90 protein-coding genes and 1 pseudogene (1 of these 91 only partly in view) are annotated in these 96,524 nt (G+C 58.0%); 47 read left to right on the plus strand and 44 right to left on the minus strand.

The window, feature by feature from the left end:
* Both znuC and CKW31_RS04415 read right to left on the minus strand, forming a co-directional pair.
* Positions 1-417, minus strand: partial view of a zinc ABC transporter ATP-binding protein ZnuC gene (znuC, locus tag CKW31_RS04410; protein ID WP_095093195.1) — the 5' portion only. 381 nt of this gene lie to the left of the window's left edge; only the first 417 of its 798 coding nucleotides appear in the window; its start codon is at positions 415-417; its stop codon lies off the left edge, out of view.
* On the minus strand, positions 417-899 hold the full coding sequence (locus tag CKW31_RS04415) for a Fur family transcriptional regulator (RefSeq protein ID WP_095093196.1): 483 nt from the start codon (positions 897-899) through the stop codon (positions 417-419). The genes znuC and CKW31_RS04415 overlap by 1 nt, the downstream gene beginning before the upstream one ends.
* Before the next feature lie 67 nt (positions 900-966).
* Here CKW31_RS04415 and CKW31_RS04420 point away from each other — a divergent pair, with 67 nt between their 5' ends.
* Positions 967-1,896, plus strand: a complete 930-nt coding sequence (locus CKW31_RS04420) for a zinc ABC transporter substrate-binding protein (protein ID WP_095093197.1) — start codon at positions 967-969, stop codon at positions 1,894-1,896.
* 139 nt (positions 1,897-2,035) lie between these two features.
* Here the strand turns inward: CKW31_RS04420 and CKW31_RS04425 are convergent, their stop codons facing one another.
* Both CKW31_RS04425 and CKW31_RS04430 read right to left on the minus strand, forming a co-directional pair.
* The gene (locus CKW31_RS04425) at positions 2,036-2,986 is read right to left on the minus strand and encodes a homoserine kinase (RefSeq protein ID WP_095093198.1); all 951 of its coding nucleotides are present in this window, start codon (positions 2,984-2,986) and stop codon (positions 2,036-2,038) included.
* Between the two features lie 36 nt (positions 2,987-3,022).
* The gene (locus tag CKW31_RS04430; protein ID WP_095093199.1) at positions 3,023-3,310 is read right to left on the minus strand and encodes a DUF2782 domain-containing protein; all 288 of its coding nucleotides are present in this window, start codon (positions 3,308-3,310) and stop codon (positions 3,023-3,025) included.
* A gap of 74 nt (positions 3,311-3,384) precedes the next feature.
* On the opposite strand from CKW31_RS04430, the gene polA reads away from it, so the two are divergent.
* Positions 3,385-6,147 (plus strand): DNA polymerase I, encoded by a 2,763-nt coding sequence (gene polA / locus CKW31_RS04435; RefSeq protein WP_095093200.1) that lies wholly within the window; start codon positions 3,385-3,387, stop codon positions 6,145-6,147.
* A gap of 375 nt (positions 6,148-6,522) precedes the next feature.
* Here polA and yihA read toward each other — a convergent pair whose 3' ends face one another.
* Positions 6,523-7,158 carry a ribosome biogenesis GTP-binding protein YihA/YsxC gene (yihA, locus tag CKW31_RS04440; RefSeq protein WP_095093201.1) on the minus strand — a complete coding sequence of 212 codons (636 nt, stop codon included), beginning with the start codon at positions 7,156-7,158 and terminating at the stop codon, positions 6,523-6,525.
* A 353-nt stretch (positions 7,159-7,511) separates the two neighbouring features.
* Here yihA and CKW31_RS04445 point away from each other — a divergent pair, with 353 nt between their 5' ends.
* From CKW31_RS04445 to CKW31_RS04470, 6 genes are all read left to right on the plus strand, one after another.
* Entirely contained in the window at positions 7,512-8,129 is a 618-nt protein-coding gene (locus CKW31_RS04445) for a cytochrome c (protein WP_095093202.1), read from the plus strand.
* Between the two features lie 664 nt (positions 8,130-8,793).
* Entirely contained in the window at positions 8,794-9,426 is a 633-nt protein-coding gene (locus tag CKW31_RS04450) for a thiol:disulfide interchange protein DsbA/DsbL (protein ID WP_095093203.1), read from the plus strand.
* 12 nt (positions 9,427-9,438) lie between these two features.
* Positions 9,439-10,311: an endonuclease/exonuclease/phosphatase family protein gene (locus CKW31_RS04455; protein ID WP_095093204.1), complete on the plus strand. Its 873-nt coding sequence runs from the start codon at positions 9,439-9,441 to the stop codon at positions 10,309-10,311.
* Positions 10,308-12,392 carry a diguanylate cyclase gene (locus CKW31_RS04460; RefSeq protein WP_095093205.1) on the plus strand — a complete coding sequence of 695 codons (2,085 nt, stop codon included), beginning with the start codon at positions 10,308-10,310 and terminating at the stop codon, positions 12,390-12,392. Before CKW31_RS04455 ends, CKW31_RS04460 begins: the two co-directional genes overlap by 4 nt.
* A 79-nt stretch (positions 12,393-12,471) precedes the next feature.
* Positions 12,472-13,248 (plus strand): N-acetylmuramoyl-L-alanine amidase, encoded by a 777-nt coding sequence (locus tag CKW31_RS04465; RefSeq protein ID WP_095093206.1) that lies wholly within the window; start codon positions 12,472-12,474, stop codon positions 13,246-13,248.
* Between the two features lie 89 nt (positions 13,249-13,337).
* Positions 13,338-14,957: an EAL domain-containing protein gene (locus CKW31_RS04470; RefSeq protein ID WP_095093207.1), complete on the plus strand. Its 1,620-nt coding sequence runs from the start codon at positions 13,338-13,340 to the stop codon at positions 14,955-14,957.
* A gap of 138 nt (positions 14,958-15,095) precedes the next feature.
* Here the strand turns inward: CKW31_RS04470 and CKW31_RS04475 are convergent, their stop codons facing one another.
* Together CKW31_RS04475 and algB are read right to left on the minus strand one after the other, a co-directional pair.
* Positions 15,096-16,883 carry a KinB sensor domain-containing domain gene (locus CKW31_RS04475; RefSeq protein ID WP_095093208.1) on the minus strand — a complete coding sequence of 596 codons (1,788 nt, stop codon included), beginning with the start codon at positions 16,881-16,883 and terminating at the stop codon, positions 15,096-15,098.
* A 10-nt stretch (positions 16,884-16,893) separates the two neighbouring features.
* A complete protein-coding gene (algB, locus tag CKW31_RS04480) occupies positions 16,894-18,240 on the minus strand; it encodes a sigma-54-dependent response regulator transcription factor AlgB (protein WP_027899435.1) in 1,347 nt (448 codons plus the stop codon).
* A 389-nt stretch (positions 18,241-18,629) separates the two neighbouring features.
* On the opposite strand from algB, the gene CKW31_RS04485 reads away from it, so the two are divergent.
* The 5 genes from CKW31_RS04485 (at position 18,630) to gltP (ending at position 22,662) form a co-directional block, all read left to right on the plus strand.
* Positions 18,630-19,478, plus strand: a complete 849-nt coding sequence (locus CKW31_RS04485; RefSeq protein WP_095093209.1) for a BON domain-containing protein — start codon at positions 18,630-18,632, stop codon at positions 19,476-19,478.
* 225 nt (positions 19,479-19,703) lie between these two features.
* The gene (locus CKW31_RS04490) at positions 19,704-19,985 is read left to right on the plus strand and encodes a hypothetical protein (RefSeq protein WP_095093210.1); all 282 of its coding nucleotides are present in this window, start codon (positions 19,704-19,706) and stop codon (positions 19,983-19,985) included.
* Between the two features lie 50 nt (positions 19,986-20,035).
* Positions 20,036-20,200, plus strand: a complete 165-nt coding sequence (locus tag CKW31_RS04495) for a DUF1328 domain-containing protein (RefSeq protein WP_002555679.1) — start codon at positions 20,036-20,038, stop codon at positions 20,198-20,200.
* A 2-nt stretch (positions 20,201-20,202) separates the two neighbouring features.
* A complete protein-coding gene (locus CKW31_RS04500) occupies positions 20,203-20,670 on the plus strand; it encodes an inhibitor of vertebrate lysozyme family protein (protein WP_095093211.1) in 468 nt (155 codons plus the stop codon).
* A 651-nt stretch (positions 20,671-21,321) separates the two neighbouring features.
* Positions 21,322-22,662 (plus strand): glutamate/aspartate:proton symporter GltP, encoded by a 1,341-nt coding sequence (gene gltP, locus CKW31_RS04505; RefSeq protein ID WP_095093212.1) that lies wholly within the window; start codon positions 21,322-21,324, stop codon positions 22,660-22,662.
* Between the two features lie 405 nt (positions 22,663-23,067).
* Here gltP and CKW31_RS04510 read toward each other — a convergent pair whose 3' ends face one another.
* The 4 genes from CKW31_RS04510 to argH form a co-directional block, all read right to left on the minus strand.
* Positions 23,068-25,917 carry a class I adenylate cyclase gene (locus tag CKW31_RS04510; protein ID WP_095093213.1) on the minus strand — a complete coding sequence of 950 codons (2,850 nt, stop codon included), beginning with the start codon at positions 25,915-25,917 and terminating at the stop codon, positions 23,068-23,070.
* A gap of 193 nt (positions 25,918-26,110) precedes the next feature.
* Entirely contained in the window at positions 26,111-26,359 is a 249-nt protein-coding gene (locus CKW31_RS04515; RefSeq protein WP_087271499.1) for a TIGR02647 family protein, read from the minus strand.
* 235 nt (positions 26,360-26,594) lie between these two features.
* Positions 26,595-26,870, minus strand: a complete 276-nt coding sequence (locus CKW31_RS04520; protein WP_027899428.1) for a hypothetical protein — start codon at positions 26,868-26,870, stop codon at positions 26,595-26,597.
* Positions 26,871-27,000: 130 nt separating this feature from the next.
* Positions 27,001-28,395 carry an argininosuccinate lyase gene (argH, locus tag CKW31_RS04525; protein ID WP_095093214.1) on the minus strand — a complete coding sequence of 465 codons (1,395 nt, stop codon included), beginning with the start codon at positions 28,393-28,395 and terminating at the stop codon, positions 27,001-27,003.
* Between the two features lie 132 nt (positions 28,396-28,527).
* On the opposite strand from argH, the gene CKW31_RS04530 reads away from it, so the two are divergent.
* From CKW31_RS04530 to rsd, 8 genes are all read left to right on the plus strand, one after another.
* Positions 28,528-29,610, plus strand: a complete 1,083-nt coding sequence (locus CKW31_RS04530) for a sensor histidine kinase (protein WP_095093215.1) — start codon at positions 28,528-28,530, stop codon at positions 29,608-29,610.
* Complete coding sequence (locus tag CKW31_RS04535; protein WP_095093216.1) at positions 29,607-30,353, plus strand: LytTR family DNA-binding domain-containing protein; 747 nt, start codon at positions 29,607-29,609, stop codon at positions 30,351-30,353. The genes CKW31_RS04530 and CKW31_RS04535 overlap by 4 nt, the downstream gene beginning before the upstream one ends.
* Positions 30,354-30,587: 234 nt before the next feature.
* Positions 30,588-31,529 (plus strand): hydroxymethylbilane synthase, encoded by a 942-nt coding sequence (gene hemC, locus CKW31_RS04540; protein ID WP_095093217.1) that lies wholly within the window; start codon positions 30,588-30,590, stop codon positions 31,527-31,529.
* Entirely contained in the window at positions 31,526-32,302 is a 777-nt protein-coding gene (locus CKW31_RS04545) for a uroporphyrinogen-III synthase (protein WP_095093218.1), read from the plus strand. Before hemC ends, CKW31_RS04545 begins: the two co-directional genes overlap by 4 nt.
* 49 nt (positions 32,303-32,351) lie before the next feature.
* On the plus strand, positions 32,352-33,494 hold the full coding sequence (locus tag CKW31_RS04550; protein WP_095093219.1) for a uroporphyrinogen-III C-methyltransferase: 1,143 nt from the start codon (positions 32,352-32,354) through the stop codon (positions 33,492-33,494).
* Positions 33,491-34,735: a heme biosynthesis HemY N-terminal domain-containing protein gene (locus tag CKW31_RS04555; RefSeq protein ID WP_095093220.1), complete on the plus strand. Its 1,245-nt coding sequence runs from the start codon at positions 33,491-33,493 to the stop codon at positions 34,733-34,735. The genes CKW31_RS04550 and CKW31_RS04555 overlap by 4 nt, the downstream gene beginning before the upstream one ends.
* Positions 34,736-34,966: 231 nt before the next feature.
* Positions 34,967-35,497, plus strand: coding sequence for a disulfide bond formation protein B (locus CKW31_RS04560; RefSeq protein ID WP_095093221.1), 531 nt, complete (start codon positions 34,967-34,969; stop codon positions 35,495-35,497).
* Between the two features lie 181 nt (positions 35,498-35,678).
* Positions 35,679-36,152 (plus strand): sigma D regulator, encoded by a 474-nt coding sequence (rsd, locus tag CKW31_RS04565; protein ID WP_095093222.1) that lies wholly within the window; start codon positions 35,679-35,681, stop codon positions 36,150-36,152.
* A gap of 182 nt (positions 36,153-36,334) precedes the next feature.
* On the opposite strand, the gene CKW31_RS04570 is transcribed toward rsd, so the two are convergent.
* Positions 36,335-37,012 carry an FKBP-type peptidyl-prolyl cis-trans isomerase gene (locus CKW31_RS04570; protein WP_095093223.1) on the minus strand — a complete coding sequence of 226 codons (678 nt, stop codon included), beginning with the start codon at positions 37,010-37,012 and terminating at the stop codon, positions 36,335-36,337.
* Between the two features lie 217 nt (positions 37,013-37,229).
* Here CKW31_RS04570 and CKW31_RS04575 point away from each other — a divergent pair, with 217 nt between their 5' ends.
* Positions 37,230-38,363: an AlgP family protein gene (locus CKW31_RS04575; RefSeq protein ID WP_095093224.1), complete on the plus strand. Its 1,134-nt coding sequence runs from the start codon at positions 37,230-37,232 to the stop codon at positions 38,361-38,363.
* Here the strand turns inward: CKW31_RS04575 and CKW31_RS04580 are convergent.
* Positions 38,360-38,824 (minus strand): TIGR02444 family protein, encoded by a 465-nt coding sequence (locus CKW31_RS04580; protein ID WP_095093225.1) that lies wholly within the window; start codon positions 38,822-38,824, stop codon positions 38,360-38,362. The genes CKW31_RS04575 and CKW31_RS04580 overlap by 4 nt on opposite strands.
* Before the next feature lie 46 nt (positions 38,825-38,870).
* Between CKW31_RS04580 and CKW31_RS04585 the strand changes: the two genes are divergently transcribed.
* The 3 genes from CKW31_RS04585 to CKW31_RS04595 all read left to right on the plus strand — a co-directional run bounded on the left by CKW31_RS04585 (position 38,871) and on the right by CKW31_RS04595 (position 42,096).
* Positions 38,871-40,781: an ATP-binding cassette domain-containing protein gene (locus tag CKW31_RS04585; protein ID WP_095093283.1), complete on the plus strand. Its 1,911-nt coding sequence runs from the start codon at positions 38,871-38,873 to the stop codon at positions 40,779-40,781.
* Between the two features lie 16 nt (positions 40,782-40,797).
* Positions 40,798-41,385, plus strand: coding sequence for a mechanosensitive ion channel family protein (locus tag CKW31_RS04590; protein ID WP_095093226.1), 588 nt, complete (start codon positions 40,798-40,800; stop codon positions 41,383-41,385).
* An 84-nt stretch (positions 41,386-41,469) separates the two neighbouring features.
* Entirely contained in the window at positions 41,470-42,096 is a 627-nt protein-coding gene (locus CKW31_RS04595) for a LysE family transporter (protein WP_095093227.1), read from the plus strand.
* Positions 42,097-42,516: 420 nt separating this feature from the next.
* On the opposite strand, the gene rnk is transcribed toward CKW31_RS04595, so the two are convergent.
* From rnk to cyaY, 3 genes are all read right to left on the minus strand, one after another.
* Positions 42,517-42,924 carry a nucleoside diphosphate kinase regulator gene (rnk, locus tag CKW31_RS04600; protein WP_095093228.1) on the minus strand — a complete coding sequence of 136 codons (408 nt, stop codon included), beginning with the start codon at positions 42,922-42,924 and terminating at the stop codon, positions 42,517-42,519.
* A 132-nt stretch (positions 42,925-43,056) separates the two neighbouring features.
* Entirely contained in the window at positions 43,057-43,296 is a 240-nt protein-coding gene (locus tag CKW31_RS04605) for a DUF1289 domain-containing protein (RefSeq protein ID WP_095093284.1), read from the minus strand.
* A 2-nt stretch (positions 43,297-43,298) separates the two neighbouring features.
* A complete protein-coding gene (gene cyaY, locus CKW31_RS04610) occupies positions 43,299-43,631 on the minus strand; it encodes an iron donor protein CyaY (protein ID WP_095093229.1) in 333 nt (110 codons plus the stop codon).
* Positions 43,632-43,868: 237 nt separating this feature from the next.
* Between cyaY and CKW31_RS04615 the strand changes: the two genes are divergently transcribed.
* From CKW31_RS04615 to CKW31_RS04640, 6 genes are read left to right on the plus strand one after another with little or no spacing between them, the layout of a single operon-like run.
* The gene (locus CKW31_RS04615) at positions 43,869-44,015 is read left to right on the plus strand and encodes a lipoprotein (RefSeq protein ID WP_095093230.1); all 147 of its coding nucleotides are present in this window, start codon (positions 43,869-43,871) and stop codon (positions 44,013-44,015) included.
* Between the two features lie 9 nt (positions 44,016-44,024).
* Positions 44,025-45,272, plus strand: coding sequence for a diaminopimelate decarboxylase (gene lysA, locus CKW31_RS04620; RefSeq protein WP_095093231.1), 1,248 nt, complete (start codon positions 44,025-44,027; stop codon positions 45,270-45,272).
* A gap of 3 nt (positions 45,273-45,275) precedes the next feature.
* Entirely contained in the window at positions 45,276-46,106 is an 831-nt protein-coding gene (dapF, locus tag CKW31_RS04625) for a diaminopimelate epimerase (RefSeq protein ID WP_095093232.1), read from the plus strand.
* Positions 46,107-46,119: 13 nt separating this feature from the next.
* The gene (locus tag CKW31_RS04630; protein WP_095093233.1) at positions 46,120-46,854 is read left to right on the plus strand and encodes a DUF484 family protein; all 735 of its coding nucleotides are present in this window, start codon (positions 46,120-46,122) and stop codon (positions 46,852-46,854) included.
* Between the two features lie 2 nt (positions 46,855-46,856).
* On the plus strand, positions 46,857-47,756 hold the full coding sequence (gene xerC / locus CKW31_RS04635) for a tyrosine recombinase XerC (RefSeq protein ID WP_095093234.1): 900 nt from the start codon (positions 46,857-46,859) through the stop codon (positions 47,754-47,756).
* Entirely contained in the window at positions 47,749-48,441 is a 693-nt protein-coding gene (locus CKW31_RS04640; protein WP_095093235.1) for an HAD family hydrolase, read from the plus strand. Before xerC ends, CKW31_RS04640 begins: the two co-directional genes overlap by 8 nt.
* A 263-nt stretch (positions 48,442-48,704) precedes the next feature.
* Here the strand turns inward: CKW31_RS04640 and sutA are convergent, their stop codons facing one another.
* The 4 genes from sutA to glnK all read right to left on the minus strand — a co-directional run bounded on the left by sutA (position 48,705) and on the right by glnK (position 51,511).
* Entirely contained in the window at positions 48,705-49,031 is a 327-nt protein-coding gene (gene sutA, locus CKW31_RS04645) for a transcriptional regulator SutA (RefSeq protein WP_027899839.1), read from the minus strand.
* Positions 49,032-49,131: 100 nt separating this feature from the next.
* A complete protein-coding gene (locus CKW31_RS04650; protein ID WP_095093236.1) occupies positions 49,132-49,557 on the minus strand; it encodes a secondary thiamine-phosphate synthase enzyme YjbQ in 426 nt (141 codons plus the stop codon).
* 245 nt (positions 49,558-49,802) lie between these two features.
* Positions 49,803-51,140 (minus strand): ammonium transporter, encoded by a 1,338-nt coding sequence (locus CKW31_RS04660; protein ID WP_027899841.1) that lies wholly within the window; start codon positions 51,138-51,140, stop codon positions 49,803-49,805.
* Positions 51,141-51,172: 32 nt separating this feature from the next.
* Complete coding sequence (glnK, locus tag CKW31_RS04665) at positions 51,173-51,511, minus strand: P-II family nitrogen regulator (RefSeq protein ID WP_002555808.1); 339 nt, start codon at positions 51,509-51,511, stop codon at positions 51,173-51,175.
* A gap of 418 nt (positions 51,512-51,929) precedes the next feature.
* On the opposite strand from glnK, the gene CKW31_RS04670 reads away from it, so the two are divergent.
* On the plus strand, positions 51,930-52,193 hold the full coding sequence (locus tag CKW31_RS04670; RefSeq protein WP_095093237.1) for an accessory factor UbiK family protein: 264 nt from the start codon (positions 51,930-51,932) through the stop codon (positions 52,191-52,193).
* A gap of 195 nt (positions 52,194-52,388) precedes the next feature.
* Here the strand turns inward: CKW31_RS04670 and CKW31_RS04675 are convergent, their stop codons facing one another.
* Entirely contained in the window at positions 52,389-53,441 is a 1,053-nt protein-coding gene (locus CKW31_RS04675; RefSeq protein ID WP_095093238.1) for a PLP-dependent cysteine synthase family protein, read from the minus strand.
* A gap of 132 nt (positions 53,442-53,573) precedes the next feature.
* Between CKW31_RS04675 and CKW31_RS04680 the strand changes: the two genes are divergently transcribed.
* Positions 53,574-54,068: an Lrp/AsnC family transcriptional regulator gene (locus CKW31_RS04680; protein WP_095093239.1), complete on the plus strand. Its 495-nt coding sequence runs from the start codon at positions 53,574-53,576 to the stop codon at positions 54,066-54,068.
* Between the two features lie 7 nt (positions 54,069-54,075).
* On the opposite strand, the gene CKW31_RS04685 is transcribed toward CKW31_RS04680, so the two are convergent.
* From CKW31_RS04685 to CKW31_RS04700, 4 genes are all read right to left on the minus strand, one after another.
* Entirely contained in the window at positions 54,076-56,496 is a 2,421-nt protein-coding gene (locus CKW31_RS04685) for a TonB-dependent siderophore receptor (RefSeq protein WP_256582482.1), read from the minus strand.
* Positions 56,497-56,680: 184 nt separating this feature from the next.
* Positions 56,681-57,679 (minus strand): FecR domain-containing protein, encoded by a 999-nt coding sequence (locus tag CKW31_RS04690; RefSeq protein ID WP_095093241.1) that lies wholly within the window; start codon positions 57,677-57,679, stop codon positions 56,681-56,683.
* Positions 57,676-58,176, minus strand: coding sequence for a sigma-70 family RNA polymerase sigma factor (locus tag CKW31_RS04695; protein WP_095093285.1), 501 nt, complete (start codon positions 58,174-58,176; stop codon positions 57,676-57,678). The genes CKW31_RS04690 and CKW31_RS04695 overlap by 4 nt, the downstream gene beginning before the upstream one ends.
* Before the next feature lie 106 nt (positions 58,177-58,282).
* Complete coding sequence (locus CKW31_RS04700; protein WP_095093242.1) at positions 58,283-58,804, minus strand: hypothetical protein; 522 nt, start codon at positions 58,802-58,804, stop codon at positions 58,283-58,285.
* Positions 58,805-59,084: 280 nt separating this feature from the next.
* Between CKW31_RS04700 and CKW31_RS04705 the strand changes: the two genes are divergently transcribed.
* Positions 59,085-60,578 (plus strand): YifB family Mg chelatase-like AAA ATPase, encoded by a 1,494-nt coding sequence (locus tag CKW31_RS04705; RefSeq protein ID WP_095093243.1) that lies wholly within the window; start codon positions 59,085-59,087, stop codon positions 60,576-60,578.
* A 342-nt stretch (positions 60,579-60,920) separates the two neighbouring features.
* On the opposite strand, the gene CKW31_RS04710 is transcribed toward CKW31_RS04705, so the two are convergent.
* A complete protein-coding gene (locus CKW31_RS04710) occupies positions 60,921-61,304 on the minus strand; it encodes a hypothetical protein (RefSeq protein ID WP_095093244.1) in 384 nt (127 codons plus the stop codon).
* Between the two features lie 111 nt (positions 61,305-61,415).
* Here CKW31_RS04710 and CKW31_RS04715 point away from each other — a divergent pair, with 111 nt between their 5' ends.
* The 3 genes from CKW31_RS04715 (at position 61,416) to CKW31_RS04725 (ending at position 63,540) form a co-directional block, all read left to right on the plus strand.
* The gene (locus tag CKW31_RS04715; protein WP_256582476.1) at positions 61,416-61,703 is read left to right on the plus strand and encodes a hypothetical protein; all 288 of its coding nucleotides are present in this window, start codon (positions 61,416-61,418) and stop codon (positions 61,701-61,703) included.
* Positions 61,704-62,292: 589 nt separating this feature from the next.
* Positions 62,293-62,808 carry a BRO family protein gene (locus tag CKW31_RS04720; protein WP_095093245.1) on the plus strand — a complete coding sequence of 172 codons (516 nt, stop codon included), beginning with the start codon at positions 62,293-62,295 and terminating at the stop codon, positions 62,806-62,808.
* Between the two features lie 87 nt (positions 62,809-62,895).
* Positions 62,896-63,540, plus strand: a complete 645-nt coding sequence (locus CKW31_RS04725) for a LysE family translocator (protein ID WP_095093246.1) — start codon at positions 62,896-62,898, stop codon at positions 63,538-63,540.
* 187 nt (positions 63,541-63,727) lie between these two features.
* Here the strand turns inward: CKW31_RS04725 and CKW31_RS30255 are convergent, their stop codons facing one another.
* The 3 genes and pseudogenes from CKW31_RS30255 to CKW31_RS04735 form a co-directional block, all read right to left on the minus strand.
* The gene (locus CKW31_RS30255) at positions 63,728-64,588 is read right to left on the minus strand and encodes a methyl-accepting chemotaxis protein (RefSeq protein WP_371856686.1); all 861 of its coding nucleotides are present in this window, start codon (positions 64,586-64,588) and stop codon (positions 63,728-63,730) included.
* Positions 64,583-65,704: pseudogene (locus CKW31_RS30260) on the minus strand (Cache 3/Cache 2 fusion domain-containing protein); the annotation flags it as partial. The gene CKW31_RS30255 and the pseudogene CKW31_RS30260, both read right to left, overlap by 6 nt.
* A 195-nt stretch (positions 65,705-65,899) precedes the next feature.
* Positions 65,900-66,823, minus strand: coding sequence for a LysR substrate-binding domain-containing protein (locus CKW31_RS04735; RefSeq protein ID WP_095093248.1), 924 nt, complete (start codon positions 66,821-66,823; stop codon positions 65,900-65,902).
* A gap of 156 nt (positions 66,824-66,979) precedes the next feature.
* On the opposite strand from CKW31_RS04735, the gene CKW31_RS04740 reads away from it, so the two are divergent.
* Positions 66,980-68,362, plus strand: a complete 1,383-nt coding sequence (locus tag CKW31_RS04740; RefSeq protein ID WP_095093249.1) for a NorM family multidrug efflux MATE transporter — start codon at positions 66,980-66,982, stop codon at positions 68,360-68,362.
* A gap of 205 nt (positions 68,363-68,567) precedes the next feature.
* Here the strand turns inward: CKW31_RS04740 and CKW31_RS04745 are convergent, their stop codons facing one another.
* On the minus strand, positions 68,568-70,238 hold the full coding sequence (locus CKW31_RS04745) for a bifunctional diguanylate cyclase/phosphodiesterase (RefSeq protein ID WP_095093250.1): 1,671 nt from the start codon (positions 70,236-70,238) through the stop codon (positions 68,568-68,570).
* Between the two features lie 215 nt (positions 70,239-70,453).
* Here CKW31_RS04745 and rep point away from each other — a divergent pair, with 215 nt between their 5' ends.
* Positions 70,454-72,463 carry a DNA helicase Rep gene (gene rep, locus CKW31_RS04750; RefSeq protein ID WP_095093251.1) on the plus strand — a complete coding sequence of 670 codons (2,010 nt, stop codon included), beginning with the start codon at positions 70,454-70,456 and terminating at the stop codon, positions 72,461-72,463.
* Positions 72,464-72,507: 44 nt separating this feature from the next.
* Complete coding sequence (locus tag CKW31_RS04755) at positions 72,508-73,080, plus strand: xanthine phosphoribosyltransferase (RefSeq protein WP_087271609.1); 573 nt, start codon at positions 72,508-72,510, stop codon at positions 73,078-73,080.
* A 201-nt stretch (positions 73,081-73,281) separates the two neighbouring features.
* Here the strand turns inward: CKW31_RS04755 and radC are convergent, their stop codons facing one another.
* Entirely contained in the window at positions 73,282-73,956 is a 675-nt protein-coding gene (gene radC, locus CKW31_RS04760) for a DNA repair protein RadC (protein WP_095093252.1), read from the minus strand.
* Positions 73,957-74,089: 133 nt separating this feature from the next.
* Between radC and coaBC the strand changes: the two genes are divergently transcribed.
* The 4 genes from coaBC (at position 74,090) to argB (ending at position 79,388) form a co-directional block, all read left to right on the plus strand.
* Positions 74,090-75,298: a bifunctional phosphopantothenoylcysteine decarboxylase/phosphopantothenate--cysteine ligase CoaBC gene (gene coaBC / locus CKW31_RS04765; RefSeq protein ID WP_095093253.1), complete on the plus strand. Its 1,209-nt coding sequence runs from the start codon at positions 74,090-74,092 to the stop codon at positions 75,296-75,298.
* A gap of 6 nt (positions 75,299-75,304) precedes the next feature.
* Positions 75,305-75,760: a dUTP diphosphatase gene (gene dut / locus CKW31_RS04770; protein WP_095093254.1), complete on the plus strand. Its 456-nt coding sequence runs from the start codon at positions 75,305-75,307 to the stop codon at positions 75,758-75,760.
* 96 nt (positions 75,761-75,856) lie between these two features.
* Positions 75,857-78,454: a phosphomannomutase/phosphoglucomutase gene (locus CKW31_RS30265; protein ID WP_176469776.1), complete on the plus strand. Its 2,598-nt coding sequence runs from the start codon at positions 75,857-75,859 to the stop codon at positions 78,452-78,454.
* A gap of 28 nt (positions 78,455-78,482) precedes the next feature.
* Complete coding sequence (gene argB / locus CKW31_RS04780; RefSeq protein WP_095093255.1) at positions 78,483-79,388, plus strand: acetylglutamate kinase; 906 nt, start codon at positions 78,483-78,485, stop codon at positions 79,386-79,388.
* A gap of 176 nt (positions 79,389-79,564) precedes the next feature.
* On the opposite strand, the gene CKW31_RS04785 is transcribed toward argB, so the two are convergent.
* Positions 79,565-80,578 (minus strand): HPP family protein, encoded by a 1,014-nt coding sequence (locus tag CKW31_RS04785; protein WP_256582477.1) that lies wholly within the window; start codon positions 80,576-80,578, stop codon positions 79,565-79,567.
* 409 nt (positions 80,579-80,987) lie between these two features.
* Positions 80,988-81,299, minus strand: coding sequence for a hypothetical protein (locus CKW31_RS04790; RefSeq protein ID WP_095093288.1), 312 nt, complete (start codon positions 81,297-81,299; stop codon positions 80,988-80,990).
* Between the two features lie 655 nt (positions 81,300-81,954).
* On the opposite strand from CKW31_RS04790, the gene CKW31_RS04795 reads away from it, so the two are divergent.
* Positions 81,955-82,344 (plus strand): SCP2 sterol-binding domain-containing protein, encoded by a 390-nt coding sequence (locus tag CKW31_RS04795; protein WP_095093257.1) that lies wholly within the window; start codon positions 81,955-81,957, stop codon positions 82,342-82,344.
* Here CKW31_RS04795 and CKW31_RS04800 read toward each other — a convergent pair.
* The 11 genes from CKW31_RS04800 to CKW31_RS04850 form a co-directional block, all read right to left on the minus strand.
* Positions 82,341-84,302 (minus strand): DUF4105 domain-containing protein, encoded by a 1,962-nt coding sequence (locus tag CKW31_RS04800; RefSeq protein WP_095093258.1) that lies wholly within the window; start codon positions 84,300-84,302, stop codon positions 82,341-82,343. The genes CKW31_RS04795 and CKW31_RS04800 overlap by 4 nt on opposite strands.
* Positions 84,299-84,619: a DUF2388 domain-containing protein gene (locus CKW31_RS04805; protein ID WP_095093259.1), complete on the minus strand. Its 321-nt coding sequence runs from the start codon at positions 84,617-84,619 to the stop codon at positions 84,299-84,301. The genes CKW31_RS04800 and CKW31_RS04805 overlap by 4 nt, the downstream gene beginning before the upstream one ends.
* A 36-nt stretch (positions 84,620-84,655) precedes the next feature.
* Positions 84,656-84,961 (minus strand): DUF2388 domain-containing protein, encoded by a 306-nt coding sequence (locus tag CKW31_RS04810; protein ID WP_095093260.1) that lies wholly within the window; start codon positions 84,959-84,961, stop codon positions 84,656-84,658.
* Positions 84,962-85,064: 103 nt separating this feature from the next.
* The gene (locus tag CKW31_RS04815; protein ID WP_027899871.1) at positions 85,065-85,382 is read right to left on the minus strand and encodes a DUF2388 domain-containing protein; all 318 of its coding nucleotides are present in this window, start codon (positions 85,380-85,382) and stop codon (positions 85,065-85,067) included.
* A gap of 133 nt (positions 85,383-85,515) precedes the next feature.
* Entirely contained in the window at positions 85,516-86,703 is a 1,188-nt protein-coding gene (locus CKW31_RS04820) for an MFS transporter (protein WP_095093261.1), read from the minus strand.
* A gap of 415 nt (positions 86,704-87,118) precedes the next feature.
* Complete coding sequence (locus tag CKW31_RS04825; protein WP_027899874.1) at positions 87,119-87,334, minus strand: DUF1127 domain-containing protein; 216 nt, start codon at positions 87,332-87,334, stop codon at positions 87,119-87,121.
* Between the two features lie 318 nt (positions 87,335-87,652).
* Positions 87,653-89,146, minus strand: a complete 1,494-nt coding sequence (locus CKW31_RS04830) for an acetyl-CoA hydrolase/transferase family protein (RefSeq protein WP_095093262.1) — start codon at positions 89,144-89,146, stop codon at positions 87,653-87,655.
* A 181-nt stretch (positions 89,147-89,327) separates the two neighbouring features.
* Positions 89,328-90,773 carry an NAD(P)(+) transhydrogenase (Re/Si-specific) subunit beta gene (locus tag CKW31_RS04835; RefSeq protein WP_087274619.1) on the minus strand — a complete coding sequence of 482 codons (1,446 nt, stop codon included), beginning with the start codon at positions 90,771-90,773 and terminating at the stop codon, positions 89,328-89,330.
* Positions 90,773-91,093: an NAD(P) transhydrogenase subunit alpha gene (locus tag CKW31_RS04840; protein ID WP_027899877.1), complete on the minus strand. Its 321-nt coding sequence runs from the start codon at positions 91,091-91,093 to the stop codon at positions 90,773-90,775. Before CKW31_RS04840 ends, CKW31_RS04835 begins: the two co-directional genes overlap by 1 nt.
* A 10-nt stretch (positions 91,094-91,103) precedes the next feature.
* A complete protein-coding gene (locus tag CKW31_RS04845) occupies positions 91,104-92,225 on the minus strand; it encodes a Re/Si-specific NAD(P)(+) transhydrogenase subunit alpha (RefSeq protein ID WP_095093263.1) in 1,122 nt (373 codons plus the stop codon).
* Between the two features lie 424 nt (positions 92,226-92,649).
* Positions 92,650-93,561 (minus strand): LysR family transcriptional regulator, encoded by a 912-nt coding sequence (locus tag CKW31_RS04850; RefSeq protein ID WP_095093264.1) that lies wholly within the window; start codon positions 93,559-93,561, stop codon positions 92,650-92,652.
* Between the two features lie 153 nt (positions 93,562-93,714).
* Between CKW31_RS04850 and CKW31_RS04855 the strand changes: the two genes are divergently transcribed.
* Positions 93,715-94,896: an acyl-CoA dehydrogenase gene (locus CKW31_RS04855; RefSeq protein ID WP_095093265.1), complete on the plus strand. Its 1,182-nt coding sequence runs from the start codon at positions 93,715-93,717 to the stop codon at positions 94,894-94,896.
* 11 nt (positions 94,897-94,907) lie between these two features.
* Positions 94,908-96,128, plus strand: coding sequence for a CaiB/BaiF CoA-transferase family protein (locus CKW31_RS04860; protein WP_095093266.1), 1,221 nt, complete (start codon positions 94,908-94,910; stop codon positions 96,126-96,128).
* Positions 96,129-96,524 lie beyond the last annotated feature (396 nt).

A 96,524-nucleotide genomic window follows, 5' to 3' on the forward strand; every position in this document is an offset into this window, starting at 1 on the left:
TTCGCGCAGCAACGCGCGAGCCAGCAGAACGCGCTGCATCTCACCGCCGGAAATGCTTTGCAGTGGGCTGTCGATAACCTTCTCGGCCCCGACTTCAGCCAGCGCTGCCAACGCGGCCGCACGGTCCACGCCGGGCACCAGACGCAGAAAGCGCAGCACTGACAGCGGCAGCGTTGGGTCGACGTGCAGTTTTTGCGGCATATAGCCAACGCGCAGCTTCGGTTTACGCCAGACACTGCCGGTGTCCGGTTTAAGCAAGCCGAGCACCGCACGCACCAGCGTGGTTTTACCCGCGCCGTTGGGGCCGATCAGGGTGACGATTTCCCCAGGCTTGACGCTCAGATGGATGTTTTCCAGCACGTTCTGCCCGGAAAGGGCGACGCCAACGTGCTCAAGCTTGATCAACGCGGTGCTCATCAAGCGGCCTTGCAGCCGGAACACACCCCGACGATTTCCACGGTCTGGCCTTCGACCGCGAAGCCGACGCCAGCGGCCGCAGTGATCACGGAATCGCTGATGGCCGGGCTTTGCAGCTCAATGGCGGCGTGGCATTCACGGCAGATCAGGAACTGGCCCTGATGCACGTGAGTCGGGTGGTTGCAGCCGGTGAAGGCGTTCAGGGACGCGATGCGATGCACGAGGCCGTTTTCCAGCAGGAAATCCAGCGCCCGGTAAACGGTAGGCGGCGCGGCACGGCGACCGTCTTCTTCACTGAGCACGGCGAGGATGTCGTATGCGCCCAACGGCTTATGGCTCTGCCAGACGAGCTCCAGCACGCGGCGGCGCAGGGCAGTCAGGCGCAGGCCTTTCTGGGCGCACAGCGTGTCGGCTTCGGAAAGCGCGGTATGCACGCAGTGGGAGTGGTCGTGAGGGCGACTGGCCAACGGTGTAATAGGCATGGGCGGCGACGATATTTGCTAGAGACGTTATTATGTTACCCGTTCTAGCCTTCTATGAGTGGCCCACGTGTACCGTCTTTTTGCTCTATTTGTCGCTTTATCCGCAAGTTTGCTGACAATTTCCCCGGTTCAGGCCGATGTCCGCGTCCTTACCAGCATCAAGCCATTGCAGCTGATTGCTGCGGCTGTACAGGACGGTGTCGGTACGCCAGAGGTGCTTTTGCCGCCTGGGGCATCGCCGCATCATTATGCTTTGCGGCCATCCGACGTACGGCGGGTGCAGCAGTCCGATCTGCTCTACTGGATCGGGCCGGACATGGAAGGCTTCCTGCCGCGTGTCCTGAAAAACCGGACCTTGCCGGTCGTTGCAGTGCAATCGCTGCCGGGCCTCAAGTTGCGCCACTTCGGCGCAGACGGCGCGTCACACGACGAAGAAGATCACGGTCACGACCAGCCTGACCACGATCATCGACCTGGCAGCCTGGATGCGCATTTGTGGTTGTCGTCGGTGAATGCCCGGGTGATCGCGGCAAAAATGGCCACTGACCTGAGCGCTGCCGATCCCGCCAACGCGGCGCGGTATGCGAGTAATGCCAAGGCGTTCAATGCACGCCTGGACGCGCTTGATGCAAGGATCAAAGGCCGTGTGGCCGGTATCGCTGGCAAGCCGTACTTCGTTTTCCATGAAGCCTTCGATTATTTCGAAGACGCTTATGGCCTCAAGCATGCGGGCGTGTTCAGCGTCGCTGCCGAGGTTCAGCCGGGTGCTCAGCATGTCGCTGCCATGCGTGCGCGGCTGAAGGAAGTGGGCAAGACCTGCGTATTCAGCGAGCCGCCATTGCGTCCACGTCTGGCCGAAACCCTGACGGCCGGATTGCCCGCAAAACTGGCGGAGCTGGATGCGCTGGGCGGAGAAACTCCGGCAAACGCGACCGGGTATGAGCTGCTGCTGAACAAGCTGGGGGATGATTTGGTGGGGTGCCTGGAGTCGCTTTGAAGTCGGTCGGTAGTTTTTGTAGGAGCTGCCGAAGGCTGCGAAAGGGGGGTGTCAGCATTGCCAATTCGCAGCCTTCGGCAGCTCCTACAGGTTCTCGGCATACTTATTGGCGGCGCCGGACCTTTGGAGCTTTGTGGATTTACAACGCAAACGGCAGCGGCAAATGCGTTTCCTGCCGTTGTGCCAAGCGCTTCTGGAATTCCATCGGATCATGGATCAGCACGTCTTGCCCCGCATTGGATTCCGCTGCAATCAAACGTGACAGCCAGAAACGCACGCAGCCAATGCGCAGCATGGTTGGCCACAGTTCGGCTTCGGCCGCTGTGAACGGGCGCAAACCGGCGTAGGCACCCAGCAAGGCCCGACCGCGTGGCGCGTCGATCTTGCCCTCTTCGTCCGAACACCAGTCATTCAGCGCGATCGCCAGGTCATATAGCATCGGCCCGGAGCAGGCGTTGTAGAAGTCGATCAGCCCGGTCAGGTGCGTGCCTTCGAACAGCGCGTTGTCGCGGAACAGATCGGCATGCAGATTGGCCTTGGGCAGCGCCATGATCTTCGGCTTCAGGCGTTCGATTTCTTCCAGCGCGGTTTTGAGCAATAAGCCGGGAGCCGCCTCCAGATGAGAAATCAGTGTTGCGCCTTCAGCCAGCATCCAGTCCAGACCGCGATCAGTCTTGCGCTCCAGTACCTTGTCGCGGGTCGCCAGGTGCAGATGCCCCAGTAGCTCGCCGATTTGCACGCAATGCTGTGTGTTCGGCACGCTGATGTGCTTGCCGGGCAGGCGTGGTTGCAGCAGCGCCGGTTTGCCCGCCAGCTCGCGCAGTGCCGCGCCGTCCGTGGTGCGCAGGGCATACGGCACCGGTAAATCAGCCTCGTGGAGGGTGTCCAGCAGTTCGATGAAGAACGGCATTTCCTGAACCGGACCGCGTTCCACGAGGGTCAGTACGAACTCACCCTGCTCCAGGCTAATGAAGTAATTGGTGTTTTCGCTTCCGGCGGCAATGCCTTGAAAGTCACGTAGATGGCCTAGCCCGTAAGGGGCGAGAAATGTTTCCAGCTCGGGCCGAGCCAAAGGGGTAAATACGGACATATCAGGGCTGCCAGCAAAAAAGGTGAATGTGGGACCTTACCACTCGAATATTTTCCACGATGGAATCAACATATCCGGTTGGTCTGAACGAATGAAATTGGCGTCTGTACCATCGGCGCGCACCAGAAAGTAAGGTTTTCCGCCTTTCGGGGTGATCTTGATCGCATACAGGAAGCCGTTCTGGCGGTACTCCTGAATGGTCCTGTCACCTTCGGTGCGGATTGTAACGTCCGGGTCTCCTGACGGTGCATCATCAGCTGCAACAGCAATGAGCGGGCAGAGTGTAAACAGGCCGGCCAGCAACAGGCGATTTGTTGTGCGCATGATAACCTTGTCCCTTTGTCGTCAATGGTCCTCGCATTCTAGCGCCGACCCCGCCGAAAAGGTTGATTCTGCTCATGAGCCAAGCTCCCCTCGTCCTGGTGGACGGTTCTTCTTATCTGTATCGCGCTTTTCATGCGCTGCCGCCGCTTGCCACGTCCAAGGGTTTGCCCACGGGTGCCGTGAAGGGCGTGCTGAATATGCTCAAAAGTCTGCGTCGGCAATACCCGGACAGCCCGTTCGCGGTGGTGTTCGACGCCAAAGGCGGCACGTTCCGTGACGACTTGTATGCCGAGTACAAAGCCAACCGGCCCAGCATGCCGGACGATTTGCGCGTGCAGATCGATCTGCTGCACGCCTGTGTGAAAGGTTTGGGCTACCCACTGCTGTGTGTCGACGGGGTCGAAGCTGACGATGTGATCGGCACCCTGGCCCGCAGCAGCGCGGCGGCGGACAGGCCGGTCATCATTTCCACCGGCGACAAGGACATGGCGCAGCTGGTCGATGGTCACATCACGCTGGTCAACACCATGACCGGTAGCGTGCAGGACGTGGCGGGCGTGAAAGAGAAGTTTGGCGTCGGCCCTGAGCACATCATCGATTACCTGGCACTGATGGGCGACAAGGTCGATAACATTCCAGGCGTACCGGGTGTCGGCGAAAAAACTGCCGTAGGCCTGTTGGTCGGCGTGGGTGGCGGCCTGAAAGAGCTGTACGAAAACCTCGAAATGGTCGCGACGCTGCCCATTCGTGGCGCGAAGAACCTGGCCGCCAAGCTCGAAGAGCACCGTGCCATGGCGTTCCTGTCTTACGAGCTGGCGACCATCAAGATCGACGTGCCGCTGGACATCGAGCTTGATCAGTTGCACTGCACCGAGCCTGATCGTGAAGCGCTGCTTGAGCTGTATGCCGAGCTGGAATTCAAAAGCTGGATCGAAGACCTGCACCGTGATGCCAAGCGTGTCGGTCTGGAAATCGCTATCGAAGAAGCCCCGGCCCCGGCAGAGTCCCGCTACGAAACCATCCTTGAGCAGGGCCAACTCGACGTCTGGCTGAAGAAGCTCAACGACGCCAAGCTGGTAGCGTTCGTCACCCAGAGCAACGGTCTTGACGCCCAGCGCGCACAACTGGTGGGCTTGTCGTTTGCCGTGCAGACCCACGAAGCAGCTTATATCCCATTGACCCACTCCTATATGGGCGTGCCGCAGCAACTGGATCGGGATCACGTACTCAAGCAGCTCAAGCCGCTGCTGGAAGACCCGAGCAAAATCAAAGTCGGCCAACACGCCAAGTTCGATATCAATATCCTCGCTAACTGCGCCATTGATGGCGATCAGAGTCAGGGCATTGAGGTTCAGGGGCTGCTGTTCGACACGATGCTGGAATCTTATGTGCTGGATTCCACCGCGACCCGTCATGACCGCGAAAGCCTGGCGCTGAAATACCTGGGCCATGCCGCCGGAAATATTCAGGACATCGCTGGCAAGGGCGTTAAGCAATTGACGTTTGACCAGATTTCTCTGGAGTTGGCCGCGCAATACGCTGCGCAAGAGGCTGACATTACGTTGCGCTTGCATGAAGCGCTTCAGGCGAAGCTCGCTGCGATCCCAAGCCTGGCCCCGGTACTCAACGAAATTGAAATGCCATTGGTGCCGGTGCTGGCGGGCATCGAGCGGCAAGGTGCGTTGGTAGATGCCAAGCTGCTCGGCATTCAAAGCGTCGAGCTGGGTGACAAGATGGTTGCCCTTGAGCGCGAGGCGTTCGAGATTGCCGGAGAAGAATTCAATCTGGGTTCGCCGAAACAACTGGGCGTGATCCTGTACGAAAAACTCGGCATGCCGATCCTGAGCAAGACCGCCAAGGGGCAGGCCTCGACCGCTGAAGCGGTGCTGGCTGAACTGGCCGAGCAAGGTTTCCCGCTGCCGACGGTGTTGATGAAGTACCGCTCGATGAGCAAGCTCAAGAGCACTTACACCGACCGCCTGCCAGAGCAGATCAACCCGCGCACCGGTCGCATTCACACCTCTTACCACCAGGCCGTGGCCGTGACGGGGCGTCTGTCTTCCAGTGATCCAAACCTGCAGAACATCCCGATTCGTACCGCCGAAGGGCGCCGCATTCGTCAGGCGTTTGTAGCACCCAAAGGCTACAAGCTGCTGGCGGCGGACTACTCGCAGATCGAACTGCGCATCATGGCTCACCTGGCCAAGGATGAAGGCTTGTTGCACGCGTTCCGTAACGATCTGGACGTTCACCGGGCGACGGCCGCAGAAGTTTTTGGCGTCGAGCTGGAAGCGGTCACTACTGACATGCGTCGCAGCGCCAAGGCGATCAACTTCGGTCTGATTTACGGCATGAGCGCTTTCGGTCTGGCCAAGCAGATCGGAGTCGACCGCAAGCAGTCCCAGGCTTATGTGGATCGCTATTTCGCCCGCTACCCCGGCGTGCTCGATTACATGGAGCGCACTCGCACTCAGGCCGCCGAGCAGGGTTTTGTTGAGACCATCTTCGGTCGTCGTCTGTATTTACCGGACATCAACGCCAAGAACCAGGCGTTGCGCAAAGGTGCCGAGCGGATGGCGATCAACGCGCCGATGCAGGGCACGGCGGCAGACATCATCAAGAAGGCTATGGTGGCGGTAAATGGCTGGTTGCAAGCGTCAGGGCTGGATGCCAGGGTGATCCTGCAAGTACACGATGAACTGGTACTGGAGGTTCGCGAGGACCTGGTCGAGCAGATCAGCGAGCAAATCCGTCCGCACATGAGCGGCGCGGCGCAACTGGATGTTCCGCTGCTGGTTGAAGTCGGTGTGGGCAACAACTGGGACGAGGCGCATTGATCGATTCGCACACAGGAATCACTGATGACGTGGGACCGGCTTTAGCCGGGAAGGCGGTATTTCTGCCGATGAAGATTCATCGTCTGTCCCGGCCTCTTCCCGGCTAAAGCCGGTCCCACGTCGTCAGTCAGCTTGCGGGCAAGCCTCGCTCCAACAGACAGCGCTGTCTGCACGAAGGCTATCGGAGAATTTCCTCCGGCCAGGAACTTACGCCCCGGAACACCAGTCAGAGAACTCGATTGGCTGTGAAGCCAGTCATGCTCCTAGTTGTGTTAAGTGTTGGCAGATATCCGGCTTCCCTCCATGGAAGTCTGGAACTTGAACCCCGAACTTCCCCTCCCCCACATGAAGTCCGGGGTTTTTTTTGCCTGCGATTTACTCGGCGGGCGCCTTGTCTTCCAGCTCCATCCAGCCTGCAAGCACGATATAGGCTTCTTCCAGTCCCATACGCTTGGGTGCAGAGAACAGCTGGATGCTGACGGCATCGCCCCAACCCTTGCGGATTTCTGACTGGACCTTGAGCAGCGTGTTCTTGGCTGCGCCGTAAGTCAGCTTGTCGGCTTTGGTCAGCAGAATGTGCATCGGCATGTGGCTGGCGATGGACCAGTCCAGCATCAGGATGTCGAAGTCGGTCATCGGGTGACGGATGTCCATCATCAGAATCAGACCTTTCAGGCTTTCGCGGCTGCCCAGATAAGCCTCAAGGTGGCGCTGCCAGTGCAGCTTCAGCGGAATTGGCACCTTGGCGTAGCCGTAACCCGGCAGGTCAACCAGGCGTCGCTCATCGTCCAGCTTGAAGAAGTTCAGCAGTTGCGTACGACCTGGCGTCTTCGATGTGCGGGCCAGGCTGGCGTGCGTCAGGGTATTCAGCGCGCTCGACTTGCCTGCGTTGGAGCGCCCTGCGAACGCCACTTCAAAGCCGTCGTCGTCCGGGCACTGGTCGACTTTGGCTGCGCTGAGCATGAAGGTTGCCTGTTGGCACAAGCCGAGGATGGGATTCTTGAGTTGCATGTGATTTCCGGTGAGAGCTGTGCCTGCAAGGGGTGCGGCAAGAGGTGTCGTTTCCGTTTCAGTGAGGCCAGTATATAATTACCGCAGATTTTGTGTGTGCTTTGTCCCGTTTACGGGAAGCTACATCAGCCAAGCGAGAACTATAAGCGCATTAGAACGCAGTCCGCTTTTAACCTGAAAGGGTTGCTGAGTATGAAGGCTTTGGAGCCGCCTGTGTTCAGGAGTTCAAAGTGATGCCGTTGCGTGGATTGTGCAGAGACCGCAATAGCGGGGATTCGCGAACCTTCATCCGCCTCGGATGAGCGAACCCACCTCTATAAAACTATTCACCTTTAGCCGATCTGGATTACCTGATGAACAAAATTTTCGTGAGTCTGCTGCTCGCTCTGGGCATCTGCGGCACGGCTCAGGCGGCCGACACGGTAGTCGGCGACGCGGCTGCTGGCCAGACCAAAACCGCTGTTTGCAGTGCCTGTCACGGTCCCGATGGTAATAGCCTGATGCCAAACTTCCCCAAGCTGGCGGGTCAGGGCCAGCGTTACACGCTCAAGCAGTTGCATGAGATCAGGGACGGCAAGCGTGTTGTGCTGGAAATGACCGGCCTGCTGACCAGCCTCAACGAGCAGGACCTCAACGATATCGCCGCGTTTTACGCCAGCCAGAAAGGCAGCGTGGGTGCGGCTGACGAGAAACTGGTTACTCGCGGCGAAGCGCTGTTCCGTGGCGGCAAGCTGAGCGAGGGCATGCCCGCCTGCACCGGGTGCCACTCACCCAATGGCGTAGGCAATGCACCCGCAGGATTCCCGCACTTGGGTGGACAGCACGCGGATTACATCAAGAAGCAGCTCGTGGCCTTCCGCGAAGGTGAGCGCACCAACGATGGCGACATGATGGTCATGCGCGCCATTGCTGCCAAATTGAGCAACAAGGATATCGAGGCGCTTTCGCAGTACATCCAGGGGCTTCATTGACGGCTGATCCCCAGGATCACTGATGACGTGTGAAGAGGCCGGGACAAACCCTGAATCTTCATCTGCAAAACTACCGCCTTCCCGGCTAAAGCCGGTCCCACGTCGTCACATTATTTGCGGGCAGATATGGAATCGCCCATTGGTTATGCACAATGACGTGGGACCGGCTTCAGCCGGGAAGAAGCCGGGACAAACCCTGAATCTTCATCTGCAGAACTACCGCCTTCCCGGCTAAAGCCTGTCCCACGTCACTTGCGGGCAAATAGAATCGCCCATTGGTTATGCACAATGACGTGGGACCGGCTTCAGCCGGGAAGAAGCCGGGACAAACCCTGAGTCTTCATCTGCAGAAAGACCGCTTTCCCGGCTAAAGCCGGTCCCACGTCGTCATATTATTTGCGGGCAAATATAGAATCGCCCATTGGTTATGCACAATGACTTGGACTGGAGGCGGCTCGCATGAAACGTCACGGCACAAATCCTGAAACACCTCGTTACCGTTCTTCGCGGGCAAGGCCGATTCCAACAGGTTTTCCATTTAAAAAGGGTAGCGTCGGCTACCCTTTTTTGTTGTTGCCAGCGTTACACTAGCGAACTCGCGTCTTGTCGACCGGTCGAAGTCCGGTCGTTGCAAGGCGACTCAAATCAGCCTCAGGAGTAAAGCATGCGTAATCTGATCCTCAGCGCCGCACTGGTTGCCGCCAGTCTTTTCGGTATTACGGCACACGCTGCCGAGCCTATCGAAGCCGGTAAGCAGTACACCGTGCTGAGCAGCGCCGTTCCTGTTTCCGAGCCAGGCAAGATCGAAGTTGTGGAAATGTTCTGGTACGGCTGCCCGCACTGCTACGCATTTGAGCCGACCATCAACCCATGGGTTGAGAAGCTGCCCGCTGACGTTCACTTCGTCCGTATCCCTGCCATGTTCGGCGGCCCTTGGGACGCACACGGTCAACTGTTCATCACTCTGGACACCATGGGCGTAGAGCACAAGGTTCACGCTGCGGTATTCGAGGCGATCCAGAAAGGCGGCAAGCGTCTGACCGACAAGAACGACATGGCCGAATTCGTGGCTACCCAGGGTATCGACAAGGATGAGTTCCTGAAGACTTTCGACTCGTTCGCTGTAAAGGGCAAGATCGCCCAGTACAAGGAACTGGCCAAGAAGTATGAAATCACTGGCGTACCGACCATGATCGTCAACGGCAAATACCGTTTCGACCTGGGTTCTGCCGGTGGTCCAGAGCAGACCCTGCAAGTGGCTGATCAGCTCATCGCCAAAGAGCGAGCGGCCAAGTAAGCAGCGCCTGCCATGCTGCGCAAGAAAGCAGTACGAAGCGTTGGCCTGCATGATCCGCGGGTCAACGAGCATCATCTGCAAGCAAGTGGGCTGCCGGCTGACGGTCGGCTCCGCTTGCTTAGCTTCAACATCCAGGTCGGCATCAGCACCGGCCGCTATGGGCATTACGTCACGCGCAGCTGGCAGCATTTGCTGCCGCACGTTGGGCGAGCCCGTAATCTGCAGAAGATAGGTGACTTGCTGGGCGACTTCGATCTGGTTGCCTTGCAGGAAGCCGATGGCGGCAGTTTGCGTTCCGGCTACGTCAATCAGGTCGAGCACCTTGCCCAGCTCGGTGCCTTTCCTTACTGGTATCAGCAACTCAATCGCAACCTGGGTCGTCTGGGTCAGCACAGCAATGGCGTGCTTAGCCGCTTGCGGCCGTGGGCGATCGAGGATCACCCGCTGCCCGGACCCGCCGGGCGCGGCGCGATTCTGGTTCGCTTTGGCGAAGGTGAAGATGCGCTGGTCGTGGTGATGATGCATCTGGCGCTTGGCGCACGCACCCGCACCCGGCAATTGGCGTATATCCGTGAATTGATCGGTGGCTACCGTCATCAGGTACTCATGGGCGATATGAACACCCACGCCCTCGACCTGCTGGAAAAATCTCCATTACGTGACCTGGGTCTCCTTGCTCCGCAGATTGAGGCGACTTTTCCCAGCTGGCGACCGCAACGCTGCCTTGATCATATTCTGCTCAGTCCTACACTCACTCTGGAACGGGTTCAGGTATTGGCTCAGCCCATCTCTGATCATTTGCCCGTTGCAGTAGAGATCCGCTTGCCTGCTTCATTGAGTGGCGACTCGCTGCCCGTTATCAGTCATCGCGGATCTCCTGAATGAGTGACGAAGCCGAACGCTGGCGAGAGAAATACCTCAAAGGCATCGAGCAACAAGACAAGCTTGAAAAACGCTGGAATGCCCGTCTCGACTTGCTGCGCCGCGGTCTGGTGCGCAGCAGTCTGGCGGCCGAGGGTTCGGACCGGGCTGTCGACCAGTGCATGAAGGAAATGCGCGAAATCGTCCGTAAGGACGACATGGACGCAGGCCTTGCAGCGTTGATTCCGAAGCTGGAAAAGGCGGTACTGGATTCCGAGCAGCGCCGCGAAGAGCGTGCCGCGCAGGTCAGCAGCGCGTTGGTGTCGCTGGTCACGCAGCTACAGGCCCTGCAACTACCCAAAGACGTGCGCAAGCCGCTGAAGCGTTTCGCCAAAGACCTTGAAGAGCGCGCCTCGCAAGCGAGGGAGCTGCCACTGTTGCTCGGCGAGCTTAGTGGCCTGCAGGGGCAGGCGCTGAATGTGATTGAGCGTCCTGAAGAGCCGCACCGGCCGGGATTGCTGCAGCGGTTGTTTGGTGGACATGAAGCGGGCGATGCTCCGGCAAAGGACGCCAGTGATACCGTAGCCGCTGTTCCCGAAGGCGTACCTGAACGTGCGACTGATTCAACCGAGGCCGATGACTGGGACGAGCCTGACGTTCCGGCCAAACCGGTGGATTCAGCACCGCCACCATCTGTTGTCGCACCTATAGCGGCGGTCTCCGCTCCTCCTGAATCCCGGCAGTTGCCTCCAGAACCAGCAGCCCCGCCGCCAGACGTGCAGGCGCCGAAAGTCGAGCCTGTAGTCGATGCGCCCGAGCAAGCCATCCCTGATCCTGGCCATGAAGTTCAGGCCATTGTCGAGCCCGTTGCTGCCCCGCTGGATGCGCCAGTCACTGAATCCATCCCGGTTGAGGATTTGCTCGCCCCGATCCCGGTTGTTCCTTACGAATACGTGTCAGAGCCGGTCAGCGCTGCCACCGAAAAAGATGAGTTGCCGCAAGAGGCAGCGCCTGGCGATGAGGATTCGACTTACGCGCTGCCCAGTTCCCCAGAGCCGAGCTACAGCTCCGTGGCTGCGCATATCGAACATACCCTGTTGGGCCTGCTCAACGACCTGAGCTTGCCGGAGCACCATCGGCCTCAAGCCGAAGCAATGCGTCAGCGCCTCGAACATGGTCTGAACTGGTACGAACTGTTGCCCATCCTCGATGATCTTGCAGTTTTGATGCTGGCGATCACGGACAGCGGTCAGCATGAATTCGAGATTTATCTAAAGCAGCTCAATGAGAGGCTCGAGTCATTCCAGAGCAATTTGCAGGCTGCCAGCGAAGACTACGTGGGCCAGCAGACCGCCTCCCGTGAGCTGAACAATGAGCTGCGTTTGCAAGTGGACGGTTTGCAAAGCAGCGTCCAGGACGCGGCCGATTTACCGAGCCTGAAAAAGGTATTGGAGAACCGGCTGGAAGGTCTGTTGGGCACCATGGACCAACATCAGAAGGCCCGCGACGAGCGCGAGCAGGACGTTGCGGCGCGTCTGCAAGGCCTGGCCAGTCGAGTGGCGACCATGGAGCAGGAGGCGCTGGGTTTCAGGGCCAATCTTGAAGAGCAGCGGCAGAAGGCACTGATCGATCCATTGACCGGGTTACCCAATCGGGCCGCTTGGGAAGAGCGTCTCGGGCATGAAATGGCCGTCTGGCAGAAGAACAAGACCAACCTGCTGGTTTGTATTCTGGACCTGGATCACTTCAAGCGTATCAATGATGGCTATGGGCATCTGGCCGGTGACCGGGTGCTCAAGATTGTTGCCAAGGTCGTGAAGAAGCAGCTGCGGCCGACGGATTTCATTGCGCGCTTTGGGGGTGAGGAGTTTGTCATCCTCTTGCCTGCGACTCAGGTGACAGCGGGTCTGACTTTACTTGAGCAACTGCGCACGGCAGTCGAGCAGTGCCCGTTTCACTTCAAGAGCGAACCCGTCACCATCACCGTGTCCACTGGCGTGACGGCGTTACGGCCCGGTGAGCGCAGCGATGTAGCACTCAAGCGCGCAGATCAGGCTTTGTACCGCGCCAAGGAAAACGGCCGCAACCGTGTGGAGCAAGGCTGACATATGGCTCGACAGTACTGAGTGATTCCACAACAGTGCGTTATGCTGCTCACTTTCTTGCCTCTTTGTTCAGGTTTTCATGAAGCTGTTTTTATCTGCCCTGCTGCTAATCACGTTGACGGCCTGTACCAGCGGACCGCGACTCGACACCAGTCATCCGTCGGTGAACTACGATAACCGCGTTCAGTTTGTCGTGGTGCATTACACCTCGGCGACGCTTGAGCGTTCTCTTGAGTTGCTCACCCACGGCGAAGTCAGCGCGCACTACCTGATTGGCGATACGCCGCCGACTATCTACAAACTCGTCGATGAAAGCGCCCGGGCCTGGCACGCCGGTGAAAGTGAGTGGGAGGGGCGTACCTGGCTCAACTCTGCATCGATCGGTATCGAAATCGTCAATCCCGGCTACCGCGACACACCGACGGGCAGGCTTTGGTATCCGTATACCGAGGGGCAGATTCAGGCGCTGATCGTGCTGCTCAAGGATATCGTCAAGCGTAACCATATCGACCCGCGTCACATCATTGGCCATAGCGACATCGCACCGGCACGCAAGCTGGATCCGGGGCCGCTGTTTCCCTGGAAGCGATTGGCGGAGGCCGGGCTGGGTGTCTGGCCGGACGAGCGTCTGGTGGCAGAACAACAGGCACTTATGCTCGATAGCGTGCCGGATATTGCCTGGTTTCAGCAGCAGCTCGCTCGCGTGGGCTACGCCACGCCGCAGACGGGTGAACTGGATGTCGCCACGCGGGATGTGCTGGCCGCCTTCCAGATGCATTATCGACCCGCACGTTTCGACGGGCAGCCTGATGTGCAAAGCGCGGCGATCCTGAAAGTGCTGAATCGCCAGCGCTGATTGCGCCAATTCGTTGCCGCCGCCCCGATCCAGCGGGCTATTTCCGCGTTTGTTGCTATACCTAGAGGTATTCCTCCGGGTATCAACTGATGCGCGATGCGGCAACACCCTTTCGCAAGACCTTCTATCGTCCTTGGCTGATGGCTTTGCTCGCCGCCTTGATGAGTGCTGCCGTGTTGTTGGCGGGCAGCTTTGCATTGGCTTTGCATCAGGCGCGACAGAACGAAAGTGAACAGATGAACGCGCAGGGCGGGCGTTTTCTGGTGCGGCTGGAGCAGCTGTTTGGCCAACTGCGCACCGGTCTTGATCAACTGGAGGCCCAGCCTCTGCGCCGCTGTAATCCGGAGATGGTCGACCGATTACGGCAGATCACCTCCAGCTATCGATTCATCTATGAGGCCGCGTTTGTTGGCGATGCCAGGGTGTGTTCCAGCGGGGCGCGGGACAGTCAGCTCGGCCTGCCCCGCAAGCCGGATATTCGCGGGCCCACCTATGATTACTGGCTCAATACCTCGGCCCAGCCTGACGACAATCTTGCAGCGTTGGTGCTGGGCCGGGGCGGTTTCAGGGTTTCCACTTCGCGGGGGCATTTGACCGATGTGGTGGATTTGCCCAGCGGTGGCAGTTTGCTTGTGGTGCTGAATCACGGCGTCAAAGCCGTCACCGTGCTGGGACCTGATCAATCCTGGCCGCCGGGCGTGCGCTGGTCATCAAGCAGCACTGAAAAGCTCATCATCACCGACACACAGTTGATCTACCGCATGCCGACCGAGAGCCCCGAGTACCAACTGGTGATGATTGCGCCTCGCGCCGGTCTCCAGCAAAAGGTGGCGGGAGCCTGGTGGTTGCTGGTCCCGACGAGCCTGCTGATTGCCTTGTGTATAAGTGCGCTGGTGCTGCAGTTGGTTCGTCAGCGCCAGTCGTTAGGGGGGGAGTTGCAGGGTGCTTTGCGGCGCGGCGAGTTGAAAGTGCTTTTCCAGCCGATTTTTGATCTGCATTCGCGTGTGTGTGTCGGGGCTGAGGCACTGGTTCGCTGGCGCAGGCCGGATGGCACGTTGACCAGTCCTGACCTGTTTATTCCGTTGGCAGAAAACACGGGGCAGATTCGGCAGATTACGGATTTCGTGCTGCAGCAGTTGCTTGAGCAACTGGGCCCGCTGCTGCGAGCCAACCCGCAGCTTTATATCTCGGTGAACCTCGCAGCGTGCGATGTGATGGCTCCGCGAATTGGCCGGGTTACGGCCAAATTGCTGGCACTGCACAAAGTCTCGGCTCGGCAGATTGCTTTTGAAGTGACCGAACGGGGATTGATCGACGTGGTAATTGCCCGCAATCACTTGCAGGCGCTGCGCGACAAAGGCCATCCGGTGTTGATAGATGACTTTGGTACGGGATATTGCAGCCTGGCTTACCTGCAGACGCTGCCCGTGGATTGCCTGAAAATCGACAAGGCATTCATCGATGCCCTGGGACATGATGCCGCCAGCAGCGGGGTGGCCCCTCACATTATTCGCATGGCTCATGCCCTGCAATTGCGGGTGATTGCCGAAGGTATCGAATTCGAATCCCAGGCCCGGCTACTCATGAGTGAAGGTGTGAAGTACGGACAGGGCTGGTTATTTGCCAGGCCATTGAGCGCGCGTAAATTCAGCGAACTGGTCACCGGCGGCCGCCGTAGTCAGGGGCGGCGGGCTGAGGATGTGGCTTGAGGCTCCACGGGATTGCGCGGTCTATGACGTGGGACCGGCTTTAGCCGGGAAGAGGCCGGTACATTCGCTGAGTCTTCATTGTCAGGAATGCCGCGTTCCCGGCTAAAGCCGGTCCCACGTCACAGCCCCCGTTCGTTCCTACAACGGCAACGCCATATAAAACTGGGTGCCCTGCCCCGGTCTGGAATAGACGCCCATCCGCCCGCCGTGCAGTTGCACGATCTCTTTGCACAGCGCCAGGCCCAGCCCTGCGCCGCCTTTCTTGCGGCCGACCTGGACGAAAGGTTCGAATATTCGGCCCTGCTGTCCGTAGGCGATGCCTTCGCCGTTATCTTCCACACTAATGATCACGCGTTCGCCATGACGTCGTGCCTGGAGGCGAATCAGACCATTTTCCGGTGTGTGGCGCAGGGCGTTGTCCATCAGGTTATCCAATACCCGTTCAAGCTGGGCACGATCGGCATGTAGTCGAGGCAATGGCTCCTGGGTTTCGATCGACAGGACAATGTTCTGCTCATGGGCCTTTTCTTCGAAGCGTTGCCGCGCCTCTTCCAGCATGTCTTCAATCGACACAGGTGCCAGCGTGAGCTTCTGCAAACCGTTCTGATAGCGGGAGAAATTCAGCAAGTCATTGATCAACTGCATCAAGCGCTGCATTTCTTCGTTGACTGTATCGAGCAGGTCCGACTCGCGGGAGTCTGGCGGGAATTTAGACCGCTCGCGGAACAGACCGAACGCCATGTGCATGCCGGTGACCGGCGTGCGCAGCTCATGGGAGGCGCGCAGGACAAACTCGCTACGCACACGCTCGAATGCGCGCTGTTCGGTGACGTCGTGCAGCACCATCACCGCCCCGAGGATGTGACCTTTGGTGTGGCTGACGGGGGTCAGGCTATAGGTCAGCAGTCGCGACTCTCCATCGACCTCAATGGAGAGATCTTCCGGCGCACGCTCAAGTGTTCCGCCGCGCAGAGTCAGGTACAACTGCTCGTCCAGCTCAGGACGTTCCAATGCCGCGCCGAGCCCCTGGCCAAGCTTGGGCTCGTCCCAGCCCAGTTGCCGTTGAGCAACTGGATTGAGGTGTTCCAGACGACCCTGACGGTCGATCATCAACAAACCGTCGTCAATGCTGTCCAGCACAGCCTGCAAGCGCTGCTGACCGGCCAGCAGTTCATCGACGTTGGTGACTTGGTGCTGACGTAACGCTTCGGCCATGATCCCGAAACGTCGCGTCAGCAAATTCATTTCAGCGCCCGACGCAATCGGCAGGGTCACTTCGAAGTTGCCCTTGCCGATACTGTCCGCCGCTTTAGCCAGAGCTTCGATGGGGGCACCGAAACGACGAGCGATGCCGTGAGCCGTAATGAAACCGATGCACAGCACTGCGATGCCTACCAGCCCAAGCAGACCTGCAACCCATAACGCTCGTTCGCGGGAGTGGATTTCCACCTTGCTGATGTTGTCCAGCGACTGGCGGTGGGCGATCAGCAGGTTGTTGCGCAGGTTGTTGAATGCTTCAGTCAGTTTCGTGTTGTCGCGCATCGAACGTGTGGACTGGCGGGACTCTTCGAAAGCGTCGATAAATTTCTGGTAATCCACCCTGGCTTCCTGAAAGCCATTGTCGACATTGTTGAGTTCATCGTTCTCGACACCCTGCTCCAGTAAAACCCGGAATTGATCCTGCAGTTTGCCAAGACGCTCAGGATTGGGCGTTTCATTGAGCATCATGACCAGTTGGTCGCCGAGGTTTTGCCGAAGCTTCAGGCCGGTATCCAGCGTCACGAAATTCTGCTGGATCAACGACTCCTGTGAGCTCGCCATCTGCATCACGCTAACCAGACCAAGCACCAACCCCAGCAACGCTACCGTTATCAATGCCGAAATGCTGAAGAAAAGTCTGGTGCGTAACTTCATCGCCAGTTTCATGCCGGGTTAGTCATAGGTTGTACTGCTTGCGTTTTCGATACAGCGTTGAAGCATCGATTCCCAATGTCTTGGCAGCCTGATCCAGTGTGTCACTGGTGGCGAGGACCGCGCCAATGTGGGCTTTTTCCAGTTCATCCAGGCTCAGCGCGGCACCGACCCGGGGCGCGTTGCTGGTGGGCTGCTCGGCCATCCCCAAGTGGGCCACTTCAACCCGCTCTTGCGGGCAGATGATACTGGCGCGTTCGATGACGTTGCGCAGCTCACGAATGTTGCCTGGCCAGCGGTAATTCAGCAGCGCGGCTTTGGCTTCATCACTGAAACCCCGTGCCGGGCGGGCGTAGTCCTTGACGAAGCGCGCCAGGAAACGGTCTGCCAGCGTCAGGATGTCTTCAGTACGCTCGCGCAGCGCGGGCAAATGCAGCGTGATCACGTTGAGACGGTACAGCAGGTCTTCACGGAAGCGACCATTGCGTACCATGTCTTCCAGGTTCAGGTTTGTAGCCGCAAGAATACGGACATCGGCACGGCGAGTGACGGGATCACCGACTCGCTCGTATTCCTTGTCCTGAATAAAGCGAAGCAACTTTGGCTGCAACGTGAGCGGAAAATCGCCGATCTCGTCGAGAAAAAGCGTACCGCCGTCGGCCTGGTTGACACGCCCCAATGTGCTTTCGCTTGCGCCGGTAAACGCGCCGCGGCTGTGACCAAACAGTTCACTTTCCATCAGCTCGGCAGTCAGCGACGGACAGTTGATGGTTACGCAGGATTTCTTGTTGCGCTTGCTCCAGCCATGAATGGCACGGGCCAGTTCGCCTTTACCGGTGCCTGACTCACCCAGAATGAGAATGTTGGCGTCGGTGGTTGCTACCTGGCGGGCTGTTTCCAGAATCGCCATCATCGAAGGGCTGTGGGAATCCAGACCGTCCTTGGGCTTGCGAATTTCGCCTTCAAGCACTTCCAGTCGCGCCGACAACTGACGTACTTCCAGCTGTTTGGCGGTGGCCAGACGCAGTTGATCCGGGCTGCATGGCTTGACCAGATAGTCCGCAGCACCGGCCTGAATAGCGTCGACTGCCGTATCGACCGCCGAGTGGGCAGTAACGATCACCACCCGCATCCAGGGGGCTTGAACGCGCATTTGCGCCAGTACATCGAGGCCGTTGTCTTCGCCTAACCGCAAGTCCAGAAAGCACAGGTCGAAGACCTGGCGCTGCAGCAACGTTTCCGCTTGGGATGCGCTGTTGGCGGTGGCGACACTGTAGCCCTCATCTTCCAGGCAATAACGGAACGTGCGAAGGATCGCGGATTCGTCATCCACAAGCAGAATACGGCCCTGATTCTCAGTGGCTGCTTCCATTTTTCCTACGCTCCTTAATGAATTGTCTTGCGTTAGTGTCGGAATAATCGGGCAAGTTGCATGGTTGATTCTGATTGATTATGCGAGGTGCATGCTAGCCTTGTAATTCATTCAGGCATAACTATCTGATTTTAATGAAAAATAATCCTGATAAGTGCCTGAGGCACAGTTCGTTGGTTTCGGTGGCTTTTCACGTTGAATGAAGCCAGTTCTACCGATCTCGGTGCGCTGAGTGACGGTGACGCGTGATTCTCAACGCGTCCATCTCGACCCCGGTTCTGCACTTCCTTGGCGTTTGCTGATCAGACACATGCAAGCCTCTGAATTGAGATGCATCTCCGGAGGACTGGCTCGAAACCCTTACACAGCTATGAAGATGGAGAACTGCCATGCACCCGCTGAAAAAGCTCGCTCTGGCCACAGCCACAATCACCGTGCTGGGCTTGAACCCTTTGATGGCCAGTGCTGCTCAGGGCGATTTGCCCAGCCAGCTCGCCGAAGCGCGTCAGGAAGGTTCGATCTGGACCGCATTCGCCCTCAACAAACACTTGAGCCCGTTCAAGATCGACGTCAGCGTCGAGCGGGGAACGGCTGTCCTGAAGGGCAAAGTTGAAAACCAGGTTGATCGTGAGCTGGCCGAACGCATTGCGCTGGACACCAAGGGCATCGATAAGGTCGACAACCAATTGGAGATCGACCCCAATGTTGCCGCCGAGCCTGGCACCAAGGCCAATATGGCGCAGCGATTCGAAGACGCCACGCTGACTGCGACTGTGAAGTCAAAACTGCTGTGGAGCAGCGTCACTGAAGCACTCAACATTGATGTGGACGCCAAAGACGGCGTCGTGACGCTCAAAGGTCGTGCGCAAAGCCCGGAAGCCAAGGAAGTGGCCGGTAATCTGGCGACCAACACTGATGGCGTGGTTACCGTGAATAACCTGATCAGCATCAGTGCTGCCGATTCCATTGCCTCGCGGGTTGATCCGCAAGCCACCAGCCCGGCTGAAGACATCAGTGATGTGTGGATTACCAGCAAGGTCAAATCAAGCCTGATCTACAGCCGTAATCTGGATGGCCTGAACATCAAGGTCGACACCAAAAGCGGTTTGGTCAGCCTTAACGGCATCGTTGCGAACTATGCGGAAAAAGAGCTCGCTGTCGAGATCGCGCGAAATATTCGCGGCGTGAAGGGCGTGAACGCGGATGCCCTGAAAGTGATGACCCGTACGACCGGCTGATCAATTGGGCTGGTACGTTCGTGCATCCTGCACGACCCGTCAGGGCTGATCGTGCAGGATGCTACCAGCTGAAATTGTTTAGCGTTTTCAACTAATTGATTTATAAGGATATTTTGTTGAATTGAAAGCTGGCATGCAGGCTGCAATATCTTGTTTATAGAAGCCGTGAAGTTACCGGCAACAAGATCAAGTTTGACAGCCCAACGTGGTGTCAGGAGCAACCAGATGAACCGCCAGCGTCTTACTCAATTGCGTATTTCGCCCTTGCACCTTCAGCAAGGCTTGTTCGCCACCTTGGCGCTGATGGTCACTCTGATTGCAATTCAGCAGTTTCAGCATTGGGAAAATTCCCGTGAAGCTGCACAGATCAAGCAGCCGTTCACTTACAGCCAGACTTACAGCAACGTCAGTGCATCCATGGCTCGCGATACCGCGCTGAGCCTCACCCCGGTTGACCGCAAGGCACCTGTAAGTGAAGTACAGCACCAGCAAACCTGGGTTTTTTGACCCGCAGCAGTAAACGCAGCATCCATTAAAAGCAGATAAGGAGAGTCATCATGTTGAGTTGGGCAATCACGTTTCTGATCATCGCCATTGTTGCCGCCGTTCTTGGTTTCGGTGGTATCGCCGGCACCGCAACTGGTATCGCGAAGATCCTGTTCGTCGTGTTCCTGGTCATGTTCGTTGTTTCGTTCTTCTTTGGCCGTCGCGGCCGAGGTTAAACATGCGCACGTCTCTGCACTCAATCGCAGCCGCCCTGTTAATGGGCGGTAGCGTAATGGCGATGGCTGCCAATGACGGCCAGTCTCGGGTCAATCAGTTGTTGGGATCTGACCCCGAGTACCGGTCTACCTGGAGCTCAGTGATCAAGAAGGAAGAGCGTTTGCCCGATTGGGTGATCAATCTCTCCGGTGCCAGCGAGCAGCAGATGACCGCTGTGACCGAAGACAAGAAGCCTTACCTGGTTGGTCCTTTGTGCGAAACCGCTGAAACCTGCAAGAGCCAGCGTCTACTCGTGGCGTTCAGCCTCGACAAAGACGAAGCCTATGCATTGTTGGTAGATGTGCCAGCTGGCCTGCCTTCGGACAAGTCGCCGACGCGTCACGCAACCTACCGTTATCTGGGTGAACCGGACGAGGGTATGCAAGGCATGCTCCAGGAGCAGCTTCGCAAGGATCCGAACTGGTACTGATTCACGGTATTCAAGAACAGAGAGCATCCATGTTCGGGGTGCTCTTTAGCTGCGCGGTTCGAAAAGAATCGCGTATGACCAAGGGGCCGGGACGCTTTGATCGTTTGGATCGGAGTGACCTAGGAGTACAGGGAGTACTCCCGATGAGGGCCGGGTCAGGAAGAACCGCGACGCAAGTCCATGATAGTGATCTCGAATCTTCGGGAAACCATCGGCTGTCTTGCGTTGCGCTTTATCGTTTCACCTCGCATGACATCTCCGCACATCCGACAATTCTTGTAGGAATTGTCAGCTTCCCATCCCCGCGATATTCCTGCTGATTTCTTCTTCGTAACTTTTTGAATGGGCTGTATAGGGCGAATTAGCCACCTTTGAGCCGATTCGCGGTACGTCTTGGTCGCTTTTAGGCATGTTTCCTGTCGCTCGCATTATGCCGATTCGGTATGGGGTAGTCGTTTACGGCATTAGACGTTGCGCGTATGCGTGGGAATAGTTGCGCCTTTTTTCGTCAGCTACAGAGCCGGATGCTCGCTTGCTGCATCTACTCGGCACTGCTCTAACCGGTAACCGATGTTTCGCCGCTGCTTTGGATCAGCAACGTCGTGCATGTGTGCTTAGAGAAGTGCGAGCCACTTGAAAAAAGGTAACGACATGAAGAAGGCAAAGCTGAGCCTGGCGTGGCAGATCCTTATCGGTTTGACGCTCGGGATTGCGCTGGGCGCGCTACTCAACCATTTCAGTGCAGAGAAGGCCTGGTGGATCAGTAACATCCTTCAACCGGCGGGCGATATCTTCATTCGCCTGATCAAAATGATCGTCGTACCGATTGTGGTTGCCTCGCTGGTCGTGGGGATCGCCGGTGTAGGCGATGCGAAGAAACTGGGGCGTATTGGGCTCAAGACCATCCTTTACTTCGAAGTCGTCACGACCATCGCTATTCTGGTTGGACTGGTGCTTGCCAACGTTTTCCATCCCGGTACCGGTATCGACATGAGTACGCTGGGAACGGTGGATATTTCCAAATACACCGCGACCACGGCTGAAGTGCAGCATGACCATGCCTTCATTGCCACTATCCTTAACCTGATTCCGTCCAACATCTTCGCCGCCGTTGCGCGGGGCGACATGTTGCCGATCATCTTTTTCTCGGTGATGTTCGGTCTGGGGCTGGCCAGCCTGGATGCCGAAGTGCGTGAGCCGGTGCTGAAGGTATTCCAGGGCATCTCGGAAACCATGTTCAAGGTCACTCACATGATCATGAACTACGCCCCGATTGGCGTGTTCGCTCTGATTGCGGTGACCGTAGCCAACTTTGGTTTTGCTTCGTTGCTGCCTCTGGCCAAGCTGGTGATTCTGGTTTATGCGGCTATCGCGTTCTTTGCCTTTGTGGTGCTGGGGCTGATCGCCCGCCTGTTCGGCTTCTCGGTGCTCAAACTGATGCGCATCTTCAAGGATGAGCTGATCCTGGCCTACTCCACTGCCAGCTCCGAAACCGCACTGCCTCGTGTGATCAGCAAGATGGAAGCCTACGGCGCACCGAAGGCGATCTGCAGCTTCGTAGTACCGACCGGTTACTCGTTCAACCTCGACGGTTCGACCCTTTATCAAAGCATTGCGGCTATGTTCATTGCCCAGCTGTACGGCATTGACCTGTCCATCGGCCAACAGTTGATGCTGGTCCTGACGCTGATGGTGACCTCCAAAGGTATCGCAGGCGTGCCGGGCGTTTCTTTTGTGGTGCTGCTGGCGACGCTGGGCAGCGTGGGGATTCCGCTGGAAGGTCTGGCGTTCATTGCCGGTGTCGACCGGATCATGGACATGGCGCGTACCGCATTGAACGTGATCGGCAACGCACTGGCGGTGCTGGTCATCTCGCGTTGGGAAGGCATGTACGACGATGCCAAGGGCGAGCGCTACTGGAACTCCCTGCCGCACTGGCGCAGCAAGGAAGCGGTTCCGGGGGCTGAGCCGGTGTCGTCGAACAACGCATAAAGGCTCCCCACAGGTTGGTAGCGATCTCAAGCTCACGCAGGACCGGTAGGACCGAATTCATTCGGGAAGGCGGTATTTCAGGCGATACATGCTGCGGATCTGTCGGCCTCTTCGCGAACGAATTCGCTTGGTGGGAGCCGGACTTGCCCGCGATAAGAACAACGCGGTCAAACAGACATACTGCGTCGCCTGAATCGCGGGCAAGCCTCGCACTTAAGCCGCGCTATTCCGTAGGACCGGCTTTAGCCGGGAGGGCGTCGGGACATTCACCACATGTTCTTCGTCAGGAATACCGCTCTCCCGGCTAAAGCCAGTCCTACGGGATTGCAGGCCAACATAGGGTCATCCCACAGGTTTCGTATCCCGCTAACAAACCCCGGCATGCCGGGGTTTGTTGTTTCTGGCTCAGGCCTGCGCCATGGCGTCGTTGAGTGACTTCTCTAACTGCGCCTTGTAGCGCAGGTACAGAATCGTCTGGCCGCGAGCGTCGTCCAGTAAGCCGGACAGGTCCAGATCGGTGATGTAGCAGCGATAGCGTTCGGGCTCGGTGCGTCGCTCCAGGATCTGTCTGGCCACGACACTGAACAGCTGATCACCATGCTCCAGCTCGGAGAACTCGTTGTTATCGCAATAAAGCGTAACGCTGACCTGACCTGGCGATGCTTCTTCGACGATCGCCTGCACGTCGTAGAACGACTTGCTTGTAGCGGTTGGCGCACTGCGTGGTTCGATACGTCGGGCTCGCCCTGCCCCGGATGGCATGATCTGGTAATACAGCGTTTCAAGGAAAGTGGACGCGGCAGTGTCGCCCACAGGCAGCATCGCGCTGCGGCGGTAAACCAGCGCCTGGAAGAAACGCTGCAGTGGCTGCAACAGGCTCAACTCATCGTGATAAGCCAGACGCTGATGCCAGAGCGCATTGTGCTCATCAAGGGCGTAGAGATCGGCCTCGTTTTCGTTGACCCTGTAAAACACCTGAACACATTCGGGCTGGCCGTGGGGCAGGATCAGCGCCAGATCGTGATCGCTGAGCGCGTGCGGGTCGAGATGCAGCGGGCTGTAACACGGCAGCTCTTCGCCCAGATACTCGAACAGTCCCGAAAGGCTGTTGATCACCACATGAGTGACGGGCTGGGTCGGCACCATTTCCAGTACGTGATACTGCTGTTGCACCTGGATCAGGTAGCGATGGTTCAGGCGTGCGGCATGCAGCAGTTGCGCCGTGGCCACCAGCTCCTCAACCCGTTGGGCGATGGCGGGAGCGCGGTTGTGGCAGAAGCAACGCACGCGAACTACAGGTTGCGCCGCGCCCTCAGGCAAAGTGCTGAGTAGCTCGCTCAGGCAGTCGAGCAGTGCATGAACGCCGTCATAGCGGCTGACGAGGATTTCGTTCCAGCTGTTCAGCGTGATCTGATCCAGAGTCAGTACGAGGTTTTCCCTGACCCCGGCATAACTCAGCGAGTCAGTTCGCTCAGTGGTCATCAGGATGTTCAGGTCTCGATGGTGACTCAGCGGATCAACCCCAACGTTGACCAGCAAAAGAATCTCGCTGGGTACCGCAGGGCTTAGCAGGCGCTCTTCGCTGACCGCCTGGAGCGGAACAGGGATCTGCTGTTGCAGCGCCCCGAGCAGATTGAACAGCTCAAATTCACTCAGGTCGCTGCTACCTGGGTGCAGTGCCAGCCGCGTAGTGCTGTCGATTATGTTGTTGCGGTGGCACCAGGTCAGCAGGTCAAGCAATTCGCGGCTGCGCTTGATCGGCGAGAAGTCGATCCATTCATGAGCGCCCAGACTGCCGTTATACAGTGCCCATTGAGTTTTCCCCGGCTCGCGCTTGTTGGGTGACTGCACCAGCGTCAGCGTGTCTTCCGCCAGGTCGGGAGCGATGCCCGGATTGATGAATTCGACCTTACCTGCCTTGCGCTCGAACGCGGCGTACAACCTGCGGCCGAGTACGTTCAGGTCACGGGCGTTGGCCGAGCTGGCCACGTTTTGCTGACGGGCAAGCTGGGTCAGAAAGCGATAGCTGTAATTGAGCTCGTTAACCAGTGCGCGGCGCTCATGGGCGACCTGACGCACCTTCCACTTGCTGCGGCTGTCGAGCAGGAGTAACTGACGCTCGTCCCAGCCCCACTCCCGCGTCAGGCGTTCAAGTAACTGCCGCTGCCAGCTGGTGTTACGCAGCCGCGACGTGCCGGTCAGCTTTTTATTCACTTTCAAATACAGACTGCGGCGTACCAGCTCCAAGCGTTCCAGCTCGCCGCGCTGGATCAGATACTCTTCGATGCGCCGATACACGACCATGTACGGATCCAGCTCATCCAGATCCACCCGATTGGCGAACACCGCTTTCTTGAAGCGCAGGCTCAGGCAGCGGACCTTGGGGTGTTCGCTGGCATACACCTCGGTCAACAGCAGTTTGAGCACCGATTTATAAGGGGACTCGATGCCCTTGAATAATTGCCACAGGCCCGCGCCGAGAAACTCTCCAGGCGGAATAAGCGCCATATGACCCAGGTCGAGCACTTCGTCATGGCGTATAAAGCGTTTCGACAGCAATGTGTGGGTGTAGTCGGCGTAGCGTTGTTCTTCATAGCTCGGCACCAGCCACCACATCGGCGTGCGACCCGCCAGCCAGATGGCGGTGCGGTAGAACTCATCCAGCAACAGGTAGTGCTGCGTGCTACCGCAGTTGTCCGAGCTGAGCTGTGTATCGCGCTCACCTGCAATGAAGCGCTGCGGGTCGATCAGGAAAAAGTGCGCCTCGGCACCCTGGCTGTCGGCCCATGCTTCCAGCGCCTGACATTTCTTGTGCAGCTCGGCAATTTCCTCGGCGGTCAATTCTGAGTCATGACAAACCCAGACATCCATGTCGCTTTGGTCGGCCTGGGCAAAGGTGCCCAGGCTGCCCATCAGAAACAGACCGTGAATGGGATTGCGCGCATGGCCACGCCGGGTTTTGTACGAAAACGATCGGGTCAGGCGCTGGGCTTCAGCCAGTGCCAGGCTACTGGGTTCGTATTGGGAAACGCCCGCAGGCGTGCTGCCGGAAACATAACCGGGCAACAGCGGATGGTTGACGTGAAAAAACAGCGGCAGCAAATTCAATACGGTTTGCTGGCGAGTCGACAGCCCCTCAAGGGCACGCGCAAGCCGCCCGCTGTTCAGGGTCAGGAAACGGTTACGGAGCTGGGAAAGCACCTTGCGGTCGATGCCTTCATCCAGGTCAGGACGAATTTCGGAATTACGCGTCATTGCAACTCAAACCGGATGCCGGGCTCGAAAGGGGCGGCGTGGAAGTAGTGAGTCAGACGGCGGGCAGGACGACGTGAGAGCCTGAAGCTTTCAGTCCGTTTATTGTTCTGGCGCCAACTTTTTACTATCGGCGCAGATTTTCATAAATGAAGGGTCCGCTAAACCTTTTTTGGAATGCGGACCCTCGCGGGGATCAAGCGGCTTGTTTGGCAACGTTCAGGATTGTCAGCAGCGACTGGGCATGTTCGGCAGCCTCCAGTCCAAGACTGGTCAGGTATCCGCCATCAACCTGAGTGGTCAGGCCTTTTTCGAAGAGTCTTTGTGCAGCCGCAACAGCCGTCGGGGCGGCCACGTGATGGACTTTGAGTCCTTCAAGGGTATTGCCCAGATTGAAGAGTGCGAGGATTTCCAGTTCGGCAACCAGCTCAGGGGTATACGACATAGATGCTCCAGACTTTTTCTAGTAATACGCCTCACTGACTGGCGGAATCCTGAAATCAACGTGTCTGTGCTGCGCTCGTCGGTTCTGGATGACCGTTAAAGCCGGCTCGGCGTGGAAGCCCCGTCGTTCTAGTGGCAGCGAGGCAGTTGCAGTGTAGACCTGGTCTGGAGATTTTGCCGAGCCCGATTTTCTGAGGTTAGCCACCGGCCGTCAGTTGGCCGGTGTGCGCGTCAGCTCAAGCCTCTGGCGGTAGCTCAGGCAAGGCACGCAAGGCTGTCTCGTACCATTCGGTGTTGAACGGGCGGTCTTCTTCCAGCAGTGCGTCAATCTCGATAGCCAGAACATGGGCCATCAACTGCAGGATTTCTTCACGCTCATAGCCCACCAGCGTCAGCTTGTTGAACGTCGCCTTGGCGGCAGGAGGGTTGTCGCTTTCGATCTGGTTTTCGATTGCCTGAACCAGAGTCGATTCAGCGAATTCTTCTTCATCGTTGTCGAGGGTGTCGGTCATGGGGTGTTTCCTTTGGGCGGCGATATTCGCCTGTTGGAGCGAGGCTTGCCCGCGAATAACGGCAACGCGGTTTACCTGTTGAACCGAGGTGACCCATTCGCGGGCAAGCCTCGCTCCAACAGATTTGGGATTAACGCGCAGCGAGTAACGCCTGGCCGCGAACCACTGCTGCCTTGACCTGTGCCGGAGCGGTGCCGCCGATGTGGTCACGGGCGTTGACCGAGCCTTCAAGCGTCAACACGGCAAACACGTCCTGCTCGATCTGATCGCTGAACTTGCGCAACTCTTCCAGGCTCATTTCAGCCAGGTCTTTGCCGCTTTCGACGCCATACTTCACAGCATGGCCAACGATTTCGTGGCAATCACGGAACGGCAGGCCACGACGCACCAGATAGTCCGCAAGGTCAGTCGCCGTGGAGAAACCGCGCAGCGCCGCTTCGCGCATGATGGCGTGCTTTGGTTTGATTGCCGGGATCATGTCGGCAAAGGCACGCAACGAATCGCGCAGGGTGTCAGCGGCGTCGAACAGCGGCTCCTTGTCTTCCTGATTGTCCTTGTTATAGGCCAGTGGCTGGCCCTTCATCAAGGTCAGCAGGCCCATCAGTGCGCCGAATACGCGGCCGCTTTTGCCGCGGACCAGTTCGGGTACGTCGGGGTTTTTCTTCTGCGGCATGATCGAGCTGCCAGTGCAGAAACGATCCGGCAGATCGATGAACTGGAACTGGGCGCTGGTCCACAGCACCAGCTCTTCCGAGAAGCGCGACAAATGCATCATCGCGATGCTGGCGGCCGAGCAGAACTCAATGGCGAAGTCACGATCCGAAACGCTGTCCAGCGAGTTGCCGCCTACGACGTCAAAGCCCAGCAGTTTGCAGGTCAGTTCGCGGTCGATCGGATAAGTCGTGCCGGCCAGTGCTGCGCTGCCTAGTGGCATGCGGTTCAGGCGCTTGCGGCAGTCGACCAGACGCTCGTAATCGCGACTGAGCATTTCGAACCACGCCAGCATATGGTGACCGAAGGTTACCGGTTGCGCGGTCTGCAAGTGCGTGAAGCCCGGCATGATGGTGTCGGCCTCACGCTCTGCCTGACCCAGCAGGCCTTGTTGCAGACGAGTGATTTCCGACAGGATCAGGTCGATCTCGTCACGCAGCCACAGGCGGATATCGGTTGCCACCTGGTCGTTACGGCTACGGCCGGTGTGCAGTTTTTTACCGGTGATGCCGATGCGGTCGGTCAGACGCGCTTCGATATTCATGTGCACGTCTTCCAGATCGACGCGCCATTCGAAGCTGCCCGCTTCGATCTCGGCCTGGATGGTCTTCAGGCCGTCGATGATGGTGTCGCGCTCGGCATCGGTAAGAACGCCGACTTTGGCCAGCATCGTTGCGTGGGCGATGGAGCCCATGATGTCGTGGCGATAGAGGCGTTGGTCGAAGGTGACGGAGGCCGTGAAGCGCGCGACGAAAGCGTCGACGGGTTCACTGAAGCGGCCGCCCCAGGACTGGTTGGTCTTGTCGGTGCTCATGGATTCGCTCGTGATCTGCTGAAGAATGACATGCCCGCGTCTGCTCGCCGGGCACTCGCGATCATAACAGGTTGGGATTTTTTTATTTGTGGGCAGCTTGCCGCACGGGCCAGCACAGTCGAGACTGGGCTCATGCGAAATAGCTTATTGAAACAACCCTCGCCCAAAGGGCCAGGCAAAGAATTTTTCCTCCCTGAGCTATGCCTTCCGCAGGCGCTCTTGGTACTGGTCCTGCTCGCCGAATTATTGGTCCTGGTGTTGGTTCTGGTCGAGCCCATGCGTCTGGGTTTCGACTGGGTGCGGCTGGCGCTGATGTCGTTGTTCGTACAGTGGATTGTGCTGCTGTCGGCGGCCTTGTTGTGCGGGCTTCGACCTTGGCTGGCGCGTTTGCCTGCTGGCCGTGCGGGGGTATTCGGTTGCTTGCTGGTTGTGGCGATTACCCTGCTCTGCACCGCAGTCACCGACGTCTGCCAACTGACCGGCAGAGTAACGTTTGGTGTGATGGTCGAACGCTACGTGCGTTATGGCCTCATCGCGCTGATCATGTCGGCCCTGATGCTGCGCTACTTTTATTTGCAGAGTCAGTGGCGCAAGCAGCAGCAAGGCGAATTGCGTGCGCGCATCGAATCGCTGCAGGCACGTATCCGGCCGCATTTTCTGTTTAACACCCTTAATAGCATCGCGAGCCTCGTGGCGACCAATCCGGCCAAGGCCGAGCAGGCGGTGCTGGATCTTTCCGACCTTTTTCGGGCCAGTCTGGCCAAGCCTGGAAGCCTCGTCACCTGGCGCGATGAGCTTGAGTTGGCAAAACGATATTTATCGATTGAGCAATATCGTCTTGGCGAGCGTCTACAGTTGGACTGGGTGATCAGTGGAATTCCAGACGATCTTCCAATTCCCCAGCTAACCTTGCAGCCACTACTCGAAAACGCTTTGCTTTATGGGATTGCACCTCGCGTCGATGGAGGTGTCGTAAAGGTAGAAGCAGATTATGAAAAGGGGGAGTTCATATTGTGTGTAAGCAATCCCTATGACGAAGTTGCCAGTCGGCAGACTTCCAACGGCACTCAGCAAGCACTGGTAAATATCGGTGCGCGCCTCACGGCACTTTTTGGTCCGCACGCCAGTCTGAGCGTGGAGCGCCGTGACGGTCGTCACTACACCTGTCTACGCTATCCTTGTGCGAGACTCACGCAGGAAGCCAGAGCTATATGAATGTCCTGATCGTTGATGACGAACCCCTGGCCCGCGAACGGCTTAGCCGGATGGTCAGTGAAATTGAGGGCTATCGGGTTCTGGAACCCGGTGCGTCCAATGGCGAAGAAGCCTTGGCGCTGATTGAAAGCCACAAGCCGGATATCGTTTTGCTGGATATCCGCATGCCAGGTATTGATGGCCTGCAAGTCGCTGCCAGATTGTGCGAGCGGGAAACTCCGCCTGCTGTCGTCTTTTGTACTGCGCACGACGAATTTGCCCTTGAAGCTTTCCAGGTCAGCGCGGTTGGCTACCTGGTCAAACCTGTGCGGCCTGAGCATTTGATCGATGCCCTGAGAAAGGCCGAGCGCCCAAACCGTGTGCAGTTGGCGGCGATGACGCGCCCTGCGGCAGAAAGCGGCAACGGACCACGCAGCCACATCAGTGCGCGGACCCGTAAAGGCATCGAGTTGATCCCGCTGGATCATGTGATCTATTTCATCGCGGATCACAAGTACGTCACCTTGCGACATGAAGGGGGCGAAGTCCTTCTGGATGAGCCTTTGAAAGCACTCGAAGATGAGTTTGGCGACCGTTTTGTGCGTATTCACCGCAACGCACTGGTTGCCCGCGAACGTATCGAGCGCCTGCAGCGCACGCCTCTGGGGCATTTCCAGTTGTTCCTCAAAGGTCTGAATGGCGATGCGTTGATCGTCAGCCGTCGGCATGTGGCGGGTGTGCGCAAGATGATGCAGCAGCTTTGAGGCTGTTTGAAATACGATCTATATGTGGGTGCGGTGCTTGCCCGCGATAAGGTGGATGCGATCTAAAGTGAACCGCATCCAGCCTGATCGCGGGCAAGCACCGCTCCCACAATGTGTTCCAAGTTGAGAATTCACTGACCGGGATGATGCGTTGCACAGGTGCGACCACACACCGCTGAGCCGTTTTTCCTGAACTGTTATCATCCGTCGCAACTACCCTGTACGGATTGATCCATGTCCTCTCGCGAAATCCGCATTGCCACCCGCAAAAGTGCGTTGGCCCTCTGGCAAGCCGAATACGTCAAAGCCCGTCTGGAGCAGGCTCATCCGGGGCTGATCGTGACCCTGGTGCCAATGGTCAGCCGTGGCGACAAGTTGCTCGACTCGCCGCTGTCGAAAATCGGCGGCAAAGGGCTTTTCGTCAAGGAACTGGAAACCGCTCTGCTGGAAGATCGTGCGGACATCGCGGTGCATTCCATGAAAGATGTACCAATGGATTTCCCGCAAGGTCTTGGGCTGTTTTGTATCTGTGAGCGCGAAGACCCCCGCGACGCCTTCGTCTCCAACCACTTTGCCAGCCTTGAGGCTTTGCCTGCGGGCAGCATTGTCGGTACTTCCAGCTTGCGTCGTCAGGCCCAATTACTGGCGCGTCGTCCTGACCTGAAAATTCACTTTCTGCGCGGCAACGTCAACACCCGTCTGGCCAAGCTCGATGCGGGTGAATACGACGCGATCATCCTGGCCGCGGCGGGTTTGATTCGCCTCGGGTTCGAAGACCGGATCACCGCCAGCATCAGTGTCGACGACAGCCTGCCAGCCGGTGGCCAGGGTGCAGTGGGTATCGAATGCCGCAGCGTCGATGCTGAAATTCACGCCTTGCTCGCGCCGTTGCATCACGACGCCACGGCGATCCGGGTGGTCGCCGAGCGATCGCTGAACAAGCACCTAAATGGCGGCTGCCAAGTGCCCATCGCGTGCTACGCCGTACTTGAAGGTGATCAGATCTGGTTACGCGGTCTGGTGGGCGATCCGTCCGGTGCAGTGTTGTTGCGTGCCGAAGCGCGTGCGCCACAGGCTGATGCTCAAGCGCTAGGTGTTCAAGTTGCCGACGCATTGCTGGAACAAGGCGCAGAAGCCATCCTCAAGGCCGTCTACGGCGTGGCGGAACGAGAATGAGTGGCTGGCGGCTGCTGCTGACCCGTCCGGCAGATGAGTCTGCCGCGCTGGCGCAGACTCTGGCGGATGCCGGGGTGTTCAGCAGCAGCCTGCCATTGCTCGACATCGAGCCGCTGCCACCCAGCCCCGAGCAGCACTCGCTGGTTCAGGATCTGGACCTCTACAGCGCAGTGATTGTGGTCAGCAAACCCGCTGCGCGACTGGGCTTGAAGCTGGTTGCGCAACTCTGGCCGCAGACCCCTCTCCTGCCCTGGTTCAGCGTCGGTGCAGGCACTGCGCAAATTCTTCAGGACTATGGTCTGGATGTCAGCTGGCCCGAGAGCGGCGATGACAGTGAAGCGTTGCTGGATCTGCCCCGGCTGCAACAATCCATCGCCATACCCGGCTCGCGCGTGTTAATCATGCGCGGTGAAGGTGGTCGGGAGTTACTCGCCGAGCGGTTGCGCGGCCTTGGCGCCAGTGTTGATTATCTGCAACTCTACACGCGTAACCTGCCCTATTATCCATCGTCGACGCTGGCCGAGCGTGTCCAGGCGGAACGCTTGAACGCGGTAGTGGTCAGCAGTGGGCAGGGTTTTGAACACTTGCGTCAGTTGGCGGGCGATGCCTGGCCTGAACTGTCGCGTTTAACTATATTCGTGCCGAGCCCACGTGTTGCCGACATGGCGCGCGAAGCCGGAGCCCGAACAGTTCTGAATTGCCGCGGCGCCAGCGCTGCGGCTTTGCTGGCAGCGTTACGGGAACACCCTGTGCCTGCCCTTCAGGCGTATTGATCGACGTGCTCTCTTTTACCGATTACGCCCAAATGCAAAGGATGGATACGTGAGCGAAACAGCCTTGCCTAAAGATGATTCCGAATCTGTGCTGACACCACCGACACCCGACCCATTGCGCCCTGAGCGTCCGGCCGGACGCAGCAACGGGCTGGTGGTGCTGGCCTTGTTGTTTGGCGTTGCTGGCATCGCCGTCGCCGGTTGGGGGGTATGGCAACTGCGCGCTGTGCAGGCCAGCCATCAACTGCAGCGCACTCAAATGCAGGATATCGCCGCGCAAACCCTGACTTTGCAAACCGGCGAAAAACAGCTCTCTGAGCGGCTGGCACAGTTGCCTCCTGCCGATGAGCTGGAAGAGCGTCGTCGTCTGGTTGCGCAGTTGCAGGGCGATCAGCAGCGCTTGAGCCAGCGACTGGAAACCGTACTGGGTGCCAGCCGCAAGGACTGGCGTCTTGCCGAGGCCGAGCATTTGCTGCGCCTGGCGAGCTTGCGCCTCTCCGCCTTGCAGGACATCAACAGCGCTCAGGCATTGGTGCAGGGCGCTGACGAGATTCTTCGAGAGCAGGATGATCCAGGTTCCTTTGCCGCCCGTGATCAACTGGCGAAAAGCCTGGCGTCGCTGCGCAGCATCGATCAACCGGACCGTACCGGCCTGTTCCTGCAGCTCGCAGCATTGCGCGATCAAGTCGCGCAGCTCAATGAGCTGGCCCCGGAATACAAAGACAAGGGCGAGTCGCTGTTGGGTCTGACCGATGCCAAAAGCGAAGACAGTCATCTGGTGCAGTGGTGGAATGAGATCTCCCACTACATTCGTATCGATTTCAACGCCGACAAGAACATCCGCCCATTACTGGCCGGGCAAAGCCTGACCCAGGTTCGCCTCGCGCTGAGCCTGGCGCTTGAGCAGGCGCAGTGGGCAGCCCTGAATGGTCAGCCACAAGTGTTTGAACACGCTCTGGCCGAAGCGAAAGAGGTGCTGCGCACCAACTTCAATCAGGACGACGCCCAGAGCAAAATGCTCTCCGCGCGTCTGGACGACCTTTCCAAACAGCCGGTTTCGGTGATGACGCCTGACCTTGCGCAGAGCCTCAGCGCTGTTCAGGCCTATCTTGAGCGGCGTCATGCCTCGGCCGATGCGCCGGGAGCCGTCAATAGCCAACCCGCTGAAACCCGGCAGGGGACGAGCCCATGAAACGCGCCTATGTGCTGTTGTTCATCGCGATCGCCGTAGCTGCAGCGATTGGTGTAGCCATTGCCGAGCATTCCGGCTACGTCCTGATCGCCTATAAAAACTTTCGCTATGAGTCCAGCCTGTGGGCCACGTTAGGCCTGCTGTTTGCCATCTGGCTTGTGCTGGTCGTGGTGCGTCTGCTGGTCCGGCTGCTCACGACGTCCGGTTCAGTCGCCAACCCATGGTCGCGGCGCAACCGCAGTCGACGCGTACAGGTTGCGATTGAGCAGGGGCAAATGGATCTGGTCGAAGGCCGCTGGGCCAGCGCACAGCGTCATCTGCATCGTGCCGCCGAGTCAGAGCCGCAGCCGTTGCTGTATTACCTTGGGGCGGCTCGTGCTGCCAATGAACAAGGCCGTTACGACGAAAGCGACAGCTTGCTGGAACGTGCCCTTGAGCGTCAGCCTCAAGCTGAACTGGCGATTGCGTTGAGCCACGCCCAGTTGCAACAGGACCGTGGTGACAGCGATGGCGCTCTGGTGACATTACAGGCCATGAACGAACGCCATCCACACAATGCGCAAATCCTGCGTCAGTTGCAGCGTCTTTATCGCGCGCGTGGTGAATGGTCTGCGCTGATCAAGCTTATGCCTGAGCTGCGTAAAGACAAGGTTCTGCCGCCGCAGGAACTGGCGGAACTGGAGAGGCGTGCCTGGGGTGAAAACCTCACGTTGGCGGCTTACCGCGAGCAGGATGAAGACGGTAGCTCCGCGGGCTTGCCTGGGCTCGATAGCGCCTGGAAAGGTTTGACCTCGGCGCAGCGTCAGGAGCCGCAACTCGTGCTGGCCTACGCAGAGCAACTGCGCCGCCTGGGTGCAGACGCACAGGCCGAAGAGGCGCTGCGTGCTGCGCTCAAACGTGAATACAACAGTCACCTCGCTCGCCTGTACGGGTTGGTGCGTGGCAGCGATCCTGCACGTCAGCTTCAAACCGCAGAAGGTTGGCTGAAAAATCATCCTGATGATCCGAGCCTGCTGCTGACTCTGGGCCGACTGTGCTTGCAAAGCAGTTTGTGGGGAAAGGCGCGGGACTACCTCGAAACCAGCCTTCGTTTGCAACGCAACCCGGAAACCTGCGCGGAGCTGGCCCGTTTGCTGGGCCAGTTGGGCGAGACCGAGCGCAGCAACCAGCTGTTCCAGGAAGGCTTGGGCTTGCTTGACGAGCGACTGCTGGCACGACCGCTTCCGGCATTGGCGAGCTGATCGGGCGGCCAGGATATCTGGCCGTCCGACGGGTGTTTTTGGTCGTTTGTGTAGGAAGAGTCCATAGCTTTTGCTGCTTGTAGGTAATTTCCTTCAAGAAACAGTCCCGAAGCAGTCATCAATCGTCCGCAAATGCCCACTTAAACAGGGACGTATCCTTACGCCGGTGCCTTGAAAGGGGTGAGCGCTTTCACTACCGTAACTGCCTTCGTCTCTGGTTACGGATTTGCCATGCAACTGGCTCGCACGCGCTCCCTGTTTTTTCTGGTGTTTATTGCCTGTGCAATGATCGTCGGCTCTGTTGTTTACCTGCAGTGCGTTGTAGCCGGGCTTTCACCTTGCGTGCTTTGCCTGTGGCAACGTGCCGTGTTTGTGGTCAGTGGTCTCTTGGCATTAGTTGCCACCTTTCATGCGCCAGGCCGGGGAGGATGCCGGGCATACAGTGCCGTCATTCTGCTGTTTACCTTGTCGGGTGCGGCAATAGCAGGGGGTCAAGTCTGGCTGCAGACGGCAACCGTCGACCAGACCATCGAAGTGATTGCGCATGTCGAACGGCTGCTGGATATGCTCTCGCTTTATTCGCATATCGACAGGTTGCGCAGCGATGCCACGTTTTGTGCGGAAATTTCCTGGTCGTTGTTTGGCATCAGCCTGCCTGAGTGGAGTCTGCTGGCTTTCGTGGGCCTTGCGCTGGTCATGCTGTACGCACTGTTCAACGCTTCGGTCAGAACTCCAAGTGCCGAAAGTCGGGCCGGGGATTAAACACTTGTATGAACTTTATCTCCTGCGTACCTTGATGGGCTGGTCGTGCGGGCATAATCTGGCCCGCAAGCGTAATTGGATATATGCATCATCTGTTGCCCTCAAAACCTGTGTCGTCGACGCCGACGAGATCAAAACCAGGCCAGCGCAGACTGCATGCCCCTGAAGGGAAGTGATCATCATGTTGGAAAGCTGTCAGAACGCACAGGAACGCTGGGGCGGGGTCAATAAGCTGATTGATCGCTGGCTGCAGGATCGCCTTGAATTGATCCGCGTCTACGATGCCCTCGGTGACACACCCGAAGCCCTGGCGGCGGATCGTGAAGGCCTGCAGAAATTCTGTGAAGTACTGGTCGATTATGTTTCGGCCGGGCATTTCGAAATCTATGAGCAACTCAACAGCGAAGCCAAGGCGTTCAATGATGAACGTGGTCTTGAGCTGGCAGATACCATCTACCCGCGTTTGAAAGTCATCACCGAGTCCGCGCTGGCTTTCAATGACCGCTGCGACAACGGTGACTGCTCTGATTGCACTGTCGTTGCTGCGGAATTCAACAAACTGGGCAGCTTGTTGCATGAGCGCTTCGAGCTGGAGGATTGCCTGATCGAGGTGCTCCACAACTCTCACAAGGAAGAAGCGGCCGCTCAAGCCTGATGATTTCTGTGTGAATAAAAAAGGGGTGCCAACTGGCACCCCTTTTTCGTTTCTGCGGATTGGCTTGAGAATTCCGGGCTCCGACGTGGGACCGGCTTTAGCCGGGAAGAGGCCGTGTCAGTCACTGCATCTTCATCGTCTGGAATGCCGCCTTCCCGGCTAAAGCCGGTCCCACGTTGCTCCTACTGCGACACCCCAACCAGCTCGATTTCAAATACCAGGGGCGTAAACGGGTCGATCAAGTCGCCTGCACCTTCTGCGCCGTAGGCTTCTGCCGAAGGGATGACCAGGCGCCATTTGGCACCGACTGGCATATTTTGCAGGGCAGTGGTCCAGCCGCTGATTACGCTGTCGAGGCGAAACCATTGCGGCTGGGCGCTTTGATCGAAGACTGTGCCATCTGGCAAACGCCCGACATAGCGAACCTGAACCCGGCCATCAACGCTTGGCTTCGGGCCTTTGCCAGCGACCAGCTCGGTCATCAATATGCCGTCTGCCAACTCGGTGACACCGGGTTTGGCTTTTTCGCTGGCCATGAATTTCTGTTCGCCTTCCATCGCAGCTTCGCTGAGCGGCTCGACGTTGCCTGATGCTTCGGCTTCAGCCACGGCGGCGTCATGTTCGCGCAGGATCTGCTCGATGCGCTCCTTCTTCAGCGCCAGAGGTTTGCCTTGGTAAGACTGCTGCAAACCTTCAATCAGGGAAGGCAAATCAAGGTCTGGCACTTCCTGATGCAAGCGCTCGCCCAGGCTTGCGCCAAGGCTGTAAGCGAGATCGTGTGCCTCGCTGGAAGGTGCGGCTTGCACAGCCTGAACCACCGGCAACAACAAGAACAACGACGTTAACAGGTAGCGCGACATGAATGCTCTCCGGCCTGGGAAGGCAGCGATTATGCCAGTGCAATGGCCTGTGTGTGATGAGTGTTTGAAGATGAATTTCGCACTGCATTGGCAGTGACTGCAACAAGCATTTATCCGGGTATGCAACAGGGAGCGTTTCATGCTGTCAAGATGCCCTAGCGGCGCTGCGGGCAGAGGTCTAGTATGGGCCGCAAATCAGTCAGCCTGGAGGTAAGTCATGTCGGCCAAAAACAAGCCAGTAAATACTCCGTTGCATTTGCTACAACAGCTGTCGAGCAGCCTGCTCGAACACCTCGAAGACGCCTGCTCCCAAGCGCTGGCTGATGCGGAAAAACTGCTCGCCAAGCTTGAAAAACAACGTGGCAAAGCGCAGGAAAAACTGCACAAATCGCGTACCAAATTGCAAGACGCAGCCACCGCTGGCAAAGCCAAGGCCCAAGGCAAGGCCAAGTCTGCCGTGGCTGAGCTGGAAGAGTTGCTGGACGCGCTGAAAGAGCGTCAGAGCGAAACCCGCGGCTACATTCTGCAGCTCAAACGCGACGCCCAGGAAAGCCTGAAACTGGCTCAAGGCGTTGGCCGAGTCAAGGAAGCCGTCAGCAAAGCGCTGGATAGCCGCGCAGCTAAACCGGCTCCTGCCAAAGCAGCACCGGCCAAAGCGGTCGCTGCAAAAGCCAAAGCACCTGCGACTAAAACCGTTGCTGCAAAAGCACCCGCTAAAACCGCGGCCAAGGCTCCAGCCAAAGCGCCTGCCAAAGTAGCGGCCGCCAAGCCAGTCGCGAAGACGGTGGCCAAGGCTGTTCCCGCTAAAACAACGCCAGCCAAAGCAGCAGTAAAACCTGCCGCCAAAGCACCGGCTGCTGCAGCCAAACCAGCGAGCAAGCCAGCCGTTAAAACGGCAGCCAAAGCCCCTGCGAAAACGACGACTGCAAAGCCAGCGTCAGCCGCTAAAGCCCCGGCCAAAACTGCAGCTGCAAAACCTGCCGCAGCGAAAGCGCCAGCCAAGCCTGCCGCGGCAAAACCCGCTGCGAAGCCTGCCGTCAAAGCGCCTGCTGCCAGCGCAGCCAAGCCAGCGGCTAAAACCGTTGCCGCCAAGCCTGCTGTGAAAGCCCCGGCCAAGGCTCCAGCCAAAGCAGCTGCCAAGCCCGTCGCTAAACCCGCTGTCGCCAAGCCAGCAGCAGCGAAACCAGCAGTAAAGCCAGCCGCTAAACCTGCTGCTGCCAAACCAGCCGCTGCGAAGCCGGCAACACCTGCTGCGCCTGCTGCGACTCCAGCGCCTGCTGCGGCACCCGCTGCGCCAGCGACACCTGCGCCGTCGGCATCCAACAGCAGCGCTCCGACCAGCGCCTCCTAAGGCCGGTCCATCGCGACGCGCAGCGCCTGCAGCGCGTCGTGATTTTGCCCGGCGGCTTCGCCCGCCAGGCAAATCAACCAATCCCCCTCTTCTACGGTTTCCTGTGCTGACCACTTCAGTGTCTGCGCTTCCAGCCTCGTCAGCAGTTCTCGTTCCGCCTCCAGCTCGAGCGTTTTGACTTGCTCGCGTAGCACGCTCAAGGGTGTGTCGTGCTGAGCGCTATTGCGCCACTGCGTGCGTAATTCCCGTAGCGGGCGCACCACGTTGTCATGCCAGGGCGTGGCCAACTGTCCGATTTCCAGCGCGCGTTCGGTGGTGCAAACGACACCGCGCCGGGTCAGCCATACGCCGCACAACAGCAGGCAAACATTGGCGCCGCTGGCCTGCAGGCTCAGACAAGCCTGTTCGACACCCGGCCGGGCGTACAAATCGAGGGTGAAACTCCAAAGGTCTGAAGGCATAGTGCGCTACCTGTTTGAGACGAAGCTGGTAGACTCCGCCGCCATTATGATTCGACTTCAAAGCCTTACCTTACAGCGTGGCCCGCAACGTCTGCTAGAAGACGCCGAGCTGACCCTGCACGCCGGTCAGAAAGCCGGCCTGATCGGTGCCAATGGCGCCGGTAAATCCAGCCTGTTCGCTTTGCTTCGGGGTGAACTGACCCCCGATGCCGGTGACTGTCTGCTACCTGCCGACTGGCGTATCGCACATATGCGCCAAGAGGTGGACACCCTTGATCGCATCGCCGTGGACTATGTCCTCGATGGCGATCTGCGTTTGCGCGAAGTGCAACGTTTGCTGGGCGAAGCGGAAGCGGCTCAGGACGGCGCAGCCCAGGCACGCATGCACTCGGAACTCGACAGCGCCGATGGCTATACCGCCGATGCACGGGCCCGCAAGCTGCTGGCCGGGCTGGGTTTTACCAACGAACAGATGGAAAAGCCGGTCGGTGACTTTTCAGGTGGCTGGCGGATGCGTCTGAATCTGGCGCAAGCCTTGATGTGCCCTTCGGATCTGTTGTTGCTCGACGAACCGACCAACCACTTGGATCTCGACGCGATCCTGTGGCTGGAGGACTGGCTGAAAAGCTATCCCGGCACATTGCTGCTGATCTCCCACGACAGGGATTTTCTGGACGCTGTGGTTGATCATGTCGCCCACGTCGATCAGCGCAAAATAACCCTCTATCGCGGCGGCTACAGCGCTTTCGAGCGCGCCCGTGCGGAACGTATGGCCCAGCAGCAACAGGCCTACGAGAAGCAGCAGGCGCAGCGCGCGCACATGGAAAAATTCATCACGCGCTTCAAGGCTCAGGCCACCAAAGCCAAGCAGGCCCAGAGCCGGATCAAAGCTCTGGAGCGGATGGAAGAACTCTCCGCCGCGCATGTGGATTCGCCTTTCGACTTCACCTTCCGTGAGTCCAGCAAGATTTCCAGCCCGCTGCTGGACTTGTCCGATGCGCGCTTGGGTTATGGCGACAGAGCGGTACTGGAGAAGGTCAAACTGCAATTGACCCCAGGCGCCCGCATCGGCTTGCTCGGCCCGAATGGCGCGGGTAAATCGACCCTGATCAAAAACCTTGCGGGTGAACTCGAACCCTTGAGCGGCCACATGGCTCGGGGCGAGAACACGGTGGTGGGTTACTTTGCCCAGCACCAGCTGGACTCGCTGGATGCCAAGGCCAGCCCAATGCTGCACCTGCAGCGTATCGCGCCGACAGAACGCGAGCAGACGTTGCGTGACTTCCTGGGTGGCTTCGACTTCCGCGGCGGGCGTCTCGATGAACCGGTGCTGAACTTCTCGGGCGGTGAAAAAGCGCGCCTGGCCCTGGCGTTGATCGCGTGGGACCGGCCGAACCTGTTGCTGCTCGATGAACCGACCAACCACCTGGATCTGGAGATGCGCCTGGCGTTGACCATGGCCCTTCAGGAATTCAGTGGTGCGGTATTGGTGGTCTCTCACGACCGGCATCTGCTCAAAAGTACAACCGATGATTTCCTGCTGGTCGCTGACGGCCGTGTTCAGGAGTTCGACGGCGACCTTGAAGATTACGCGCGCTGGCTGGCTGATTACCGGCTGCGTAACGCACCGGTCAGCAACACGCCCATCAACGTCGACAAGACCGATAAAAAGGCCCAGCGCCAGCAAGCGGCTGCGCTGCGTCAGCAGTTGGCTCCGCACAAGAAACTGGCCGACAAGCTGGAGCGCGACCTCGGTACTTTGCACGAGCGGCTTGCCAAGGTTGAAGCGGAACTGGCCGACAGCGCCAACTACGAAGCGGCCAACAAAGACAAACTGCGTGATTTGCTGGCCGAACAGGCGAAGCTCAAGGTGAGCGAAGGCGAGCTCGAAGAGTCGTGGATGGAGGCTCTGGAGTTGCTGGAGTCCATGCAGGCTGAACTGGAAGCACTTTCGTGAACAAGGCGAGGGATTGATGGAAGCATTTGGATCACTGGTTCCGCCACACTGGGTGGAGCCGATCTGGCTGGGGTTGCAGATCCTGTTGATCCTGGTGGCCGGCTACATGGCGCAACGGCTTGTGGGGCGTTTTCTGACCCGCCTCGGCGAGCGCTATCCGTTGCCACCTGAACTGCTGCTGCCGCTGCGCGGCGGTTTGCGCTGGTTCATCATGGGCAGTGCGTTCGTGATTGTGCTGGGCCAGCTCGGGGTTTCTGCCACCGTACTGTGGACCGCACTTTCAGGCTTCGTGGCGGTGGCTGCCGTAGCTTTCTTCGCCATGTGGAGCGTGCTGTCCAACCTGCTCTGCGCGGTATTGATCTATACCATCGGGCCGTTTCGAATTGGCGATGTGGTCGAGTTGGTCGATACGCTCGACAAGCCGGGCGTCAAAGGCCGCGTGCTGGAAATCAACCTGATGTTTACCACGCTGATCGAGCCTGCGGAGGCCGGTGGCGCACTGGTGCAGGTCCCCAATAGCCAGTTTTTCCAGAAGTCGGTGCGCCGCTGGCGCGGTTCGGACGGCTTCCCGACTATCGCAGTCGACAAAACGCCGGAAAATTAATTTCGCGGCACCCCCTGCTGAACCTAGTCAACTGCCCGAGAAGCTAATAGCTTATCGGGCATTGGTGTTTGTCCGAGGTGTGTAATGTCTTTCGATACATGGCTGGCTTTCTTTGCTGCTTGTTGGGTGATCAGTCTTTCGCCGGGTGCGGGCGCGATTGCGTCGATGTCCAGCGGCTTGCGTTATGGCTTCTGGCGCGGCTACTGGAACGCACTGGGCCTGCAAATCGCATTGGCTGCACAGATTGCGATTGTCGCGGCTGGTCTTGGCGCTGTGCTCGCTGCTTCGGACATGGCCTTCACATTGATCAAATGGTTTGGTGTGGCGTATCTGGTGTATCTGGGCATCAAGCAATGGCGGGCACTGCCTGCCGATCTGTCCGAAGACTCGACCGTTCGGCCTGTGGGTAAACCCATGGCGCTGGTCGTCCGCGGATTTCTGGTGAACATCAGCAACCCGAAGGCGCTGGTGTTCATGCTCGCAATCCTGCCGCAGTTCATCGACCCGAATGCACCGTTGCTCGCTCAGTACCTGACGATCGGGGCGACTATGGTGACCGTGGACATGATTGTCATGGCGGGCTACACCGGGCTGGCCTCGAAGGTATTGCGCGCACTCAAGACCCCAAAACAGCAACGCCGCATGAACCGTACCTTTGCCGGTCTGTTCGTGGGCGCGGCTGGTTTCCTGGCGACTTTGCACAGGGCGTAATCTTGTGGGAGCCGCCGCATCGCGCGGCAAGCACAAACCTGTAGGAGCTGACGAGCACCGCGAGGCTGCGATGGCTTTCAGTCTGATACACCGCAATCGCGGCCTCGCGGTGCTCGTCAGCTCCTGCAGAAAAGCATTCCAAGTCAGGTAGTTGCACTTTTTGACAGGCGCGGCCCCGTCGTCCAGACGCCGCGCTGTCTCGCATCAGCCCACAACATCGCGGCCAGGCTCTGCTCCTACAGGAATCACTGATGACGTGGGACCGGCTTTAGCCGGGAAGAGACCGGGGCAGGCGATGAATCTTCATCGGCAGGAATACCGCCTTCCCGGCTAAAGCCGGTCCCACGTCGTCGAATTAGCTTGCGGACGAACGTAGAATCTCCCACAGGGACGGTTTAGATTTTCGAACGGGTCTGAAGCCTACAAATACTCCCCCGCTGCCTCCGGCTGATACTCCACCGCCAGCAGGGTCAGCTTGAGGGTCTTGCCGCCCGGGGCGGGCCAGTCGATGTGTTGGCCGACCTGCAGGCCCAGCAAGGCTGAGCCAATCGGTGCGAGGATTGAGACTGTGTCCTCGGCACCGGCATCTTTCGGGTAGACGAGTTTAAGGTGGTAATCCTTGCCACTGACTTCTTCGCGGCAATGCACCTTTGAATTCATGGTCACGACACCGGCGGGCACTTCTTCGTGGCCAACCACTTGTTCGGCGCGGTCCAGTTCGGCTTGCAGGGCTTCGAGGCCGGGAGTGCTTTCCTCAAGGCTCTCGATCAACTGTTCAAGACGCTGCACGTCCAGCCGGGTCAGGATGATGGTAGGTTGTGTCGACATGTTGGCAGGCTCCTTTTTCTGCGCTGCATAAAACAAAACCCCGCCTGGAGTGGCGGGGTTTTGAAGGGCTTCATCGATGAAGCATGTCTGGACACTAACACAGCAGGGGTATTACACAACCCGGCAAGACCGTTATGCGTCTGGAGACTGACTGGCGTCAGCCACTTCTCGGCGCTGGTCTGCATTGGCGCGAATCTGTCGGCGGCGATTGTCGTCCGCCGAGCGCCATTCACGGATGTCTTCCACATGGCGGAAACAACCGAGACACACTTTCTGCTCGTCCAGCCGGCACAGGCTGATGCAAGGCGAAGGCACTGCCGGGCTGACGTTACTGTACAGCGGCTTGGGCGGTCGGACTGAAGTAGCGGTCACGCTCAAATCTCGTCGAAGTCGAGTTCGACGCCAGCCTGCTCCAGCGTGAAGCGCTTAAGCATTTCGCTCAACAGCTCATCGCTGGTATCGCAGCCCCAGCGCTGCTCTTCCTCGTCGTAGTCGAAGTGAAAGCCGCCGGAACGCGCTGCCAGCCACAGCTGACGCAGGGGCTCCTGGCGGCTGAAGATCAGTTGAGTGCCATTTTCGAACTTGACGGTCAGCACACCGGCCGAGTTTTCAATGTCCAGATCCAGACCACTCTCGTCGAAAACATCTTCCAGATTTTGCTGGGTGGCATCGACCAGGTCGTGAAAGCGGGCTTCGGTCAAACTCATCAGGGGAACCTCAAAAAGTGTCTGCTGTTGGCGCAGCGACGCAAGATACGGTCGCTTCGAGGCAAATGCAAAGCTTACCCGCCCAACGAACAACACAGCGCCAATAATTCGCTCTCTCAGTGCTAAATCAGTCGCGTAGCGTCAAAGCCCCGCCGGACGGGAACCCGGCTACGTAGGCAAGCCGCTGGGTGGCCGGTATACTCGGGCGCAATTAATGCTTTTACAAAGGATTTCGCCATGAAGCGCCTGATCTCTTCGCTTGCTGCGCTTGTCGCGGTCGCTTGTCTTGTCACTGCCTGCGGCCAGAAAGGCCCGTTGTACCTGCCGGATGACCAGAAGTCTCCCGACGACCAGGCCAAGTCGCAATCGCACAAGCATCTTTAAGGGAATTACATGGACGCCTTCAACTACCGCGATGGTGAGCTGTTCGCGGAAGGTGTAGCGTTGTCTGCCATTGCCGAGCGTTTCGGCACGCCGACCTACGTCTACTCCCGCGCTCACATCGAAGCGCAATACAACGCCTACGCTGATGCCCTGAACGGCATGCCGCATCTGGTCTGCTTCGCTGTCAAAGCCAACTCCAACCTGGGCGTGCTCAACGTTCTGGCGCGTCTGGGTTCGGGCTTCGACATCGTGTCCCGTGGCGAGCTGGAGCGAGTGCTCGCTGCAGGCGGCCGTCCCGACAAGATCGTGTTCTCCGGCGTCGGCAAGACCCGTGACGACATGCGCCGCGCGCTGGAAGTGGGCGTGCACTGCTTCAACGTCGAATCCACCGACGAGCTTGAGCGCCTGCAGATTGTCGCGGCCGAAATGGGCGTTCGTGCGCCGATCTCGCTGCGCGTCAATCCGGATGTTGACGCGGGCACGCATCCGTACATTTCCACGGGCCTCAAGGAAAACAAGTTCGGCATCGCCATTGCGGATGCTGAAGACGTCTACATCCGCGCCGCACAGTTGCCTAACCTGGAAGTCGTCGGTGTCGACTGCCATATCGGCTCGCAACTCACCACGCTCGAGCCGTTCATTGACGCGCTCGATCGTCTGCTGGCCCTGGTGGATCGTCTTGGTGATTGTGGCATCCTGCTGAGCCACATCGATCTGGGTGGCGGTCTTGGCGTGCGGTATCGCGACGAGGAGCCACCGCTGGCTTCTGATTACATCAAGGCAGTGCGTGAGCGTCTGGAAGGTCGTGACCTGTCACTGGTTTTCGAGCCCGGCCGCTTCATCGTTGCCAACGCAGGCGTGCTGCTGACTCAGGTCGAATACCTCAAGCATACCGAGCACAAGGATTTCGCCATCGTCGATGCGGCGATGAACGACCTGATTCGCCCGGCGCTGTATCAGGCCTGGATGGACGTCACAGCCGTTCGCCCGCGTGACAGCGCGCCTCGCGCCTACGACATCGTCGGCCCGATCTGCGAAACCGGCGACTTCCTCGCCAAGGGCCGCGAACTGGCCCTGGCTGAAGGTGATCTGCTGGCCGTGCACTCGGCCGGTGCCTATGGTTTTGTCATGAGCTCGAACTACAACACCCGCGGTCGCACCGCTGAAGTGTTGGTCGACGGCTCGCAGGCTTTCGAAGTCCGCCGCCGCGAGACCGTGGCCGAGCTGTTTGCTGGCGAAAGCCTGCTGCCGGAGTAACCCATGCTGCTGCGTTTTACCAAGATGCACGGCCTGGGCAACGACTTCATGGTTTTGGACCTGGTCAGCCAGCACGCGCATATTTTGCCCAAGCACGCCAAACAATGGGGTGATCGGCACACTGGCGTCGGTTTCGATCAGCTATTGCTGGTTGAAACCCCGACCAACCCGGATGTCGATTTCCGCTATCGGATTTTCAACTCCGATGGCTCCGAGGTTGAGCAGTGCGGCAATGGCGCGCGTTGTTTTGCCCGCTTCGTGCTGGACAAGCGCCTGACCGCCAAACGCCTGATCAAAGTCGAAACCAAGAGCGGCATCATCGAGCTGGAAATCCGCAACGACGGTCAGATCAGCGTCGATATGGGGCCGCCACGGCTGGTACCAGCGGACATTCCGTTTCAGGCTACCGAGCAGGCATTGAGCTACAGCGTTGATGTTGACGGGCAGACGGTCGAGCTGGCCGCTGTCTCCATGGGCAACCCCCATGCGGTGTTGCGTGTAAACGACATCAACAATGCGCCCGTGCATGCATTGGGTCCGAAAATTGAACACCATCCGCGCTTTCCGGCGCGGGTCAACGTAGGCTTTCTCTACGTCGTCGATCGTCAGCGTGCGCAATTGCGCGTCTGGGAGCGCGGAGCCGGGGAAACCCAGGCCTGTGGCACCGGTGCGTGTGCGGCAGCCGTTGCGGCTATCAGCCAGGGCTGGATGGATTCGCCATTGCTGATCGATCTGCCGGGCGGACGTCTGTCTATCGAGTGGGCCGGGCCGGGCCATCCGGTCCTGATGACCGGTCCCGCTGTCCGGGTATATGAAGGCCAGGTTCGTCTATGAGTGAGCAAAAGCGATGACTGACAAGCCTCAGACTTCAACCGGCAAGCCTGGCGAATCGCCGGTCGATGCCGCAGTGCCGAAACTTGAAGCAGAGGCGATCATCGCTTACCTGCTCGACCGCCCGGATTTCTTTGCCGAGCACGACGAGTTACTGGTGTCGATGCGTATTCCGCATCAGCGCGGCGACACCGTTTCGCTGGTTGAGCGTCAACTCAAGCTGCTGCGCGAGCGCAACATCGAGATGCGCCATCGTCTGTCGCAACTGATGGACGTCGCCCGGGACAATGACCGGCTGTTCGAAAAGACCCGCCGCCTCAACCTGGCGCTGATGGACGCCAGCAGTCTCGAAGAAATTGTGATTGCTGTTGAAGACAGCCTGCGGCAGGACTTTCAGGTGCCCTTTGTCAGCTTGATCCTGTTCAGTGACAGCGCGATGCCGGTTGGTCGTTGGGTCAGCAGCGTCGATGCGCAAAAAGCTATCGGTGGTCTGATCGGCGACAAGACCGTGTGCGGCGCGCTGCGTGAGCACGAACTGACCTTCCTGTTTGGTGCCGAGCAAGGCAAGGAAGTCGGCTCTACCGCCGTTGTGACCCTTAATCATCTTGGCCTGCATGGCGTGCTGGCCATCGGCAGCCGCGATCCGCAGCATTACAAAAGCTCGGTAGGCACCCTGTTTCTCAACTACATCGCCGATGTACTGAGCCGTCTGCTGCCGCGTTTCACCCACTCTTTACGCTCGGTTCGCTAGTGATGGAACGACAACTGGACGCTTACTGCACACATTTGCGCAGTGAGCGCCAAGTGTCGCCACACACGCTCGAGGCTTATCGCCGCGACCTCAACAAAGTGCTGGCGTACTGCGAGAAGCAACAGCTGAGCAGTTGGGCTGCGCTGGATATTCAACATCTGCGCAGCCTGATCGCCCGTCAGCATCAGCAGGGGCAGTCCTCGCGCAGTCTGTCGCGTCTGCTCTCGGCGGTACGCGGGCTCTATCACTACCTCAATCGCGAAGGCATCTGCGAGCACGACCCTGCCAACGGCCTGTCGCCGCCCAAAGGTGAACGACGCCTGCCGAAAACCCTTGATACCGACCGTGCCCTGCAGTTGCTGGACGGCGGCGTTGAAGACGACTTCCTCGCCCATCGCGATCAGGCGATTCTGGAGCTGTTCTATTCCTCGGGCCTGCGTCTGTCCGAGCTGACCGGCTTGAACATGGAGCAACTGGACCTGAGCGAAGGCCTGGTGCAAGTGCTCGGTAAAGGCAGCAAGACCCGGGTTCTGCCAGTGGGCAGGAAAGCCCGTGAAGCGCTGCAGGCGTGGATTGCATTGCGCGCCCTGGCCAACCCTGAAGATGACGCCGTGTTCATTAGCCAGCAAGGTCGACGTCTTGGGCCGCGCGCTATTCAGAAGCGGGTCAAAGCGGTCGGTGAGCGTGAGTTGGGGCAAAACCTGCACCCGCACATGCTGCGCCACTCGTTTGCGAGCCATCTGCTTGAGTCGTCCCAGGATCTACGCGCAGTGCAGGAGTTGCTCGGCCACGCTGACATCAAGACCACGCAGATTTATACCCATCTGGATTTCCAGCATTTGGCGTCGGTCTACGACAGCGCCCACCCGCGGGCCAAACGCAAAGGTTCTGACCATGATTAAGCTGATCACCTTCGATCTCGACGATACTCTGTGGCACACCGCTCCGGCCATCGTCAGCGCTGAGGCCACCCTGCGCGAGTGGCTTGCTGCAAATGCGCCCAAGCTTGGCCCGGTGCCTGTCGAGCATCTGGGGGAAATTCGCGCGCGCCTGGTGGAAGCTGACCCTGGCTTCAAATACCGCATCAGCGAGCTGCGGCGGCGCGTGCTGTTCCATGCTCTGGAAGACGCCGGTTATCCCTCGGTTGAGGCTCAGGCGCTGGCTGATCAGGCTTTTGAAGTGTTCCTGCATGGCCGTCATCAGGTCGAGATCTTCCCGGAAGTCCATCCGACCCTTGAGATTCTGGCCGCGACCTTTACGTTGGGTGTGATCACCAACGGCAATGCTGACGTGCGTCGCCTGGGGTTGGCCGATTATTTCGCCTTCGCGCTGTGTGCTGAAGACTTGGGCATCGGCAAGCCAGACCCTGCTCCATTCGTGGAAGCACTCAAGCGCGCCAACGTTGATGCTGGCGCCGCAGTCCACATCGGCGATCACCCCGGCGATGACATCGCAGGCGCCCAGCAAGCCGGTATGCGAGCGATCTGGTACAACCCGGCGGGTAAACCGTGGGAAGCAGAAAAACTGCCTGATGCAGAGATCAGCAGCCTGACGCAGCTGCCGGATGTATTGCGTAGTTGGATGTAGCTGGTGTTGCGGTTGGTGATGATTGTGAGAGATTCAATGTGGGTGACGACGTGGGACCGGCTTTAGCCGGGAAGGCGGCATTTCAGCCAATGAATATGTTGCGGTCGTTCCGGCCTCTTCCCGGCTAAAGCCGGTCCCACGTCCTCACATCCGCTTGCGTGCTATCAAAAAATTTCCCACGTGTTCGGGCAAGCGGTCAGATTTTTGCCAAAAAAAAAGCCCGCAGCGACAGCGGGCTTTTTCTTATACGGCATCAGACACCCTTAGATAGGGCGGCTGCCGTATTTGTTATCCGGCTTCTTGGGCGGATCGGCGACCACGTTGGCCTCCACTTCCTGCACCTTGCCACCGCGGGCGAGGAACTCTTCCATGGCGCGGGCCAGAGCATCACGCTCTTTGTTCTTGGCTTCAACGCTAGGCAGTTCATCAACCGAGACAGCAGCCTTGGCCTTGCCTTTGGTCGGGGTTACCGTAGCTTCCGCACCGTCATCGGCATCAGCGCCATCCTCTTCGGGAGCAGCCGCAAGCTCCTCACCGTCCTCTTCACCTTCCAGATCATCAACCAGATCGTCGTTGTCATCGTCGCTCATGTTCTACCTCATGACTTGCGAAAGCAGATTAGTTATAGCCCAGCTGCGTACGTTTACGAATGCTGCCGGAAGAAATTCAACATCCGCTGCAAAACAGCGGTTATGCCTGGTCACCCTGAAGGGTGGCGAGGACGTTGCGAGCACCGCCAGCATCACGATGCTCACCCAGATAAACACCTTGCCAGGTGCCTAGCGCCAATCGACCCGCCGAAACCGGCAATACCAACTGGCAGCCTAGCAAACTGGCCTTGAAATGCGCCGGCAGATCGTCGGGGCCTTCGTCTTCATGTTCAAAGCCGTGGGTGCCTTGTGGCACCAGACGGTTGAAAAAGCGCTCGAAGTCACGACGCACAGCCGGGTCGGCGTTCTCGTTGATGGTCAACGAAGCCGAGGTATGCTGCAGCCACAAATGCAGCAACCCGACTCGACACTCTCGCAGCTCCGGCAAGCCTGCGAGAATTTCATCGGTTACCAGATGAAACCCGCGTGGTCTTGCCCGCAGGGTAATTCTGGTCTGTTGCCACATACAGTTCTCCGCATATTCGGCGCGCATTCTAACGCGCTGGCAGAAAAAGCAAAGCGCGCAATAATCCGTCTTTTCTGTAAGCCATCAGCGCTTGTTCGCTAACTTGACCAGTCTCTCCGCAAACTGTCAGGAATGCCCCTTGCAAAGCTATTGATGTACTGGGGTGAGAGGTTTGAACCAAGCAATCTATCGACAAACGCCAGACAAAAAAATGCCCGGTAAACCGGGCATTTTTTTACAGTGGCTTACAAGTTGTAGCCACGCTCGTTGTGTTGCGCAAGGTCGAGGCCTACAGCTTCTTCCTCTTCGGTGACACGCAGGCCCATGACCGCGTCCAGCACCTTGAGGATGATGAAGGTCACGATCGCGGTGTAGATGATCGTGAAGCCGACGCCTTTGCACTGAATCCAGACTTGAGCTGCGATATCAGTCACGGTGCCGAAGCCGCCCAGAGCAGGGGCTGCGAACACGCCAGTCAGGATTGCGCCGATGATGCCGCCGATGCCGTGAACGCCGAAAGCATCCAGGGAGTCGTCGTAGCCCAGCTTGCGCTTGAGGCTGGTGGCGCAGAAGAAGCAGATCACGCCTGCAGCCAGACCGATGATCAGCGCGCCCATTGGGCCAACAGTACCGGCAGCCGGAGTAATGGCAACCAGGCCAGCAACCACGCCCGAAGCGATACCCAGTGCGCTTGGCTTACCGTGGGTCAGCCACTCGGCGAACATCCAGCCCAGAGCAGCAGCGGCGGTCGCGATCTGGGTAACCAGCATCGCCATCCCTGCAGTACCGTTGGCGGCAGCAGCGGAACCGGCGTTGAAGCCGAACCAGCCTACCCAGAGCATTGCCGCGCCGATCAGGGTGTAACCCAGATTGTGCGGAGCCATTGGAGTGGTAGGGAAGCCTTTACGCTTGCCCAGTACCAGACACGCAACCAGACCTGCTACACCCGCGTTGATGTGAACAACGGTGCCGCCTGCGAAATCCAGGACTCCCCAGTCCCACATCAGGCCGCCGACGCCGCCCCAGACCATGTGCGCGATTGGCGCGTAGACCAGAGTGAACCAGATAGCCATGAAGATCAGCATCGCGGAGAACTTCATGCGTTCTGCGAAAGCACCGACGATCAGGGCTGGAGTGATGATGGCGAAGGTCATCTGGAAGGTGACGAACACCGCTTCAGGGAACAGTGCAGCAGCGCCGGTGATGCTGGACGGCGTGATGCCTGCCAGGAACGCTTTGCCCATACCGCCGAAGAAGGAGTTGAAGTTGACGACGCCTGCTTCCATACCGGTAGTGTCAAACGCAATGCTGTAGCCGTAAACGACCCACAGGATGCTGATCAGGCCGGTGATGGCGAAACACTGCATCATCACAGAAAGAATGTTTTTCGAGCGGACCATACCGCCGTAGAACAGCGCAAGACCAGGGATGGTCATGAACAGCACCAAGGCTGTCGAGGTCAGCATCCAGGCGGTGTCGCCTGAGTTGAGTACTGGGGCTGCCACTTCGTCTGCCGCCATGGCCAAGCCAGGGGTTACGAGGGACAACAGGGCTCCTAGCCCTGCGAATTGACGCAGAGTCATATTGTTTTCTCCTGGGGCGTTGGGTTGGCGGCTTAGATTGCGTCGGTATCGGTTTCGCCGGTACGGATGCGAATTGCCTGTTCCAGATTCACAACAAAGATCTTGCCGTCACCAATCTTGCCGGTGTTGGCTGCTTTGGTTATCGCCTCGATAACGCGATCCAGATCCTTATCGTCAATGGCAACGTCGATCTTCACCTTGGGAAGGAAGTCGACTACATATTCCGCACCGCGATACAACTCGGTGTGGCCTTTCTGACGTCCGAAGCCTTTGACTTCAGTAACGGTGATGCCCTGCACGCCGATTTCGGACAGCGACTCGCGCACGTCGTCCAGTTTGAACGGCTTGATGATGGCAGTGACTAGCTTCATGAAACTTTCTCCCGAATTGGTGGACTTGCCCCAGGAAAACAAACCCGACTCAAGTCTAAGCGCAGTGCCTGGCTTTGTAACGCATCGGTCGCCTGAAGGAGGTCCGACCAACCCCAGAAAACCGCTTTTGACGAAACATTCCCCGCTCCGCCTGCCGCACTGTAATCGTCAACGCGACTGCATCAGTGCATGGGTCATCAGCGACTAAGCAGAAAGCTTGCCATCTCCTGATTTTTCATTGAATACAGGCTCTTGATCCCTGTTTCAGGCACCAGAGCCGCCCCGCGAAGTGCCTAGGCGCACAACTAAAGTGCGTCCGTGCACGCGCTGGTGCGCCATTATCGTGCGTCAGCCTTCGCTAGAAATGACTATAGACGGTCCGTGCTACACTGCCGCCCATCTGAAACCGGAGGTAGACATGCTCGCGCCCAAAGCTTTTCTCGATGCCCTGAGCGGCCACGCCTCGCGCTTGTTCAATGGCGAAACACCAATCCCGCGTAATGAATTTGAAACCCAGTTCAAAGCCCTGCTGCAAAGCGGCTTCAGCAAACTGGATCTGGTCAGTCGGGAAGAATTCGACAGCCAGATGGCCGTCCTCGCCCGCACCCGAGCCCGCCTCGAAGCGCTGGAGGCGAAGGTTGCAGAGATGGAAGCGAAATCGAATCCACCTGCGGGTGAATAAATAGCGTCGCGTTGCAGACGTGGGACCGGCTTTAGTCCGGAAGAGGCCGGTAAATACAACACATGTGTGGTGTCTGAAACGCCGCCTTCCCGGCTAAAGCCGGTCCCACGACAATTTCGAGGTCGCATCACGCTCGTGATGCATCTGCTACTCCGAAGTGAGTCCCCGAAACGGTGCACACTTCAACTTGTCAGCTCACCGCGCAATCAACAACCGCTCCAGCTTTTTCGTATACGGCGAAAGATCACCTATGGTGCGCTCGACCCATTCAGGGTCGTAATACGTATCCAGATAGCGCTCGCCGCTGTCGCACATCAGCGTCACCACCGAACCCTTCAAGCCTTGCGCCTGCATGTCCAGCGCCACCTTCAGCGCGCCCCAGACATTGGTCCCCGTCGAGCCGCCGGGCTTCTTACCGATCAGCTTTTCCAGCCAGCCAAGGGTGGCGATGCTGGCCGCATCAGGGATTTGCAGCATGTCGTCGATGACCCCCGGCAAGAACGACGCTTCGACTCTGGGTCGCCCGATGCCCTCGATACGGCTGCCCTTGAGGCTGGTCAGGCCGGCGTCACCGCTGCGGTAACTGTCGTAGAACACCGAGTTCTCCGGGTCTACGACGATCAGTTTGGTGGCGTGGCCCTTGTAGCGAATGAACCGGCCGATGGTCGACGACGTACCGCCTGTTCCTGCGCTCATCACAATTGCGGTCGGGACGGGATGTTCTTCGCCACTCAACTGATCAAAGATGCTGTCAGCAATGTTGTTATTGCCCCGCCAGTCCGTAGCCCGTTCCGCGTACGTGAACTGATCCATGTAATGACCGTTGTCGAGACGAGCCAGCCGCTCTGCTTCGGGGTACATGTCGCAGGATTGCTCCACGAAGTGGCAGCGCCCGCCGAGCATCTCGACCTGCTGGATTTTCCTGCTGGCGGTATGGCGCGGCATGACCGCTGTGAAAGGCAGCCCTAGCAGTTTTGCGAAGTAGGCTTCCGATACGGCTGTGCTACCGGAAGAGGCCTCCACCACATGCGTGCCCTGGCGAATTTTGCCGCTGCAGATCGCATGGAGAAACAACGAGCGCGCCAGACGATGTTTCAGACTGCCGCTGGGGTGAGTGCTTTCGTCTTTGATATAAATATCGATACCGCTCAACGCCGGAATATCAAGCTTGAGCATATGCGTATCGGCCGAGCGGCGCTGATCGCAGTCAAGGATTTTGATCGCGGTACGAATCCAGTCATTCATCATTCTGCGCCCCGGCAAAAACACATCTATTCTTAAGGGCAAATGTTACCGATCACTGGGAAAAATAATTTCTTTTTGTTCTACTCGTTTGCCTACTTAATAGAAAATTTTTCTCCAAAAGGACTGATTTGAAAAATGGACAGTCTTGATCGTCATATCCTCAGCATTCTGCAGCGTGATGCCACCACTGCGCTGAAAGACCTGGCTGACGCAGTCAACCTCTCAACTACGCCGTGCTGGAAGCGAGTCAAAAAGCTCGAAGAAGCCGGGTACATCAAATCCAGAGTCGCGCTCCTCGACCCGGAAAAACTCGGGCTGGGTTTGTCGGTTTTCGTTCAGATCAAGACCCAGCGCCATGACACCCAATGGCTTGAGCAATTCGCCCAGACCGTCATGCAGTACGAACAGGTCATGGAGTTCTACCGAATGGCGGGTGAATGGGACTACATGCTTCGACTGGTGGTCACTGACATGGCCGCCTACGACCGCTTCTACAAAAAGCTGATCAGCAGCACCGAAGGTCTTTCGACCATTACCTCCAGCTTCGCCATGGAACAGTTGAAGTACACGACGGCGCTGCCGTTATCCCGCAGCCAGGCCTGTTCCCCGAGGAGGAACAGGCTGGTTTAACGGCTGGTTAGAAGTTGTAGCTGACAGTGGCGCTGACGTTTCGCTCTTCGCCCAGATAGCAGTAGCTCAGGCTTGCACAGGACGCGACGTAGGATTCGTTGGTCAGGTTGTTTGCGTTAACCCGCACGTCTACGCCTTTGAGACCAACTTTGCTCAGGTCGTAGCCGACTGAAGCGTCGAACAATGTGTAAGACGGCACCTTCAGGGTGTTTTCAGAATCCGCCCAGCTATAGCCGACGTAGCGAACGCCTGCACCCAGCCGCAGACCATCCAGCGCACCGCTGTTGAAGGCATAGTCGCCCCAAAGCGACGCCATGTGTTTAGGCGCCTGGGTCGGCGAGTTGCCTTTGTTCTCGATGACATTGGTCGGCGTGCTCAACGTGCTGATCATTGATTTGGAGTATTCGATGTCGGTCAGCGTGTAGCCGCCCAGCACTTTGAAGTTATCGGTTAACTGCACGTGCGCTTCCAACTCCAGACCCTGAGAGCGAACCGCGCCAATCGGGCGATAGAAATTCTCTTGCGGCAGCTTGGAGGCGAGGTTTTCTTGATCAATGCGGAATACCGAGGCGGTGAACAGATTGTCCGTTCCCGGTGGTTGGTACTTGATACCTGCTTCCCATTGAGTGCCGTCTGTTGGCGCGAGAGGGTTGCCGTCGCTGTCGGCGTACGAGTTGGGGTTGAAGGACTCGGAATAGCTCAAGTACGGTGCAACTCCGTTATCGAACAGATACAGCACGCCTGCCCGACCGGTCAGTTTGGTACGTCGATCACTGATTTCGGTGCCCTCTGGACGCCCGGCTTCTGCCAATCGGTTCTCATCCGAGGTTTCTACCCAGTCCTGGCGCAACCCCAGAGAGAAGCGCCATTTATCCAGCTCGATCAAATCCTGTGCATACACGCCGGTTTGCTCCAGACGGCGCACATAGCTGGTTGGGCTGAAGTAACTGATCGCCGAATTGCCGTAGACGGGATCGAAACCGTTAAGCGAGGCGACCGAGCCACTGGTCCAGTCCACCACGGTCTTGCGCCGCTGGTAGTCAACTCCGAGCAGCGCTGTGTGTTTGGCCGAGCCAGTGAAGAACTCCGCCTGCAACATGTTATCGACGATGAACGCGTGCAGCCGCTCGTCACCGCCGGAGTAATAGCGCGTCAGTTCGTTGCTGGTGGGCGTCGTCCAGTCGTAGGCGTAGATCTGATCGTTCTTCACCTTCGAGTCCAGATAACGGAAGTTCTGTCTGGCGGTAAACACGTCGTTGAAGCGGTGCTCGAACTGATACCCGAAAGACTGTTGATTGCGGCTGAAGCCATCGACGCCAGGCTCGCCATCGAAGAAGTGTTCGGAGATACGTTGCCCGTTGCGCTTACGCAGTGTGCCGCTGGCCGGTACGCCGCCGTGATAGCCGCCTTCCGGATCGTGTTGCAGATAGGCTTGCAGGGTCAGCGATGTGTCTTCGCTGAAGTCGATGCTGACGGTCGGTGCCAGCGCATAGCGCTTCTCTTCAACGTGATCGAACTGCGTGTCTGACTTATCCACAAGCCCGGTCAAGCGATAGGCAATGCGCTTGTCATCATCCACAGGCCCGCTAAAATCGAACCCCATGCCGCGCTGACCTTGCGTGCCAAGCGTGGCCTGAACCTGATGATACGGCTCATACAGCGGTTTCTTGCTGGTCAAGGCCACCAGACCACCCGGCGAACTGCGTCCGTAAAGCACCGATGACGGGCCTTTCAGAATGTCGACCCGCTCCAGAAAGTACGGATCAACCTGCATCGTGCTGTAGGTGCCGCTATCGCCCATGGACTTGAGGCCGTCCAGGTAAATGTTATCCACAGAGCCGTCGTTGAAACCGCGCAGGGCCACATAGTCATAGCGATGAGTTGCGCCGTAAGGGTTGGTCAGCACGCCTGGCGTATAACGCATGGCCTGTGCGACGGTTTGTGAACCCTGATCATCCATTTGCTGGCGCGTCACCACCGAGACTGATTGCGACGTTTCCAGCACCGACGTGCTGGTCTTGGTAGCGATCTGGCTGTGAGTCGCGTTGTAGCCTTCCATGCTGCCCAAGGCATTGCCCAGTGCAAAGCCACGAATGTCGGTGCTGGGTAAAGCCAGTGCGTCACCCGTCGTTTCGCGCAGCACATAACTGCTGCCGTTCTCGGTGACGGCTTGCAGGCTGTTACTGCCGAGCAAAATGCTTAGCGCCTGAGTCGGTGCATAGCTGCCTTGCAGGCCCGGCGATTGCTTGCCGGCAGTTTGCGCTGGAGTGGCGGCCAATGTGATACCCGCTTGCCGGGCGAACTGGTTCAAGGCTTCACCCAGGGGGCCGGCGGCGATGGAATAGCTGCGTACAGCACCTATCTCCGCTGTATCGTCCTGGGCTTGAACAGCTACAGGCAGCGCGGCAGTGCCCAACGCCACGCACATCAATGTTGCGCGCACCGCTGTGGCGAGGTGTGTTGCGCACGCGTCAACGGCGACGTTTTGCAGGCTTGATTGCGATTTACCTAGAGGCCGGGTCATGGGCGATTCCGTAAAGTCAGTGAAGAGAACAGAGGGGCTGATCTCTAAGCCGGACTTGTAGGCAAAACCCGCCAAAAAATTTCAGAAATCATACCTCGCGCTGCAACGTGACCCACCATCGCGTGCGATACCTGAGCTGGACGGGCAACGTCTGGGTAACGACCGTGAGCAATTTGTCGGTGTCTTCCAGCCGAAACACACCGGAAAGGCGCAGGTCGGCAACATCGTCAGCGCAGCCGAGATGACCGTGGCGATAAGCTCCGACCTCGGTGAGGAAGTCTCGGAGGCGCATGTTGCGGGTCACGATCAGGCCTTCGCTCCAGGCACCCGCGTCCATGTTGAGTGCGGGCAATTGGACCGCGTTGCGAGACGACACCAGGTAATGCTGCCCGGCGCTGACAGTGATGGGGGATGCCGCAGGTGAGCGGATAATCGACTGGCCTTCAAGCACGCTGATACGCGTCTGGTCCTGATACTGCCTGACGACGAAGCGTCCGCTGATGCCTTCGAACAACCCGTGGCGACTGTGCACCAATAGCGGTCTGCGGGTCGTGCTTTGTACATCGGCACCGCACCCCACAAGAATCTCACCCCGATTCAGGGTAATCAGACGGCGTTCGGCGCTGAAGTCCTGATCCACCGCGCTGTCGGTGTTCAATTGCAGGCTTGAGCCGTCGCTGAGCTGAAAGCGCCCACGCTGCCCGACGCTGGTCGCGAAATCTGCGCTCCATTGTTGCCAGGGCACAACCTCTCGCGATAGCCAGGCGCTGGAGCCCACAACGACCAGACCGGACAACAGTTTCAGGGTTTGTCTGCGGCTCAGGCGTTGGGCGCTGTTCTCTAGCGCTTCGATGGCTGCACCCGGTGCAGGAAGATTCTGAAAACGGCTGTTGAAATCGCTGTTCAACGCCTGGATACGCTGCCAGGCGCATTCGTGATCTGCATGTGCAACACGCCACTGTTCACATTGCTCACGCAATTGTGAGTTATGCCCTTGGCTGTTGAGGCGTATCGACCACTGAATCGCCTGTTTCACGACCTGCGGCGAAGGCTCTTGCGAGCGCGCATGAGCAGAGACGCCGCTCACGCTGGATACCGCAACAGATAGCAGTGATAAAGCGCGTCGGCCACATAGCGTTCTACCGAGCGCACTGACACGCTCATTCGTTCGGCAATCTGCTTGTAGGGCATGCCTTCACACTGCGCCAGCAGAAAGGCTTGGCGGACTTTGGGTTTCAAGCCATCAAGCATCTTCGCAATGCTCTCCAGCAATTCGAAAACCAGCTCTCGGGACTCGGGCGAAGGCGACTCGTTGCAGGGTAAATGTGCGATGGCTTCAAGATAGGCGCGCTCCAGTTCCTCGCGTCGCCAATGGTCGATAACGATCCCTTTGGCGACGGTGCGCAGAAACGCACGGGGCGCCTTCAGCTCAAGCAGTTCGTGGCGATTGAGCAGCCGGACAAAAGTATCCTGCGCCAGATCCGCCGCATCGGCTGCATTGCCCAGCTTGCTGCGCAGCCAGGTGTTGAGCCAGCCGTGATGATCGATGTAGAGCGAACGCAGTGTAGCGTGATGAGAAGGCATCAAGGCGCGCCATCCCAGCGCGGTGTAAATGATAATGAGTCGCATTGTGTTAAAGCGCTGCACAATTTGCAACTGCTTAAGGGATGGGACGCCTGCCGCGTGTGGCTTATGCCCTCAGGTATTGCAGGACGCTCTCGATGCTGGCCAGTGGCGGTGCGGACATTAACTGCCCGGCCGGGCACCATGGATAACTGACTTGCTGTAACCAATCCATCACCGGCTCCACCTCTGCCGCCGGGCAGACCAGCATCTGCTCAATGGTGATCCTCAAGTGCGTCGCCAGTCCGGAATCAAACTGCCAGTCATATTGCCCGCAACCGAAGCGTAAATCCCCAGTGGCCTTATCCGACATCCCCACCAACCACTTGCAGTGATACTCAGTCGCCCCCTCGGCCGGCGGCTCACCGATGCAGAAGGTGTAGACGTTTTCATAGGTCTGCCCGAAACGCCGAACCAGTACCTCCGCGATACCGTCCCTGCCTTCGACTGTGGGCGGGAATGAAATGGCCCCGGTGTGGACGACCATTTCCAGCGTTGCGTCGCTGACGAATGCCTGGCGTAGCAGGTGTGGACGATTGCCGTCTTTGGCAAGGATGTAGTGTTCGATGGATTGGGCTGGGGTTGGCATTCAGGGCTCTTTTTGTTTGGAACTAACTGATTTTTGAATGATTTTCTGTAGGAGCTCACGAGCACCGCGAGGCAGCGATGGCGTCCTGTCTGATACACCGCTATCGCGGCCTCGCGGTGCTCGTGCGCTCCTACAGGTCATTTATAAACCACGCGGCGGCGCAGTGTCAGGCATAAAAGAGGTTTATCGCGGGCATGCATTAACACCCTGTATCCATTCATTCCTTCAAAGATCAGCCCGATGTCGCAGGATGCGAGGGTCGCTATTTCAAGGAAGAATCATGTCTCTGGCCATTGTTCATAGTCGTGCCCAAGTGGGCGTTGAGGCACCTGCTGTCACGGTCGAAGCGCACCTCGCCAACGGTCTGCCTGCGCTTACGCTGGTGGGTTTGCCGGAAGGTGCTGTGCGGGAAAGCAAGGATCGGGTGCGCAGTGCGATTCTTAATTCGGGGCTGAAATTTCCGGATCGGCGTATCACGCTCAACCTTGCTCCGGCTGATCTGCCCAAGGATGGCGGCCGATTTGATCTGGCGATCGCTTTGGGTTTGCTAGCTGCCAGTGGTCAGGTGCCTTTGGTGGCATTGCAGGATGTGGAATGCCTCGGCGAGCTGGCGCTGTCGGGTGCGATCAGGCCGATTCAGGGTGTGTTACCTGCGGCCTTGGCGGCCCGCGCTGCACAGCGGACGCTGATCATCCCGGCGGTCAATGCTGAAGAGGCGTGTCTAGCGTCGGGCTTACAGGTGATTGCGGTCAATCATCTGCTGGAACTGGTGGCGCACTTCAACGGGCAGACGCCGATCACGCCGTATCAGTCCAGCGGGCTTTTGCATCAGGCCAAGCCCTATCCGGATCTCAGTGAAGTGCAGGGTCAGACCGCCGCCAAACGGGCGCTGATCATCGCCGCTGCTGGCGCGCATAATTTGTTGTTCAGCGGCCCTCCTGGCACCGGTAAAACCCTGCTCGCCAGCCGCTTGCCGGGTTTGCTGCCGCCGCTGGATGAGTATGAAGCGCTGGAAGTGGCGGCGATTCAGTCGGTCGCCAGTCAGATCCCGCTGACCAGTTGGCCGCAGCGGCCTTTTCGTCAGCCTCATCATTCGGCGTCAGGCCCCGCGCTGGTAGGCGGAGGCAGCCGTCCACAGCCCGGCGAAATCACCCTCGCCCATCACGGTGTTTTGTTTCTTGATGAGTTGCCGGAGTTTGATCGACGGGTACTTGAGGTGCTTCGCGAGCCTCTGGAGTCAGGCCATATCGTGATCTCCCGAGCGCGGGATCGGGTTCGGTTTCCGGCGCGCTTTCAATTGGTCGCCGCCATGAACCCCTGCCCTTGTGGATATCTTGGTGAGCCGACCGGAAGGTGCCGTTGTTCGACGGAGCAGATTCAGCGCTATCGCAACAAACTGTCCGGTCCGTTGCTGGACCGTATTGATCTGCACCTGACCGTCGCCCGAGAAACCACCGCCCTCAACCCGACTGTACAAGGCGGTGAAACCACGGCCAGCGCTGCGGCAATCGTCGCCCAGGCACGCGATCGCCAGAACCAGCGTCAGGGGTGCGCGAATGCGTTTCTGGATATGCCCGGGTTGCGCAAGCATTGCGTGTTAACCAGAGAAGACGAGGCCTGGCTGGAAACGGCATGTGAGCGATTGACCTTGTCGCTGCGTTCGGCGCATCGGCTGCTGAAGGTCGCAAGGACGTTGGCCGATCTGGAGCAGGTGGATGAGATTAATCGCAGCCATGTGGCGGAGGCGTTGCAGTACCGGCCGGCGAGTGGTTGAAATTGGAGGTTCTGCGGGATTGCGCCTATCAGAAAATATTCAATCATCTGATTTGGAATACTTTTACCTGTAGGAGCGCGCTTGCCCGCGAGTCGGTCTGTCAGCTGATATATATCAGCTGTGCTGACGCTATCGCGGGCAAGCGCTCTAGTTAAAAATGAAATAATCAACTGAACTTAAGTGCTTTTCTGTAGGAGTGAGCTTGCTCGCGATAAGCGTCAGTTCATGCGATAAAGTCGTCGACCAAGAAATCGAATCGCGAGCAAGCTCACTCCTACAGGGTCTGTGTTTGCTGGCAGACGGCGCGGCGCCATGGACGCCGCTCGGTACAGTCCACCATAACTAAATAACCAGTTCGACCTCAGCGCCGCTGAATATAGTTTGCAATGCGTTTTTTAATGCGGAGAACTGCGTTGACGAGTCGTTACTCCCTTTCGGTATTTCTGCAACAAAACATGAATCACCAAAAAAATCGGTAAACTCCGGTTTGACTACCACTTCGAGACTGTCTGAGCGCAAACTAACCTTTGCGAGTGCATTTGCCATCTCATATTCTGCTTCATGTGTTTGAAAGCCGATACCATCATTTACAGTCGCGTTATCTTCATCGTCCAGGCGGGTAATAATCATGAAGTTTGCAGGAGTTTCTGGGTCATCACCCAAAGCAACTATTAATACCCCGTCTTCCTCGTAGCACTTGATGGTCGACGCAACAAACTTTTTCATTATATTCTTCCTTCGTCGCATGGCTGAGGGCGTCGCTTCAGCCGAAGGTTCAGGCTTTGTGGAGCGGCTAGGCTCGGAATATATATCAGAACTATCGGACCGGACAAGGCAATGAAGGACTCAGAAAAAGCGGTGCAAAAGATCGAGATAGTCATTCAGGCGATTACTGAAGAAGTCATGCGCAACAGTAATGATATGTTGTCATTTACAACGAATGAGCAGTTGGAAAAATTTAAAGCGGTGCTAGCTGCGACGTTAAATAAAATAAATCTCGGCAGTGTTCCTGAAAAAAGTGATCGCAATCTTGGTTTGGCGAAAATAATTGTAGATCAATGGCCCTATGAGTTTGGCTTGGGGATTAAAATTGCTGAGGCGGAGCAGGCTTATAAAGATTTATAGCTGTTTTTGGCTTGTCATCCTTCGCAGTCATGTGGCCGATGCGTTACAGCATCGGCCGGGGAGTAGTTGAAAGGTTTGCATCTACAGGCTGGCGCCATCTGTGTGTGATGTGATCCAAGGACTTGCGCAAAACCTGTGGGAGCTGGGCTTGCCCGCGATAAGTGCGACTCCGTTTATCTGGCAGACCGCGGTGCCCTTATCGCGGGCAAGCCCGGCTCCCACATGACAGCGACCAACCATAGTGCTGTGTGCGCTCCTCAAGTTTTCCACAGGCTGGTTTCCTACAGCCGGAGCGGAGTTATCCACAGATCGCCAGCGTCCTGTGCCGACAGTCGTGTCCGCCTCAACGGATTAACCTCTCTCCCGGCTGAATATTCAGCTACTGGATTTGGCGATCTGGTTGGGAACCAATACATTGACTATTAAGTGTGGGCAGATCTTGCCCAAGCTTTATGGCTGTTGTGTGCGGGAGATCTTAGGGTCTGCCGGAATGGTTCTCCCCCGGTTCGCCAACCTGCACACAGCCGCCACCTATTCGTTTGGCGATGTCTAGGCGGTGGAGTCATTTCTTCTAGAGAACTTCTACCTGATGGATAAACACATTCAGCCACCCCACATCCCCATGCTCTTCATCCGCCAGAAAAAACACATGCACGCCATTTGCCTCGAAGGCCAGGTCTGGTTCTGCGCGCGCGACCTTGGCTATCTGATGGGGATATTTCTGGATGAGCACCGTGCTCGCAAACTGGCACCCGACCAGCGCAAAACCGTTTTGCTGGAGCGCTATGGCGTGACAAAGGACACGTTGATGATCAGCGAGTCCGGGGCCTACATGCTATTGCTCTATCAGCACGGCGCTCAAAATGGGCCGCTGCGCCAATGGCTTGAGCATCATGTGGTGCAGGCCTTGCGCGACAGGCATGAAGTCCCGACATCGCAACGCCCGGTGCTGGGTTTGATGCATTGGCCGGAGATGACCCTGAGCCTGCTGAACTGGCAGAACGAATCGTGGATTCGCGTGCGGGACATGCCAGAGATCTTGCTGGAGCGTTCTCGGCAGAACGCCGGGAAGACCACTTCATGGTGGCGACGTTTGTTGGCGTAAGCCATACAGTGGGCATCGCGCACTGTATCTTGCGACACATCTGCCTCCTGCTTAAAGTGTCGCGCACTTAAGTGAGGAAACATCCAGATGGAATTCAACAACGGCTTCCTGCTCAGCCTGTCGCTGTGTCTGGAAATTGGCCTGGCCAATATGGCGATGATCAATATCGCCATGCAGCGTGGTTTCGCGCAGGGTGTCTGGCTGGGGCTGGGCACCTGTGTCGGCGATTTGATTTATGCCGTGCTGGCGATGATGGGCATGGCAGTGTTGTTGCAATTCGAGGCTGTGCGCTGGGTGCTCTGGATTGGCGGCTCGCTGGTGCTCTGTTTCCTGAGTGTGAAAATGCTCCTCAGCGCTTTCAAGACTGACGGGACGATGCAGCAGAGCGGTGAGCAATGGGGTAAGACCAATCTGGCGTTGTTCTCCAGGGGCGTCATGCTGGCGATGTCTTCGCCCAGCGCCATCCTGTGGTTTGCCGCTGTGGGCGGCGCGATCATTGCGCGTCAGGGGCATGACGTGGCGAGCGCAGGCCTGTTCCTGTCAGGCTTTTTTGCGGCGGGTCTGCTGTGGTCGATTTCACTGTGCGCAGTGGCTTGGCAGGGCGGTCGGCTCATCGGTGAGAAGCTGATGAAGTACACCTACATTGCGTCAGCGCTGATCTTCGCTTACTTCGCGGTGTATGTGGTGGTGAGTGGGTATGTGGAATTTGTTGCGGCTCCGGTTGCCCTGTAGAACCCAACATGCAATCTCTCGCGTTGAAATGCATTCCCTGTTGGAGCTGCCGAAGGCTGCGATAGCGTTATCCCTGATACACCCCCATCGCAGCCTTCGGCAGCTCCTACGGATGTACGTTCGCCGCGCAACCATGTTCTGTCCAAAAAAAACGCCCCGAAGGGCGTTTTTGTTTATCGCTTAACCCTCAACGAAACCGGTCAACCTCGGTGCGCAAATCAGCGGCCAGGGTGTTCAGTTCTTCTGCGGTCACTGCCAGATGCGAGACAACTTCACGTTGCTCGCTGTTGGCCAGGGCGATGCTTTGCAGATTGCTGCTCAACAAGGTGGCGGTGCTGCTTTGCTCCTGAGTGGCGGTGGTGATCGCGGCGAATTGCTGACCAGCCGAGCGGCTTTGCTCGTCGATCTGCTCCAGCGCGGCAGCCACTTTGGCGTTACGTGCCAGACCTTCCTGCATCTGGGCATTGCCCTGTTGCATGGTGGAAATGGCGTTGCCGGTCTCTTGCTGGATGCTGGTGATCATCCCGGAGATTTCGTTTGTGGCATCCCGCGTACGGGTTGCCAGGCTACGTACTTCGTCAGCCACTACCGCGAATCCGCGGCCTTGTTCGCCAGCCCGCGCTGCTTCGATAGCTGCGTTGAGGGCCAGCAGGTTGGTCTGGTCGGCGATCGAGGTGATCACACCGACGATGCTGCCGATTTCCTGAGAGCGTTGCCCCAGGGTATTGATGACCGATGCAGTGCTGTTGATGGAGGCCGCAATCTGCTCAAGGGACGACGACGCTTCCTGCATCGACGCACGACCGATACGGGTTTGCTGAGCGTTTTCCTGAGCCAAACGCTCGGTGTTGCCCATGTTGTCGGCGATGTTCAGCGAGGTGGCGCTGAATTCCTCAACCGCGCCCGCCATGCTGACGATTTCACCCGATTGCTGTTCCATACCGCGATAAGCACCGCCAGACAGGCCGGACAGTTCATGGGCACGGCTGCTGACTTGTTGAGCCGCCGTGCGGATGTGCGAAACCATGTTCGAAAGGGCTTCACCCATCTTGTTGAAGCTGGTTGCCAGTTGGCCAATTTCGTCATGGCTGCTGATGTTCAAACGCACGCTCAAATCACCGGCACCCAGTGCTTCGGCCTGACGCACCAGCTCAGACAGCGGACGTAGTTTGCTGCGCAGCAACCAGATGGCGGAACCCACGGCAATCAACATCGCCAACAGGCTGCCAATGGCCAGTTGCGTACCGACGTTCCAGGTCACGGCGCTGATTTCGTCCTTGGGCATGGTGGCCAGAACAGTCCACGGCCCACCGCTGAAAGGTTGGGCAACGCTGTAGAAGTCCTCGCTGGTGTCGCTCCAATACTGGCCTTTACCGGGCTGCTTGCCGAAATCAGCGACCGCTTTGGCGGCCTGATCAAGTGCCTGCACGCCTGCTGGCGGTACCAGCCAGCGGTTCTGATCGCTGAGCAGGGCCAGGGAGCCGGTTTTGCCGATGCGGAAATTCTTCAGGTTTTCGAACTGGGTATTTTCTGCGTCTGTGTAATCGAAGCCGACGAACAACACCGCGATGACTTTGCCGGAGCTGTCTTTCACGGGGGTGTATTGCGTCATGTAGGAGCGCTCGAACAGCACGGCTTTACCGACGTAGCCCTGTCCTGACATCAAGCGGTCGTATGCAGGGTGCTTGCGGTCAAGCATGGTGCCGATTGCGCGGCTGCCATCCTGCTTGGTCAGGGAGGTGCTGATGCGGATGAACTCGTCGCCGCTGCGCACAAATACCGTGGCCACGCCTTCAGTCAGTTGACGGAACTCGTCAACTTCCTTGAAGTTGTTGTTCAGCGCGTGGTCCCCCAGGATCAGGCTGGGTGTCTGTGTCCCGGCGACTGTAATCGGTTGGTCCGCCTGAACGGTAAGGCCACTGGCGAAACGCTTTTCAAACAGCCCACTCAGGCGCTGGGTACTGACCCGCAGCGTGCTGTGAAACGTGTTGAGCTGGTCGGCCAGCAAGCGGGCCTCACTCGCCATGTGCTCTTCACGAATGACGAGGTTGGCGGAGTCCAGCGAGCGCAACGCGAACACGGTACTGCCGGAGATGACAATTGCCAGAATAACGGCCAGAGCAATACCGAGTTGCGATGCAATTCGTGCACGGGGCTTGGACATGACGGCTCCTGGCCGAACGGAGGGTCTTAAGTGACCTCTAATAGCCGTTCAGCTGAATGTAATTAAATGAAAGTAGCCTTGGTTGTACAGAATTTGTACAAAGGGGCGTCGATTCTAACATCGGCCCGGGACTTCAATACTTGAGCAAGGTTCCCGGAATTAGACGACTAGTTTACGGCATGTGTCGCAATGCCACTATCCCTTGAGGATTTGCACCTCAGGCAATTCCATGGCGTTGACCTCGCTCTGCAGGAAATCTCCCAGCCGGCGCAGGCGTTCGCTGCCGGGCCGGGTTCTTGGCCAAACCAGATAATAATCTTCACCGCTATAAACAGCGGTACGCCAAGGCAGACTCAAACGGTTCTGGGCAACATCTTCAGCGACCATGAGTAGATCCCCCATGGAGACGCCATAGCCGCGGGCGGCGGCGATCATGCCGAGTTCCAGCGTGTCGAACACCTGTCCGCCTTTGAGTGACACCTGCTCCGACAGGCCCGTGCGCTCAAGCCAACTGCGCCAGTCCCTGCGGTCCGGCGTCGGGTGCAGCAATTCTGCGCTGGCCAGTCGCTGGATATCCCAGGGCTGATCATCGACCAGATTTGGCGCGCCGACGGGAATCAGCAGCTCCGGGAACAAGCGTATGGCCTCCCACTCAGCGGGGAGATGGCCGCGGCTGAGCAGCACGGCGCAGTCGAAAGGCTCGTGACTGAAATCCACCACGTCGATTTCCATCCATGCGCTGGTCAACTGCACTTCATTACCTGCCTGCAGGTGGCGGAAGCGACTCAGCCGGGCCAAAAGCCAGCGCATGGTCAAGGTGGGCGGCGCTTTCATGCGCAAGATGCCCTCATCGACGGAAAGCGTATTGCAAGCGCGTTCAAGGGAAGAGAAGCCATCACGCACGCCTGGCAATAATGTCCGCGCGGCTTCGGTCAGCTGGATGTTACGACCGATGCGCTGAAACAGTCGGCAGGCAAAGTGTTCTTCAAGGGTGCGAATGTGTCGACTGACCGCACTTTGAGTGATCGACAGTTCTTCGGCTGCCCGCGTGAACGAGCTGTGCCTTGCCGCCGCTTCAAATGCGCGCAATGCATAAAGAGGAGGAAGACTACGAGGCATTCAGAACGCTCCTACCGTGGGAGACGGCGATTTTAGCTAAAAAGCTAACAGATGAGTTTTACTCATGCTAACGATCTTTATTATCCCTTTGTGCCCGCCCTCTTAAGTACCGAGAATGGGTGGCTCATAAATGCCCCTGAAATCGAGCGTCGCGCCATGCAACAACCTGCCATCAAAGAACTCTGGATCATCCTGCGCCTCGCCGGGCCGCTGATCGCTTCACAGATGGCGCACATGCTCATGGTCTTCACCGACACGGTGATGATGGGCCACATTGGCCCGGAAGCCTTGGCAGGCGGGGGATTGGGGGCGGCGACCTATAACTTCATTTCTTTTTTCTGCGTCGGGGTGATGGCCGCTGTGGGTACGCTGGTCGCCATCCGCCATGGTGCAGGGGACAGCAAAGGCGCCGCGCAACTGGTTCAGGCCGGTGTCTGGCTGGCGTGGGGCATGGCATTGATTGCCATGCTGATCCTGTGGAACCTCGAACCGATCCTCCTGCATTTCGGCCAGACCGAATCCAATGTGCATATGGCTGGTCAGTTTTTGATCACCTTGCCGCTGGCGTTACCCGGCCTGCTGACGTTCATGGCCTTGCGCGGTTTTACCAGTGCCTTGGGGCGTGCAGGGCCGGTCATGGCAATCAGCGTGGGTGGGGCGATTGCCAACTTCGTCCTCAACTACGCCTTTATCCATCAAATGTTCGGGCTGCCCAATCTGGGCCTGATGGGCATTGGCCTGGTTACTGCGGTGGTCACCAACGGTATGGCGTTGATCCTCGCGCTGCATATCCGTCGCCATCCTGCCTATGCGGCCTATCCGATCCGCGAAGGTTTCTGGCAGCTGTCGCGCAGCCACCTTAAAGAGCTATGGAAGCTAGGCTTGCCTATTGGCGGGACCTACGCGGTTGAGGTGGGTCTGTTTACTTTTGCCGCGTTCTGCATGGGCGCGATGGGCAGCGCGCAAATGGCTGCGCACCAGATCGCCCTGCAATCGGTGTCGATGGCGTTCATGATTCCGGTGGGGATTTCTTATGCAGTGACCATGCGAATTGGTCTGCACTATGGCGCGGGTAATCTGCTGCTGGCTCGCACTGCCGGGCGTGCGGGCATTATCTTCGGCTCATTGGTCATGCTGATGTTCGGCATGCTGTTCTGGCTGGCACCGCATCTGGTCATCGGCCTATTCCTTGATATCAAGGACCCGAAATTCGCCGAGATTGTCGAGTTGACGGTCAAGCTGCTGGCGATTGCCGCCTGGTTTGAGATTCTGGACGGCGCGCAAACCATCGCCATGGGCGCGATCCGTGGCTTCAAGGATGCGCGGACCACCTTCCTTATCGGGCTTGCCAGTTACTGGCTGGTGGCGGCCCCGGCGGCGTGGATATTCGGTTTTTACACCAACCACGGTGCCGAGGGCGTTTGGTGGGGGCTGGCGTTGGGGCTGCTGTGTTCAGCGATTGCGCTGACCGTGGCCTTCGAAAGAAAGACCTCGAAGTTGTTGCGCCGGGAAGCGTCGGCAGTGGCGGTGATGGGGTGAAGAGCCGCGTCCAAAAGTCCTGCGCGATTCTGGATATTGGCACGATGCCGTGGGACCGGCTTTAGCCGGGAAGATGCCCGTACAGTCAGTACATCTTCATCGGCAAATACACCGGTTTCCCGGCTAAAGCCGGTCCCACGTCAGTTCGCGGGCAAACATGGAATCGCCTGCAGAAACTGTAATCCAGCGACATGTAGGCAGGAAATCAAACCCCGCTCAACGCCCCCGGCTCCTGCTTGTCCAGCGTCAGGTACTTGATCAACTCCGGCAGCGGCAGCGGTTTGCTGATCAGGTAACCCTGAACCTGATCGCAGCCAAAACCGCGTAACAGCGCCAGTTGCTCAGCGGTTTCTACGCCTTCGGCGACCACTTCAAGGCTCAGGTTGTGAGCCAGGTTGATCATGGCGTGGACCAGTTTGCGATTTTCTTCGCGCTGTTCCATTTCGCCGACGAAGCTTTTGTCGATCTTCAGCAGCGCGATGGGCAGGTTGTTAAGGTGTACGAACGATGAAAATCCGGTGCCGAAGTCATCCAGCGAGAACCGGACTCCCAAGCGTCCAAGCGCATCCATGGTCTGTTTGACCAGATCGCTGCGGCGCATGACGGCGGTTTCAGTCAGTTCGAATTCCAGCCATTGCGCGTCAATGCCCCGTTCGGCGATCAATCGACCTAATGTCGTCAGTAGCTGGTTGTCCTGAAACTGACGGAACGACAGGTTGATCGCCATGTGCAATTGCGGCAGACCATTTTCCAGCAAGGCCTGCATGTCGCGCAGCGCCCGGGATATCACCCAGTAGCCCAGTGGCACAATCAGCCCGCTTTGTTCCGCCAGCGGCACGAACTCGCTGGGCGGCAGCAAGCCTCGTTCCAGGTGTCGCCAGCGGACCAGCGCTTCGAGGCCGACGATACGGCCGCTGGTCAGGCAGAGCCGCGGCTGGTAGTGCAATTCCAGCTCATCGCGACGTAATGCGCGTCGTAACTCGCCTTCAAGGTCAGCGAGGCTACGGGCATTGCGATTGAGTCGGTCGTTGAAGATGTGGAAGGTGCAGCCTTGGATGCCTTTGGCTTGCTGCATGGCGATATGCGCGTGCCACATCAGCGGGTCGGCGCCTGCCTCGGCGCGGGAATGGGCGATCCCCAGACTGCAACCGATAAGCAGGCTCTCACCGTCAACCCAGTAAGGCTCGGACAAGGCTTCGGTGATGCGTTCGGCCATCCACTCGGCGCGCTCGGGGGCGCGGCGGGTATCGATCAGCAGGGCAAATTCATCGCTGCCCAATCGGGCAATCTGGTCGCCGACTTCCAGTTGTCCTTTGAGTCGCGCCACGACCTGCAAAATCAGTCGATCACCGGCTTGATGGCCCAGTGCGTCGTTGGCGCGGCGGAAGTTATCCAGATCCAGATGGCCCAGCGCCAGGCCGCGACCATCGTTGTCCAGCAGGCGTGCTGCCAACAGGGTCTGAAAACCCTGGCGATTGGCGATGCCGGTCAACGTGTCTTGCTCGGCCAGACGCTGCAGGGTGTTTTCCAGCAAGGCGCGTTCGCCCACGTGACGCAGGCAGTTGCGCAGTGCCGAAGGCGTCATTTCGCTACGAATCAACCAGTCACTGGCGCCAAGCGGCGTGATCAGTGGCTCTTCTTCAAGCAGCATGACCACTGGCAAATTGCAGCGGCCGGGCGGAGGCTGAAGCTCTGGCGTCGTCAGTAAGACAGTATGGTGGTCATTAACCAGTGCGGCATTAATGTCGTTCCAGTGCGAAAAGAACAACGGATTTGCCTGATTCTGCTCTTGCGTGAGGCAACTGCGAAGCAATACCAGCCATTCCGGCTCGTGGGCCAGCACTAACAACCGCAAGGGTTGGACAGGCGTAGGCAAGCTAGCTCCCTAGACTCGAAAAGAGACAAACAGTAGGCCCCGGAGAAGGGGTCAAACAGAGCATTAGTTCAGCATTCGGATGAGCAAATGTAACAAAACCAAAAAAATTAGATAGCGGCGGGCGATATAAGACGTCACTCATTGGCGGACGGTCGCTGCACAATCGCCATAGCCTGCTAAAATGCCCACCCATTTCGTTAGTGACTCTTTTTTTCATGTCCCGACTCAATCCTCGGCAACAAGAAGCCGTGAACTACGTCGGCGGCCCTCTTTTGGTGCTCGCCGGTGCAGGCTCCGGCAAGACCAGCGTGATCACTCGCAAGATCGCCCACCTGATCCAGAACTGTGGCATTCGCGCCCAGTACATCGTCGCCATGACCTTTACCAACAAGGCCGCCCGGGAGATGAAGGAGCGGGTTGGCAGCTTGCTGCGCGCTGGCGAAGGTCGCGGCTTGACCGTATCGACGTTTCACAACCTGGGGCTGAACGTCATCCGCAAGGAGCACGTGCGGCTGGGTTACAAGCCAGGCTTCTCGATCTTCGACGAGACCGACGTCAAGGCCCTGATGACCGACATCATGCAGAAGGAATACTCGGGCGACGACGGCGTCGACGAGATCAAGAACATGATCGGCTCCTGGAAAAACGACCTGATCCTGCCCGCTGAAGCCTTGGAAAACGCCCGCAATCCCAAGGAACAGACCGCTGCCATCGTTTACACCCACTATCAGCGCACGCTCAAGGCGTATAACGCGGTGGACTTTGATGACCTGATTCTGTTGCCGGTAAAGCTGTTTCAGGAACACGCCGACATTCTGGAAAAGTGGCAGAACAAGGTCCGCTATCTGTTGGTGGACGAATATCAGGACACCAACGCCAGCCAGTATCTGCTGGTGAAGCTGCTGATCGGCATGCGCAATCAGTTCACCGTGGTAGGGGACGACGACCAGTCGATCTATGCCTGGCGTGGCGCGCGTCCGGAAAACCTGATGTTGCTCAAGGAAGATTACCCGTCGTTGAAGGTGGTCATGCTGGAGCAGAACTACCGCTCGACCAGCCGGATCTTGCGTTGCGCCAACGTGCTCATCTCCAACAACCCCCACGAGTTCGAAAAGCAGCTGTGGAGTGAGATGGGGCACGGCGATGAAATTCGTGTGATTCGTTGCCGCAACGAAGACGCCGAAGCCGAGCGCGTGGCTGTTGAAATCCTCAGCCTGCACTTGCGCACTGACCGGCCTTACAGCGATTTTGCGATCCTCTATCGCGGTAACTATCAGGCCAAGTTGATCGAGCTGAAGTTGCAGCATCATCAGGTGCCGTATCGCCTGTCCGGCGGTAACAGCTTCTTCGGGCGTCAGGAAGTTAAAGACCTGATGGCCTACTTCCGCTTGCTGGTTAACCCGGATGACGACAACGCCTTCCTGCGGGTAATCAACGTGCCGCGCCGGGAAATCGGTTCCACGACGCTGGAAAAACTCGGCAACTACGCCACCGAGCGAAAAATTTCGATGTACGCCGCCACCGACGAAATCGGCTTGGGCGAGCACCTGGACAGCCGTTACACCGACCGTTTGCAGCGCTTCAAGCGCTGGATGGACGGCGTACGTCAGCAGTGCGCACAGAACGATCCGATTGCTGCGCTGCGCAGCATGGTCATGGACATCGATTACGAGAACTGGCTGCGTCAGAACAGCTCCAGCGACAAGGCTGCCGACTACCGCATGGGCAACGTCTGGTTCTTGATCGAGGCGTTGAAAAACACCCTCGAGAAAGACGAAGAAGGTGAAATGACCATCGAAGAAGCCATCGGCAAGCTGGTCCTGCGTGACATGCTCGAGCGTCAACAGGAGGAAGAGGATGGCGCAGAAGGCGTGCAGATGATGACGCTGCACGCCTCCAAAGGCCTGGAGTTTCCGTACGTGTTCATCATGGGCATGGAAGAGGAAATTCTCCCTCACCGCTCCAGTATCGAAGCCGATACCATCGAGGAAGAGCGTCGTCTGGCCTACGTGGGCATCACCCGCGCGCGGCAGACCCTGGCGTTCACCTTTGCTGCCAAGCGCAAGCAGTACGGTGAGATCATTGACTGCTCGCCGAGCCGTTTCCTTGATGAGCTGCCGCCCGACGATCTGGCGTGGGAAGGCAACGACGACACCCCGACCGAAGTGAAGGCAGTGCGCGGCAATACCGCATTGGCGGACATCCGCGCGATGTTGAAAAAGTAATTCCTACTATTGATTGCGCAGATTCGCGCACCCGAGGAAGCAACGTGGAAGCATTGCATCAGAAGATTCGCGCAGAAGGCATCGTACTTTCCGATCAGGTATTGAAAGTCGATGCGTTTCTCAATCATCAGATCGACCCGGTGCTGATGCAGCAAATTGGCGACGAGTTTGCGGCGCTGTTCGCGGATTCGGGCGTGACCAAGATCGTTACCATTGAGGCTTCAGGTATTGCGCCTGCGGTGATGACCGGTTTGAAGCTGGGTGTGCCGGTGATTTTCGCCCGTAAGCACCAGTCGTTGACCCTTACCGAAAACTTGCTGCTGGCCACGGTGTATTCGTTCACCAAACAGACCGAAAGCACCGTTGCGATTTCGCCTCGCCATCTCAACAGCAGCGACAAGGTGCTGATCATCGATGACTTCCTGGCCAACGGAAAGGCATCTCAAGCGCTGATTTCCATCATCAAGCAAGCCGGCGCTACTGTCGCCGGACTGGGCATCGTGATCGAAAAATCCTTCCAGGGCGGCCGCGCCGAGCTGGACGCGCAGGGTTATCGCGTCGAGTCGCTGGCTCGGGTTAAATCCCTGGCAGATGGGGTTGTGACGTTTGTTGAGTGATTGAATTGCTTAACCTGTAGGAGCCGCCCCAGTGTCACTGATACCGCGCTGTCGCGCAGCAAACAGATATCCATGTGGGAGCGGTGCTTGCCCGCGATAAGAACACCGCAATTCCCCTTAAAACCGCGTCGCCCTTATCGCGGGCAAGCACCGCTCCCACATAGAGCCGAGTTTGCTTCGCGACAGCGTTGCTGCCTCCGCCTACATCAACCCGCACTCCACCATCGACAGCGGGTCACCGTCGCCAATGATCAGGTGATCCAGCACTTTCACGTCGATCAGCCACAACGCGTCGCGCAGGCGTTTGGTCAGGTCTATGTCGGCCTGGCTGGCGTCGGTGATGCCCGAAGGGTGGTTGTGGCAGAGGATCAGGCTGGCCGAGTTGTGGGCCAAAGCGCGTTTGACCACCTGCCGGGGATGCACGTGGGCGCAGTTGATCGAACCGTGGAACAGTATTTCGAAAGCCTGAACCCGGTGCTTGTTGTCCAGAAACAGGCAGCCAAATACCTCATGGGGTTCGTGGCGCAACAGCGCCTTGAGGTAGTTGCGCACCTGTTCCGGACTTTCCAGGGCGGAATCGCGTTTCAGGGTTTCTGCCATGTGTCGGCGAGCCATTTCCATGACAGCCTGCAACTGCGCGAATTTGGCGGGCCCAAGCCCCAGGTGTGAGCTGAACATGGTCAGGTCAGCATCCAGTAACGGTCGCAGCCCACCGAATTGATTCAACAGGTAACGGGCGAGGTCTACAGCGCTTTTTCCGGCCACCCCGGTACGCAGGAAAATAGCCAGCAGCTCTGCGTCGGACAGGCTTGCCGAACCCAGCTCCAGCAGCCGCTCACGCGGGCGTTCGGCCTCGGGCCAGTTGCGAATACTCATACCACCTCCATGTGTGTGGGGACCGCTGTTCCAGCACGGTCGCTGTGCTATCTTAGCCCATCTTTTTTGCGCGGCGATCGGCCTGGGGAAACGCCCATCGCCGCTGCGTACCACTCGACTAAAAGGCAGGCCTATGCAGCGGCTGTATCGAAAACGCATCGTTCTTGGCGTTGGCGGCGGTATCGCGGCCTACAAGAGCGCAGAACTGGTCAGACGCTTGCGTGACCAAGGTGCTGAAGTGCGTGTCGTCATGACCCGAGGTGGCGCTGAGTTCATCACCCCGCTGACCATGCAGGCTTTGTCCGGGCACCCGGTTCATCTGGATTTGCTCGACCCGGCCGCAGAAGCAGCGATGGGGCATATCGAACTGGCCAAGTGGGCCGATCTGATACTGATTGCGCCCGGCACTGCGGACCTTATTGCGCGTTTGGCACAAGGTATTGCCAATGACTTGCTGACCACCATTGTTCTGGCCACCGACGCCATTGTGGCGGTGGCTCCGGCAATGAATCAGGCGATGTGGCGCGACGCTTCCGTGCAGACCAACATCCGCTTGCTGGAAGAACGTGATTTCCGCATATTCGGCCCCGCTTCCGGCAGCCAGGCCTGTGGCGATGTCGGCTTCGGGCGCATGCTTGAACCCGACGATCTGGCCCAGTCCGCCGCCGATTGCTTCCAGCGTCTGTCCCTGACCGGTAAGCATGTGTTGATCACGGCGGGCCCGACGCAGGAAAACATCGACCCGGTGCGTTACATCACCAATCACAGCTCCGGCAAAATGGGCTTTGCCCTGGCTGAGGCTGCGATTGAGGCTGGCGCACGCGTCACACTGATCACCGGCCCGGTTAACCTGCCAACCCCGGATCGCGTGTCGCGCATCGATGTGGTCAGCGCCAGGGACATGCTGGCGGCCTGCGAGGCCGCCATTCCGTGCGACCTGTTCATCGCCTCCGCGGCGGTCGCGGATTACCGTCCTGAAGTGGTTGCCCCGCACAAACTCAAGAAAGACCCGTCCACGGGTGACGGCCTGTTGCTGCAGATGGTCCGTAACCCGGACATTCTGGCGACCATCGCTACCCGCCCGGATCGCCCTTTCAGTGTGGGCTTTGCCGCTGAAACTGAACACCTGCTCGACTATGCTGCACGCAAGCTCAAGGACAAGAACCTTGATCTGATCGTCGCCAACGATGTTGCCAACCCCAGCATCGGCTTCAACAGCGAAGAGAATGCTTGCAGCGTGATCGACCGCGCGTTGCATGCAACGATTTTTGCCCAGACCAGCAAGGGCAAGATTGCCCGCCAGCTGATCACTTTTATCGCCGAACGAATGAACCAGGTTTAATTACGAATGCACGCTCTACAAGCCAAGATCCTCGACCCTCGCATTGGCAGCGAATTTCCTTTGCCGGCTTATGCCACCGTCGGTTCAGCCGGGCTCGACCTGCGCGCCATGCTCAAGGAAGACACTGTCCTTGAGCCTGGCCAGACGCTGTTGATCCCAACCGGTCTGTCGATCTACATCGGTGATCCTGGTTTGGCGGCATTGATCCTGCCGCGCTCGGGTCTTGGTCACAAACACGGTATCGTGCTGGGTAATCTGGTGGGTCTGATCGACTCCGATTACCAGGGCGAACTGATGGTCTCCTGCTGGAATCGCGGGCAGACTGCTTTCAATATTTCCATTGGCGAGCGCATTGCTCAACTGGTGCTGGTACCGGTGGTGCAGGCGCATTTCGAACTGGTTGAAGAGTTCGATGAAAGCCAACGCGGTGCTGGCGGTTTCGGTCACTCAGGCAGTCACTGACCTTGAGCCGATGACTCGTCGCCTGCCAGCCTGAGGCTGGCAGGCGTCGGGTGAGTGACTGTCCAGCTTCAGGATGAATGACCGGGGAGCGTTCAGGTGCAAGGCAGCCAACAGCATGCAACATCCGATATCCAGCCTCCGGCGCCAAGTCTGGCTGTGCTGGCTCCCGGTATTTTTCCTGCGCTGATCGCTCTGATCATCGCCGGCACTCTGGTCTATCTCGCCCTGACCAGCAATCCTCTGGGTCGTCAGCACCTTGAGCAAGCGTGGGGCGGTACTCAGGCCTCGGCGGTGGCGCTGGCTCTCAAGCAGATCGGTGCCGAGACGCAGGCCGCGGCCCGGGATCCTGCGCTGCTTCAGGCATTGCAAAGCGGCAACCCTTCTCTCATCGACGAAGCGCAAAACCGGATGCGGTTTCGCGACGGCGTACTCGGCGCTCGTCTCAATCCTTTAGGCATGTCGGATATCGGCAGCCAGGGTGGGTTGCCTGTCAGTTTCTCCACGCTGGACATGCTCAACAAAGTCACTCGTGGCGAGGAGCCTGTGCCTGAGGCTCGCGCAGTCGGCGAGCGCTGGATGATCTACAGCGCAGCGCCGTTGCGCTCTGATCCAGCCGCCCCGGTCGGTGGCACGCTGTTGCTGGCCTTCGATCCGCAACGCCTGCTCAATGCGCTTCCAGTTATGCCTGAATCCACGGGCCGGATACGTTTGATTCAGCAGTTTGGCAACGGTCCAGAGCAGGTTTTACTGCAACGCGGCGAAGCTGATGGCGCTAAACCGCAACGGCTGGACACCGGGTATGCGAACTGGAAGCTGGAGTTCACGCCCGGCCCGGCACTTGCTTCCTCACCTCCCTGGCTATTGCTGACGCTGGCGGCATTAGTCGCTCTAGCCAGTGTTTTGCTGGGTCTTTACCTCAATGAAAGGGCTCTACAACGGGGCATTTGCGCCGATGTCCGACAACTGGATCAGCTGCTCGAAGAACTCTCTCGCGGAAAAGCCGTCAAACCCTTCGGTTTGGGCCTGCCGGTCCTCAATGGGCTGGCTAGACGTCTTGCCTGTTTTTCACCTTCCATTCAACAACCGGTAACGGAAATCGTTGATAAGAGGGATGAGTCAGGCTTGGCTCCTGGCTCCAAGATGACCGACTTAAAGACACGTAGTGCTTCAGCATCGGCTCCACATGTTGCCACGGGTGACGGCTGGACCGATCCGCTGTTTCAAGATACCGACATTCTCGATATCGACATCCTCGACGAAAACCAGGACTTCCTGAGATCGGAGCACCCCCCAGTTATGAGCAATCCAGCATCTGTGGCACCAAAGTTTCCTGACGATATTTTCCGCGCCTATGACATCCGCGGCATCGTGGGTGACACCCTTAGCGCCGAAACGGCGTATTGGATTGGTCGCGCCATTGGCTCCGAAAGCCTGGCCCAGAACGAGCCCAACGTCAGTGTTGGCCGCGATGGACGCCTTTCCGGCCCCGAGTTGGTTCAACAGCTAATCCAGGGTCTGCACGACAGCGGTTGTCACGTCAGTGACGTTGGCCTGGTGCCAACACCTGCCTTGTATTACGCGGCCAACGTATTGGCGGGCAAGACTGGTGTGATGTTGACCGGTAGCCACAACCCCAAGGATTACAACGGTTTCAAAATCGTTATTGCTGGCGATACCCTCGCCAACGAGCAGATTCAGGCGCTGCACGAGCGCATCAAGACTGGCAATCTGACCTCGGCCAAAGGCAGCATCACTAAAGTCGACATCCTTGATCGCTACTTCAAGCAGATCAAAGAAGACATCGTCATGGCCCGCAAGATGAAAGTGGTCGTGGACTGCGGCAACGGCGCTGCCGGTGTCATCGCGCCACAACTCATCGAAGCGCTGGGTTGCGAAGTGATTTCGCTGTTCGCCGAAGTGGACGGCAACTTCCCGAACCATCACCCGGATCCGGGCAAGCTGGAAAACCTTCAGGACCTGATCGCCAAGGTTAAAGAAACCGGCGCTGATCTGGGCCTGGCGTTCGACGGCGACGGCGACCGTGTTGGCGTTGTCACCAACAAAGGCAACGTGGTCTATCCAGACCGCCTGCTGATGCTGTTCGCGCTGGACGTGCTCAAGCGTAACCCGGGTGCCGATATCATTTTCGACGTCAAATGCACCCGTCGCCTGACGCCTTTGATTCAGCAGCATGGCGGCCGCCCGGTAATGTGGAAGACCGGTCATTCGTTGATCAAGAAAGAAATGAAGAAAAGCGGCGCGCTGCTCGCGGGCGAAATGAGCGGCCACATCTTCTTCAAAGAGCGTTGGTTCGGTTTCGACGACGGCATCTACAGTGCTGCGCGCCTGCTGGAGATCCTCAGTCAGGAATCGCAATCGGCTGAAGACCTGTTCGAGACTTTCCCGAATGATATTTCGACGCCTGAAATCAACATCAAAGTGACTGACACCACCAAGTTCAGCATCATAGAAGCACTGGAGAAAGATGCTCAGTGGGGCGATGCCAAGCTGACCACCATTGACGGCGTGCGAGTGGACTATCCGAAAGGTTGGGGTCTGGTTCGCGCTTCCAACACAACACCGGTACTGGTGCTGCGTTTCGAGGCCGAAACCGAAGCCGAGCTGCAACGTATCAAGGATGTGTTCCACGCCGAACTGAAAAAGGTTGCGCCGGACCTTCAACTTCCGTTCTGATTGTTTTTTCCTTTGACTGGAGCCTTGAATGACCCTCGAACGTGATTCCGCCGCCAACGTCGCCAAAGTATTGTCCGAAGCGCTGCCTTACATTCGCCGCTTCGTTGGCAAGACGCTGGTGATCAAGTACGGCGGTAACGCCATGGAGAGCGACGAGCTGAAAACCGGCTTTGCGCGCGACATCGTGTTGATGAAGGCTGTTGGCATCAACCCGGTAGTGGTTCACGGCGGGGGGCCTCAGATCGGTGATCTGCTCAAGCGGTTGTCGATCGAGAGCCACTTCATCGATGGTATGCGTGTCACTGACGCGCAAACCATGGATGTGGTGGAAATGGTTCTGGGCGGCCAGGTTAACAAGGACATCGTCAATCTGATCAATCGTCATGGCGGCAGCGCCATCGGCCTGACCGGTAAAGACGCCGAGCTGATCCGCGCCAAGCGCCTGACTGTTACACGTCAGACGCCGGAAATGACCAAGCCTGAAATCATCGATATCGGCCATGTCGGCGAAGTAGTCGGGATCAATACCGACCTGCTGAACATGCTGGTAAAAGGCGATTTCATCCCGGTCATCGCGCCAATTGGCGTGGGTGCAGACGGCGAGTCCTACAACATCAACGCCGATCTGGTGGCAGGCAAAGTCGCTGAAGCCCTCAAGGCTGAAAAGCTGATGCTGCTGACCAACATTGCAGGCCTGATGGACAAGCAAGGCCAGGTACTGACCGGCTTGACCACTGAGCAAGTCAACGGCCTGATCGCCGATGGCACGATCTACGGCGGCATGCTGCCGAAGATCAAATGCGCGCTGGAAGCAGTGCAAGGCGGCGTGACCACCTCGCACATCATTGACGGCCGCGTGCCGAATGCCGTACTGCTGGAAATCTTCACCGACACCGGTGTAGGTACTCTGATCAGCAATCGCAAGCGTCACTGATCAAGCTAAATGCTTCATGAAAGCCCTGCCGATGTCGGTGGGGCTTTTTTTATGCCTGTTGTCGCGGTCGTATATCAGTCCTGAACCGAAGGCGCTGCCCAAGGCTGCGATGGCGTCCTGCCTCACCCACCGCAATTCGCAGCCTTCGGCAGCGCCTACAAGTTCATGACGTCTCCTCAGGCACGCACCGCGGCATACAGCGCTTTGATCAAATCCGACTGGGTGATGATGCCGACCAGGTGTCGTTCGGCATCAATGATCGGAATGTGTCGGTGGCCGTTTTCGGAGAACACAGGGACAAGGTCGATCAACAAGCGATCACTGCTGGCGACGCGGACGGTACGGGTCATGATTTGCCCGACGATGTTGGCAGGTTGATCCTTGCGGGAGTGGCGCAGCAGTGCGCGCAAATGCCAGCCGACGCCTTCGTGGGCGTCCAGATCAATCTGTTGCATGAAGTCCGCCACCGTTACGATGCCCATCAGGTGCTGCTGTCTGTCGATCACCGGCAGGGCTTTGATCTTGTGTTTGCGCATCAACGCCCAGGCTTCACGCAGCGGCATTTCCTGGCGGGCCGAAATGGGCTGAGTACTCATCACATCAGCGCAACGCAGTTCGCCCATCTTGCGCTGGTAAGCAGAAACTTCGGCCTGTTCGAGCAAGGCTTGCAGGTCGTCACGGCTGACGTCCAGCACTTGGTTGTAATGGGCGAGGGCTGCGTCCAGATCTGCGTCACTGAATCGGCTGGCAGCTTTCGTGGTGGCGGGTTTCTGCACATGCGGCCATGGTCGTTTGGTCAGGTTGTTGTAGATCAGACCTGCGACCACCAGCAGTGCGGAGTCGATAAGTACCGGGCTCAGCGCGAACTCGAATCGGTCACAGCCAATCAGCACCATTAACAAGGCTGCCGCTCCGCCGGGCGGGTGCAGGCAACGCAAGGCGAACATCACGGCGATGGCCAGGCTTACCGCAAGCGCAGCAGCGAAGGTCGCGTCGGGCACCCACTTTACGCAGGCAATGCCCACTAGAGTGGAAAGCGTGTTGCCGCCCAGTACCGACCAGGGTTGCGCGAGTGGGCTGGATGGCAGCGCGAAAACCAGTACGGCGCTGGCCCCCAGCGGCGCAACCAAGGCCATGGCGAGCAGGCTGTGTTGGCTTGCCGGTGCCCCTTCAAGCCAGAAGGCTGCCATTACGGCGACCAGCAAAATGCCGAGCGCTGCGCCGCAACAGGCGCGCCATTTTTCTTGTGCATCGATGGCGTGGGGTGCGGGCCAGAGTGCCCGGAGGCGTGAAGTGAATGAAACGCGTGACGGCGGTGAAGAAGGCAGTTGAACTGGCATGGTCGAATTGAGGCCGAGAAAAAGAGAAATGTCCTGAGACTGTAGTCGTCGCTTGGGCGTGGGGCGAACGTTAAACCCTACAGCCGGTATGCGCTATAGCGCGGGGATTTCTTATTTGTCGGGTTCGGACGCGCCCTGTTAGGTGTTTGCGGTAGAACGCCATCGCTGCCTCGCGTTGCTCGTCAGCTCCTACATGGATGGTTGTGCGTCTGGGTCTGTGGGCGCTAAAGCTCCAATGCCAATTATTGTTCTCTTTCGATCATGCAAAGTTAATGTTCATCTTGGAATCGTTACGCTTCCATAGTCTCTTCTCAATCACTCGATTCACATCACAGGCTTCCAGCATCAGCAAATGCGCGGTGCTGGCCAATGTGGTGATATCGGATTCGTCGGTGTGGGTCGGGTTCATGTGGGCGAGGGTGTCGAGGAAGCGGGTGGCGAGGCTGATGCGGGTTTCGGCGAAGGCGTGCAGGTCTTTGAGCGGCGCATGGCTGTCGAGTAGCAGTACCGCGCGATCCAGTCCGGGCTGGGTGAGGGGAATGTAGCGGGCGTGTTCGGTGTCGTGGTTCATGTGCTGAAAACTCCTGACCGATGTGATGTCGCCACGGCTGATGAAAGGGTGGCGGCTGTGCGCGGGTTGACGAACCGGTGACTTGATACCCCATAAGCCCGGCAGACCCGAGGGTCTCCCACGCACAGCTGCCATAACGTGGCTTCTGCTGGGGTTCAAGTCTTGCGGATCGTCAAATCCGGTCGTTGATTTGGCAACGACGAGGCGAAGGTTAGAGGTTCAGCAGGGGGCCATGGCGGTATATATAGCTATTGTCTGGAGCAGGTGAAGCGGGGATGTGTTGCCGGGCGTGAGTTTGACTCTCGAGGCAGTAGTAGATCGTATCGACCCCTGTGGCCGAGCTTGCTCGCGATAGGACTAACTCGACCTCAGACCGTGTCATCGTTTATCGCGGGCAAGCCCAGCTCCCACATAGACCGCGTTCAGCCGGAAGGGCGTCGAGATATTCACCACATATTCTTCGCCAGAAATACCGCCCTCCCGGCTAAAGCCGGTCCTACGGGATTGCAGGCCAACATAGAATCTCCTCCGGGTTTAGCGCGACTTCAATGTGACCAATCAGTCACGAAAAGTTATACATCTCCTCCGAATTTGCTGCTGAATAGCATCGAACAAGCAGCTACACTCGCGGCCCGATCTTCCTTCGAGCATGCCCATGAAATTTCGTTTTCTACTCTGGATGCTGGGCCTGTTGATGGCGCGGGCCAGTCGCACTAATCCGGCGTTTCAACAGCAACTGGCGGGCAAGGAATTGACCTTCGTGCTGCAGACCGCTGATGGTAAGGTCGCACGGCATTTTGTAGTCAGTGGGCAGCGGGTTAGCAGTGCTTCGGGCGTGATTGCAGAGCCCGGCTTCGCGATTATCTTCAAGGACGCCGCCTACGGTTTTGCGACGCTGCAAGCCAAGAACAAACAGCTGGCGTTCATGCAGGGCATTCAGGACAAAGACATTCAGATCAAGGGCAATGCCGGTCTGGTAATGTGGTTTCAGGGCTTGATGAAGTACCTGAAACCACGCAAGAAAAAGCAGCCGGTCAAAGCTTAAGGCAGCTCCAGCCCGCCACCGGCTTTGTGCAAGGCCCGCAAGTGCTCGCTGAGTTGCTTGAGGTTGGCTTCGTTGGCGGCGATTTCTTTGGCGCGCTCGGGTTCGAGCAGGGCGCGAACTTCTTTATCAAGGTCACCGGTCAGGCGCTGTAGCTGCTTCTGGCGCTGGCTGCTTTCGTCTTCCAGACGTTTCCATTCTGCTGTTTGCGGCAAGCCGTAGCCGCCACTGTCGAGCAGTTCGGCCGGACGACTGAGGAAGCCGCTGCTGGCGAGAATTTCCTGCAAGGTGCCGGTGGCTTTGGAGACGCTGCCGTCTTTCTGCTCACGGGCACTGAGGTAGCGTTGCTTGACTTCATCCTGAGCTAACAGCAACTGCCGACGCAGGCTGGCTTGCTCAAGCAGCAACATGGCCGCGCTGGTGCGCAGGTCCGCTTGCGGTAACCAGGGCTTGCGCTCTTCGGCAGACAGCGACATCCATTCTTCAACAGAGGTCTGCTTGATCGGCAGGTGCTTCCTCAGCACGTCGAACATTGCTTGATAGCGGTCGCGATAGGAGTCGAAACGGTAGCCTTTGCGCAGCGCTTCCTTGGGATCATCCAGCACGCTGGTGTCGGCCAGGCCTCGGCCTTTAAGCACCTCAAGCAGGCCGTTGGGCAGGATGCTGTCCAGGTCGACCAGCTTGGGATTGTTGGTGCCGCTGCGCAGCAGTTTGAGGTTTTCCACGGCGCAGTTGTTGGACAGGAAGAAGTAGTTGCCGTCGTAACTCCAGTGCATTTCAGCGGCGTGCTGCACCAGTCCTTCGATTTCCGGACGGGACAGTTTCAGCGGCACCGAAGCCAGACTGCGCAGTTCGGTCTTGGTGTATTCATCGATCACCTGTGCCAGTGGCAGCACGAACAGCCGTGACGGGTAGGCACCCATCAAACCATCCCAACTGGACAGTTGAACGTCACCGACAAACGCGCGATACGACAGCACCAGATGTTGGTCCAGATCGAGGCGGCAGTCGGGTCCACGTGGACGGCCGGGTTTGCAGATGACCAGCCGCAACATGCTATGGCCCCAGCGGCTCATCATGTTCTGGTTGGCTTCGGCCAGCAGGTAATCCACCTCATACACCCGCTCGGGGTCGAGTTTGCCCAGTGGCTCACGGCCGAAGTCGTTGCCTGCGTTCAGGTATGGGTAGAACGACGGGCACTGTTCTTTTGCGGCAGGTGCCCAGCCGAATTGTTCTTTGTAGTAGGCGTACAGCGCTGGACGGCGGCAGACATAGGCCGGATCGAGCAGGAAGTACTCCATGTTGACCGCAACGAATTCCAGCGGGCTGGTGGTTTCATAGATGTCGGGGCTGCGTGCAACCTGGCCGTTGTGTTCTTCGCGATCACCGCGGCGGCCGACGTATTGCGGCCAGCCTGCCAGGTCCAGCAGGCGCGGGTCATCGCTCAGCGTGAAGCGGCGGTCAGTCTGGCCCCGGCAGTAATCAGGCAAGCCGACTTTTCCCAGCGAGCTGCTGCGTCGTCCACACTGGAAGATCACCGAGCGTTGAGCCGGTGACCACAGGCGCGCGCGGTCGTAGATGTGAGTCAGCTCATGCAGCACGGTGGCGAGCATTTCTCTGCGCACCGTGCCGTGGGGGCGATTGGTCTGTTTGGTCGCGGCGCTGCCGTCGGTCAAGCCCGCCAGCAGATTGGTATTGAGGTCGAGGCGATAGGGACCGGATGCCTGGCCATATGCATTGGCAGGCATGTCGGTGGACCAACGCACGTCGACACGTCGATCCAGATCTTTGACAAAGCTGGGCGGCAGGGCACCGAGCGCTTCGTCCAGTAGCGTCTGGGTGGCTTTTTGCTGCGCAGGGCTGAGGCCGCTGGCATCCAGCGACAGGCTCAGGTCAGCGAAGGCAGACGTGCCAAGCAGAGACAATGCGCCTGCCAGCAGCCAGACGCAAAGGCGCCTCACAGAGCGAGAATGGCTTCGGCGAGCACTTGATCACTGGCACCGCGCGCTTCTGGCAGGCGGGTGCGCAGCATGTCGAACGCTGCGTCGAGTTGCGCGCCGTGGATATCGCCACCGCTGGCAACGTAGCTGGCCGCGTCGTCCTTGGCCTGGACCACGATTTTGGAGTCGCGGATCGAGGTGGTGGTGTCGGACGTGAAGTCGATGGTGCGACCGAAAGCGCGCACGATGATGTTGCTGGTCTGCACGACGGTTTGTGCTTGAGCGACATCAGCCAGCAAAAACAGGCCCAGGGTGGCAGCAATCAGGGGGGTACGCATGGAAGGTCTCCAAGTAATGCAGAAGAGGTGAAGTGGCTATTGGACGAGGATTGCTTGCGCGAGTTCGAGGTCGCTGACACTAAGTTTTGGATCAGCCTGGCGCAGAGCCATTAGCGCTGATTCCAGGCGTGCTCCCAGCAGTTCGCCGTCACTGGCGACAAAAGCCGCAGCATCATCCTGCGCGGCAACAATCAGCTTTCTATCAAAGGGCGCGGTCGTCACTTTGCTGGTGACGTAGCCTGTTATGACCAAAGATTGCGTGGTGGTATCCAGCGCCTGGGCCGGTGCGGTCCAGAGCAGGCACGTTATCGGGGTGATGAACAGCAGCGGCAGTAAACGCATGGCTCTCTAACACTTGCAAAAACGAGTCGCAAGGCTAGCGCAATGGCCGGTCTAGAGCCAGCCTGACAGCCTGAGCGGATGCCCGGGCTGTCAGGGCGCGACGTCAGATGGCCAGAATGGCTTGGGCCAGTTGAGCGTCAGAAGCTTGCAGTTGTGGTGCGATCTGGCGAATGTGCTGGAAAGCATTTTCCAGGCGGGCGCCACGGATTTCACCGGCGCTGCCTACAAACGTGGCGGCGTCATCGCGGGCTTCGCGAACGATTTTGTCGTCCCTGAAGGAAGAGCTGACGTCAGAAGTAGCGTTGGTCGTTGAATCAACGGTGCGCACCATGGCATCTGTTGTTACAACAAAGCTGGTGGCATTGGCGCCGGTAGCAGCAGTCAGCAGGACAGCGGCACCTAGCAAGCGAAGACGGGACATGATCGGACTCCATTGGAACAGAAAGCGATATTAAAGAAACATGGGGTAACCCGGCTGTTTCGTGAAGGCCGTGACAGAACTCATGGTACGGGACTGCCCAAGCCTAGCATGGCGGCGCTGTGGAGGGTGTTTCCTATATTCTGCGTGCATTTGCCATCAGAGCGTCGTTGAGCCATCGGCCCAGGCTGATGACCCAGACCAGCAAGGCAATCAAGCCGGTGCTGAACAGCATTCCATTGACCCCGCCGTGGACGATGAGTTTGCCAGCAATGAAAGGAAAGCCGAACACGCCCAGAAAATACGCCAGGCTGAAAAGCACTAATGACTGCGCGGTAAGCCCCGATGGCGCTTCGTTCGCCGCAAGCCCGTTAATGACCGAATAGTTGAGCCCATAACCGACGCCGAGCATTGCAGCCGCCACGCCGTAGCTCAGGCTGTCGTGAACCCACTGTCCAAAGCCGATGACGGCAATCAGCATGATGGCGCTCAACACGCAGGACGCTGCAAAAGGGTTGCGCTTGACCACCCAGCTCGCAATCAGCAAGCGGCAGCAAATGGCCGCCCCCATGAAGCAGACGAAGAACATCGAGTAATCGAGCCCCAGACTTGAGGCGTAGCTGGTCTGAAAGCTGCCCAGGCCGCCGAAAATCGCGCCACCCAGGCCCACCATCAAAATGGAGAAAGCTGCTCTGGACGTCAGCACTTTGCGTACCGAACCGAAGCTGATTTGTGCGCGGTCTGTACGGTTGATGATCTGGCGTTGTCCTGTCCGCCAGAAATACAGTCCTCCTGCTACCGCCATGACCGCAGCACAGAAAAAAGCTGTCTGTATCGGTAGCCCGAAGATGCTTGCCAGCTTTCCCGCCAAAGGCCCTGTGCCAATACCCGTAAGCATGCTGCCCGATAGCAATGCGAAGCTATGGCTGCGGCGGGCAGGTTCAACCATGCCCGCCACCATAATGGGCCCCAGGGTATAGAAGACTCCCCAGCCGAGGCCGAGCATCAGGGCGCAGGCCATAAGCCACGGGCCGAGGCTGTCTGCAGTCGCGAATCCCAAGGACGCCGCCGCCAGAAAGCTCGCCCCCAAAGCTATACAGCGCGCCGGTCCCCATTTATCCGTCAGATGCCCAGAGCCCAGCACGGCTGCAATAGTGCTGATCATCGCGACGGAAATCACTTGGCCTGCATAGCGCTCGTCCCCGCCGAAGGATTTGATCAGTAGCGTCAGGAGGAAGGTTGAGCCGTAAGAAACTGAAAGCATGAGGCTGGCTATGCAGAAGGCGCCAAAGCTTGAAGGCTGGCTGGGTGGAGAATGGGTCATGCGCGTATCCATGCGTGGTGGTTCTGGCTTTTTAGCACTAACGCGCTTGGCGTTAGTTGGTGAAGTGGCGGAGTGAAGGTCGAGGGATTTATAACAAACTGTACCTGTTTTATGCTGGCTTTAAATAACTGTACTTGTTCGGGCTGTTGAGCTTTGATTTCGGTCTTTAGCCGTTTACCTCCATCCAATACCGCGAATGGGAGCGCACTCCCTGTAGGAGCTGCCGAAGGCTGCGAATGCTTTGAAACTGACACACCGCCATCGCAGCCTTCGGCAGCTCCTACAAGGCGAGGTCAGAGTTTTTGATGTTCCAGAAATGACAAAACCCGTCGGCAGTTACCTGCGACGGGTCTTGTATGAAGCAATTCGGGTTGCTGGTGAGTGACCTTGGAAGGTCAGGACCAGCGTGCGCCAGTTAGCGCCAGAACGGCTTGCTCAGCTCTTCATAACGTTGCGATTCGCTGATACCTGCGTCAGCCAGCAGACGTGCATCCAGGCGGGCCAATTGGTGGCGGCTGGACAGGCGACGTTGCCAAAGCATCAGGTTAGCGAAAGCGCGAAGAGGCCATGCAGCTTTTGCGGTTGTAGCGGTGTTTTCGTGGAAAAGGTCGGAACTGAGTGTACGTTCCATGGTGTGCATCCTTCCGCTTGTGGCGGGCTAGAGAGTGATTTAACTGGTGCCCATCTTCCTCCGAGTTGGCCAGTCTCTCTAGACACAGTTCAACTGTATTGTGCGAGTTCAGTTAACTGTTTAAAGGCACTGTTTTGTTCCTATTTGGGGCAACTGTATCGGTCTGCACGTTTTCAGTGCATTTTGTGCGCTGATTTGGTGAAAACTCTGTTTTACCCCCTTCAAATGACCGGTACAGCAGTACAGTTTTTTCAGTATTGTCTTTTTTGGCCTGGTTGCGAGACAGAAAACTGTATTGCTGCCTCGCAACTGTGTGCTTTAGACGGGAAGCATGCTCCCTGTTTCGTCCAGGCGAGAGTGCCAACTCAGTGCTTCGCGGAGCACATGCGGGGTGTGTCCCCCTTTAAGGCAAGCGGCTGCAAAGTAGGCGTTGAGAGCGTCCCGGTAAGCTGGATGTACGCAGTTGTCGATGATCACTCGGGCGCGTTCCCGGGGTGCCAGGCCGCGCAAATCCGCCAGGCCTTGCTCGGTCACCAGAATGTCCACGTCATGCTCGGTATGGTCCACATGGCTGACCATCGGCACGACGCTGGAAATCGCGCCGCCTTTGGCAATGGATTTGGTCACGAAAATGGCCAGGTGCGCGTTGCGGGCAAAATCGCCGGAGCCACCAATGCCGTTCATCATGCGCGTGCCGCACACATGGGTGGAGTTGACGTTGCCGTACAGGTCGAACTCAAGCGCGGTGTTGATGCCGATGATGCCCAGGCGCCGGATGATTTCCGGGTGATTGGAGATCTCTTGCGGGCGTAACATCAAGCGCGACTTGTAGCGCCCGAAGTCGGCGAATACGTCAGCGTGTTTGCTGGCCGACAGGGTCATGGAGCTACCCGATGCGAAACTCAGCTTGCCCGCGTCGAACAGTTCGAATGTCGAGTCCTGCAGAACCTCGGAATACATCGTCATGTCGTGGAAAGGCGAGTCCACCAGACCATGCATGACGGCATTGGCGATGGTGCCGATCCCTGCCTGCAGCGGCATCAGCTTGTTGGTCAGCCGGTCCTCGCGCACTTCGTTTTTGAAGAACTCCACCAGGTGATTGGCGATGGCCTGGGTGTCCTGATCCGGAGGCAATACCGTTGAGGGCGAATCGGGTTGGTTGCTGATCACGATGCCGACGATTTTTGCCGGATCGATCTGTACCGCCGGATTGCCGATGCGCGTGTCAGCTTGCAGCACTGGAATGGGCAGCCGGGTAGGGCGATAGGAAGGAATGTAGATGTCGTGCAGGCCCTCAAGCTCCAGAGGCTGAGCGAGGTTGATCTCGACGATGACTTCCTTGGCCAGGATCGCAAAGCTGGCGGAGTTGCCCACTGAGGTACTGAGTACCAGATGGCCGTCTTCGGTAATCGCTACGCACTCAATGATTGCCAGATCCACGGCCTTGATCTGCCGGTTACGCAGTTGCTCGACCGTGTCAGACAGGTGGCTGTCGATGAACATCACCGAGCCGTCGTTGATAGCCTTGCGCAGGGTGCTGTCGACCTGGAATGGCGAGCGACGTGACAGCACGCCAGCTTCGGTCAGTTGTTTGTCCAGGTCGTTGCCCAGGCTGGCGCCGGTCATCAGGCTGATCTTGAGCGGCGACAGTTTTGCGCGTTCGGCCAGTGCGTGGGGTACGGCTTTGGCTTCACCTGCTCGGGTAAAGCCGCTCATGCCAATGGTCATGCCGTCCTGAATCAAGGCGGCAGCGTCGGCCGCGCTCATGACCTTGTTCATCAGAGAGGGCAAGCGGATACGATCACGGTACATGGGATTCTTGTCTCGGAGGTGGAAGCGAAGTCCAAGTCTAGAGAGTTGGACTGTGTTCGTCCCGCTACCAAGGTCGCATTGGAGGCTCTAATTAGCGGGTTTCAAAGCAAAACACTGTTGCGCAGAATGTAAAAAGCCCCGGCGTTTTCGCGCCGGGGCTCGGGTTCAACGCGCCTGGAGACTACGCGTTGTCGACCGCCTTAACCATGTCCTCGATCACCTTTTTGGCGTCTCCGAAGACCATCATGGTTTTGTCCAGATAGAACAGCTCGTTATCCAGACCGGCATAACCGCTGGCCATCGAGCGCTTGTTGACGATGATGGTTTTGGCCTTGAAGGCTTCCAGAATCGGCATGCCCGCAATTGGCGATTTAGGGTCGTTCTTGGCTGCCGGGTTGACCACGTCGTTGGCACCCAACACCAGCACCACGTCCGCCTGACCAAACTCGGAGTTGATGTCTTCCATCTCGAACACCTGGTCGTAAGGCACTTCGGCCTCGGCGAGGAGTACGTTCATGTGGCCTGGCATACGTCCGGCAACCGGGTGGATCGCGTACTTCACGGTCACGCCGTGGTGAGTCAGCTTCTCGGTCAGCTCTTTAAGCGCGTGCTGCGCCCGGGCAACTGCCAGGCCGTAGCCCGGAACGATGATCACGGTGTCGGCGTTGGTCAGCAGGAAGGTTGCGTCGTCGGCCGAGCCGGACTTCACCGGGCGGGCTTCTTTGGCGCCTGCCGGACCTGCATCGTCAGTCGCACCGCCGAAGCCGCCGCCAATCACGTTGAAGAACGAGCGGTTCATGGCTTTGCACATGATGTACGACAGGATCGCACCGGAAGAGCCCACCAGAGAGCCAGCGATGATCAGCATCGAGTTGTTCAGCGAGAAACCGATACCGGCCGCTGCCCAGCCCGAATAGCTGTTGAGCATCGACACGACGACAGGCATGTCGGCTCCGCCAATCGGGATGATCAGCAGTACACCGATCACGAAGGCCAGAGCCAGCATGATGGCGAATGCGGCGAGGTTGCCGGTGAACATGAAGAACAGGCCGAACGCCAGGGTAGCCAGACCCAATACCAGATTCAGCTTGTGCTGCCCGGCGAACTGTACCGGTGCGCCCTGGAACAGGCGAAACTTGTATTTGCCGGACAGCTTGCCGAACGCAATGACCGAGCCGGAGAAGGTGATTGCACCAATCGCCGCGCCCAGGAACAGCTCCAGACGGTTGCCCGCAGGAATAGCATCGCCCAGGTTTTTCACGATGTTCAGCGACTGCGGCTCTACCACTGCTGCAATGGCGATGAACACCGCTGCCAGGCCGATCATGCTGTGCATGAAAGCAACCAACTCAGGCATCTTGGTCATTTCAACGCGCTTGGCCATGATCGAACCCGCGGTGCCACCCACCAGCAGGCCGATTACGATATAGCCGATGCCTGCCGAGGTGTCGGACAGGGCTGCCAGTTTGTAAACCAGGCCAATGGTGGTCACGACGGCCAGACCCATGCCGAGCATGCCGAACAGATTGCCGCGACGCGATGTGGTTGGGTGCGACAGACCTTTGAGAGCCTGAATGAAGCAGACCGCCGAAACGAGGTACAACAAGGTGACGAGGTTCATGCTCATTACTTCGCTACCTCATCTTTGGCTTTCGGCGCTTTTTTCTTGAACATTTCCAGCATGCGTCGGGTGACAAGGAAGCCACCGAATACGTTAACGGCAGCCAAAGCCACTGCCAGGGTGCCCATCGTCTTGCCTAGCGGCGTGACGGTCAGCGCAGCGGCCAGCATCGCGCCGACGATGACAATCGCCGAGATGGCGTTAGTCACGGCCATCAGCGGTGTGTGCAGTGCTGGCGTTACGTTCCAGACCACGTGATAGCCGACATAAATCGCCAATACGAAAATGATCAGGTTGTAGATACCTGGGGAGATCAGCTCTTCCATTGTTTTATCCTCAGCCGTTCTTGCGGATGACTTGGCCGTCGCGGCACATCAGGCACGCGGCAACAATGTCGTCTTCCAGGTTGATGTGCAGCTGACCGTCCTTGTCGAACAGCAGCTTCATGAAGTCCAGCAGGTTGCGGGCGTACAGGGCCGATGCGTCTGCGGCGACCAGCGCGGGCAGGTTGGTGTAACCCACCAGCGTGACGCCGTGCTCGACAACGACCTGATCAGCCACAGTCAGCGGGCAGTTGCCGCCTTGTGCAGCAGCCAGATCAATCACCACAGAGCCGGGCTTCATCTCGGCCACGGTTTGCGCGCTGAGCAATACCGGCGCTTTGCGGCCCGGGATCAGTGCGGTGGTGATGACGATGTCCGACTGCTTGGCGCGCTCGTGCACTGCAACCGCCTGACGCTGCATCCAGCTGGCAGGCATCGGGCGGGCGTAACCACCCACACCGACGGCGCACTCACGCTCTTCATCGGTTTCGTAAGGCACGTCGATGAACTTGGCGCCCAGAGATTCGATTTGCTCCTTCACGGCAGGGCGGACATCGGAAGCTTCAACCACGGCGCCCAGGCGCTTGGCAGTGGCAATCGCTTGCAGGCCAGCCACGCCAGCGCCGAGTACCAGTACTCGCGCAGCTTTGACTGTGCCCGCTGCGGTCATCAGCATCGGCATGAAACGCGGATAGTGATGAGCGCCCAGCAAAACGGCCTTATAGCCCGCAATGTTGGCCTGGGACGACAGCACATCAAGGCTCTGCGCGCGGGAAGTACGCGGCGCGGCTTCCAGAGCAAATGCGGTGACACCTTGCTCGGCCATCTTGCCGATGGTTTCGCTATTGAAGGGGTTAAGCATCCCGACAACGATCGCGCCGCTCTTGATCTGCGCCAGTTCGCTGTCGTTCGGCGCGCAGACCTTGAGCACTAGCTCGGCAGCCAGCGTATCGGCGGCGGTGCCAATGGTGGCGCCTGCTGCCTGGTAAGCGCTGTCCGTGACGCTGGCAGTGATGCCCGCTCCACTTTGCACCGTAACCCGATGGCCTTGGGCGATCAGCTTCTTGATGGTTTCGGGGGTTGCAGCAACCCGCTTTTCACCCGACTGGGTCTCCAGTGGAACGCCAATGTGCACGTGTAATCTCCTGCGTGATCTTCTTGTTTTCTTCAATTAGGCCAGCGCACTTCAGCAAGTACGACTGGGGCTGCCGATCAGCATGATCCCGCCATTTCCGGGCGGGGCGCGGCATTTTGCAGGCGAAGTTTGGTACCTTCAATTCATTTTGTAACGAGACGATAAATTAACTACAAGTCATCCCGTGACCAAATGTCGCAGCATTCGGCTGCGAGCCCTTAATTGCTGGGCCTTACAGGGAAAGTAGTCGAAATATCAGAAAACCCTGAATCCGGTTCTGGAATCAGGGATTTTGAGGAAGAATCGGGCTGGGCATCAGGCAGTTTGTGGCTTAGAGGCCTTATTTTTCATGCGGAGATAGGAGAGCTTTTATGCGACAAAAACTTATATCTGTAGGTTTTGTGAGGGCATGACTACACAACTATCAGGCCTTTTTAGAGCTTTCACGCTCGTAAGTCCTGGCTTGCTCTACAAGCCAGTCTCGGAATGCGCCTAATGATGCCGATTCCACTTTGCGCACCGGAATCATCAGGTAGTAGGCCTTGGGGCTGGCGAGTGCGTGCGGGTTGGCGATCACGAGTCGCTGCTCTTTCAGCTCGCGCTGTATAAGGAAGGGCGGGATCAGGGCGATGCCCATTTCGTGGCTGGCAGCTTGGGCTAGCATGGAAAACAGCTCATAGCGCGAGCCTGTCATGTCCCGTGCGACGTTCATCTCCAGTCCGCTGAACCATTGTCGCCAGGCGTAGGGGCGGGTGGTCTGTTGCAGCAGCGGTAGAGTCGCGATTTCTGCTGGGGAAAACTGGCTCCGTTTGCCTAATAGAGCGGGGCTGCAGACCGGGACGGGGTTTTCACCCATCAGCCGGTAGGACTCGGTGCCTGGCCATTCGGCATCACCAAAGTAGATAGCGGCGTCGAAATCAGTATCGGCAAACAGAAACGGTCGGGTTCGGTTGGTGAGGTTCACCGTGACGTCGGGCTGGTTCTGCTGGAAGTCCTTCAGGCGAGGCAGTAGCCATTGGGTGCCAAACGTCGGTACGACTGCCAGTTCAATCGCGTTGGCGCCTTGGTTGCCCATCACTGACAAGGTGTCGCGCTCTACCGCGTCCAATTGCGTCGCGACACGCCTGCTGTAAGACAAGCCCGCGTCGGTCAGTTTCACGCCCCGCCGAGAGCGTCGGAACAGTTCTATGCCGAGGAAGGATTCGAGGCTGCCGATCTGTCGGCAAATGGCGCTTTGAGTCAGGGACAGTTCGTCAGCGGCTTTGGTGAAGCTCTCATGGCGAGCGGCGGCCTCGAAACTGACGAGTGCAGCGGTGCTGGGAATTTTGCGACGCATGTACGCAGCCCTCACTAATCACAGCCGATATGGGTCTTGTTATGAATCTCGGAGTGAGAAATTAGCACAATAGCGTGCAGATTCATCGTTTGTGAGGTCGTCGTGTCAGGTCTAGGATCAACCCATAACTATTTCAATGATTGAGGATGGCTCATGGCTGGCAAGGCAAGCTTTAACTGGATCGATCCCCTGCTGTTGGACCAACAGCTCACGGAAGAAGAGCGTATGGTGCGCGAAAGCGCGGCGCAGTTCGCCCAGGACAAGTTGGCGCCCAGAGTGCTTGAAGCCTTTCGTCATGAGCAGACCGATCCTGCGATCTTTCGCGAAATGGGTGATGTCGGCCTGCTCGGTGCGACTATCCCGGAAGAGTATGGCGGCAGCGGCCTCAATTACGTTTGCTATGGATTGATTGCACGAGAGGTCGAGCGCATCGACTCGGGTTACCGTTCAATGATGAGCGTGCAGTCCTCGCTGGTAATGGTCCCTATTAACGAGTTCGGTACTGAGGCGCAAAAGCAGAAGTATCTGCCCAAGTTGGCTTCCGGCGAGTGGATTGGCTGCTTTGGTCTGACAGAGCCTAATCACGGGTCTGACCCTGGTGCGATGATTACCCGGGCAAAGAAAGTCGACGGCGGCTACAGGCTTTCAGGCAGCAAGATGTGGATCACCAACAGTCCGATCGCCGATGTGTTCGTGGTCTGGGGTAAGGACGATGAGGGTGACATTCGCGGCTTTGTGCTTGAGAAGGGTTGGGCCGGGCTGAGTGCGCCGGCGATCCATGGCAAGGTCGGTCTGCGCGCCTCCATCACCGGCGAGATTGTCATGGATAACGTCTTTGTCCCTGAAGAAAATATCTTCCCGGATGTGCGCGGTCTTAAAGGGCCCTTTACGTGTCTTAACTCGGCTCGTTATGGCATCTCGTGGGGCGCTTTGGGGGCGGCCGAGTTTTGCTGGCACACGGCGCGGCAGTACACCCTGGATCGTCAGCAATTCGGGCGTCCATTGGCGGCCAATCAGTTGATCCAGAAAAAGCTGGCGGACATGCAGACTGAGATCACTCTGGCGCTGCAAGGCTGTCTGCGTCTGGGGCGTATGAAAGATGAGGGCACGGCAGCGGTTGAAATCACTTCGATCATGAAGCGTAACTCCTGCGGCAAATCTCTGGACATCGCCCGTATGGCTCGCGACATGCTGGGCGGTAACGGTATCTCCGATGAGTTCGGCATTGCCCGGCATCTAGTCAACCTTGAGGTGGTAAATACCTACGAGGGGACTCATGACGTACATGCGCTGATTCTCGGGCGTGCGCAGACCGGCATTCAGGCCTTCTATTAAGGAGGTCGGCAATGGGGGCGCTATCGCATATCCGCGTGCTGGATTTATCTCGTGTCCTGGCCGGGCCCTGGGCGGGGCAGATACTGGCTGATCTGGGAGCCGAGGTCATCAAGGTCGAACGGCCTAGCAGTGGTGATGACACCCGCGCGTGGGGGCCTCCATTTCTGAAGGATGCTCAGGGCCAGAGCACCAGTGAGGCGGCTTATTACCTGTCGGCTAACCGGAACAAGCAGTCCGTCACCATCGACTTCACGTTGCCTGAGGGGCAGAAGTTGGTCAGGGAGCTGGCAGCAAAGTCCGACATCCTGATCGAGAACTTCAAGGTCGGCGGTCTGGCTGCTTACGGACTGGATTACGCCTCACTTAACGCAATCAATCCGCGTCTGATCTATTGCTCTATAACCGGCTTTGGACAAACCGGCCCCTATGCGAAGCGTGCAGGGTACGACTTCATGATTCAGGGGCTGGGTGGTTTGATGAGCCTGACCGGGCGTGCGGATGATCAGGATGGAGCAGGTCCAGTGAAGGTGGGTGTTGCGCTGACAGATGTGATGACCGGGGTCTATTCAAGCACAGCGATACTGGCTGCCTTGGCGTATCGTGATCAGAGCGGGCTTGGTCAGCATATCGATATGGCGTTGCTGGATGTGCAGGTGGCCTGTCTTGCGAATCAGGCGCTGAACTACCTGACTACCGGCATTGCTCCGAGCCGTTTGGGGAATGCGCATCCGAACATCGTTCCTTATCAGGACTTTCCCACGGCTGATGGCGACTTCATCCTGACGGTAGGTAATGACGGCCAGTTCAGGAAGTTTGCAGAAGTGGCCGGGCAGGCGCAGTGGGCGGACGATCCAAGATTCCTGACTAACAAGCTGCGGGTCGCCAACAGGGCGGAGTTGATCCCTCTGATTCGTCAGGCGACCGTATTCAAGACCACTGCACAGTGGGTGAGCGAGCTGGAGGCTGCGGGTGTGCCTTGCGGGCCTATCAATGATTTGGCTCAGGTGTTTGATGATCCGCATGTGCAGGCGCGAGGGCTTGCGATGAACATGCCCCATGCGCTGGGCGGGAGTGTGCCTCAAGTGGCCAGCCCCATACGGCTGTCTGTGACGCCAATTGAATATCGGCGTGCGCCGCCTTTGTTGGGTGAGCACACTTCAGAAGTGCTGGAGCGCATATTGGGGTTGTCGACGCCGGAAGTGGTCAGACTGCAGCAGGCTGGTGTGCTGTAGCGCTTCTATATATAGGCTCTCTATATAGAAGAAGGGCTTTATAAGGTTTTTCATGAAAAGCACAAATTAGCTATTGACGGCCTCTCAGATCTCTCTATAATTCGCACCTCTTCTGGCGCAGACAGAACGAAAAACTCTTTGGTAATCAATGAGTTGGACGATTCGGCTAGCGAAGAAGAGGCTTCGATGAAGTTGATCGAAAGCGGTGAAAAAAGGCAGTTGACAGCAGGTTGTAACGCTGTAGAATTCGCCTCCCGCTAACGAGCAACGTGATGTTGATCGAAGCGCAAGTGGTTGAAGTTGATAAGGAAACTTTGAAAACTTCTTAAAATAACCGCTTGACAGATACAGAGGCTGCTGTAGAATGCGCGCCTCGGTTGAGACGAAAGCTCTTAA

This window comes from Pseudomonas sp. Irchel 3A5, from assembly GCF_900187575.1.
In the GTDB taxonomy this organism is placed as follows: Bacteria; Pseudomonadota; Gammaproteobacteria; order Pseudomonadales; family Pseudomonadaceae; genus Aquipseudomonas; species Aquipseudomonas folii.

Excerpts from the sequence above, each read along its gene's own strand:
- CKW31_RS04415 (WP_095093196.1), bottom strand. The coding sequence starts at position 899 with ATGCCTATTACACCGTTGGCCAGTCGCCCTCACGACCACTCCCACTGC.
- CKW31_RS04425 (WP_095093198.1), bottom strand. The coding sequence starts at position 2,986 with ATGTCCGTATTTACCCCTTTGGCTCGGCCCGAGCTGGAAACATTTCTC.
- CKW31_RS04430 (WP_095093199.1), bottom strand. The coding sequence starts at position 3,310 with ATGCGCACAACAAATCGCCTGTTGCTGGCCGGCCTGTTTACACTCTGC.
- polA (WP_095093200.1), top strand. The coding sequence starts at position 3,385 with ATGAGCCAAGCTCCCCTCGTCCTGGTGGACGGTTCTTCTTATCTGTAT.
- yihA (WP_095093201.1), bottom strand. The coding sequence starts at position 7,158 with ATGCAACTCAAGAATCCCATCCTCGGCTTGTGCCAACAGGCAACCTTC.
- CKW31_RS04445 (WP_095093202.1), top strand. The coding sequence starts at position 7,512 with ATGAACAAAATTTTCGTGAGTCTGCTGCTCGCTCTGGGCATCTGCGGC.
- CKW31_RS04450 (WP_095093203.1), top strand. The coding sequence starts at position 8,794 with ATGCGTAATCTGATCCTCAGCGCCGCACTGGTTGCCGCCAGTCTTTTC.
- CKW31_RS04455 (WP_095093204.1), top strand. The coding sequence starts at position 9,439 with ATGCTGCGCAAGAAAGCAGTACGAAGCGTTGGCCTGCATGATCCGCGG.
- CKW31_RS04460 (WP_095093205.1), top strand. The coding sequence starts at position 10,308 with ATGAGTGACGAAGCCGAACGCTGGCGAGAGAAATACCTCAAAGGCATC.
- CKW31_RS04465 (WP_095093206.1), top strand. The coding sequence starts at position 12,472 with ATGAAGCTGTTTTTATCTGCCCTGCTGCTAATCACGTTGACGGCCTGT.
- CKW31_RS04470 (WP_095093207.1), top strand. The coding sequence starts at position 13,338 with ATGCGCGATGCGGCAACACCCTTTCGCAAGACCTTCTATCGTCCTTGG.
- CKW31_RS04475 (WP_095093208.1), bottom strand. The coding sequence starts at position 16,883 with ATGAAACTGGCGATGAAGTTACGCACCAGACTTTTCTTCAGCATTTCG.
- algB (WP_027899435.1), bottom strand. The coding sequence starts at position 18,240 with ATGGAAGCAGCCACTGAGAATCAGGGCCGTATTCTGCTTGTGGATGAC.
- CKW31_RS04485 (WP_095093209.1), top strand. The coding sequence starts at position 18,630 with ATGCACCCGCTGAAAAAGCTCGCTCTGGCCACAGCCACAATCACCGTG.
- CKW31_RS04490 (WP_095093210.1), top strand. The coding sequence starts at position 19,704 with ATGAACCGCCAGCGTCTTACTCAATTGCGTATTTCGCCCTTGCACCTT.
- CKW31_RS04495 (WP_002555679.1), top strand. The coding sequence starts at position 20,036 with ATGTTGAGTTGGGCAATCACGTTTCTGATCATCGCCATTGTTGCCGCC.
- CKW31_RS04500 (WP_095093211.1), top strand. The coding sequence starts at position 20,203 with ATGCGCACGTCTCTGCACTCAATCGCAGCCGCCCTGTTAATGGGCGGT.
- gltP (WP_095093212.1), top strand. The coding sequence starts at position 21,322 with ATGAAGAAGGCAAAGCTGAGCCTGGCGTGGCAGATCCTTATCGGTTTG.
- CKW31_RS04510 (WP_095093213.1), bottom strand. The coding sequence starts at position 25,917 with ATGACGCGTAATTCCGAAATTCGTCCTGACCTGGATGAAGGCATCGAC.
- CKW31_RS04515 (WP_087271499.1), bottom strand. The coding sequence starts at position 26,359 with ATGTCGTATACCCCTGAGCTGGTTGCCGAACTGGAAATCCTCGCACTC.
- CKW31_RS04520 (WP_027899428.1), bottom strand. The coding sequence starts at position 26,870 with ATGACCGACACCCTCGACAACGATGAAGAAGAATTCGCTGAATCGACT.
- argH (WP_095093214.1), bottom strand. The coding sequence starts at position 28,395 with ATGAGCACCGACAAGACCAACCAGTCCTGGGGCGGCCGCTTCAGTGAA.
- CKW31_RS04530 (WP_095093215.1), top strand. The coding sequence starts at position 28,528 with ATGCGAAATAGCTTATTGAAACAACCCTCGCCCAAAGGGCCAGGCAAA.
- CKW31_RS04535 (WP_095093216.1), top strand. The coding sequence starts at position 29,607 with ATGAATGTCCTGATCGTTGATGACGAACCCCTGGCCCGCGAACGGCTT.
- hemC (WP_095093217.1), top strand. The coding sequence starts at position 30,588 with ATGTCCTCTCGCGAAATCCGCATTGCCACCCGCAAAAGTGCGTTGGCC.
- CKW31_RS04545 (WP_095093218.1), top strand. The coding sequence starts at position 31,526 with ATGAGTGGCTGGCGGCTGCTGCTGACCCGTCCGGCAGATGAGTCTGCC.
- CKW31_RS04555 (WP_095093220.1), top strand. The coding sequence starts at position 33,491 with ATGAAACGCGCCTATGTGCTGTTGTTCATCGCGATCGCCGTAGCTGCA.
- CKW31_RS04560 (WP_095093221.1), top strand. The coding sequence starts at position 34,967 with ATGCAACTGGCTCGCACGCGCTCCCTGTTTTTTCTGGTGTTTATTGCC.
- rsd (WP_095093222.1), top strand. The coding sequence starts at position 35,679 with ATGTTGGAAAGCTGTCAGAACGCACAGGAACGCTGGGGCGGGGTCAAT.
- CKW31_RS04570 (WP_095093223.1), bottom strand. The coding sequence starts at position 37,012 with ATGTCGCGCTACCTGTTAACGTCGTTGTTCTTGTTGTTGCCGGTGGTT.
- CKW31_RS04575 (WP_095093224.1), top strand. The coding sequence starts at position 37,230 with ATGTCGGCCAAAAACAAGCCAGTAAATACTCCGTTGCATTTGCTACAA.
- CKW31_RS04580 (WP_095093225.1), bottom strand. The coding sequence starts at position 38,824 with ATGCCTTCAGACCTTTGGAGTTTCACCCTCGATTTGTACGCCCGGCCG.
- CKW31_RS04585 (WP_095093283.1), top strand. The coding sequence starts at position 38,871 with ATGATTCGACTTCAAAGCCTTACCTTACAGCGTGGCCCGCAACGTCTG.
- CKW31_RS04590 (WP_095093226.1), top strand. The coding sequence starts at position 40,798 with ATGGAAGCATTTGGATCACTGGTTCCGCCACACTGGGTGGAGCCGATC.
- CKW31_RS04595 (WP_095093227.1), top strand. The coding sequence starts at position 41,470 with ATGTCTTTCGATACATGGCTGGCTTTCTTTGCTGCTTGTTGGGTGATC.
- rnk (WP_095093228.1), bottom strand. The coding sequence starts at position 42,924 with ATGTCGACACAACCTACCATCATCCTGACCCGGCTGGACGTGCAGCGT.
- cyaY (WP_095093229.1), bottom strand. The coding sequence starts at position 43,631 with ATGAGTTTGACCGAAGCCCGCTTTCACGACCTGGTCGATGCCACCCAG.
- CKW31_RS04615 (WP_095093230.1), top strand. The coding sequence starts at position 43,869 with ATGAAGCGCCTGATCTCTTCGCTTGCTGCGCTTGTCGCGGTCGCTTGT.
- lysA (WP_095093231.1), top strand. The coding sequence starts at position 44,025 with ATGGACGCCTTCAACTACCGCGATGGTGAGCTGTTCGCGGAAGGTGTA.
- dapF (WP_095093232.1), top strand. The coding sequence starts at position 45,276 with ATGCTGCTGCGTTTTACCAAGATGCACGGCCTGGGCAACGACTTCATG.
- CKW31_RS04630 (WP_095093233.1), top strand. The coding sequence starts at position 46,120 with ATGACTGACAAGCCTCAGACTTCAACCGGCAAGCCTGGCGAATCGCCG.
- xerC (WP_095093234.1), top strand. The coding sequence starts at position 46,857 with ATGGAACGACAACTGGACGCTTACTGCACACATTTGCGCAGTGAGCGC.
- CKW31_RS04640 (WP_095093235.1), top strand. The coding sequence starts at position 47,749 with ATGATTAAGCTGATCACCTTCGATCTCGACGATACTCTGTGGCACACC.
- sutA (WP_027899839.1), bottom strand. The coding sequence starts at position 49,031 with ATGAGCGACGATGACAACGACGATCTGGTTGATGATCTGGAAGGTGAA.
- CKW31_RS04650 (WP_095093236.1), bottom strand. The coding sequence starts at position 49,557 with ATGTGGCAACAGACCAGAATTACCCTGCGGGCAAGACCACGCGGGTTT.
- CKW31_RS04660 (WP_027899841.1), bottom strand. The coding sequence starts at position 51,140 with ATGACTCTGCGTCAATTCGCAGGGCTAGGAGCCCTGTTGTCCCTCGTA.
- glnK (WP_002555808.1), bottom strand. The coding sequence starts at position 51,511 with ATGAAGCTAGTCACTGCCATCATCAAGCCGTTCAAACTGGACGACGTG.
- CKW31_RS04670 (WP_095093237.1), top strand. The coding sequence starts at position 51,930 with ATGCTCGCGCCCAAAGCTTTTCTCGATGCCCTGAGCGGCCACGCCTCG.
- CKW31_RS04675 (WP_095093238.1), bottom strand. The coding sequence starts at position 53,441 with ATGATGAATGACTGGATTCGTACCGCGATCAAAATCCTTGACTGCGAT.
- CKW31_RS04680 (WP_095093239.1), top strand. The coding sequence starts at position 53,574 with ATGGACAGTCTTGATCGTCATATCCTCAGCATTCTGCAGCGTGATGCC.
- CKW31_RS04685 (WP_256582482.1), bottom strand. The coding sequence starts at position 56,496 with ATGTGCGTGGCGTTGGGCACTGCCGCGCTGCCTGTAGCTGTTCAAGCC.
- CKW31_RS04695 (WP_095093285.1), bottom strand. The coding sequence starts at position 58,176 with ATGCCTTCTCATCACGCTACACTGCGTTCGCTCTACATCGATCATCAC.
- CKW31_RS04700 (WP_095093242.1), bottom strand. The coding sequence starts at position 58,804 with ATGCCAACCCCAGCCCAATCCATCGAACACTACATCCTTGCCAAAGAC.
- CKW31_RS04705 (WP_095093243.1), top strand. The coding sequence starts at position 59,085 with ATGTCTCTGGCCATTGTTCATAGTCGTGCCCAAGTGGGCGTTGAGGCA.
- CKW31_RS04710 (WP_095093244.1), bottom strand. The coding sequence starts at position 61,304 with ATGAAAAAGTTTGTTGCGTCGACCATCAAGTGCTACGAGGAAGACGGG.
- CKW31_RS04715 (WP_256582476.1), top strand. The coding sequence starts at position 61,416 with ATGAAGGACTCAGAAAAAGCGGTGCAAAAGATCGAGATAGTCATTCAG.
- CKW31_RS04720 (WP_095093245.1), top strand. The coding sequence starts at position 62,293 with ATGGATAAACACATTCAGCCACCCCACATCCCCATGCTCTTCATCCGC.
- CKW31_RS04725 (WP_095093246.1), top strand. The coding sequence starts at position 62,896 with ATGGAATTCAACAACGGCTTCCTGCTCAGCCTGTCGCTGTGTCTGGAA.
- CKW31_RS30255 (WP_371856686.1), bottom strand. The coding sequence starts at position 64,588 with ATGGGTGAAGCCCTTTCGAACATGGTTTCGCACATCCGCACGGCGGCT.
- CKW31_RS04735 (WP_095093248.1), bottom strand. The coding sequence starts at position 66,823 with ATGCCTCGTAGTCTTCCTCCTCTTTATGCATTGCGCGCATTTGAAGCG.
- CKW31_RS04740 (WP_095093249.1), top strand. The coding sequence starts at position 66,980 with ATGCAACAACCTGCCATCAAAGAACTCTGGATCATCCTGCGCCTCGCC.
- rep (WP_095093251.1), top strand. The coding sequence starts at position 70,454 with ATGTCCCGACTCAATCCTCGGCAACAAGAAGCCGTGAACTACGTCGGC.
- radC (WP_095093252.1), bottom strand. The coding sequence starts at position 73,956 with ATGAGTATTCGCAACTGGCCCGAGGCCGAACGCCCGCGTGAGCGGCTG.
- coaBC (WP_095093253.1), top strand. The coding sequence starts at position 74,090 with ATGCAGCGGCTGTATCGAAAACGCATCGTTCTTGGCGTTGGCGGCGGT.
- dut (WP_095093254.1), top strand. The coding sequence starts at position 75,305 with ATGCACGCTCTACAAGCCAAGATCCTCGACCCTCGCATTGGCAGCGAA.
- argB (WP_095093255.1), top strand. The coding sequence starts at position 78,483 with ATGACCCTCGAACGTGATTCCGCCGCCAACGTCGCCAAAGTATTGTCC.
- CKW31_RS04785 (WP_256582477.1), bottom strand. The coding sequence starts at position 80,578 with ATGGCAGCCTTCTGGCTTGAAGGGGCACCGGCAAGCCAACACAGCCTG.
- CKW31_RS04790 (WP_095093288.1), bottom strand. The coding sequence starts at position 81,299 with ATGAACCACGACACCGAACACGCCCGCTACATTCCCCTCACCCAGCCC.
- CKW31_RS04795 (WP_095093257.1), top strand. The coding sequence starts at position 81,955 with ATGAAATTTCGTTTTCTACTCTGGATGCTGGGCCTGTTGATGGCGCGG.
- CKW31_RS04805 (WP_095093259.1), bottom strand. The coding sequence starts at position 84,619 with ATGCGTACCCCCCTGATTGCTGCCACCCTGGGCCTGTTTTTGCTGGCT.
- CKW31_RS04810 (WP_095093260.1), bottom strand. The coding sequence starts at position 84,961 with ATGCGTTTACTGCCGCTGCTGTTCATCACCCCGATAACGTGCCTGCTC.
- CKW31_RS04815 (WP_027899871.1), bottom strand. The coding sequence starts at position 85,382 with ATGTCCCGTCTTCGCTTGCTAGGTGCCGCTGTCCTGCTGACTGCTGCT.
- CKW31_RS04820 (WP_095093261.1), bottom strand. The coding sequence starts at position 86,703 with ATGACCCATTCTCCACCCAGCCAGCCTTCAAGCTTTGGCGCCTTCTGC.
- CKW31_RS04825 (WP_027899874.1), bottom strand. The coding sequence starts at position 87,334 with ATGGAACGTACACTCAGTTCCGACCTTTTCCACGAAAACACCGCTACA.
- CKW31_RS04830 (WP_095093262.1), bottom strand. The coding sequence starts at position 89,146 with ATGTACCGTGATCGTATCCGCTTGCCCTCTCTGATGAACAAGGTCATG.
- CKW31_RS04835 (WP_087274619.1), bottom strand. The coding sequence starts at position 90,773 with ATGAGCATGAACCTCGTCACCTTGTTGTACCTCGTTTCGGCGGTCTGC.
- CKW31_RS04840 (WP_027899877.1), bottom strand. The coding sequence starts at position 91,093 with ATGGAAGAGCTGATCTCCCCAGGTATCTACAACCTGATCATTTTCGTA.
- CKW31_RS04850 (WP_095093264.1), bottom strand. The coding sequence starts at position 93,561 with ATGCGTCGCAAAATTCCCAGCACCGCTGCACTCGTCAGTTTCGAGGCC.
- CKW31_RS04855 (WP_095093265.1), top strand. The coding sequence starts at position 93,715 with ATGGCTGGCAAGGCAAGCTTTAACTGGATCGATCCCCTGCTGTTGGAC.
- CKW31_RS04860 (WP_095093266.1), top strand. The coding sequence starts at position 94,908 with ATGGGGGCGCTATCGCATATCCGCGTGCTGGATTTATCTCGTGTCCTG.